Annotated in this window: 80 protein-coding genes, 3 tRNA genes and 1 riboswitch; of the genes, 59 read left to right on the top strand and 24 right to left on the bottom strand. The window is 63.4% G+C overall.

Going from position 1 to position 102,508, the window contains the following annotated elements:
- Positions 1-135: 135 nt before the first annotated feature.
- The 3 genes from AC22G6_RS16325 to AC22G6_RS16335 all read right to left on the bottom strand — a co-directional run bounded on the left by AC22G6_RS16325 (position 136) and on the right by AC22G6_RS16335 (position 470).
- Positions 136-210, bottom strand: a tRNA-Thr gene (locus tag AC22G6_RS16325).
- Positions 211-237: 27 nt separating this feature from the next.
- Positions 238-311, bottom strand: a tRNA-Gly gene (locus tag AC22G6_RS16330).
- A gap of 74 nt (positions 312-385) precedes the next feature.
- Positions 386-470 (bottom strand) — tRNA-Tyr (locus AC22G6_RS16335).
- A gap of 174 nt (positions 471-644) precedes the next feature.
- On the opposite strand from AC22G6_RS16335, the gene AC22G6_RS16340 reads away from it, so the two are divergent.
- Both AC22G6_RS16340 and AC22G6_RS16345 read left to right on the top strand, forming a co-directional pair.
- Entirely contained in the window at positions 645-1,283 is a 639-nt protein-coding gene (locus AC22G6_RS16340; protein WP_487367634.1) for a LysE family translocator, read from the top strand.
- A gap of 39 nt (positions 1,284-1,322) precedes the next feature.
- Complete coding sequence (locus AC22G6_RS16345; RefSeq protein WP_487367635.1) at positions 1,323-3,134, top strand: ABCB family ABC transporter ATP-binding protein/permease; 1,812 nt, start codon at positions 1,323-1,325, stop codon at positions 3,132-3,134.
- Between the two features lie 54 nt (positions 3,135-3,188).
- Here the strand turns inward: AC22G6_RS16345 and xdp1 are convergent, their stop codons facing one another.
- Both xdp1 and prsT read right to left on the bottom strand, forming a co-directional pair.
- The gene (xdp1, locus tag AC22G6_RS16350) at positions 3,189-3,956 is read right to left on the bottom strand and encodes an exosortase-dependent surface protein XDP1 (protein WP_487367636.1); all 768 of its coding nucleotides are present in this window, start codon (positions 3,954-3,956) and stop codon (positions 3,189-3,191) included.
- A gap of 139 nt (positions 3,957-4,095) precedes the next feature.
- Positions 4,096-6,903 (bottom strand): XrtA/PEP-CTERM system TPR-repeat protein PrsT, encoded by a 2,808-nt coding sequence (prsT, locus tag AC22G6_RS16355; protein ID WP_487367637.1) that lies wholly within the window; start codon positions 6,901-6,903, stop codon positions 4,096-4,098.
- Between the two features lie 270 nt (positions 6,904-7,173).
- Here prsT and AC22G6_RS16360 point away from each other — a divergent pair, with 270 nt between their 5' ends.
- The 3 genes from AC22G6_RS16360 to AC22G6_RS16370 all read left to right on the top strand — a co-directional run bounded on the left by AC22G6_RS16360 (position 7,174) and on the right by AC22G6_RS16370 (position 10,842).
- Positions 7,174-8,913, top strand: coding sequence for a cation:proton antiporter domain-containing protein (locus AC22G6_RS16360; protein ID WP_487367638.1), 1,740 nt, complete (start codon positions 7,174-7,176; stop codon positions 8,911-8,913).
- Positions 8,914-8,980: 67 nt separating this feature from the next.
- Complete coding sequence (locus AC22G6_RS16365) at positions 8,981-9,871, top strand: transporter substrate-binding domain-containing protein (protein WP_487367639.1); 891 nt, start codon at positions 8,981-8,983, stop codon at positions 9,869-9,871.
- On the top strand, positions 9,868-10,842 hold the full coding sequence (locus AC22G6_RS16370; RefSeq protein ID WP_487367640.1) for an asparaginase: 975 nt from the start codon (positions 9,868-9,870) through the stop codon (positions 10,840-10,842). Before AC22G6_RS16365 ends, AC22G6_RS16370 begins: the two co-directional genes overlap by 4 nt.
- Here the strand turns inward: AC22G6_RS16370 and cysB are convergent.
- A complete protein-coding gene (gene cysB / locus AC22G6_RS16375; protein WP_108949554.1) occupies positions 10,839-11,780 on the bottom strand; it encodes an HTH-type transcriptional regulator CysB in 942 nt (313 codons plus the stop codon). The genes AC22G6_RS16370 and cysB overlap by 4 nt on opposite strands.
- Before the next feature lie 182 nt (positions 11,781-11,962).
- Here cysB and AC22G6_RS16380 point away from each other — a divergent pair, with 182 nt between their 5' ends.
- The 8 genes from AC22G6_RS16380 to AC22G6_RS16415 all read left to right on the top strand — a co-directional run bounded on the left by AC22G6_RS16380 (position 11,963) and on the right by AC22G6_RS16415 (position 20,774).
- Entirely contained in the window at positions 11,963-13,642 is a 1,680-nt protein-coding gene (locus AC22G6_RS16380; protein ID WP_487367641.1) for a nitrite/sulfite reductase, read from the top strand.
- On the top strand, positions 13,635-14,174 hold the full coding sequence (locus tag AC22G6_RS16385; RefSeq protein ID WP_108949555.1) for a DUF934 domain-containing protein: 540 nt from the start codon (positions 13,635-13,637) through the stop codon (positions 14,172-14,174). Before AC22G6_RS16380 ends, AC22G6_RS16385 begins: the two co-directional genes overlap by 8 nt.
- Complete coding sequence (locus AC22G6_RS16390; RefSeq protein WP_108949556.1) at positions 14,171-14,953, top strand: phosphoadenylyl-sulfate reductase; 783 nt, start codon at positions 14,171-14,173, stop codon at positions 14,951-14,953. The genes AC22G6_RS16385 and AC22G6_RS16390 overlap by 4 nt, the downstream gene beginning before the upstream one ends.
- A 117-nt stretch (positions 14,954-15,070) precedes the next feature.
- The gene (gene cysD / locus AC22G6_RS16395; protein ID WP_487367642.1) at positions 15,071-15,985 is read left to right on the top strand and encodes a sulfate adenylyltransferase subunit CysD; all 915 of its coding nucleotides are present in this window, start codon (positions 15,071-15,073) and stop codon (positions 15,983-15,985) included.
- Positions 15,986-16,405: 420 nt separating this feature from the next.
- Positions 16,406-17,686, top strand: coding sequence for a sulfate adenylyltransferase subunit CysN (gene cysN, locus AC22G6_RS16400; protein WP_487367643.1), 1,281 nt, complete (start codon positions 16,406-16,408; stop codon positions 17,684-17,686).
- 265 nt (positions 17,687-17,951) lie between these two features.
- Positions 17,952-18,884, top strand: coding sequence for an adenosylcobinamide-phosphate synthase CbiB (cbiB, locus tag AC22G6_RS16405; RefSeq protein ID WP_487367644.1), 933 nt, complete (start codon positions 17,952-17,954; stop codon positions 18,882-18,884).
- Positions 18,877-19,875, top strand: a complete 999-nt coding sequence (gene cobD, locus AC22G6_RS16410) for a threonine-phosphate decarboxylase CobD (RefSeq protein WP_487367645.1) — start codon at positions 18,877-18,879, stop codon at positions 19,873-19,875. Before cbiB ends, cobD begins: the two co-directional genes overlap by 8 nt.
- A complete protein-coding gene (locus AC22G6_RS16415; protein WP_487367646.1) occupies positions 19,872-20,774 on the top strand; it encodes a cobalamin-binding protein in 903 nt (300 codons plus the stop codon). Before cobD ends, AC22G6_RS16415 begins: the two co-directional genes overlap by 4 nt.
- On the opposite strand, the gene AC22G6_RS16420 is transcribed toward AC22G6_RS16415, so the two are convergent.
- On the bottom strand, positions 20,767-22,050 hold the full coding sequence (locus AC22G6_RS16420; RefSeq protein ID WP_487367647.1) for an N-acyl amino acid synthase FeeM domain-containing protein: 1,284 nt from the start codon (positions 22,048-22,050) through the stop codon (positions 20,767-20,769). The genes AC22G6_RS16415 and AC22G6_RS16420 overlap by 8 nt on opposite strands.
- A 250-nt stretch (positions 22,051-22,300) precedes the next feature.
- A complete protein-coding gene (locus tag AC22G6_RS16425) occupies positions 22,301-23,446 on the bottom strand; it encodes a M48 family metallopeptidase (protein ID WP_487367648.1) in 1,146 nt (381 codons plus the stop codon).
- Positions 23,447-23,735: 289 nt separating this feature from the next.
- On the opposite strand from AC22G6_RS16425, the gene AC22G6_RS16430 reads away from it, so the two are divergent.
- Complete coding sequence (locus AC22G6_RS16430) at positions 23,736-25,295, top strand: DEAD/DEAH box helicase (protein ID WP_487367649.1); 1,560 nt, start codon at positions 23,736-23,738, stop codon at positions 25,293-25,295.
- A 73-nt stretch (positions 25,296-25,368) separates the two neighbouring features.
- Here AC22G6_RS16430 and bluB read toward each other — a convergent pair whose 3' ends face one another.
- Entirely contained in the window at positions 25,369-26,034 is a 666-nt protein-coding gene (bluB, locus tag AC22G6_RS16435) for a 5,6-dimethylbenzimidazole synthase (RefSeq protein ID WP_108949564.1), read from the bottom strand.
- 117 nt (positions 26,035-26,151) lie between these two features.
- Positions 26,152-26,377, top strand: a riboswitch (cobalamin riboswitch).
- A 190-nt stretch (positions 26,378-26,567) separates the two neighbouring features.
- Here bluB and AC22G6_RS16440 point away from each other — a divergent pair.
- The 14 genes from AC22G6_RS16440 to AC22G6_RS16505 all read left to right on the top strand — a co-directional run bounded on the left by AC22G6_RS16440 (position 26,568) and on the right by AC22G6_RS16505 (position 39,054).
- Positions 26,568-27,194, top strand: coding sequence for an energy-coupling factor ABC transporter permease (locus tag AC22G6_RS16440; protein ID WP_487367650.1), 627 nt, complete (start codon positions 26,568-26,570; stop codon positions 27,192-27,194).
- 4 nt (positions 27,195-27,198) lie between these two features.
- The gene (gene cobM, locus AC22G6_RS16445; protein ID WP_487367651.1) at positions 27,199-28,020 is read left to right on the top strand and encodes a precorrin-4 C(11)-methyltransferase; all 822 of its coding nucleotides are present in this window, start codon (positions 27,199-27,201) and stop codon (positions 28,018-28,020) included.
- Positions 28,017-28,916 carry a sirohydrochlorin chelatase gene (locus tag AC22G6_RS16450; RefSeq protein WP_487367652.1) on the top strand — a complete coding sequence of 300 codons (900 nt, stop codon included), beginning with the start codon at positions 28,017-28,019 and terminating at the stop codon, positions 28,914-28,916. Before cobM ends, AC22G6_RS16450 begins: the two co-directional genes overlap by 4 nt.
- A 22-nt stretch (positions 28,917-28,938) precedes the next feature.
- Positions 28,939-29,619, top strand: coding sequence for a precorrin-8X methylmutase (locus AC22G6_RS16455; protein ID WP_487367653.1), 681 nt, complete (start codon positions 28,939-28,941; stop codon positions 29,617-29,619).
- A 7-nt stretch (positions 29,620-29,626) separates the two neighbouring features.
- On the top strand, positions 29,627-30,805 hold the full coding sequence (locus tag AC22G6_RS16460; protein WP_487367654.1) for a cobalt-precorrin-5B (C(1))-methyltransferase: 1,179 nt from the start codon (positions 29,627-29,629) through the stop codon (positions 30,803-30,805).
- Positions 30,798-32,207 carry a precorrin-6y C5,15-methyltransferase (decarboxylating) subunit CbiE gene (cbiE, locus tag AC22G6_RS16465; RefSeq protein WP_487367655.1) on the top strand — a complete coding sequence of 470 codons (1,410 nt, stop codon included), beginning with the start codon at positions 30,798-30,800 and terminating at the stop codon, positions 32,205-32,207. The genes AC22G6_RS16460 and cbiE overlap by 8 nt, the downstream gene beginning before the upstream one ends.
- Positions 32,200-33,039 (top strand): precorrin-2 C(20)-methyltransferase, encoded by an 840-nt coding sequence (cobI, locus tag AC22G6_RS16470; RefSeq protein WP_487367656.1) that lies wholly within the window; start codon positions 32,200-32,202, stop codon positions 33,037-33,039. The genes cbiE and cobI overlap by 8 nt, the downstream gene beginning before the upstream one ends.
- Before the next feature lie 309 nt (positions 33,040-33,348).
- Positions 33,349-34,125, top strand: coding sequence for a cobalamin biosynthesis central domain-containing protein (locus AC22G6_RS16475; protein ID WP_487367657.1), 777 nt, complete (start codon positions 33,349-33,351; stop codon positions 34,123-34,125).
- Positions 34,122-34,517 carry a cobalamin biosynthesis protein gene (locus AC22G6_RS16480; RefSeq protein WP_487367658.1) on the top strand — a complete coding sequence of 132 codons (396 nt, stop codon included), beginning with the start codon at positions 34,122-34,124 and terminating at the stop codon, positions 34,515-34,517. The genes AC22G6_RS16475 and AC22G6_RS16480 overlap by 4 nt, the downstream gene beginning before the upstream one ends.
- Positions 34,514-35,497, top strand: a complete 984-nt coding sequence (gene cobJ / locus AC22G6_RS16485; RefSeq protein WP_487367659.1) for a precorrin-3B C(17)-methyltransferase — start codon at positions 34,514-34,516, stop codon at positions 35,495-35,497. Before AC22G6_RS16480 ends, cobJ begins: the two co-directional genes overlap by 4 nt.
- Complete coding sequence (locus tag AC22G6_RS16490; protein WP_487367660.1) at positions 35,494-35,874, top strand: (2Fe-2S) ferredoxin domain-containing protein; 381 nt, start codon at positions 35,494-35,496, stop codon at positions 35,872-35,874. Before cobJ ends, AC22G6_RS16490 begins: the two co-directional genes overlap by 4 nt.
- A gap of 60 nt (positions 35,875-35,934) precedes the next feature.
- On the top strand, positions 35,935-37,257 hold the full coding sequence (locus tag AC22G6_RS16495) for an acetyl-CoA hydrolase/transferase family protein (RefSeq protein WP_487367708.1): 1,323 nt from the start codon (positions 35,935-35,937) through the stop codon (positions 37,255-37,257).
- A 279-nt stretch (positions 37,258-37,536) separates the two neighbouring features.
- Positions 37,537-38,256 carry a PEP-CTERM sorting domain-containing protein gene (locus AC22G6_RS16500; RefSeq protein ID WP_487367661.1) on the top strand — a complete coding sequence of 240 codons (720 nt, stop codon included), beginning with the start codon at positions 37,537-37,539 and terminating at the stop codon, positions 38,254-38,256.
- A 360-nt stretch (positions 38,257-38,616) separates the two neighbouring features.
- A complete protein-coding gene (locus tag AC22G6_RS16505) occupies positions 38,617-39,054 on the top strand; it encodes a pilin (RefSeq protein ID WP_487367662.1) in 438 nt (145 codons plus the stop codon).
- 19 nt (positions 39,055-39,073) lie between these two features.
- Here the strand turns inward: AC22G6_RS16505 and AC22G6_RS16510 are convergent, their stop codons facing one another.
- Positions 39,074-40,717: a tetratricopeptide repeat protein gene (locus AC22G6_RS16510; protein WP_487367663.1), complete on the bottom strand. Its 1,644-nt coding sequence runs from the start codon at positions 40,715-40,717 to the stop codon at positions 39,074-39,076.
- Between the two features lie 225 nt (positions 40,718-40,942).
- Between AC22G6_RS16510 and AC22G6_RS16515 the strand changes: the two genes are divergently transcribed.
- Entirely contained in the window at positions 40,943-42,643 is a 1,701-nt protein-coding gene (locus AC22G6_RS16515; protein WP_487367664.1) for a carbonic anhydrase, read from the top strand.
- Between the two features lie 4 nt (positions 42,644-42,647).
- Here AC22G6_RS16515 and AC22G6_RS16520 read toward each other — a convergent pair whose 3' ends face one another.
- On the bottom strand, positions 42,648-44,051 hold the full coding sequence (locus tag AC22G6_RS16520; RefSeq protein ID WP_487367665.1) for an aminotransferase-like domain-containing protein: 1,404 nt from the start codon (positions 44,049-44,051) through the stop codon (positions 42,648-42,650).
- 153 nt (positions 44,052-44,204) lie between these two features.
- On the opposite strand from AC22G6_RS16520, the gene AC22G6_RS16525 reads away from it, so the two are divergent.
- From AC22G6_RS16525 to AC22G6_RS16570, 10 genes are all read left to right on the top strand, one after another.
- Complete coding sequence (locus tag AC22G6_RS16525; RefSeq protein WP_487367666.1) at positions 44,205-44,660, top strand: hypothetical protein; 456 nt, start codon at positions 44,205-44,207, stop codon at positions 44,658-44,660.
- A gap of 165 nt (positions 44,661-44,825) precedes the next feature.
- Positions 44,826-45,479: a TetR/AcrR family transcriptional regulator gene (locus AC22G6_RS16530; protein WP_487367667.1), complete on the top strand. Its 654-nt coding sequence runs from the start codon at positions 44,826-44,828 to the stop codon at positions 45,477-45,479.
- Positions 45,476-46,570 carry an efflux RND transporter periplasmic adaptor subunit gene (locus tag AC22G6_RS16535; protein WP_487367668.1) on the top strand — a complete coding sequence of 365 codons (1,095 nt, stop codon included), beginning with the start codon at positions 45,476-45,478 and terminating at the stop codon, positions 46,568-46,570. Before AC22G6_RS16530 ends, AC22G6_RS16535 begins: the two co-directional genes overlap by 4 nt.
- Entirely contained in the window at positions 46,567-49,740 is a 3,174-nt protein-coding gene (locus tag AC22G6_RS16540) for an efflux RND transporter permease subunit (protein WP_487367669.1), read from the top strand. The genes AC22G6_RS16535 and AC22G6_RS16540 overlap by 4 nt, the downstream gene beginning before the upstream one ends.
- 163 nt (positions 49,741-49,903) lie before the next feature.
- Positions 49,904-50,557 (top strand): protein-L-isoaspartate O-methyltransferase family protein, encoded by a 654-nt coding sequence (locus tag AC22G6_RS16545; RefSeq protein WP_487367670.1) that lies wholly within the window; start codon positions 49,904-49,906, stop codon positions 50,555-50,557.
- A gap of 9 nt (positions 50,558-50,566) precedes the next feature.
- Positions 50,567-50,890: a rhodanese-like domain-containing protein gene (locus AC22G6_RS16550; RefSeq protein WP_487367671.1), complete on the top strand. Its 324-nt coding sequence runs from the start codon at positions 50,567-50,569 to the stop codon at positions 50,888-50,890.
- A 17-nt stretch (positions 50,891-50,907) separates the two neighbouring features.
- Positions 50,908-52,212 (top strand): TolC family outer membrane protein, encoded by a 1,305-nt coding sequence (locus AC22G6_RS16555; RefSeq protein ID WP_487367672.1) that lies wholly within the window; start codon positions 50,908-50,910, stop codon positions 52,210-52,212.
- Positions 52,213-52,359: 147 nt separating this feature from the next.
- Positions 52,360-53,076 carry a response regulator gene (locus AC22G6_RS16560; protein ID WP_487367673.1) on the top strand — a complete coding sequence of 239 codons (717 nt, stop codon included), beginning with the start codon at positions 52,360-52,362 and terminating at the stop codon, positions 53,074-53,076.
- Complete coding sequence (locus AC22G6_RS16565) at positions 53,073-54,134, top strand: ATP-binding protein (protein WP_487367674.1); 1,062 nt, start codon at positions 53,073-53,075, stop codon at positions 54,132-54,134. The genes AC22G6_RS16560 and AC22G6_RS16565 overlap by 4 nt, the downstream gene beginning before the upstream one ends.
- Before the next feature lie 136 nt (positions 54,135-54,270).
- Entirely contained in the window at positions 54,271-54,975 is a 705-nt protein-coding gene (locus AC22G6_RS16570) for an EF-hand domain-containing protein (RefSeq protein WP_487367675.1), read from the top strand.
- Positions 54,976-55,008: 33 nt separating this feature from the next.
- On the opposite strand, the gene AC22G6_RS16575 is transcribed toward AC22G6_RS16570, so the two are convergent.
- From AC22G6_RS16575 to AC22G6_RS16590, 4 genes are all read right to left on the bottom strand, one after another.
- Positions 55,009-55,899, bottom strand: a complete 891-nt coding sequence (locus AC22G6_RS16575; protein WP_487367676.1) for an FHA domain-containing protein — start codon at positions 55,897-55,899, stop codon at positions 55,009-55,011.
- 177 nt (positions 55,900-56,076) lie between these two features.
- Positions 56,077-56,637: a DNA-3-methyladenine glycosylase I gene (locus AC22G6_RS16580; protein WP_487367677.1), complete on the bottom strand. Its 561-nt coding sequence runs from the start codon at positions 56,635-56,637 to the stop codon at positions 56,077-56,079.
- Positions 56,634-57,515 (bottom strand): ribose-phosphate diphosphokinase, encoded by an 882-nt coding sequence (locus AC22G6_RS16585; RefSeq protein ID WP_487367678.1) that lies wholly within the window; start codon positions 57,513-57,515, stop codon positions 56,634-56,636. Before AC22G6_RS16585 ends, AC22G6_RS16580 begins: the two co-directional genes overlap by 4 nt.
- A 2-nt stretch (positions 57,516-57,517) precedes the next feature.
- Positions 57,518-59,146: a thymidine phosphorylase family protein gene (locus tag AC22G6_RS16590; protein ID WP_487367679.1), complete on the bottom strand. Its 1,629-nt coding sequence runs from the start codon at positions 59,144-59,146 to the stop codon at positions 57,518-57,520.
- A 158-nt stretch (positions 59,147-59,304) separates the two neighbouring features.
- Between AC22G6_RS16590 and AC22G6_RS16595 the strand changes: the two genes are divergently transcribed.
- A complete protein-coding gene (locus tag AC22G6_RS16595; protein WP_108949593.1) occupies positions 59,305-60,567 on the top strand; it encodes an Hsp70 family protein in 1,263 nt (420 codons plus the stop codon).
- A gap of 121 nt (positions 60,568-60,688) precedes the next feature.
- Here AC22G6_RS16595 and AC22G6_RS16600 read toward each other — a convergent pair whose 3' ends face one another.
- The 3 genes from AC22G6_RS16600 to AC22G6_RS16610 form a co-directional block, all read right to left on the bottom strand.
- Positions 60,689-61,945, bottom strand: coding sequence for a nitronate monooxygenase (locus tag AC22G6_RS16600; RefSeq protein WP_487367680.1), 1,257 nt, complete (start codon positions 61,943-61,945; stop codon positions 60,689-60,691).
- A 167-nt stretch (positions 61,946-62,112) separates the two neighbouring features.
- On the bottom strand, positions 62,113-65,010 hold the full coding sequence (locus tag AC22G6_RS16605) for a bifunctional diguanylate cyclase/phosphodiesterase (protein ID WP_487367681.1): 2,898 nt from the start codon (positions 65,008-65,010) through the stop codon (positions 62,113-62,115).
- 210 nt (positions 65,011-65,220) lie between these two features.
- A complete protein-coding gene (locus AC22G6_RS16610) occupies positions 65,221-65,349 on the bottom strand; it encodes a hypothetical protein (RefSeq protein WP_487367682.1) in 129 nt (42 codons plus the stop codon).
- A gap of 143 nt (positions 65,350-65,492) precedes the next feature.
- Here AC22G6_RS16610 and AC22G6_RS16615 point away from each other — a divergent pair, with 143 nt between their 5' ends.
- The 8 genes from AC22G6_RS16615 to AC22G6_RS16650 all read left to right on the top strand — a co-directional run bounded on the left by AC22G6_RS16615 (position 65,493) and on the right by AC22G6_RS16650 (position 76,961).
- Positions 65,493-66,551 (top strand): M14 family zinc carboxypeptidase, encoded by a 1,059-nt coding sequence (locus AC22G6_RS16615; protein ID WP_487367683.1) that lies wholly within the window; start codon positions 65,493-65,495, stop codon positions 66,549-66,551.
- A 38-nt stretch (positions 66,552-66,589) separates the two neighbouring features.
- Positions 66,590-67,384, top strand: a complete 795-nt coding sequence (locus AC22G6_RS16620; RefSeq protein ID WP_487367684.1) for an alpha/beta fold hydrolase — start codon at positions 66,590-66,592, stop codon at positions 67,382-67,384.
- Positions 67,385-67,573: 189 nt separating this feature from the next.
- Positions 67,574-67,996 carry a hypothetical protein gene (locus tag AC22G6_RS16625; RefSeq protein ID WP_487367685.1) on the top strand — a complete coding sequence of 141 codons (423 nt, stop codon included), beginning with the start codon at positions 67,574-67,576 and terminating at the stop codon, positions 67,994-67,996.
- Positions 67,997-68,118: 122 nt separating this feature from the next.
- Positions 68,119-70,722: a TRAP transporter permease gene (locus AC22G6_RS16630; protein ID WP_487367686.1), complete on the top strand. Its 2,604-nt coding sequence runs from the start codon at positions 68,119-68,121 to the stop codon at positions 70,720-70,722.
- A 377-nt stretch (positions 70,723-71,099) separates the two neighbouring features.
- Entirely contained in the window at positions 71,100-72,896 is a 1,797-nt protein-coding gene (locus AC22G6_RS16635; RefSeq protein ID WP_487367687.1) for a PAS domain S-box protein, read from the top strand.
- 45 nt (positions 72,897-72,941) lie between these two features.
- Positions 72,942-74,342, top strand: a complete 1,401-nt coding sequence (locus tag AC22G6_RS16640) for a TolC family protein (protein ID WP_487367688.1) — start codon at positions 72,942-72,944, stop codon at positions 74,340-74,342.
- Positions 74,339-75,238, top strand: coding sequence for a PhnD/SsuA/transferrin family substrate-binding protein (locus tag AC22G6_RS16645; protein ID WP_487367689.1), 900 nt, complete (start codon positions 74,339-74,341; stop codon positions 75,236-75,238). The genes AC22G6_RS16640 and AC22G6_RS16645 overlap by 4 nt, the downstream gene beginning before the upstream one ends.
- Before the next feature lie 76 nt (positions 75,239-75,314).
- A complete protein-coding gene (locus AC22G6_RS16650; protein WP_487367690.1) occupies positions 75,315-76,961 on the top strand; it encodes a sensor histidine kinase in 1,647 nt (548 codons plus the stop codon).
- 200 nt (positions 76,962-77,161) lie between these two features.
- Here the strand turns inward: AC22G6_RS16650 and AC22G6_RS16655 are convergent, their stop codons facing one another.
- Complete coding sequence (locus tag AC22G6_RS16655; protein WP_487367691.1) at positions 77,162-78,802, bottom strand: MFS transporter; 1,641 nt, start codon at positions 78,800-78,802, stop codon at positions 77,162-77,164.
- Positions 78,803-79,222: 420 nt separating this feature from the next.
- Between AC22G6_RS16655 and AC22G6_RS16660 the strand changes: the two genes are divergently transcribed.
- From AC22G6_RS16660 to AC22G6_RS16695, 8 genes are all read left to right on the top strand, one after another.
- Entirely contained in the window at positions 79,223-79,945 is a 723-nt protein-coding gene (locus tag AC22G6_RS16660; protein WP_487367692.1) for a ribonuclease activity regulator RraA, read from the top strand.
- Positions 79,946-80,067: 122 nt separating this feature from the next.
- Positions 80,068-81,033 carry a Bug family tripartite tricarboxylate transporter substrate binding protein gene (locus tag AC22G6_RS16665; RefSeq protein WP_487367693.1) on the top strand — a complete coding sequence of 322 codons (966 nt, stop codon included), beginning with the start codon at positions 80,068-80,070 and terminating at the stop codon, positions 81,031-81,033.
- A 55-nt stretch (positions 81,034-81,088) separates the two neighbouring features.
- The gene (locus AC22G6_RS16670) at positions 81,089-81,574 is read left to right on the top strand and encodes a tripartite tricarboxylate transporter TctB family protein (RefSeq protein WP_487367694.1); all 486 of its coding nucleotides are present in this window, start codon (positions 81,089-81,091) and stop codon (positions 81,572-81,574) included.
- A gap of 3 nt (positions 81,575-81,577) precedes the next feature.
- Positions 81,578-83,110, top strand: a complete 1,533-nt coding sequence (locus AC22G6_RS16675; protein ID WP_487367695.1) for a tripartite tricarboxylate transporter permease — start codon at positions 81,578-81,580, stop codon at positions 83,108-83,110.
- A gap of 46 nt (positions 83,111-83,156) precedes the next feature.
- Complete coding sequence (locus AC22G6_RS16680; RefSeq protein ID WP_487367696.1) at positions 83,157-84,746, top strand: aldehyde dehydrogenase (NADP(+)); 1,590 nt, start codon at positions 83,157-83,159, stop codon at positions 84,744-84,746.
- Between the two features lie 345 nt (positions 84,747-85,091).
- Positions 85,092-85,820, top strand: coding sequence for a FadR/GntR family transcriptional regulator (locus AC22G6_RS16685; protein WP_487367697.1), 729 nt, complete (start codon positions 85,092-85,094; stop codon positions 85,818-85,820).
- Positions 85,821-86,102: 282 nt separating this feature from the next.
- Positions 86,103-86,732, top strand: coding sequence for a nitroreductase family protein (locus AC22G6_RS16690; RefSeq protein WP_487367698.1), 630 nt, complete (start codon positions 86,103-86,105; stop codon positions 86,730-86,732).
- A gap of 42 nt (positions 86,733-86,774) precedes the next feature.
- The gene (locus AC22G6_RS16695) at positions 86,775-87,725 is read left to right on the top strand and encodes a DMT family transporter (RefSeq protein ID WP_487367699.1); all 951 of its coding nucleotides are present in this window, start codon (positions 86,775-86,777) and stop codon (positions 87,723-87,725) included.
- Here the strand turns inward: AC22G6_RS16695 and AC22G6_RS16700 are convergent, their stop codons facing one another.
- A complete protein-coding gene (locus AC22G6_RS16700) occupies positions 87,726-88,634 on the bottom strand; it encodes a LysR family transcriptional regulator (RefSeq protein ID WP_487367700.1) in 909 nt (302 codons plus the stop codon). It lies immediately after the preceding gene.
- A 110-nt stretch (positions 88,635-88,744) separates the two neighbouring features.
- Here AC22G6_RS16700 and AC22G6_RS16705 point away from each other — a divergent pair, with 110 nt between their 5' ends.
- On the top strand, positions 88,745-89,737 hold the full coding sequence (locus AC22G6_RS16705; protein WP_487367701.1) for a cyclase family protein: 993 nt from the start codon (positions 88,745-88,747) through the stop codon (positions 89,735-89,737).
- A 31-nt stretch (positions 89,738-89,768) separates the two neighbouring features.
- Entirely contained in the window at positions 89,769-90,515 is a 747-nt protein-coding gene (locus tag AC22G6_RS16710; RefSeq protein WP_487367702.1) for an NAD(P)-dependent oxidoreductase, read from the top strand.
- 179 nt (positions 90,516-90,694) lie between these two features.
- Here the strand turns inward: AC22G6_RS16710 and AC22G6_RS16715 are convergent, their stop codons facing one another.
- Positions 90,695-94,312 (bottom strand): response regulator, encoded by a 3,618-nt coding sequence (locus AC22G6_RS16715; RefSeq protein WP_487367703.1) that lies wholly within the window; start codon positions 94,310-94,312, stop codon positions 90,695-90,697.
- Positions 94,313-94,881: 569 nt separating this feature from the next.
- Here AC22G6_RS16715 and AC22G6_RS16720 point away from each other — a divergent pair.
- Positions 94,882-95,727, top strand: coding sequence for a hypothetical protein (locus tag AC22G6_RS16720; RefSeq protein ID WP_487367704.1), 846 nt, complete (start codon positions 94,882-94,884; stop codon positions 95,725-95,727).
- A 451-nt stretch (positions 95,728-96,178) separates the two neighbouring features.
- On the opposite strand, the gene AC22G6_RS16725 is transcribed toward AC22G6_RS16720, so the two are convergent.
- From AC22G6_RS16725 to AC22G6_RS16735, 3 genes are all read right to left on the bottom strand, one after another.
- The gene (locus tag AC22G6_RS16725) at positions 96,179-97,576 is read right to left on the bottom strand and encodes an IS1182 family transposase (RefSeq protein ID WP_487367705.1); all 1,398 of its coding nucleotides are present in this window, start codon (positions 97,574-97,576) and stop codon (positions 96,179-96,181) included.
- A gap of 236 nt (positions 97,577-97,812) precedes the next feature.
- Positions 97,813-99,144 carry an McrC family protein gene (locus tag AC22G6_RS16730; protein WP_487367706.1) on the bottom strand — a complete coding sequence of 444 codons (1,332 nt, stop codon included), beginning with the start codon at positions 99,142-99,144 and terminating at the stop codon, positions 97,813-97,815.
- Positions 99,141-102,053, bottom strand: coding sequence for an AAA family ATPase (locus tag AC22G6_RS16735; protein ID WP_487367707.1), 2,913 nt, complete (start codon positions 102,051-102,053; stop codon positions 99,141-99,143). The genes AC22G6_RS16730 and AC22G6_RS16735 overlap by 4 nt, the downstream gene beginning before the upstream one ends.
- Positions 102,054-102,508: the final 455 nt, after the last annotated feature.

Below are 102,508 nucleotides of genomic sequence, written 5' to 3' on the forward strand. Positions count from 1 at the left end.
ACCAATGGTGCCAACGTTTACGTGCGGCTTCGTACGCTCAAACTTACCCTTAGCCATATCGATACCTTTTAATCAGAATCAGAAATTTCGAAGCGATGACTCCGACACCGTCACGCTTGACGAGGCAGATAGATGTGGTGCCCTTGACGTGGATTGAACACGTGGCCTCTCCCTTACCAAGGGAGTGCTCTACCACTGAGCTACAAGGGCGCCGAAACCTGTACTACAACAAACTGCTGGAGCGGGTGAAGGGAATCGAACCCTCGTCATAAGCTTGGAAGGCTTCTGCTCTACCATTGAGCTACACCCGCACATGCCAAACGCCAGCTGACTCTCTACAACCGCTTCGCGTGCCGCAATCTACAACAGCACAACGAAATGTGCTTGGTGGAGGGGGAAGGATTCGAACCTTCGAAGGCAGAGCCGTCAGATTTACAGTCTGATCCCTTTGACCGCTCGGGAACCCCTCCAAGCGCGAAGCCACGCACTATAGTGGCGGTTTCCCGGCTTGTCAAACCATTCTGCAAAAAAAGTTTGAAATAGACGCTCTGCGGGCATCTGCCGTTCGCCGGCGCGTTCTTCGTACCGGATTGACGCAGGACTCCGGCGACCAACAGAATGACCCGATCGAACAGGAACAGCCCATGCCCGCCTTTGACACCCTTGCCGCCTTTCTCGCCGTCTCTGTCCTCATTACGCTCGCTCCCGGGCCAGACAACCTCATGGTCCTGGGGCAGAGCCTTGCGCGCGGCCGCGCCGCCGGGTTCGGCATCGCGGTGGGATGCGCGCTGGGGTGCTTCACACATACGCTGTGGGCAGCGCTTGGCGTGAGTGCGGCACTGGCGTCGTCCCCGACCGTGTTTGCCGCCCTCAAACTGGCGGGCGCCGGCTATCTGTGCTGGATCGGCATCCAGACCCTGCTCAACGCACGTGTTGCGCAGGTCGTGCGCAATGGCGACGGGACGCCCGCCCCATGGGCGAGCCAGGTGCGCAGGGGCTTCATTGCAAACGCCATCAATCCGAAAGTCGCGCTCTTCTTCCTCGCTTTCCTGCCACAATTCGTGCGCGCGGAGGACGGCGGCGCAACCGCACAGATGATCGCGCTCGGCGCGGTCTTCGCGTTACAGACCATCTTCGTATTCGGTGCGATTGCATACGCAGCAGGGACACTCGGCAGGGCGCTGGCGCGCCATGGACGGGCGAGCATCTGGCTCGAGCGCATGGCGGGCGTGCTCTTCATCGGGCTGGCCGCAAGGCTCGCGCTGGACGATCACACGCTGTAGTCGCGCCCTCCCGATCACACAACAGGACCACCCCATTCAATGAGACGCGCCTCCGCGACCGCCCTCCCCGCCCCCGAAACCGGCGAGCGCAGGGACTGGCAGACGATCAAGAATCTCATGCCCTTCATCTGGGCGTACAAGTACCGGGTGATCTTTGCCCTTTCGTGCCTGCTGGCAGCCAAGGGCGCCAACGTCACCGTTCCGATCACTTTCAAGCATCTGATCGACGCGCTGACACTGACCGATGGGCAGGCCCTCATCGTGGTTCCGGCAGCGGTGCTGCTGGCTTACGGCGTGCTGCGCTTTTCCACGTCGCTGTTCACCGAGTTGCGGCAGATCGTGTTTGCACGTGTCACGCAGCAGGCTGTACGCGAGATCACCCTGCAACTGTTCCGTCATCTGCATGCCCTCAGCCTGCGCTTCCATCTTGAGCGCCAGACTGGCGGCCTCACCCGCGACATCGAACGCGGCACCCGCTCCATCAACTCCCTGATCAGCTACACCCTGTACTCGATCCTCCCCACGCTGGTCGAGATCGGCCTCGTCATGGGCATCCTGCTGGTGGAGTACGACGCCGTGTTTGCGCTCATCACGCTCGCAACCCTGACCGCCTATATCGTATTCACGGTCAAGGTCACCAACTGGCGGACAGCGCTGCGGCGACAGGCCAATGAACTCGACTCGGCCGCCAATGCGCGCGCCATCGACAGCCTGATCAACTACGAAACGGTGAAGTACTTCAACAACGAAGCCTACGAGGCCGCCCGATATGATCAGGAGCTCGCCAAATGGACGTCGGCGCAGATCACCAACCAGTACTCGCTTTCGGGACTGAATGTCGGACAGGCGGCAATCATTGCGGTCGGAGTGACGGCGATGATGTGGCAGGCCGCCAGCCGGGTTGCCAGCGGCGAGATGACCATCGGCGACATCGTGCTGGTCAATGCCTTCATGATCCAGCTCTATATCCCGCTCAATTTCCTCGGGATGATGTATCGCGAACTGCGCCAGGCACTCACCGACATCGAGCGCATGTTCGGACTCATGCACGAGCACCAGGAGATCGCCGACGCACCTGACGCACTCACCCTGCCCCCCGGTCCGGCGAGCGTTCGCTTCGAGCACGTCGGCTTTGCCTACGATGCCAAGCGCCCCATCCTGCACGACCTCGACTTCGAAGTCCCCGCAGGGCGCACGGTCGCCATCGTCGGACACTCGGGATCGGGCAAATCGACGCTTGCGCGCCTGCTGTACCGCTTCTACGACGTGCAGTCGGGCGCGATCCGCGTCAATGGCCACGACCTGCGCCAGCTCACCCAAGACAGCCTGCACGCGGCGATCGGCATCGTTCCCCAGGACACGGTGCTGTTCAACGACACGCTGTTCTACAACATCCAGTACGGCCGACCGAGCGCAAGCCGCGAAGAGGTCGACGCCGCCGCGCGCGCAGCCCAGCTGACCGAATTCATCCAGCGCCTGCCCGACGGCTACGAAACACGTGTGGGCGAGCGCGGACTGAAGCTCTCGGGCGGCGAAAAGCAGCGCGTCGCCATCGCCCGCGCCCTGCTCAAGAACCCTGCGATCCTGATTTTCGACGAAGCCACCTCGGCCCTCGATTCGAAAACGGAAAAAGCCATACAGGCGCAGATCGAACTGGCCGCAAGCGGACGCACCGCACTGGTCATCGCACACCGGCTATCGACGGTCATGAACGCCGACGAGATCATCGTGCTTGATCAGGGCCGCATCGTGGAGCGCGGCAGGCATGGCGCACTGCTTGCGCGCGCGGGCGCCTATGCGCAGATGTGGATGCTGCAGCAACAGGAGGAAGGCGAGCAGACCGCAGACTGAGTCCACGAAAAACGGCGCCGGGATGGCGCCGTTCCGGATGAAAGATTGCTCAACTCAGCGTTCGGACTTGCGGCGGCGCATGCCGATCAAACCCAGCACACCGAGCCCTGCCAGCGCGAGTGAGCCCGGCTCGGGAACCTTGTTGTCATGCGACGGCGGCTTCGCGCTCCCCCCGACACTGGCGACCTTCATGTAGTCGTAATAGTTGTTGCTGCCATACCCGACCGAGGTGCCGCTCACCGCGCCTGCACCGATCAGCCAGAAACTGGAATAGGTCGCGCCGGGACTCAGCGTATAGCCTCCCTGACCGCTACCGCCATAGTTTCCGACCAGCGTCCATCCACTGCCAAGCGAAAGCAGGTCCGAATAGCTCTTGCCCGTCAGGTCGCCGCTGAATGCGGTTGTTCCGGTGTATGCAAGAACGAAGAAGTCAGAGCGCCTGCTATCGTTGTTGTATACCCAACCCAAGCCAACGGAATCAAGCTGGACATCCGCGCCGAAATCCAGCAGCACGGATTCGAACTTATCCTTATTGTCCATCGCATGATTCGGACTCGCAGACGACTCGCCACTGTACTGAACTCCGACCCCATTCCAGCTCTCGATGTAGCCCTGAGCAAGCGCGCTGCCCGAATTGGTGCCGCTCCAGCCTGTGACCGTGACAGACGGCCCCCCCACGGGATTACTCGTTTGCGAAGCGGAGCTCGTCTGGCTGCAGGCAAAAGTTCCGCAACTCAGATCCCAGTTCCAGGCGGCCGACGCCGCGCCACTGAAGGCCGACAGCCCCGACACAAGAAGCGCAACTGCGGTGTATTTTTTCATTTTGAACCCCTCTGCATTTTGGCTATTTTGAGCAAAAATCGCGCCAAAAGTCAGATTCTTATACTTTTCAACAACTTAAATTCACTACAAAACGCGATAAAAACGCGAATGTAAAAATACTCGACACTTTCACTCACTGCTAGCGGCTCACGTTACGGAGCAATTCGCGCGCCTCGGTTTCACCGTCAAAGAAGCGCCCGTTCGCGAGGGCCGATTCGAGTTCCCGCCGTGCCTCTGACTGCCTTCCCATTTGTGCCAGCACGTAGCCGAGGTGCCACTTGATATCCGCGCTGTCGGGCATGCGCAGACGGGCCTCACGCAAATGGGGCAATGCCTCTTCGAAGCGTTTCTGGCTCGCGAGCGCCCAGCCCAGCGTATCGCGCGCACTTCCGCTTTCCGGCGCACGGGCGACCGACTGCTCGGCCATCGAGACTGCGGCCGGGTCGCGCAACTCGATCAGGACATTGGCAAGGTTGTTATAAACGCCGGCATCGGCAACGCCCTTGTTCACGAGTTTCATGTACTCGGCTTTCGCTGCGGACCAGTCTCGCGCCTGCGCATGAAGGTCGGCCAGCGCACGTCTGGCCAGGTCGTCGTCCGGGTGCGTCTTGAGCCACTGCAGGAGGGGAGGAATTCCGCCTTTCGGATCACGCTGTGCGATGAAGACATTGACCTGCCGCAGCACGGACTCGGTCGACGGCGCCAATGCGAATGCCTGCCGATACGCACTGGCCGCGGTCTTGAAGTCCTTGCGCGCATGCGCGATGTCTCCCGTCAGCAGAAACCCCTTTGCGTTAGAAGGATGTGCGGCGCGCAGCGCGGCGGCCCGTTTTTCCGCCCCGTCGAAGTCCTTGGCAGCCAGGGCAGCCTCGGTCGCGAGGATCATTGCGCCCACATCCTTCGCCCGCCCCTGAAGGGCCTTTTGTGCGCTGTAGGCTGCACCGCTGAGGTCAGACGCCGCCAGCTGCAGATAGCCAACCCTGACCAGCGCAGCCGGATCGTATTCGGCCAGGCGCGTCATGTCCTTGAGCACCTGCTGCGCATCCTTGTGCGCACCGACATCGATCTCGGTGCGCGCAAGCGCTTCGAGCACCCCCAGGTCGTCGCGCTGCCGGACCGAGAGCGCCCGTGCGGCATCGCGAGCGCCCAGCTTGTCGCCCTTGGCCGAGCGCATCTCGATCAGACCCAGGCCGATTCTCGGGTCACCGGGCTGCTCTGCTGCGGCCTTTTCGCTCCAGCGCAGCGCCTCGTCGAGCCGTCCCGCACGCCGCTCGAGCAAGGCTGATTCGTACATTGCGGTCGCATCGCGCCTGTTGGCACGAAGCATGTCGGCGTAGGCTTTCCTGGCTTCGGCGAAACGCCCCTCCTCAACATCGAGGCGCGCAAGATTCAGGCGTGCGGACATGAAGCCCGCATCGTGCTGCAGGGCCTCGGTATAGGCGCGACGCGCGCCGGCAAGGTCTGCGCTTGCCCCTTTCACGACCCCCAGCAGGTTGAGCGCCGCCGGGTTGCGCGGAAGGGCGTCATTCAGACGCTGCGCAACGGTGAGCGCCATCTTGATGTCGCCTTGGCGCATGTACAGGTTGGCAAGCGGCATTGCGAGCGTAAGGTCACCGGGCGCCTTGTCGAACGCGGCCTGCAGATTTCCGGCCGCAGCGTCCGACTTGCCCTCACCCAGCTGGCTGAACCCCAGGGAGGCACGCAAACCCGCATCGCTGCCGCCAAGTGCAAGTGCGCGTTCGAGCAGGCCGGAAGCCTTGGAATAGCGCTGCTGGCCGAGATAGGCCCGGCCGAGCAGGTGCAATGCCTGGGGATCGTCGGATTGCGCTCGCAGCACATGCTCCAGCAGGCTTATCGCGCGTGGATAATCAGCAGTATCGACATAAACGGCAGCAAGCAGCTTGCGCGCGCCCATGTTGCGCGGATAGCGCGACGTCAGCACATCAAGGTACTTGCGAGCCTTTTCATACTGGCGCCCGGCGTGATGCGCCAGCGCGCCAGTCATCAGCAGCTGCTCCTGGCCGGCAACCCATTCCACTGGCAGCGCATCGACCAGCCTTGCGACATTCTCGAGATGCGAGGCGGCAGCCAGGGAATCACCCCGCCGGCCGGCAAGCAGCGCGCGCAGATACGCAACACGCGGCTCCGACGGCGCAAACGCCGCAAGTGCGGTGAGGTCCTTGTCTGCCTCCGGGTCGCGACCAAGGTCAATCAGGATGCCCGCTCGCGCGACGCGCGCATCCAGGTGGTCGGGCTGGACCGCAATCGCCCGTTCGTAGTCCCTGAGCGCATCCGCCAGTTCTCCCGCGGCATGTGCAACCGAGGCACGTGCATTCAGTGCCTCCGCGCTGTCGGGCGCCAGTTCAACCGCACGGTTTGCCATGTCACGGGCTTCGCCCCCCTTGCCCGCAGCGATCAGAACGGGCACTTCAGCCACCAGTGGCACGACAGAAGCAGGGTCGATCGCACGTGCATCGGCGAAGGCGCTTGTGGCCTCGGCAGACTTGCCCAGCGCAGCGTAGGCCTCGCCTCGCAGCACCAGGACCTCCAGCCGCGTCACAGCAGGCAGACCATCGGCAGGAATCGCGTCGATCAGCACCTGCGGCTTGCCCTGCATCAGATAGATGCGCCCCAGCGGCACTGCCACTTCGGCACGATTCACCCCCAGCTTAAGCGCTTCCCGGAATGCCACCTCGGCCGGCCCAACGTCACCGTCGGCAAGATAGGCCTTCGCCAGCAGCAGATGTGCGGCGAGCATGTTTCGATCCTGCTGCAACGCGTTCTTGAGCTGGATGATCGCCCCCGGCAGATCCTGCTTGCTGTAGCGGGACAGGCCGTCCTCGTAGTAACGACTGGCCTCGACCGTGTCCGCCTGAACCGGAAGTGCAAGCGCCAGAAGCAGCGGCAGAGCGGCAATTCGAATGGAGCGGGAATATCGGCTGTTCATGACTCGCAGGGCGTCCGGAGCAAGATGTATCAGGCCCTCAATATATGCAAAAAGCACCAGAAAAGCCGTTAAATCCTCCCTCTGACGCCGCAACTCTGCATTTGAACGACGCTTACGGCGCACAAACAGCATTAACGTAATAAGCAATAACGACGGCAATTCCCTGACACGCGAGTGCCCGGCCTGCGTTTCCACACACCCGCGCCCCGGCACATGGCGGGCTTGCATTACACTGCGGGGCATACCAACGACAAAAGTCGCAGCACATTCATGGAAGCACACGCCGCCTTCCCGTTCCTGAAGGAGACCATCCTCTTCCTCGCCTTGTCGGGAATCCTGATTCCACTCCTGGCGCGGCTGCGCATCAATCCGGTACTCGGTTTCCTGGCCGTGGGAACACTGCTCGGCCCCTACGGACTGGCGAGTTTCATCGAAACCACGCCGTGGCTGAGTTACGTCACCTTTTCGAGCCAGGACGACGTCGAGACACTTGCTGAACTGGGGGTGATCTTCCTCATGTTCATGATCGGGCTCGAGATGTCGATCGACCGCCTGTGGTCGATGCGCAAGCTGGTGTTCGGTCTTGGCAGCATGCAGGTCGGGATCACGGCGCTCGTGATCGTCGTGGTGGCGGTCGGATTCGAGCACGGTACCGAAGCCTCGGTTGTGCTCGGCCTCGCACTGGCCTTCTCGTCCACCGCCATCGTGATGCAGTTGCTGATCCAGCGCCGCGAACTGGGCACGCCGCTCGGCCAGGCGGCCTTTGCCATCCTGCTGCTGCAGGATCTGGCCGTGGTGCCGCTGCTTGTCCTGATCAGCATCCTTGGCGCCAACGATGGCGGCGGCAGTTTCGGCATGCTGCTCGGCACCGCTGCGGTCAAGGGACTGGTGACGGTCGGGGTGATCTACCTTGTCGGACGCCGGGTGGTGCGCCCGGTATTCCACCAGATTGCGGCAAACCGCCAGCCCGACACCTTCATGGCGCTCACCCTGCTGTCCACCCTGGGCGTTGCAGCGCTCACCTGGGCCGCAGGACTATCGATGGCGCTGGGCGCGCTGCTGGCGGGCCTGATCATTGCAGAAACCGAATTCAGACACGAGGTCGAGGTCACCATCGAGCCCTTCAAGGGCCTGCTTATGGGCCTCTTCTTCCTCTCGGTCGGCATGGGCATCGACCTTCGCGCCCTGGTCGCGGAGCCACTGTGGACGCCACTGTCGGTGGTCGGACTGATCCTGATCAAGGGCGCCATCATCTTCTTTCTGCTGCGCGCGTTCGGTCTCACCTGGGGACGTGCGGCCGAGGGCGGACTGCTGCTCGGTCAGGGCAGCGAGTTCGCCTTCATCGTGATCGGACTGGCACTGTCCTTCAACGTCCTGCCGCGCGACACAGGGCAGTTCATGCTTCTCGTGGTCGGCCTGAGCATGCTTGCAGCCCCGCTCGTGGCTCGCCTTGGAAGCATGATCGGCGCCCATTTCGAGCGCCGCCAGGTTCAGCGCGAAACGCTCGATACCGACGAATTCGGTGAGATGCGCGGTCACGTCATCATCGCCGGTTATGGCCGCGTCGGGCAGATGGTGGGGCAGCTGCTGGCCGAACAGGGCGTGCCGCATCTGGCCATCGAGAGCGACGCCAAACTCGTCGCACGGCAACGCAAGGATGGCGTGCCGGTCATCTACGGCGATGCAAGCCGGCCCGAACTGCTGCGCCGCCTGCGCCTGGATCGGGCGCAGGCGGTGGTGCTCACAATGGACCATGTCGCCGCCGCCATCCATGCGGTCAAGGGCGTACGCCAGACCATGCCGCACATCCGCATCATCGCCCGTGCGCGCGACGAAAAACATGCACTGGCCCTGCGCGAGGCGGGCGCCAGCTCGGTGGTGCCGGAAACGCTGGAGTCGAGCCTCAAGCTCGCAGGGTCGGTACTCGAAACGCTTGGCGTGCCCTCAGATGCCGCCGCCCGCCTGCTCGAGCAGGAACGCGAACGTCGCATCATCGCGTTCCGGGACTGAGCGGGCGCATTTCGAGCTTCGCCCGCGAGCGGCTACACTGCAGACCTACCCGAACCGACCCGATCGCATGAACCGTTTCTTCCGGCTTGCCCTTTTCCTGGGCGCGCTTCTCGCGGCTACGACATCTCTTGCTGCGCCCGGCACGCTCGATCGCATTCGGGCCGAGGGCGTCATCCACCTTGGCTACCGCGCATCCTCTGCGCCGTTTTCCTACCTCGACGCAAACGGCAAGGTCCAGGGCTACTCGCACGAATTTGCGCTTCGAATCGTGGAAGCGGTGCAGCGTCACCTCGGTCTGAAGAAAATCGAAATCAGGCTGGTGCCGATCACTTCGCAGAATCGCTTCCTGCTGGTCGACAGCGGACGCATCGACCTCGAGTGCGGCTCGACGACGCACAATCGAGACCGCGAGCGCCTCGCGACCTTTTCCAACACCCTGTTCATCGCCGGCACCCGGCTCCTGACCCGCAGCAACAGCAAGATTCACGATTTCGATGATCTTGGCGGCCAGCGCGTGGTGACCACCGCCGGCACAACGTCGGACCAGCTGCTGTATCGGCTCAACGCCGAACGCGAGATCGCGATGACGATACTGTCGGCACGCGACCACGACGACGCGTTCGCCACCCTGGAAGCCGGGCGCGCGAGCGCCTACATGATGGACGATGCGCTTCTGTACGGTGCCCGCGCCAAGGCGGCAAGGCCCGCAGACTGGCACGTCACCGGCAAACCGAAATCCTTCGAGGCCTACGCCTGCATGCTGAAAAAGGGCGATCTCGCCTTCAAGCGCGTCGTGGATGAGGCAATCGTCGCGAGCATGCGCAGTGGCGAAGCGGAAAGGCTCTATGCTAAATGGTTTACACAGCCCATTCCCGCGCACGGTCTGAATCTTGAATTTCCGCTGTCCGATGCCATGCGGGCACTGTTCAGAAACCCCAACGACGAACCACTCGAATGAACCACAAGCCCAGCATTGCACTGATCGCCACCGGTGGCACGATCGCAGGCGCGGCAGCGTCGGCAAGCGACACCACGGGTTATGCGGCCGGCGCGATCAAGGTCGCGGCGCTGCTCGAAGCCGTTCCCGGCCTCGAAGCGATCGCCGACATCCGGCCCGAAACGCTGTTCGCGCTCGACAGCAAGGACATGACCCCCGCGCACTGGCTAGCCCTGGCGCAGCGGGTGCAAAGCCTCGCCGAGCAGCGCGACATCGACGGCATCGTCATCACCCACGGCACCGACACCCTGGAGGAGACGGCCTTCTTCCTCCATCTGACCCTTGGCACAGACAAGCCGGTGGTTCTGACCGCCGCCATGCGGCCGGCCACCGCACTCTCTGCGGACGGGCCGATGAATCTCTTCGCTGCCGTCAGCGTGGCCGGATCCGCCGAATTTCGCGGTCTCGGCACCCTGGTGGCCATCAACGACCGCGTCTTCGCAGCACGCGAGGTGAGCAAGTGGCACACGCGGGCCGTGGAAGGCGTCGGCAGCCCCGAAACCGGTGCGCTGGGCTGGGCCAATCCGCCGCGTCTGCGCCGCCCATCCCCTGAGTTCGACCGTGGCGTGCTGCCCCTGGCAGCCGTCGACGCTGCGCGCTGGCCGCTCGCGGTAGAAGTCTTCTACCTCACCGCCGGCGCCTCGCCCATGCTTCTCGACGCCGCGGTCGACGCCGGGCTGCGCGGCGCCGTGCTGGCCTGTGCGGGCCACGGCAGCCTGCCCGACAGCTGGCTGCCGGCGGTCGAACGCGCAATCGCAAACGGCTGCGCAGTGGTTCGCGCCAGCCGGGTTGCACAGGGGAGCGTCGGTGCGGGCCATGGCCCCGCGGGCCTGCTCAACGCGGGCACGCTGTCGCCCTCGAAAGCACGTGTCGCGCTGATGCTCTGTCTGGCGAGCGCGGCAGCGGAGCGCTTCGGGGAGATCGCCTCCTAGAGCTGGTAGTTGTCCGCCGTGCCACTCAAGGCCGTTTCGACCATGCGTCGCGTGAGGTGGGGCGCGAAGCCCTCGATGAAGGCGTACACATAACCGCGCAGCCAGGCGCGACGGCGCAGCCCGATGCGGGTGGTGCTGGATTCAAACAGGTGGGCGGCGTCGATCATGCCGAGATCGCGATCGACAGCGGGGTCGTAGGCCATGCGCGCGAGAATGCCGATCCCGAGGTCCATCGCCACATACGTCTTGATCACATCGGAGTCGATTGCGGTCAGCACCAGATTGGGCTTGAGACCACGCCCGAGAAATGCCTTGTTGATCTGTCCACGTCCGGTGAAGGCGTCGTCGTAGGTAATCAGCGGGTAACGGGCAATCGCCTCAAGCGTCAGCGGCTGCTCCTTCAGGATCGGATGGCGGGGCGCGGCGACCACACAGCGGTTCCACTGGTGGCAGGGCAGCATCACGAGTTCGTCGTATTCCGAGATGGCCTCGGTCGCGAGCGCGATGTCGGCCGTGCCGTCGAGCACCATCTCGCACACCTGGCGGGGGTTGCCCTGGTGCAGCGAGAGCTTGACCTGCGGGTAGCGGCGCATGAAGTCGCGGATCACCCGTGGCAAGGCATAGCGCGCCTGAGTGTGCGTGGTCGCGATCGAGAGACTGCCCGCATGCTCGTTGGCGAACTCCTGGCCGACCTGCTGCAGGTTGTCCATGTCGGCCAGCATGCGCTCGGCAATGCCCAGCACGGCCCGACCAGGCTCGGTCACCGCCACCAGACGTTTGCCATGACGCGCAAAGATCTCGATGCCGAGTTCGGCCTCGAGCAGGCGGATCTGCTTGGAGACGCCGGGTTGCGAGGTAAACAGGGCATCAGCGGCATCGGAAACGTTGAGACCACGCCGGGCCACTTCATGGATGTAACGCAGTTGCTGCAGGTTCATGGCATTCTCTAAATAACCAATTCTTCTTAAAGTCTAACGCAAACCCCCTTTATGAACCTAAACATCCCGACTACGATGCAACGCAACATGAGCCCACCTGCAGGCGCATCCGCCGGGCGCTCGTAAATCAGATGCAAGGCCGGCCCCGCAGAGGTGGCGCCGACCGCAACCAGAGAGACGTGATGTACCAATACGACGAATATGATCAGCGCATTGTGGATGAACGGGTTGCCCAGTTCCGTGATCAGACGCAACGCTATCTGGCAGGCGAACTTGGCGAGGACGAATACCGCCCGCTGCGCCTGCAGAACGGCCTCTACATCCAGCGCTACGCCCCGATGCTGCGTATCGCCGTGCCCTACGGCAATCTGCGCGCCGATCAGGTCCGCATGCTCGGCCATATCGCGCGCACCTACGACCGCGGCTACGGCCACTTCACCACGCGCCAGAACATGCAGTTCAACTGGCCGAAGCTGGAAGATGTGCCGGAGATCCTCGCCCAGCTGGCCACCGTGCAGATGCACGCCATCCAGACCTCGGGCAACTGTATCCGCAACGTCACCTCCGACCCCTTCGCGGGAGTCGCAGCCGACGAGGAGATCGATCCGCGTCCGTGGTGCGAGATCGTGCGCCAGTGGAGCACCTTCCACCCAGAGTTCGCCTTTCTGCCGCGCAAGTTCAAGATCGCCGTCAACGGTGCGAAGGAAGACCGCGCGGTCATCCAGGTGCACGACATCGGCCTCGACCTCAAGCGCAATGCCGAAGGCACGATCGGCTTTCGCGTGCTGGTTGGGGGCGGCCTTGGCCGTACGCCGATCATCGGCGAAGAGATCTCGTCCTTCGTGCCGTGGCAGGACATCCTCAGCTACTGCGAGGCCATCCTGCGCGTCTATAACCTCAACGGTCGCCGCGACAATGCCTACAAGGCCCGCATCAAGATCCTGGTGAAGGCGCTCGGCATCGACGCCTTCCGCAGCCAGGTCGAGGCGGAGTTTGCTCACCTCAAGGGCGGCCCGTCGACGCTGACCGTGGAAGAAGTGCACCGCGTCGCCGACCACTTCGTCGATCCGTCCTACGAGACGCTGCCGGCATCCGACGCGGGCTACACCGCCCAGCTCGCGGCAAACAAGGCCTTCGCAGCCTGGGCGAGACGCAACGTGCGCGCTCACAAGCAGCCTGGTTACGCCAGCGTGGTGCTGTCGCTGAAGAAGCCCGGCATTGCACCGGGCGACATCACCGCCGATCAGCTCGACAGCGTGGCCGCGCTTGCCGATGCCTTCAGCTTCGGCGAAGTCCGTGTCACCCACGAGCAGAACATGGTACTGGCCGACGTCCGGCAGTCGGACCTGTTCGCCGTCTGGGAAGGCGCGCGCGAGGCCGGTCTCGCCACCCCGAACATCGGCCTGCTGACCGACATCATCGCCTGTCCCGGCGGCGATTTCTGTGCGCTGGCCAATGCCAAGTCGATCCCGATCGCCAACGCCATCCAGGCCCGCTTCGACGACCTCGACTACCTGCACGACATCGGTGAGATCGAGATCAACATCTCCGGCTGCATGAATGCCTGCGGTCACCACCACGTCGGTCACATCGGCGTGCTCGGCGTGGATAAGAACGGCCAGGAGTGGTACCAGGTAAGCATCGGTGGCGACCAGGGCAACGACACCTCGCTCGGCAAGGTCATCGGCCCGTCCTTCGCCGCAGACGAAATGCCGGACGTCGTCAGCTCGCTGGTTCAGACCTATACCGCCAACCGCCACGACGACGAGCGCTTCATCGATACCGTGCGCCGTGTCGGCGCAGAACCGTTCAAGACGCAGGTCTATGCAGACCGCGAAGAAAGGAAGCAAGCCCATGTCTGAGATCATCAAGAATGGCGTCGTCCATGAGGACGACTGGACCGTGCTCCGCCTCGCCGAGGGCGAGGAGGCAGCCACCGTCGAACTGCCCGCCGGCCGTGTGATCGTGCCGCTCGCAGTCTGGCTCGCACGCCGCGATGCGCTTGGCGCACAGGCTGAGGCCGGCGTGCTGGGCGTGTGGCTCGCCGGCACCGAAGACCCCGCAGCCCTTGCCGACGACCTGCTGCGGCTGCAGCTGATCGCGGTCGATTTCCCCAAGTTTGCAGACGGTCGCGGCTACTCCATCGCCACCCTGCTGCGCGCCCGCCACGGCTATGGCGGTGAGTTGCGTGCCATCGGCGAAGTGCTGCGCGACCAGTTCTTCTTCCTGACCCGCTGCGGTTTTGACGCGCTGCAGCCGGCAGCCGGTCGATACACGCCCGAGCAGCTCAAGATCGCACTGGAGAGCTTCAGGGATTTCACCGAGCCCTACCAGGGTGCAGTGGATCGTGCGGAGCCCCTGTTCCGCCGACTGGCGCGCAAGGTGGCCGCATGAACGCAAGCGTCTCCATGCTGCGCCCCGGCACCGGTGGCGCACCGCGCAACCCGGCCACCCACCCCGAACTCACCCCGGAACTGCGCGAAAGCGTCGTAGCCAAGACCGCTGCGGTCGTTGACCTGCTGCAGGCGGTGGTGGCCGAACTCGGCAGCGAAGGCGAAGTGACCTTCGCCAACAGTTTTGGCGCCGAAGACATGGTGCTCACCGACATCATCCTCAGCCGCAAGCTGCAGGTCGAAATCTTCTCGCTCGACACCGGACGCCTGCCCGCCGAAACCTACAAGCTGATGGGCGAGGTCGAGCAGCGCTATCGCACTCGCCTCAAGGTGTTCTTTCCCGATGCTACCGCGGTTGAACACTACGTTCGCACCGAGGGCATCAACGCCTTCTACGACTCCGTCGAATTGCGCAAGGCCTGCTGCCAGGTGCGCAAGGTCGAGCCCCTGCGCAGGGCACTGGCGGGCAAGAAGGCATGGGTGACCGGTCAGCGCGCCGCCCAGTCCACGACCCGCAGCGGTCTGCCGCTGCGCGAATTCGACGCCGGCAATGGTCTGGAGAAGCTCAATCCGCTCTCCGACTGGACCGAGGCCGAGGTCTGGGCCTATCTGCGCCTGAACGAAGTGCCCTATAACGCGCTGCACGACCAGTTCTTCCCGAGCATCGGCTGCGCCCCCTGCACCCGCGGCGTTGCCGTGGGCGAGGACGTCCGGGCCGGACGCTGGTGGTGGGAAGACCCCACCTCCAAGGAATGCGGCCTTCACGTGAAAAAGGACTGAACATGTTCACCGTCACCCTGAAGCAACGCTTCCTCGCAATCCGAGCAGGTCTGCGCGCCGCCATGCGGGCCCTGCGCATGACGGACGGCGCTCAACTCTCGAAACGGTAAGGCAACAATGTCGACTCTCACCAAACAGACGCTCACCCACCTCGACTGGCTTGAAGCCGAGGCAATCCACATCCTGCGTGAGGTGGCTGGCCAGTGCGCGAACCCGGTGCTGCTGTTTTCCGGCGGCAAGGATTCGATCTGCCTGCTGCGCCTGGCCGAGAAGGCCTTCCGCCCGGGTCGCTTCCCCTTCCCGCTGATGCACATCGACACTGGCCACAATTACAAGGAAGTGACCGACTTCCGTGACAAGCGCGCCGCCGAACTGGGCGAGCGCCTGATCGTCCGCTCGGTCGAGGATTCGATGGCGCGCGGCACCGTGGTGCTGAAATCGGCCGATGAGTCGCGCAACAAGCATCAGTCGGTCACGCTGCTCGAAGCCATCGAGGAATTCGGTTTCGATGCGTGTATCGGCGGCGCCCGTCGCGACGAGGAGAAGGCCCGGGCGAAGGAGCGGATCATGAGCTTCCGCGACGAGTTCGGCCAGTGGGACCCGAAAAACCAGCGCCCTGAGCTGTGGAACCTGTACAACGCGCGATCGCACAAGGGCGAGAACATCCGCGCCTTCCCGATCAGCAACTGGACCGAGCTCGACGTGTGGCAATACATCGCCCGCGAGCAGCTTGAGCTGCCGTCGATCTATTTCGCCCACACCCGCCCGGTGGTGCGCAAAAACGGGCTGATGCAGCCGGTGACTGACGTGACCCCGGCAAAGCCTGGCGACAAGATCGAACAAGTGCTCGTGCGTTTCCGCACCGTGGGTGACATCACCTGCACGGCGCCGGTTGAGTCCGACGCGGACACGGTGGAGAAGATTCTTACCGAGACCGCAACCACGACGATTACCGAGCGTGGCGCGACGCGAATGGACGATCAGACCTCCGAGGCCTCGATGGAGCAGCGCAAGAAGGAAGGGTATTTCTGATTTATTGCTTGTTGCTTGTTCTTTGTGAGTTGCGTGTCGTGCCGGGGTGGCGCACTGGGTGTTTGCTCCGAGGGCTGCGGAACTCGCTGCGCTCGGACAGTCCTCGCCCTCTGCACAAACACCCAGCACACCACCTGAACGTGTGTGCATGAACAGGGTTAGAGGCAGCGGGAGCAAAGGCTCACTCGACGCACCGCAGCCTCCCTGCAAAGGACGCTTCTGACTGCGGAGCCATCCGGACAAGAGCCGGGGATGTGTGAGGCATTCGTGGCGAAGGCGAGGACTGTCCGAGCCCGCAGGGCGAGTTCCGCAGCCTTCAGAACGAATGCCTCATGCAGCCCCGGCGAATTAGCAGCACACACAAACCAGCACAAAACAAAGCACCAACCGAATTCTGGAAAGCTTGAAGGAAAAATGACCATGTCCGCACTTGAACAACTGCCCGAGATCGACAACGGCCTGCTGCGCTTTCTGACCTGCGGCAGCGTCGACGACGGCAAGAGCACCCTGATCGGCCGCCTGCTGTTCGACACCAAGACCATCCTCGCCGACACCATGAACGCGATCGAGAAGACCTCGGCCAAGCGCGGCATGACCGCGGTCGACCTCTCGCTGCTCACCGACGGCCTGCAGGCAGAACGCGAACAAGGCATCACCATCGATGTCGCCTATCGCTACTTCACCACCGGCACACGCAAGTACATCATCGCCGACGCGCCCGGGCACGAGCAGTACACCCGCAACATGGTCACCGCCGCGTCGACCGCCAACCTTGCGATCATCCTCATCGATGCACGCAAGGGCGTACTCACGCAGACCCGTCGCCATTCATACCTGGCCAGCCTGGTCGGCATCCCCCACCTGCTGGTCGCGGTGAACAAGATGGACCTCGTCGACTACGACGAAGCCACCTTCGAGCGCATCAAGGCCGACTACCTCGCCTTCGCCGCCCAGCTCGGCATCAAGGACGTGCGCTTCATCCCGATCTCGGCACTGGCCGGCGACATGATCGTCGATCGCGGCGCGCGTCTCGACTGGTACAAGGGCCCCACCCTGCTCGAGATTCTCGAAGCCGCCCCCGCCGCCCACACCGAGAAAGCCGAAGACTTCCGCCTCCCGGTGCAGTTCGTCTGCCGTCCGCACGACTCGGCCAACCCCGAACTGCACGACTACCGCGGCTTCATGGGCCGTGTCGAATCCGGCGAAGTCCGCGTCGGCGATGCGGTGACGGTGCTGCCGTCGGGCGCCTCCAGCAAGGTCAAGGCCATCAGCATTGGCACCGAACAGCTTGAGCGCGCCATCCACGAACAGTCCATCACCCTGCTGCTCGAGGACGAAATCGACATCTCGCGCGGCGACATGATCGTGAAATCGGCCGAAGCGCCGGCGGCGGTCAAGCAGATCGACGCCACCGTGTGCTGGCTTTCGGAGACGCCGATGTCACCGGCCCGCACCTACCTCGTGCGCCATACCACGCGCGAAGCCAAGGCCAAGATCGCCAAGATCGACTACCGCCTCGATGTGAACACGCTCGAACAGCAGCCTGTCACCAGCCTGGCCATGAACGACATCGCGCGCCTCACGCTCAAGCTCGCACAACCCATCGTTGCCGACCGCTACGCAGCCAACCGTGCAACCGGCGCTTTCATCATCATCGATGAAAGCACCAACAACACCGTCGGCGCCGGCATGATCGGCTGAACGCCGCTGCTTTCCGGACGGGCAGATGCGTGCCTGTCCGGAAAGTTTTTCACACTCGCCTTTCCCGCCCGCCCCACTGGCGCTGAGGACACGGACCAAGCACGGCCTGCGCGGTCAGACCACCTCAAGCCCCGCCTCGAATGCCTCCGCAGCCCTCCGGAAGTCGCTGCGCTGACGACAAGCCTTTGCCATACTGCCATCGCTTGTCGTACCCTCCAGCCCCGCTTCCGCATACGCTGCGCCCGCAATCCGGCGCGCTTCCGCCATGTCCGTATTCACGCTGATCGTATTCAAACTCGCCGCCGGCCTGCTTCTGGACCGGCTGTTTGGAGAAGTGCCCCGCTACCATCCGCTGGTCGGCTTCGGGCGCTGGTCGAATGCTGTCGAAGCCAGGGTCAGAGCCTGGTCTGCGTCCCGCCTGGCGGGCATGCTGGCGTGGCTGCTTGCAGTTGGCCCCTGGGTTGGACTGGCACTGCTCGTGCGCGACGTGCATCCGCTGGCGCACTGGCCGGTCGACATCGCCTTGCTGTACTTCGCGCTCGGCGGGCGCAGCCTCACCGAACACGCCGAAGCCATCGCCCTGCCGCTTGAGGCAGGCAACCTCGATGAAGCACGCCAGCGTACAGGCTGGATCGTGAGTCGCGACACCAGCGTACTCGATGCCGAGGGCGTGGCCCGTGCGGGCACCGAATCCGTACTGGAGAACGGCAACGACGCCGTCTTCGGCGCCCTGTTCTGGTTTCTGCTCGCCGGCGGGCCCGGCGTGCTGCTGTTTCGCCTCGCCAACACGCTGGACGCGATGTGGGGCTACCGCACGCAGCAATACCTTCGTTTCGGCTGGGCCGCCGCCCGCATCGACGACCTCCTCAACGCGCTTCCCGCCCGCCTCACCGCGCTCACCTACGCCGTGCTTGGCCGTACCCGCCAGGCGCTTGAGTGCTGGCGCAGACAGGCGCCTTCCTGGGATAGCCCCAACGCAGGACCGGTGATGGCCGCAGGCGCGGGAGCGCTCGATCTCAAGCTCGGTGGTGCAGCGATTTACCACGGACAGGAAGAGCTTCGCCCTCAACTCGGGGAAGGCTCTGCGCCCGATGCGCGCGCCATCCGCGCGGCTGTCAGCCTGGTCCGTCGCGGCATCCTGCTGTGGCTCGCCGTCGCCGGCCTGATCGCCCTCGCGCTGGAACGCCTCCATGCTTGAGCACGGCGGACGGCTGCGCCGCGCCGCCTGCGACTACGGGATCCCGCTGCAGGACTGGCTCGACCTCTCGACCGGCATCAACCCCACGCCCTGGCCTGTGCCCGAGATTCCGCTGTCCGCCTGGCACAGACTGCCGGAAGACGATGATGGCCTGGAAGCGGCTGCGGCGGACTATTACGGCACGGACCAACTCCTTGCCGTCGCCGGCTCGCAAGCCGCAATCCAGTCGCTCCCGACGCTGATCCCGGGGGCTCGCATCACAATCCCCGGCCCGACCTATGCGGAACACCCGCACGCGTGGCGGGGCACCACACTGCAACGGATCGACGCGAGCGTTGGCAGCATCGACGCCGCCATCGATGCGACCGACGTGCTCGTGCTGGTGAATCCGAACAACCCCTCGGGCGAACACTACGACCGTGCGCAACTGCTGGCGTGGCACCGTCGCCTTGCGTCTCGTGGCGGCTGGCTGGTGATCGACGAAGCCTTCATCGATACGGCGCCGTCCAACAGTCTCGCCGCCGAGGCTGGGCGCCCCGGCCTCGTGGTGCTGCGCTCGATCGGAAAGTTCTTTGGGCTGGCCGGCGCCAGAACCGGTTTTGTACTCGGCCCGCGGGAACTGCGCGCAGCACTCGCAGAGCACCTGGGACCATGGGCCGTCAGCGGCCCTGCCCGAATCGTCACGCAGGCTGCGCTGCGCGACCACGCATGGCAGGAAAGCGCCCGCACCCAATTGCTCGCGCAGGGACAACGCCTTGCTGCGCTGCTGCACGCTGCCGGCTTTGGCAACGCCCGCGGCCCAGCCCTGTTTCAGTGGTTCGAACACCCCGATGCAGACACACTCCGCCATCGGCTCGCCACGCATGGCATTCTTGTGCGGCACTTCGATTCGCCTGCGAGCCTGCGCTTCGGACTCCCTGCGCGCGAAGCCGACTGGCAGCGACTCGCCGACGCCCTGGACACACCGGGCATCAAGGATCTCTCAAGATGAAAACCGCCCTACGCCTCATCGCAGTTGCCTGTGCCACATCGAGTCTTGCTGCCGTCGCTGCCGATCTCCGCATCACCGATGACACGGGTGCAGCGCTGCACCTGAAACAGCCGGCCCAGCGCATCGTCAGTCTCGCACCACATCTCACCGAACTGCTTTTTGCCGCAGGCGCCGGAAGCAAGGTCGTCGGCGTGGTGTCGTACAGCGATTTCCCGGAGGCCGCCAAGGCACTCCCCCAAGTCGGCAGCTACACCAACGTCGACATGGAGGCGCTTGCAGCGCTCAAACCCGACCTGGTGGTGGCATGGAAGAGCGGCAACCGCAATGCCCACCTCGATCGCCTGTCCGCGCTGGGCATCCCGGTCTTCATCAACGAACCGCGCAACCTTGACGACGTGGCGCGCGCACTGGAGACCTTCGGCGAACTCGCAGGGACATCCGCCGAAGCGCGCACTGCAGCAGCGCGCTTCCGTGCGCGCCTGACATCACTGCGCAGCCGCTACTCGACGCTGCCGCCAGTGCGCACCTTCTATCAGGTCTGGGACCGCCCGTTGATGACGATCAACGGCGAGCATCTGATTGGCGACGTCATCCGCCTGTGTGGTGGAGAGAACATCTTTGCCGATCTTCCCCAGCTGGCACCGACGGTGAACGCGGAGTCGGTGCTGGCGGCCAATCCGGAAGCGATCGTCGCCAGCGGAATGGGAGACGCCCGCCCCGAATGGCTTGATCAGTGGCGCCGCTGGCCGAGCATTTCCGCTGTCGCGGGCGACAATCTGTTCTTCATCCCGCCGACGATCATCCAGCGGCATACGCCGCGCATCCTGGACGGCGCCAGTCGTCTGTGCGAGCAGCTCAACGAGGCGCGCCGGCGCCGCCCCCAGAACCCGCTCAAATAAAGCGCGTCGCCTCTTCGAGTTCGTCATGCGTTCGCGCATGGCTCAAGGCGCTGACAAACTTGCGCCAGGCCAGGTCGGCATGGTCGATGCGAACCAACGCAATGCGTTCGTCGTGCGAACCGAGGCGAAGAATGGTGACCTTCATCCTGCTGCGGTCCGACGCACCCAGCTCGATCGAGACCTCGCCACTGACGCCAACGGGCAGCTTGCGCTCCGATCGCACCCGAAAGCCGGATCCCGAGCACTCGAACACCTTCAGCGGATAACGGCGACGCAGGCCAGGCAGGCCGGCACTGAACTCACCCGGACACATGACCGGAAACCGCCTGTGCGTGCGCCTGCGCATTTCCGAGCGCGGGGTGTCGTCGGGCACCAGCGGCAGACAGCGCTTGTACTCGGGCAAGTCGTAAATCGAGTGCAGCAGCAGCAGTTCCCCCATGCGCAATCCGGCAAACACGCGCGTGCGGACGTTGAAGAAATGCTCGATCAACTCCGGCGTCATCACAGGGTCAGTCGTCGTATAGAAACGCTTCTCGGGAAAGCGGATATTGGGGACGGTCGTTTCGGTGAAATACCGGAACAGATTCTTGGACGCCGGCATCCGCCCATAGCGACGTTGATACACCGCCGGGGCTGCAGCGAGATCCAGGTGCGCACCCACCGCCGGCGCGCCATTGACGAAATCGTAATGCGCCACGGTGTGCTGAGCCAGACGGCGAAAACACAGCACCGACTCGTAGAAGCCGGCATGCCGCGGGTTCACTGCAATGACGAGGTGACGGGTATCGAACTGGCGCGTCGCATACTCGTACATGAATTTCATCAGCGGCAGCAGGATCTTGCCGCTTACCGATCGAAAACGCCGGTCGATGGCGAGCGCCGACACCTCGGCAACATTCCCGCCCGCCTGCCTGACCCCACCCAGATCGAAGATGCGCTGCATCGGAAAACCCAATGCGCTCTCGCGAATCAGCGACAGCGTGCCTACCACGCGGTCTCCATAGCGACACAGGAGCGTCGAGGTCGTGGGCAATGCGTGATACACCGTGACCCGCATGGCCGAGGGGTCCGCCGTCATGAAGCCGGCGTCGACATATGCGTCGTGCAGCAGATGGAAACAGGCTTCGAGCTCCTCGCGCGTCTCGGCCAGCTTGAACACCATCTTGTCGGAGAGTTCGGCGTCGCAGCGAATGAGCTTGCTGTATGCCGAAAAACGCCACTTCTCCGGCAGCAGGGGGGCGCACCGCCGAAACAGTCGTTTCCCCAGTTCAATCATGTGTTTTTTCATCGACGCTGCACGCCTGTGGCGAAGGACTTGGCTTCGGCCTACTGTTATCTCCGGCTGAAAGCATAACGCGCCGGCGCGCGCCCAAAGACGACACCGGTCAAAAAAACCGTTGTTGGCCGAGCAGCGTGGATTTTGAGAGCGACGATGGAGAGCGACGAGGGCGCGCAGCTGCGGCGCAGGTCGTCCCGCCTTAGCTGGCGGGTGGCAGCTTCAGCAGCCTGGACAAGCGCGCGAACGCCTAGTCACGGCTGCTGCGCCGGGCGCGCGCGTACTGGCTGCGCCAGCCCGAACGGACGTCCTGCCACCATGCGTGATCGAACACCCACGCCAGCGATGGCAGAAGGGGCGCAAAGTAATGCCTCGCGGCCGACGGACGGTCGACCTGGGCTGCGCGCAGCGGAACCCTCAACGCGCTCAGACGCTGATGCAGCGACGGATGAAATGGCAGGGAGACGTCTTCCTCGTCATCAAGCAGCACCGCGGTGACAGCGCGCACCGATGCCGGCCGCAGGAACCCGGTCTCCACACCCAAGCCCATTTCGCGGTAGGGGCGGATGCTCGGTCGTGCACGGCTCTCGCTTTGTGCCATGACCTTGGGCCAGTAATCCTGACGCAGGAAGCGCTCCTTGAGCGTCACCTCGACCAGGGTCTCTCCGAGAAGCCCAGCCCCGACCAGCTTCGCCGCAATGGCGTCAGCCTCGAACTCTTCGATGCGCGAGAGCCGCAGCATGTCACGGTAGAAGCGGCGCAAGAGGCGATCGGCCAGGGTTTCTACGATGGGCATGCTCTCGCACATTGCGTCGAGCACACGAAACCACCATGCCCGCACGTGTGCGCCGAGCTTTCCGAGCCCTTTGCGCTGCAGGGCAAGGTGGGCGAACTCATGCGCCATGACCGCCGCAAGCTGCGAGCGCGAAACGCTATGCACCAGCGGCAGCCCCAGCAGGAGGTGAGACTCAATGCGGCCCACGCAGCCCCAGCGCGCACGCTGCAGCACTGTCGCGTTCGGGTCGCGGGTGATCCACACACGATCAATTGGATCGGCACCAAGATGGCTGCCGATATCGTCCATCAGGCAGTAAAACTCGGGGGCCGCATCAGGCGGCAGGAGAATGCCCTCGGGCTCGGGGGCAGGCACGTAGAAGATCGTCGTCAGGCGAGCGCACAGATACGCGGCACACACCGCCGCCAGACTCGACGCCACCGTGGCCAGTGGATCCCCCTCGTTAAGGGTCTGCCAGCTGTGCATCAGCGCAAGCACCACAGCGCAGAAGGCAAGCATCATCAGCGCCCCCACTGCCGACAGCCCCGCAAACGCGATCAGCCCGAGCCGACGCGCAAGGCGTGGTCGCAAATCGAACAGGCGGGAACGAGGCACGTACATGGGGGCACACTCCGGCGACAGCCGTTAGGCGGGCTTGAATATACACGTTGTCAGCAGGGGGAGATATTCAACGAAAGGCTTAGGAAGCCTCATGCAAAGGGAGGAAACCCTCTGATTTCAGTGAATTCTCGCTTTCCGCGCCTGAACAATCTATAGTGAGCGGCTGTTGCGTGCCCGACCAATCGGCCGCAGCACTTTCCAACGACCATTTCAGGTCACGAATCCCGCCCGCCTCGATTGGTGTCGTACGCCCTGCGCACGACAGGCCGTCGCTGGAGCATTTTCTCGCATGAACACAGAATCAAACTTCGCCAGTCTCGGACTGGCAGAACCCTTGCTGCGCGCCATTTCGGAAGCCGGCTACACCACGCCGACGCCGATCCAGGCCCAGGCCATTCCGCAGGTGCTCGCCGGTGGCGACCTGCTCGCCGCAGCGCAGACCGGCACCGGCAAGACCGCCGGCTTCACCCTTCCGGTGCTGCATCTGCTGTCGCAGACGCATGTACATCCGCACCCCAACGGCCGCCCGCGCTGCCTCATTCTCACGCCCACCCGCGAACTGGCTGCCCAGGTCGAGGAATCGGTCAAGACATACGGCAAGCACCTGCCGCTGACCTCGATGGTGATGTTCGGCGGAGTCAACATCAATCCGCAGATTTCAGCCCTCAAGAAACGGGTCGACATCCTGGTGGCCACGCCCGGCCGCCTGCTCGATCACGTCAATCAGCGCACGCTGGACCTGTCCGGCGTCGAGATTTTGATCCTGGATGAAGCCGACCGCATGCTCGACATGGGCTTCATCCGCGACATCCGCAAGGTGCTCGCACTGCTGCCGAAGAAGCGCCAGAACCTGCTGTTCTCGGCCACCTTCTCCGACGAGATTCGTGAGCTGGCCAACGGCCTGCTGCACAAGCCCGGCTGCGTCGAAGTTGCTGCGCGCAACACCACCGCCGAGCGCGTCGAGCAGGCTGCCTACATGATCGGGCAGAAGCAGAAGCGCGAACTGCTGGCGTGGCTGATCAAGGAGCGCCAGTGGTTCCAGGCGCTCGTGTTCACCCGCACCAAACACGGCGCCAACAAGCTGGCCGAATACCTGACCAAGCACGGCATCGAGTCATCGGCAATTCACGGTAACAAGAGCCAGGCTGCACGTACCCGTGCGCTGGCACAGTTCAAGGACGGATCGCTGCCGGTCCTGGTTGCCACCGATATCGCCGCTCGCGGCCTCGACATCGACCAGCTGCCCCAGGTGGTGAACTTCGAACTGCCGAACGTGCCTGAAGACTACGTGCACCGCATCGGCCGCACCGGCCGTGCCGGCGCTGCCGGCCACGCGATTTCGCTGGTCGACCGCGAAGAGCTCAAGCTGCTGACCGCAATCGAACGCCTGATGCACCGCAAGGTCGACCGTGCCACGGCCGAAGGCTTCGTGCCCAGCGCCACGGCAGAGCAGTCTCATGACGAAGATCAGCGCCGCGATCCGATGCAGCGCCGCGGTGGCGGTGGCGGTCGTAACAACAACGAACAGCGCAGAAGCAGCGCGCCCGCCGGACGCAGCGATCGTCCCGGCGGCCGTGGTCCCGCAAACGGTGGCCAGCCCGGCAGCCGTGGCCCGCAGCGCGCCCGCCCCGAGGCGGACGGCAATCGTGCCCGTCCCGCGCCGCGCCAGGCCGGTGAAGTGGACGGCAATCGCGCCGCCCCCAGTCGCGCCGAACCCAACGGCAACCATGCGGGCAACCGTGGCCGCAGTGAAGTGAATGGCAATCGCGCGCCGCAGCCGTCCGACCGCCGCAATACCGCACCGCGCGCAGCGCTGTTCTCCGCCAGAACGGGGAACGGCAATCGCTGATCATTGATCCGCGCTGCACGACACGTGAAGAAGGCCACCGCAAGGTGGCCTTCTTTTTTTGGCACGAGAGTATTCAATCAGCCGAAGATGGCCACACGTTCTCGGACAATACGTCCTCGATCGGCATGCGCTCGGCCCATTTCTCGATCTCCAGCATCGGCTTCGGGTAAAAGGCCTCGACGTGGCCGATACACAGCACCGCAACCGGGCAGGCGCCTTCGGGCATGGACAGCAGCGTCGCAAGCTTGTCCGGATCGAAGATCGACACCCAGCCCATGCCAAGCCCCTCTGCGCGCGCCGCCAGCCACATGTTCTGAATCGCACAGGCCACCGAGGCCAGGTCCATTTCGGGCAAGGTCCGGCGCCCGAACACATGCTTCTCGCGCCCTTCGGCAAGGGCGACCACCAGCACCTCGCCGGCGTCGAGCACGCCTTCGACCTTGAGCTTCATGAAGTCTTCCGCACGCTCGCCAAGCGCCTCGGCAGTGGCAATCCGCTCTTCCTCCACCAGCGCGTGCATGCGCTCGCGCAAGGCGGGGTCGGTGATGCGGATGAAGCGCCAGGGCTGCATGTAACCGACACTCGGTGCATGGTGGGCAGCCCACAGCAGTCGCCGCAGGACCTCAGGATCGACTGCATCCGGCAGGAAGTGGCGCATGTCACGACGTTCGGCGATCACGCGATAAACGGCAGCGATCTCCGCGCTAGAGAAGGCGAGCGAAGCAGTGTTTGAAGGCATGAAATCAGGACTCCGGCAAGCAGGGCTGCAGTGTAGCGCACCGGTGGCCACACACCTTCCTTCCACCCGCTTGCCGTAAGGACAGCTTGCAAATACCCATGAACCTCGACTAAGCTCCGCCCCACATTCGATCCGGGTGCCTTGTCATAAAGTCTTATGACGGGTGAAACGGGAAGTCCGGTGACGCTGATCGCACATGCGCTCAGCCACTCCGGCGCAGCCCCCGCTGCTGTAAGCCTGACGAATCCGCTGCAACACAGATGACCACTGGGTTTCTTCCCGGGAAGGTCGGCGGATGAGGAAGATGGTGAGCCAGAAGACCGGCCCGATCGAGATGAAAGAGATGTGAATCCCGGGGTGAGGGTTCGATCCGACTGCTTGGTCGCGGCCGTATTTTCTTCGTGCGCCTCCATGCCAGCCGCATTCGATATTCGTTTTGCGTAGCCGTTCGCACGTTCATGGACTGCCCATGCGCGCTTTCGCCTGCCTCCCCGGCTTCAGGTCGCCAGCCAAGCACACGAGGGGAGTTCTTCATGCATATCGAACCGGGTTACGTTTCCACCGCCAAAATCGCTGCCGCCAACATCGCAGCCACCGGACTGCTTGCCAGTCACGCCCTGCCGCTGCTGCGGCAACCGCAACTGATCCTGCGCTCGCTGCTCGCCGCGCTGTTCTTTTCGGTGTTCATGCAGAGCTTTCACCTTGCCGTCGGTCCGTCCGAACTGCATTTCCTCGGCGCGATGCCGATGTACCTGATCCTCGGATTCGTGCCCACGCTGCTTGGTTTCGGCATCGGTCTGGCCTTGCAGGGGCTGTTCTTCGAACCCACCGATCTTGTCCATCTCGGTATCAACACCCTGTCGCTCGCGGTGCCACTGATGCTGGTGCACCACACCGTCGGCAAGCGCTTCGACAGCCTCAGGCTGCGCAACATCATGAAGCTCGACGCCGTGTTCTACGCCGGCGTGACGTCGATGGTCGGATTCTGGCTCACCATTGGCGAAGTGGCCACGCCGCTTGCCGACTGGGCTGCCTTCGCGATTGCCTATGCTCCGCTGGTCGTTCTCGAACCGCTGATCACCTTCAGCCTGATCCGCCTGCTGCAGCCCTATGCCGCCAGCCCGGCGATGAAGCTGTGCACCACCCTGCGGGCAGGCTGAGCACATGGGCGTCATCTGGTTCGTCGGCGCCGGCCCCGGCGACCCCGACCTGATCACGGTCAAGGGTCGCGGGCTGCTCGAAGAGGCGGGCGCAATCCTTTTTGCCGGGTCGCTGGTCGACCAGGCTGCCACGCGCTTTGCCCCACCGGGTTGCGAGATTCGCGACTCCAAGGACATGACGCTGGAGGAGATGAGCGCATGGCTGCTCGACGCCTGCGCCCGTCATGCAACGGTGGTGCGCCTGCAGACCGGCGACCCCGGGCTGTATGGGGCGCTGGCGGAGATGACCCGCCCGCTCGACGCCGCCGGCGTGCAGTGGAAGGTCGTGCCGGGCGTATCTTCGGCGATGGCCGCCGCGGCTGCGGCAGGCGAAACCCTGACCCTGCCTGAAGTCACGCAAACCGTAATTCTCACCCGCGTTGCCGGGCGCACGCCGATGCCTGCGGGCGAAGAGCTCGAGGCGCTGGCAGCGCACCGCAGCACCTTGTGCATCTTTCTGTCGATCACGCTGCTGCATGAGGTCCAGCGTGCGTTGCGCAGTGCCGGATGGTCCGAGGACGCACCCATCGTTGTGGTGCAGAAGGCCAGCTGGCCCGGCGCCGAGAAGATCGTGCGCGGCACGCTCGCCGACATCAAGCGTCGCTGCCAGGACGAGAAGATCGCCTCGCAGGCCATGATCATCGCCAGCCCCGCGCTGGGCGCGCGCGACTGGGCCGGTATCGCCCGCTCCAAACTCTACGACCCCGGTTTTTCACACCGTTTCCGCAAGGCCACCCTGATGCAGGACGACGGCACGGAAAGCGCAACCACCGAGATTCCGTCATGAACGATCACACCATCCTCCTCGTCGGCCATGGTTCGCGCAATCGCGAAGGCAACCGCGAGATCCTGCAGTTCGCCACCCAGTGGCAGGCGCGCCACCCGGGCTGGCGCATCGAAGCCTGCTTCATCGAACATGCGGAAGTCCTGCTCGACGAGGGCCTGGACCGCGCCGCCCGGAACGCACGCCGGGTCACCGTCGTACCCTTCATTCTCAACGCAGCGGGCCATGTGAAGATGGAACTGCCGGCGGCAGTATCGCGTGCCCGCGCCCGCCATTCTGAGGTGGACTTCGTGTGCACCCGCCACCTGGGCATGGGCCGCGAGATGCTCGCCGTGCTCAAGGGCCAGCTCGACCGCCTGCTGCACCAGCTCGCCACCCCGGACCCGCGCACCACCGGCGTCATCCTGCTTGGCCGCGGCTCGTCCGATGCCGGTGCCAATGGCGAGCTTGCCCGCATGACGCGCTGGGTGTTCGAAGACTACGACCACGATCTGGTCGACCTCGCCTTCACCAGCATCACCTGGCCGCGGCTCGAAACCGTGGTTCAGCGCCAGATCCGCCTTGGCATGATGCAGATCTGCATCGTGCCGGTGTATCTCTTCAGCGGCGTGCTGATGGACCGCATCAAGGCCCAGACCGAACGCCTGCAAGCCCAGTTTCCGCACATTGCCTTTGCCCTCGGCACCCATTTCGGCTTCGACAAGGGCATCTTCGACCTGCTCGACAGCCGCATCGGCGAGTCGGGCGCCGCAGAAGGCGGCCTGCTCGAATGCGACGGCTGCAAGTATCGCCTCGCCGCTGAAGCCGAACATCTGCACGACCACAGCCACACCCAAGTGCATGCCGCGCATTCGCAGGGTCACGCTCATGAACACCACCACGACCATGCACCCGCCTGAGCTCAGCGTCCGGAACTCGACCATGACCACCAACACCGTTACCGAGCAGCTCACCGCCGCGGGTCGTGCCATCGAGCATGATTCCTTTGCCGTCATCGACGCCGAGGTCGTCCGGCACGACTATCGCCCCGAGCAATGGCCCATCGTGCGCCGCATGATTCACGCCAATGCCGACTTCGACTTCAACGGCCTCACCGACTTTCATCCTGCTGCGGTCGAGGCGGGGCTGGCCGCCATCCTGAGGGGCGGAGCGGCGATCGTGGCCGATGTCGAGATGATCTGTGTCGGCCTGTCGGCGTCACGACTGGCGCACTTCGGCATGCATGCCCACCAGTTCATCTCCGACGCTGACGTCATCGAGCTCGCCAAGGCGGAGAACACGACGCGTGCGGTGCAGGCGATGCGCAAGGCGCACCGGCAAGGCCTGCTAGACGGTGCGCTGGTCGGCATCGGCAACGCGCCCACCGCGCTGATCGAGATCGTGCGCCTGATCCGCGAAGAAGGCGCACGCCCGGCGCTGGTCGTCGGCATGCCGGTCGGTTTTGTCTCCGCCGCCGAATCCAAGGACCTGATGGCCGGGCTCACCGAAGTGCCGTGGATCGTGATCCGCGGGCGCAAGGGGGGCTCGACGCTGGTGGTCGCGGCACTGCATGCACTGCTCGGACTGGCCGAAGCACGCCAGCTGCAGCCCGCGCAAGCCTGAACACGCCATGGCAGCCGGTCACACGCTCCCCGAGAAGGTTCGCAAGGGTGATCCCAAGCGCGACCGCGGCAACCGCACCGGCTTCTCGACCGGCGCCAATGCCGCGGCCGCAGCCACGGCGGCCACGCTCGGACTGGTGCAGGGCGTGGTGCCCGAGGCGGTCGAATGCGTGCTGCCGAACACCCTGCGCGTGCGCTTCAACATCTGCGACGGCCGCGTGACGCATCACCCGGAAGGCGACTGCGCGCACGCGGTCTCGATCAAGGACGCAGGCGACGACCCCGACGCCACGCATGGCGCCCAACTCACCGCCGACGTGCGCCGCATCATTGGCGGGGGCGGTGCCATCATCCTCAAGGGCGGACCCGGTGTCGGCGTCGTCACCAAGCCCGGCCTCGGGCTCGATGTCGGCGGCCCCGCGATCAACCCTGCACCACGACGCAGCATCACCGAAAACGTCGCCACCGCAGGCGCAGCCATTCTGTCCGCGGGCGACAGTCTTGAAGTCACCATCTCGGTGCCGGGTGGCGAAGAGATGGCCAAGAAAACGCTGAATGCCCGGCTCGGCATTCTGGGCGGCATCAGCATTCTCGGCACCACCGGCATCGTCCGCCCGTATTCCACCGCAGCCTTTCGCGCGAGCGTGATCCAGGCTGTGGATGTGGCGGCGAACCAGGGCCAGGCCTCAGTGGTATTCACCACGGGCGGCCGCACCGAAAAATGCGCGATGCGCGAGTTTCCGCAACTCGACGAAGCCTGTTTCGTGCAGATGGGCGACTTCGTCAAGGCCGCGTTCACCACCGCGCTCAAGCACGACATGCAGCACATCATCATCGGCGCGATGGTGGGCAAGCTGACCAAGATCGCCCAGGGCCTGTCGGTGACGCACGCGTGGCGCGAGGAGGTCGACCGCGACCTGATCGCCGGCGCCGCCGCCGAGGTCGGCGCACCAGCCGATCTGATCGAGGAGATCCGCGCCGCCGAAACCGCCCGCTTCGCTGCCGAACGTCTGGCCGAGCTCGGCCTTGCCGTGGCCTTTCACCGCGCGCTCGCTGCCCGCGCCATCCGCAGCCTGCGCGAGCGCTACCCAGGCCCCCACCGCCTCACCGTGCTGGCCTGCAATTTCGAAGGCGTGCCGATCGTGACCCTGAACGAAGAAGAACTGATGGAACCCGCTCATGCCTGAAAACCAACGCCCGCTGTGCAGCGTGATCGGCGTCATCGATGACGGCTGGGCCAGCCTGTCCGCAGCCGCCCAGGCACGACTGCGCGCCGCCAGCGTTCTGATCGGTGCTCGGCGCACGCTTGATCTGGTCGCGCCCTTCCTGCCCGAAGACACCGAGTGTCTCGACATGGATGGTGCGCTGTCGCAAACGCCAGGATGGATCGCCAGCGCGCTCGATGCGGGCAGACCGGTTGCGATACTCGCCACGGGCGATCCGCTGTGTCACGGCATTGCCCGCTTTCTGATCGGCAAGCTCGGTGCCGGCGCAGTCGAGGTCATGCCCGCGCTATCGACCATTCAGCTCGCCTTCGCCCGCCTCAAGAAGCCGTGGCAGGACGCGCGTATCAGCTCCTGCCACGGTCCCGATGCAGGCGAATGGCTCGGTGACGAATCGACTCCTGGCCCGACACCGGCACACGGCCTGTACAAACTGGTGCGCGCGGTCGCCAGCCATCCGCTGGTCGCCACCTTCACCAGCCCGCACAACAGCCCGGACCGCATCGCCCGCGCACTGCTCGCCGCCGGCTATGGCGACGATGCACACGAAAGCATCAGGCTCTCAGTCGTCGCCAGCCTGTGCCACGCGGACGAAGCCGTCTTTGCCGACCTCACCCTTGCCGACGCAGCCACCCGCCGCTTTCCTGCCCCCAACGTCGTCATCATCGAACGTGTCGGGCGGACCGGCGACGAGCACGCACCCACACGCTACCCGCCCGACCTCGTCTCAAGCATTCCGCATACCGCACCGGTGTTCGGCTTCGACGATCTCGATTACGTACAACGCACGCCCGAGAAGGGGCTGATCACAAAGCTCGAAGCACGTGCGGTTTCGCTCGCCCGCCTCGGCCTGCGCGCCGACAGCATCGTGTGGGACATCGGCGCCGGCTCGGGCTCGGTCGGACTTGAGGCCAGCCGCATCGCTCACCTCGGCCACGTGTGGGCAATCGAGAAGAACAGCGGCGATGCCGCCAACGCCCGCGTCAATGCGCGACGCATGCGCGCCAGCAACTACAGCCTGTTCGAGGGCAAGGCGCCCGCCGGCCTCGATGCCTGGCCTGCTCCCGACGCGGCCTTCATCGGCGGCTCCGGCGGCGAACTGGGCGAGCTGATCGCACTGGCGCTTGCCCGGCTCAAGCCCGGCGGGCGCCTGGTGATGAACTTCGTCACCTTGGAAAACCTTGCCCTCGCCACCCAGACGCTTCAGCAGTTGGGCGCCACCTGGGACGTCACCATGCTCTCAGCCGCGCGCAGTCAGCCGATTCTCGACATGCACCGCCTCGCTGCCCAGAACCCCGTTTGGATCGTCAGCGCGCAGGCTGCAGACCGTCCATCAGACCCCGCAGGAGGCAACACCCATGAATGACGTACGCACCACCGCGCTTCAAGCACCGCCCCCTTCTTGCAGCTTCGGCCGCCTGATCGGCGTCTCGCTCGGCCCCGGCGACCCCGACCTCATCACCCGCCGCGGCTGGGCGGCACTGCAGTCAGGCGCGCGCTGGGCCTACCCGGTCAAACGCGCCGAGGAGACTTCATACGCACTGGGAATCGCCCGCCGTGGCGGACTGACGATTCCGGACGACGCTGCAGAACTGGTCTTCCCGATGACGCGCGACGCCACCGCGCTGGCCAAGGCATGGGCGCGTGCCGCGAGCCGCACGGTCGAGCTGCTGGCGAGCGGGCGCGATGTGGTTTTTCTGGTCGAGGGCGATGCCTCCACCTACTCCACCTTCCGCCACCTTGCACGCGCAGTGCGCGAGCTGGCGCCTGAGGTCGCAGTGGAGACCATCCCCGGCGTCAGTTCATTTGCCGCGGCCGCCGCCCGAGCGGATGTGGCGCTGGCCGAAGAGGACGAGACCCTGGCCGTCATCCCGGCGGCCTACGGCGTGCCGGTAATCGACCATCTGCTCGACGAGTTCGACACCCTGGTGCTGATGAAGGTCAAGCCGCTGCTGGACGAAGTGCTGGACCTGCTCGAACGACGCGGGCTGATCGCCACCAGCTGCTTCATCGAGAAGGTTGGCTCACCCGAGGAGCGGGTGGTGCGCGACATCGCCAGCCTGCGCGGGGAGAAGGTGAATTACCTGTCGCTGCTGCTCGTGCAGAACCCGAAGCGCGTCCGCGGAGAACTGCGCCGCGGCTGTCGCAAGAGATCAGAGGGCTCGGATATCACTGCAGCAGCAGAGGCCGCCACGTGAAGCGAAGCTCGCTGATCAGTGCCACGCTCTACGGGGGGCTCGCGTGAAGCGCTTACCCGAGGTATTCGGCCATCGGGCAGACGCTCGCGGCCTTCGGCTTCCCGGCTCGTCAAGCGCCGTCGGGGCGGCGATGCAAACTCGCTCGCTACGCTCACTCAGACATGCATCGCCTTGTTTCCCCGCCGCCGCCTGCCGAACCGGCGCTCACGACAGCCCGCTGGCCGAACACCCCGGCGCGCTCCACGCAAGCCCCCCTGCCGCGTTCAATCACCACCACCTGAAGAACGACCCCATAGAAGACGTTTACACATGACCCAACACCTCCCCTTCCCCAATAACAAAGTCGCCGTCGTCTCGATCACCCGGCACGGCATTGCGCTCGCCGGCAAGGTGGTGGCCGCCCTGCCCGGTGCCACCCTGTTCGCACCGGAGAAATTTCACCGCGAAGCCGAGGCGGCCGCACCGGGTGCCTTTGCCTGCTTCTCCGGCAAGACCGGTGACCAGATCCCGGCACTGTTCGCGGCTTTCGACGGCATCATCTGTATCGTCTCGCTCGGTGCGGTCGTTCGACTCATCGCACCGCATCTGAAGAACAAGGAAAGCGATCCCGGCGTCGTGGTGCTCGACGAAGCCGCGCGTTACGCCATCCCCGTACTCTCCGGGCACCTGGGCGGCGCCAACGCACTGGCCGGCGTGCTTGCCCAGACCCTTGGCGCACAGCAGGTGCTCACCACGGCCTCCGACGCCCGCGAAACCCTCGCGGTCGATCTGCTCGGTCGCGAACTGGGCTGGACCTTCGAGGCCAGCCATGACGAAATCGTGCGAGCCAGCGCCGCCGTAGTGAACGACGAACCGGTTGCGCTGGTACAGGAAACCGGCAGCACCGACTGGTGGACGCGTCACGCCAACGGTCGAAGCGGCGCCCTGCCCGCCAACCTGCACCGCTTCGATCGCCTTGAAGACATCGACCCGGATGCCTTCGGCGCCGTGCTGTGGGTCAGCCACCGCAGCCTGCCTGACACGCTTGCCGAGCGCTTGAGTGGCAAGAAAGTCATCTACCGCCCCACTGCCGCGAGCGTGCAGTGAGAGTCGCACTTGGACTCGGCTGCGACCGCGGCACTCCGTTCGAAACCCTCGCCCGTGCGGTCAATGAAGCGCTGGCGGCCGCCGGCGTCGGCCTTGACGCCGTCAGCGCCGTAGCCAGCATCGACCTCAAGGCAGACGAACCCGGCCTGGCACTGCTCGCAGCCGTTCACGGCTGGCGTATCGACTATCACCCGGCCCCCCGCCTCGCCGCGATCGCGGTACCCAACCCGTCCGAAACCGTGCGTCGTTACACCGGCACACCCTCGGTCTCGGAAGCCGCCGCGCTGCTCGCCGCCAGTGCAGGCCAGGACGCGCTGCTGGTCGAAAAACACAAGGTGCGCGGCACTGACGGCAAGAACGCCACCATCTCCATCGCAAGGATTACCGAATGAACACGACAACCGGCAAGGGCAAGATCATGCTCGTGGGCCTCGGCCCCGGCAGTCACGACCACCTCACCGCGCGTGCGCGCGCCGCCATCGCGGAGGCCGACACCATCATCGGCTACGTCACCTATATCAAGCTCGTCGCCGACCTGCTCGAAGGCAAGGAAGTGATCAGGAAGTCGATGACGGAGGAACTCGACCGCGCCATCGAATCGCTCGCCCGCGCCCGGCAGGGCAAGAAGGTGGCACTGATTTCCTCGGGCGATGCCGGTGTATACGGCATGGCGGGCCCGACCTTCGAAGTGCTGTTCCAGGCCGGGTGGACACCCGACTCAGACATCGAGGTTGAGATCATCCCCGGCGCATCTGCACTCAACACCTGCGCTGCGCTGGTCGGCGCCCCGCTCACGCACGATTTCTGCGCCATTTCGCTGTCCGATCTGCTCACCCCCTGGCCCACCATTGCGCGCCGCCTCGACGCCGTCGCCTACGCCGATTTCGTCGTTGCGCTCTACAACCCCAAGAGCGGGCGGCGCACACGCCAGATCGTCGAAGCCCAGCGCCTGTTCCTGCGCCACCGCCGGCCGGATACCCCGGTGGCGATCGTCAAGTCGGCCTATCGTCCAAAGCAGCGCATCGAGTTCACCACACTGGAGAGAATGAGCGAGTGCGACATCGGCATGCTCACCACCGTCCTCATCGGCAACTCGAACACCTTCGTGCGCGACGGCCTGATGGTGACGCCACGCGGCTACAGCAACAAGTACGACGTCGCCGATGGCGAGCGCGCCACCCGCAGTGGCGAACAGGCCGGGCGCTCGCTCAGCACCGGCCTCAACGGCTGGCTGGACTCCCTTCGCGCCAGCGATGAAACGCCCGCACAACTGGCAGCGCATTACAGACTCCCACTGGACTACATCGTTGCCACGCTTGCCGACCTGCCCCACACTGAGGCCGAGCCCGCCACCGAGGAAGGCCACTCATGAACAGCCACGACTCAACTGAAGAACCCGGTACAGGCGCCTTGGTCGAAAAGCCGAAGCTCGGCAGCTACCGCCGCCATCTGCTGGTATGCACCGGTCCGCGCTGCAGCGCCAACAGCGAGGTGCAGGCCGTGTTCGACAGCCTGGGCGAGCGCTTCAAGCTCGCGGGGCTGGACCAGGGCGAGCTGCGCGTGAAACGCACCCGGGTGTCCTGCTTTGCCGCGTGCAAGGGCGGTCCCATCCTGTGCGTGCAGCCTGATGGCGTGTGGTACTACAACGTCACCCCGGAAAACATGCAGCGAATCGTCGACCAGCACCTGGTGGGCGGCAAGGTGGTTACCGATCTCGTCTTTCACCAGGGCCCCACCGTTACCGCCTGACGCCGTTCAGCCCATACGCGCAGGTATGGAATATACGTATAATCCCCTATACAGACGCATATAAAAGCATTTGATAGGAGAGAGAGGGTGAGCATGCAGACGCTTTACGATCAGAAGAGGATGAGCCCGGCCGACGCCGTGGGCATGATCAGCAACGGCAACACCGTCGTGGTCCCGACCGGCGTTGGCGAACCGCCTGCGCTGCTGCAGGCGCTGTCCGACCGTCGCCACACGCTGCGCGATGTCGCCGTCAGCCAGATCTTGCCACTGCGCAAGTTCGCCTACCTCGACCCTGAGACCCATGCCAACATCCGGCATGACGCCTATTTCTTCGGCGGCGCCACCCGCGCAGGTGGGCAGTCGGGCTGGGTCGATTTCGTCCCCGCCTACTTTTCCGAACTGCCCATGCTGATCGACCGCGGGCTGACCCCGGCCGACGTGGTCATGACCATGGCTTCGCCCATGGACGAGTACGGCTACTTCTCGCTCTCGCTTGCGCCTGACTACACCATGGCTGCCGTGCGCAAGGCGCGCGTCATCCTGCTCGAGGTCAATCCGAACGTGCCCTACGCCAATGGCGACTGCCATGTGCACATCTCGCAGGTGTCCGGCCTGGTCGAAAGCGACGATGAACTGTTTGAAGTCGGCCTGCCAACCATCGGCCCGATCCAGGAAGCCATCGGCAAGCACGTGGCCGAGCTGATCGACGATGGCGCCACATTGCAGATTGGCTATGGTGGCATTCCCGACGCGGTCGTGATGCAGTTGCAGCACAAGCGCGACCTCGGCATTCACACCGAAATGATCGGCGACGGCATCCTGTCGCTGATCGAAAGTGGTGCCGTGACCAACCGCCGCAAGACCTTCATGCCCGGCAAGATGGTGGCCACCTTCGCGCTCGGTTCGCGCAAGCTGTATCGCTTCCTGCATCGCAACCCGATGCTGGAGATGCATCCGGTCGACTTCACCAACGACCCCTACATCGCAGCCCGCAACGACAATCTGTGCTGCATCAACGCCACGCTGCAGATCGACCTGCTCGGACAGTGCGGTTCGGAAAGCCTCGGCCACACGCCCTACTCGGGTACCGGCGGGCAGGTGGACTTCGTGCGCGCAGCCAACCGCTCGAAAAACGGCAAGGCCTTCATCGTGCTGCCTTCGACCGCAAAGAACGACACCATCTCGCGCATCGCGCCGGTGCTGTGCCCGGGCACCCACGTGACCACCAGCAAGAACGACATCAACTACGTGGTGACCGAGTACGGTGTTGCACAACTGCGAGGCAAGACCGCCAGACAGCGCGCGGAAGCGCTCATCGGCATCGCGCACCCGAACTTCCGCGAAGAACTGCGTGAGGCCGCGCGCAAGATGAATCTGGCTTGACGCTTGAACCGTGGGCCGTGACAGCTGCCCACTCGCAACATCTGATCGGAGACGCGAACGGAACACCCCGTTCCCGTCTCCGATCTGCTTTCCGCCTCACCCAGGGGCACCAACACCTGAACAGACATCTGCATGGAACGGGAAGACGCCTTAAAGACGTCAGCGATGTGACGCAACGCACATAGAGCACTTTTATTCGATTTCGGCGTTTTAACCAATAATGGATAATTTATCCATTGCCGGGGATATCCCCAACCCGATCGAACAGGAGCCCTCAACATGCGCATTCGCCCCCTCATTACCGCACTCGCACTCAGCGCCGGTGCGCTCGGTGCCAATGTCGCGCATGCAGACCTGATCCTGAATTTTCAGAACGTCCTCGCCGGCTCATCGAACGGCTCCATCAGCGTCATCTCCAACGGCACCATCAAGACCTCGACGGTCAGCGCCGGCATGATCAGTTTCAAGCAGAAGGCGCCGGGCGCAAGCGCTTACGACAACGATCTGCTCAACAGCTTCTGCATCGAACCCAAGACCAGCCTGCTGCGTGGCGACACCCTGTTCTCCACTGGCTCCCTCGCAGACCGCTTCGGTCAGCCGCAGCAGAATCTCATCTCGCGCCTCTACGACCTGCACTACGACACCGTAGGCAGCGTCGCCGGCGCAGCACCGGCATTCCAGCTCGCGCTATGGGAGATTGTGACGGACGGTGCCAGCCTGAGCCTGAGCGGCGGCAACTTCCTCACGACATCGAGTTTCGGCGGCGCTTTGACCATGGCCACGACCTGGCTGACCGAGCTCGCAACATGGAACACCCAACTCGGGAGCCAGCCCTACAGCTCCACGATGTACGACTTCGTCGCGCTGAGCGCAGGAAACTCGCAGGATCAGCTCACGGTCACGCGCCGTGCTCAGGACGTGCCGGAGCCGGGCGTGCTGGCACTGCTGGGGATTGGCGCCGTTGCAGCGCTGGCGCGCCGGCGCAGCGCCAACGTCTAGGACCCGAAACGCCATCACGCCGACGCCCCGCAAGGGGCGTTTCTCATTGATGAGCGGGACCGGATGAGGCGCAGCAGAATCTGACTGGCCAGTCTCCTGTCAGCCAGCGTCAACATTTGACATTCATAATCAGAAAACGTCAGTGCTTGACAGTCGCGCGTGACAATTCAAACCCGGACATTGAAACCAATTGGCGACACGATCGCCCCTGACATTCACAAAGAACACGCAAGTCACTGTTATTGAATAACAATCACAAATATATCCTGAACATCCCACTCCAGACCGAAGAACTGGCACAGCGCTTGCGATAGCTAAGCCAAGCGGGTCTTCCGTGTTGATCCATTCAGGAGAGAAGTCATGAAAAAAGTCCAACAAGGTTTCACCCTTATCGAACTGATGATCGTCGTGGCGATCATCGGCATTCTGGCTGCTGTGGCCATTCCCCAGTATCAGGATTACGTCACCCGCGCCAAGCTTTCGAAGGTCAACGTCGCCGTTGATCCGGTCAAGACCGCTGTCGCGATGTTCGCTCAGGAAAACGCCGGTGTCGGCACGATCCCGGCCAACGGCTGGACCTCGCTCGGTCTTGCAGGCGCTCCGACGGCAACGACCGAGGTCTCCGGCATCACTGTAACGGCAGCGACCGGCGCGATCGTGGCCACGCTTCGTAGCATCGGTACCGGCTACGATGGCACAACCGTGACCTACACGCCGACGGTTGGCAACTCTGCCGTGACCTGGGCTGTGACCTGCGGCTACACCCATGCCAACATGAGCAAGACCTTCGGTTGCTAAGCTTCACCAGCTAAGCGTCCTACCTCAAAGGGCAGGCTTCAGACTCTGAAGCCTGCCCTTTTTCCGTTCGTTTTTCCGCAAGTTCGTCGAGTTTCATTTTCGCAAACAGGACGCCCAGCGTCCGGGCCCGCTCATAATCTCGGCCCGCTGCAATCAGGCAGCCCATGCGCTCGAAAGAAAGACCTCTGCCGTAGAACGAAGCGCCCACCTCGTGCAGTTCAATTGCGTGGCTGAAGTCGGCAACGGCTTCCGGATAGCGCCCCAGCCTCACGTACGCCTCTGCCCGCTGCTCATAGGCCTGACGCACGCCCGGGCTCAGCGCGATGACCCGGTCCAGATCGGCAACCCCCTCCGCTATCCTCCCCGCCTTGATGCTCTGCAAGCCCCTGTTGAAAAAGATCCGGTCCGCACCCCGGACATCGGCAGCCGGCAGCTTTCTGGCTGCGTCGTCCCATGCAGACCATTCACTTTCCATGCTTTGCAGGCGATCCTCCGACAGGTAAAACAGCACGCCGCAGGCCAGCACTGTCAGCACCACAAGCCCCTTCACCGGCAACAGTCTCAGGAGAGAGGCAAGCACCATGACAAAGCCAGGCGCCCAGAGATAGCTGCGATAGAGGACAAAAGGCTCCTGAAACCGGACCGACGAGAACTCCACGAGAAACGAAATCCAGAAATACAGAATGCCGACGCCTGCGAGCTTCCAGCGTCTTGACACAAAGACGAGTGCAGCGCCGAGGAGCCCACAGGCCACGAACGCCACCAGCTTGAATACATCGGTCAGGCCCGGTGAGCCGCCAGATATATATGCCCTCAGATCAATGGACATGGCACCCGTATCGGGAACGATCCACAGATACCAGTAGCGGAAGAAGAACCCCGCCTGTGCCAGCGCACTGATCGACCAGCTTGATGCCGCCTTCCCGGCGCTGGCGTCAGCAAGCAGGTCGATTGCCACCTCTTGGGCACCGGGCTCAGCGACCGCCCCAACCAGCCCTTTCAGGGACAGAAAAACACGAAGCGCAGGCAATGCGCACAAGGCCAGATAGAGCACGGTGCGGGGAAGCGCCCCCGGTCTGCGGGCAGCGATGCCCAGCGCGCATGCAACAGCAGGCAGCAGGATCGCATGCTCTTTTGAGAACACCGCCATCGCATAGAACAAGGCCGAAACGACAACATCCCGATAGCGCCCGTCTTCAATGGCGCGCCAGTAAAAGAGCAAGGACAGCAAGGAGAACAGCGAGGCAAACAAGACCGTTCGTTGGACAAGGTAGGCAACACCGTAGACCGCGACCGGATGAACGGCGAACACGGCACAGGCTGCAATCGCCCCCCACACGGCAGTGCTGGGCGGCACTGAAAGATCAACTCTGGAGACCCTTGAGCACAGCGCAATCAGCACGAAGACATTCGCGAGATGCAGCATGAGGTTGAAAGCGCGCTGAACTTCTATGCTGTCGAAAATCAGCTGTATGAACCCGATGGTGAAGTACGGAAATGTCCGGGCATAGAAATCGAAGACATTCTGGGCGTGATCAAACACCCGCCCCCCCGCGAACAGGTTATGGTCATCAAACACGAGTGGGTTGGAAAAGAACGGGGCATAGAGCACGACCGTGAAGACTGCGACGAGTCCAAGCACCAGTGAGCGAGTCTTGTTCATTGTTTCATCATCCGATTACCTGACATCCCTGCGGCAAAAGTCTTCAAGACATGGAGCACAGCACCAGGCAGGCACTGCGGACGCAAGACGCACTCACGTGGGCACGCTGCCCAAACAGGGGAGAATACGACTTCGAGTTCCCAGCTTCCTTCCCGGAGAAAAGCGCTGACAGTCTAAAGATATTCGGCGCGCTGCCGAAACTGTCTACAGCGCAAAGGAATTTCGATGACCACCCCTTTTCCACCCCACTCCTCTCTACGGTATCTCTTGCTCGCGGCGGCTCTGCTCGTCAGCGCGCCGGTTGATGCCGCCGACTGGCAGAAGGTCCTCAGCGACAAGGGGCGGACCATCGAGATCGACCGCGCGAGCATCTTCGACTCCGACCGTGGCACCAAGGTGTCATGGGGGCGCGTGGTGCTCGGGAACGAGGAAGCCGCGCAAGCGGGTTATCGCACGGTGAAGGCGCTCAATCGCTACGACTGTCGCAACAACAGCTTCTTCACCATCAAGCGGGTGTATCTGGATGCCGCAGAGCGGGTGCTGCGGGAAGAGTCGGTCGCCGATCAGACGCCCGTCGTGGTGGCAAAAAACTCCGTGGATGAGCGGATGTGGCGGGAGGTGTGCAAACCGCCCGGACTCGCAGACCTGGCAAAGATTGCAGATGCTGCCAGCCAGTCGGCTGCCGCTGCCAGCGCTGAAACCCGGCCCGTCGCTGCCGTGCCACCGCTGGTCCAGCCGCCGGCCAAACCGCCCGCCGCCGCAACTGCGAAGGCCGAGCCGCAGCCGCCGGTGGCAAAGCCACCCGAGAAGCCACCTGCAAAGGCGGCAGCGCCTGCAGTTGCGGCCCCGCCGGTCAAGGACACACCCGCAGAGGCCTTAATCAAGGAGAGGGCGGCAGCGGAGGTCGCCCCTGAGCCGACGCCTGCGGCAATGCCGATCCCGTCCATTCGTCCGAATCTCGCCCCCCTGCTTGCAAAGGACGCGGTCAAGGATGCGCCGGCAAAGCCTGAGACCGTCGAGCCGAAGCCGGCGATGCGGATCTCTGCGCCCGCGCCAGCCAAGGTAGAACCGCCTCCGCCGCGCGACAAGGTCGCAGAAACCGTGAAGAAGGAAGCTGCACCACCCACCCGCCCGCCGAGGCCGGCCGCAAAGCCGAAGGCACCTGTGGTGAAGAAAGAACCGAAGGCAGCGCCGGAAAGTAAGATGCAAGTGAAGCCAAGCCCATCGCTCACCGTCGAGCAGGTGAAAGGCGAAGGCTGGAGCTACGGTGGCGACACCGGCCCGGAGCGCTGGGGCAGCCTGCGGCCGGACTGGAAGATCTGCAGCGAAGGCAAGCGCCAGTCACCGATCAACCTGCAGAACGGGGTTGCAGTGGATCTCGACCCGGTGAAGTTCGACTACCGTGCGACACGCTTTCGTACCACCGACACCGGAAACCTGCTGCGAGTGTCGGTCGGCGAAGGCATGAGCATCGAGGTGCGTGGCAGGCGTTACGAACTTGAACACCTGACCCTGCACCGTCCGTCCGAAGAGCGGGTGGGCGGTGGTGCCTCCGACATGGCGGTGCACTTCCATCACCGCAGCGCGGAAGGCCGGCAGGCCATCGTGGCCGTGTTGCTTGAGCGCGGCGAGCAGCCGAACGCGATGCTGCAGGCCGTACTCAACAATCTGCCGCTGGAGAAGGGCAACACCTACATGCCCGATGTAACCATAGACCTTGCGGCCTTTCTGCCAACGCAGCCAGCGCATTTCCTCTACATGGGATCGCAGACCACGCCGCCCTGCACCGAAGAGGTCCTGTGGGTGGTAATGAAGCAGACGGTTTCACTGTCGGACGATCAGCTCGCAATTTTCAACCGGCTCTACCCGCGCAACTCGCGACCGATTCAGCCTACCAACGGCAGGCTGGTGCTGGAGTCGCGCTAAGCGCTCACGCTGTATCGAGCGCGTCGCTCAGGAAGCGCTCAACCCGGGGCTGGGTTGCAAACGCCACATTGAAACGCATCCACGGGCTGGGCTGCATCTGGGGACGAAAGACCTTGCCGGGCGCGAGCATGATGTCCTGCTCCGCAGCCCGCGAGGCAATCTCCGCCACATCCTCGAACCCGGGTGGCCTGGCCCAGATGAACAGGCCGCCTTTGGGCTCCAGATACACTTCCAGCCCGACGCGTTCGAGCATGCGCAGACACGCATCGCTCGCCTGCGCGAGCCGCCCCTGCAACCGGTCCAGATACTTCCGGTAGTGTCCATCGGTCAGCATCTGGTACACCAGCTGCTCATTGAACTCGCTCGAACACAAAGCGGTAAGCGTCTTCACATCGTTCAGCTCGGCCGCGAGATCGGGGCGCGCGGCCAGATAGCCCACCCTCAGACTCCCCGACAGGGTCTTGGAGAAGCTACCGACAAAGATCACCCGGTTGAGCTGATCGAGGTTTGCAAGCCGGGTGGTCGAGTGGGGATGAAAGTCGGCGTAGGTATCGTCCTCGATCACCAGAAAGTCGTGTTTCTCGGCCAGTTGCAGGATGCGGAACGCGACCCCAGGCGACAGGTTCGCCCCGGTCGGGTTGTGCAGCACAGAGTGGGTGAAGAACACCTTGGGCTTGTGGTGGGCGAGCAGCGCCTCCAGTTGCGCCACATCCGGGCCATCGATGTTTCGCGGCACCCCCACCAGCGTCGCGCCCTGCAGACGCAGGTTGCCGAAGAAGTTGAAGTAGCCGGGATCGTCCACGAGCACGGTGTCCCCCGGTTTGACCAGGTGCCGGGCAAGGATGTCGAGCGCGCGGGTGGCGCCCTCGGTCAGCACGATCTGATGCGGCGCGGCCCCGATTCCGAACTCGGCGAGCTTGACCTGCAACTGCTGGCGCAGCGGCAGATAGCCCTGTGCCGTTCCATAACTCGTCAGGCGAACGTCGGGGCGCCGCGAGAGCGTCCGCAAATGTCGGCGCAAGCCGTCTCCGTCCAGCCAGTCCGACGGCAACCAGCCCGCGCTGGCCTTGATCAGACCAGGACGGTCATCCAGCCCCTGACGCATCATCCACGCCACATCGACGGCGCGATCGGTGCTTGCCTGCTGTCTTCCCTCTCCACGCTCGCGACGGGGCGCGACATAGAAGCCCGAACCGCGGCGCGAGCGCAGGTAGCCGAGCGCAACCAGCCGGTCGTAGGCCTCCACCACGGTAAACCGGCTGACCAGCTGACTCTCCGCGAGCTTGCGGATTGGCGGCAGTTTCATGCCGGGGCGCAGGATGCGGTCGTCGATCTGGGTGCGAACCGCATCGACGATCTGCTCCACCAGCGGCGTGGCTTGCGAACTATCGAGACTGACCATCAGCATTGCAGTACTCCAGGGTGCGAAGGGTGTCGAACAAGCCTGTACCGCTCGTTCGACCGGTACGATTCCAGCATTGATCGGGCAAGGTGTCCGTTTCAGACAACAAAGTGTCAGGTAGTGTCTGGTCCACGAAGCACGACTGTCAAGGAGCCAGACATGAACCAGAGATCTTTCACTTCCCTCGCACTGTTTGCAGCCTGCACCATGCTCGCCGGTTGCGGTCAGCCGCAGACAGACACGGCAGTGGATATTGCCTGGCCGGAACGGCAGTCGATCTATCGCCTGAACCCCGAGCGGACCCAGGTCGATGTTTACTCGTTCCGCAACGGCGTCGCGCCCTTGGGCAGCATCCGTTTGCCTTCAGGCCTGTGCCCGGTCGCGATGACCCTGGATGAGCAAGGCAACCGGCTGTGGCTGTGGAGCGATCGGGGGGGCGCAGCCTTCGACGCGCGCTCGCTCAGGCAAATCCAAAGCTGGAAGACCAGCGCTGACACCCCCTCACCCGTTCCACCCGGGGTCGCCTTGCGCAGCATGATCTTTCGCACCGGCACCGCATGCAGAACGCTGCCTGCGAGCCTTCAGGCCATGGCAGGAAAAGACCTCGAGAATTGACTTGCCGCCTGCCTTGAAACCGCGTTTAATGACTAACCAGTCAGTTATTAAACGCGGAGCAGCGCATGCCGTCGCAACCCATTCGAGTCCGGGAACGGAGCACCGCTTCAACACAAGGACACTTCCTTACCGGGAACACTGCGCCCCGTCTCGAGGTGCCAGCGAATGCCCGCTAAGGAGGTGGCGCCGCGCCGCCGGCGCAAGGAAGCCCGCCCGCAGGAGCTGACCGCAGCCGCACTGGCCCTGTTCGTCGAGAAGGGCTTCTCTGCCACCCGACTCGATGAGATCGCAGCGCGAGCGGGCGTATCGAAGGGCACGCTTTACCTGTATTTCGACAGCAAGGAAGCCTTGTTCAAGGCTGTCATCAGCGAGGGCGTCGTCCCGACGATCGAGGCCGGCGAAGCGATGCTCACGGAGTCTCCGGACGACCCCATCGCGCTGTTGCGCACCTTCCTGCTGTCATGGTGGGAGCTGATCGGCAGCACACCACTGGGCGGCATTCCCAAGCTCATGATGTCCGAAGCCGGCAACTTTCCCGAGCTCGCCCGCTATTATGACGAGGTCGTGATCCAGCGTGGTCTTGCACTGCTGCGTACCGCAGTTCAACGCGGAATCGCCCAGGGTCTTTTCCGCCCTGTCGATCCCGTACTGACCAGCACGCTGCTGGTTGCACCCCTGGTCCATCTCGCGAACTGGAAACATTCCTTTGCCAGCTGCTGCGGCGGCAAGGTCGACGCCCTCGCCTATGTGGACGCCCATATCGACCTCGTCCTCCACGGGCTCACCGTCCGCAACGACGAACAGGAAAAACACTCATGAAACTGCTACGCCTGATGTCGGCTCTCCCACTGCTTGTTGCGCTCGCTGCCTGCTCACCACCCGCAACGCAAGCCCCCGTCACCCCGGCCGTACTGGTACGCAGCTTCGACGGCGCCGCCAACGCAGCGTCGGTCCAGACCTATACGGGCGAAATCCGGGCGCGCTTTGAAAGCGAACTCGCGTTTCGGGTCGGCGGCAAGATGACCGAACGCAGTGTCGATGTCGGCGCCCTCGTCACCCGCGGGCAACTGCTTGCGAGACTCGACCCGCAGGACGCCCAACTCGCCGCCACGGCGGCCAGAAGCCAGATTACTGCGGCCGAAGCGGACGCCGCACTTGCGCGCGTCGAACTCAAGCGCACCGAGGCCTTGCTCGCAAAGGGCTTTGTCAGCGCGTCCGCGCTCGACTCTCAGCGCGCAACACTCGATGCCGCAGAGGCCAGACTGCAGCAGGCGCGCATGGAGGCGGCGACAGCCAGCAACCAGACCGCCTACACCGAACTCCATGCCGACAGTGCCGGCGTCATCACTCAGGTGTTCGCCGAAGCGGGCCAGGTGGTCTCGGCCGGCCAGGCGGTCTTTCGCATTGCCCGCCCCGGAGAGCGCGAGCTCCTGATCTACGTTCCCGAAAGCAGGATTGGTTCGATTGAAACGGGCGAAGCAGTCGAAGTACGCCCGTGGATTGCGCAGGATCAGCCATCTCCCGGAATCGTGCGTGAAGTGTCGCCCGTAGCGGACAGTGCCACACGGACCTATGGCGTACGCATCAGCCTGCCAGACGGCGACGCCCTGCCGCTCGGGGCAACGGCAACCGCGTCGTTTTCCCGCGCTCAGGCAAGCCGACTTGTCCTGCCGCTGAGTGCGGTGACCCGCAACGGCGAGCAGGCTTCGATCTGGCTGGTCGACCGCGAAAACCGGCTCAGCCCCATTGCAGTCGACGTCCTCGCCTTTCGCGAAGACGGTGCGGTTCTGCGCGACCGACTGCCTGAGGGCAGCCGGGTAGTCGTTGCCGGCGTACATAAACTCGTCGCCGGCGCAGCGGTACGCCCCGTCGAAGAGGGCAGCACACCCGCACTGGACGTAAAGCGATGAAGGCCGCGCGCTCGCGTTTCAACGTCTCCGAATGGGGACTGGCGCACCCTTCGCTGGTGCTCTACTTCCTCGTGGCACTGACCCTGATCGGGATGCTGTCCTATACCCGGCTGGGGCAATCGGAAGATCCGCCCTTCACCTTCAAGGTCATGGTGGTCAAGGCCGAATGGCCCGGCGCCAGTGCGCGCGAGATGGAAGCGCAGGTGACCGACAAGATCGAGAAGAAGCTCCAGGAAGTCGATCAGATCGATGTCGTGCGCAGCTATTCCAAGCCGGGTGAAACCCTGGTGTTCTTCCTCGCCAAGGACTCCACCCATTCGCGTGACATTCCGGACGTGTGGTACCAGGTTCGCAAGAAGATCGGCGACATGCAGAACACCTTGCCGACCGGTGTCAAAGGCCCCTATTTCAACGACGAGTTCGGCGACACCTACGGCAACGTCTTCGCCGTCGTCGGCGAAGGTGTGCCCCATGCAGAACTCAAGCGCCATGCGGAGGCGATCCGCAACGAGATCCTGCGCGTCAAGGACGTAGCCAAGGTCAGCTTTTTCGGCGAGCAGTCGCAGCGCATCTACATCGAACTGTCCAACACCAAGCTCGCGACTTTCGGCCTGAACATCACCGACATCGCCAGCGCCCTGTCCACCCAGAACGCGGTGACAGGTGCCGGCTACTTTGAAACCGCCGACGAACGCATCTGGTTGCGCCCCAGTGGCACCTTCGACGACCTCGACGCAATCCGCGACACTCTGCTTCGGGCCAAGGGTCGCGCCTTTCGTCTTGGTGACGTGGCAGAAGTGAAGCGCGGACTGATCGACCCACCCGGCGAACGCATGCGTTTCATGGGCGAGGACGCCTTCGGCATTGGCGTTTCCATGCGCGACGGCGGCGACATTGTCGCGCTCGGTCACCACCTTGACGATGCAGTGACCCGCATCGAGTCGCAATTGCCACTGGGCATCCGGCTCGAGCGCGTCGCCGACCAACCGCGCGCGGTACGCAACTCGGTCGGAGAGTTCGTCAAGGTCCTGGCCGAAGCGGTCGTGATCGTGATGGCGGTCAGCCTGCTGTCGCTCGGTTTCCGCACTGGCGTGGTGGTGCTGATCATCATCCCGGTGGTGCTGGCGATCACCTTTCTGTTCATGTCCATGTTCGATATCGGACTGCACAAGATTTCGCTCGGTGCGCTGATCATTGCGCTTGGCCTGCTGGTAGACGACGCCATCATTGCGGTCGAGATGATGGCAACCAAGATGGAACAGGGCTGGGAGCGTGCAAAAGCCGCCAGTTTTGCCTACACCTCGACCGCGATGCCGATGCTCTCGGGAACGCTGATCACGGCAGCAGGCTTCCTGCCGATTGCCACCGCGGCCTCGGCCACCGGCGAATATACGCGCTCAATCTTTCAGGTCACGGTGATCGCGCTGCTGGTGTCCTGGGTCGCAGCGGTCCTGTTCGTGCCATACCTCGGCTTTCACCTGCTGCCGGATTTCCGCAAGAAGAATGGCAAGCCTTCGCTGCTGGCACGGGTGATCGCACGGATCTCGCCAGAAATCGGGGCGCGCATGGCCGCGCGCGCGCGCCAACCCCATGAACAGCACGACGAATTTGCGATCTATCACACCCCGTTCTACAACCGCTTTCGCGCGCTGGTCAGCACCTGTGTGCGTCACCGCTGGATCGTGATCGCAGCCACCCTGCTTATTTTCGCGCTGTCGCTGGTGGTATTCGTACGCGCGGTTCCGCAGCAGTTCTTCCCGGACTCGACCCGCCCTGAACTGCTGGTTGACCTGCGCCTGACCGAAGGCGCCTCGCACCAGGCGACTGAAGCAGCAGTGAAACGCGTCGAGCATTTCCTTGAGCAACAGGACGGAATCGACAACTACGTCGCCTGGCTCGGCGGCGGCAGCCCACGCTTCTACCTTCCGCTCGATCAGCAACTGGCACAGACCAACTTTGCACAGTTCGTGGTGCTCACCAAGGGCAGCGCCGAGCGCGAAGCCCTGCGCACCCGGCTGATCGAGCTGTTCGAGTCCGAGCCATGGCCGCTGCGGGCCACCGTCAACCGCCTGGAGAACGGCCCGCCGGTGGGATTTCCGGTGCAGTACCGGGTCAGCGGGCAGGATGCCGACGAGATGCGACGCTTCGCCCATCAGGTCGCGGACGCGATGCGATCCAACCCCCACCTGTCCAACGTGCATCTTGACTGGGAGGAGCCGTCCAAGGCCATCCGGCTGAAGATCGACCAGGACAAGGCACGCCTGCTGGGTGTATCGAGCGCGGACATCTCCACCCTGCTCGCCACCTCATTGCAGGGCACGACCGTCACCCAGTTCCGCGAAGGCACGGAAACCATCTCGGTCGTGCTTCGCGGCTCGGCCTCGGAGCGGCTGCATCTTGGCCTGCTGCCAGACCTCGCACTGCCTGTCAGTGGCGGGCGCAGTGTGCCGCTGGCGCAGGTCGCCACCGCAGAGTACGGCTTCGAGGAGGGCGTGATCTGGCGCCGCAACCGGGTTCCGACGGTGACCGTCCGTGCCAGTCTGTACGGCACGGTCCAGCCCGCCGTCGTGGTCGGGCAGCTTGCGGGGCAAATTGCCAGCATCGAAAGGACACTGCCACTGGGCTACCGTCTGGAAGTCGGCGGCTCGGTCGAAGAGAGCGGCAAGGGGGGCAGCTCGGTTGCGGCCGGCGTACCGCTCTTCATTCTGGTCGTACTCACCGTGCTGATGCTGCAGCTTCAGAGCTTTTCGCGCACGCTGATCGTGGTACTGACGGCGCCGCTGGGCATGATCGGCGTCACTGCCTTCCTGCTCGCCTTCAACAAGCCCTTCGGCTTTGTCGCCATGCTGGGCACGATCGCGCTGTCGGGCATGATCATGCGCAACTCGGTGATCCTCGTCGACCAGATCGAACAGGACACGCACGCAGGTCATCCGCCATGGGAGGCCATCGTGGAGTCCACCGTGCGCCGCTTCCGCCCCATCATGCTCACGGCGGCCGCGGCCATTCTGGCCATGATCCCCTTGTCGCGCTCGGCCTTCTTCGGGCCGATGGCGGTGGCCATCATGGGCGGACTGACCGTCGCAACCCTGCTCACCATGCTGTTTCTGCCCGCGCTCTATGCCGCCTGGTACCGGGTAAGGCCCGCGGCGAAGGCCGAGGCCACGTGATATGCCGGCGCGACTTGCACCGCCCGCCCCCACATTGGCCAGCACGATGGCTCAGCCGGTCGGGGGCACAGCGTGCGGTGCACCAACTGCGTTAGAATATGAAGGTTTCTCATTCGGTCACGCTATACATTAGCGTGTGCTAATATTTAGCCAGGAGTACCTGATGAACTTCGAACAAGCGCGCTTCAACATGGTCGAGCAGCAGATCCGTCCCTGGGAGGTACTGGATCAGGGTGTGCTCGACCTCCTGATGACCGTGAAGCGCGAAGAATTCGTGCCTGCGGCCTCCCGCTCGCTGGCCTTTGCCGACGTTGAAATTCCGATCGGCGCGGGTCAGGTCATGCTCAAGCCGGTGATCGAAGGCAAGATTCTGCAATCGCTCCAGCTGCATCGCTCCGACTCCGTGCTCGAGATCGGTGCCGGCTCCGGCTACTTCGCCGCCCTGCTTGCAGCCAAGACCGAATGGGTGCGCACCGTCGACATCGAACCCGAACTGGTCAAGCTCGCGCACGCCAACCTCGCCCGGAATGGCGTCGAAAACGTCATCGTCGAAGAAGGCGATGCAGCCCAGGGCTGGGCCGAGCGTGCCCCCTACGACGTGATCGTGGTGTCGGGCGGCCTGCCCTTCCTGCCGCAGTCGCTGCTCGCGCAGCTCAAGGTCGGTGGCCGGCTGTTTGCCTTTGTTGGCGAGGCCCCGGTCATGAAGGCCCGCCTCGTCACCTGCGAAGCCGAAGGCCGCTTCCGGACCGAAGACGTTTTTGAAACCATGGTGCCGATGCTGCGTAACCCGCAGCGTCATGACACCTTCCGCTTCTGATCGACTGCCATGCGTCACATTTCCCCCCTTGAACTGGCCGAATGGCTCAATGATCCGCAGCAGCCATCACCACTGCTCCTCGATGTGCGCGAGCCGTGGGAGTTCGAGCTCTGTCATATCGAAGGCTCGCAGGCGATGCCGATGAACTCGGTGCCAGCCCGCAGCCAGGAGCTCGACCGCGAGCGCGAAATCGTCGTGATCTGCCATCACGGCGGGCGCAGCGCGCAGGTTGCGATGTTCCTTGAGCGCCAAGGCTTCGACAAGGTCATCAACCTTGCCGGCGGGGTGTCCGAGTGGGCTGGCCGGGTCGATCCGAAGATGCCGCAGTACTGAGAACCACGGAGAATCAAATGAAGCGCGCCCTGGCGATTTGCCTTTCGAGTCTGTTTGCGAGCGCAGCCTTTGCCGCCGACCTGACACAGGTCTACCGCGATGCGCTGGCAAACGACGCCAAGTTTTCCGCAGCCAGAGCCCAGTTCGAGGCTGGACAGGAAAAGGTGGTCCAGGGGCGTGCGGGTCTGCTTCCCGTCATCGCAGCGTCTGCAACATCAACCTGGAACGATGTCAGCTACCGGGCTTCAAGTACGAGCAGCGATTACACGTATAACAGTAATGGCTACGCCGTTCAGCTGACCCAGCCGCTGTTCCGCTGGCAGAACTGGGTGCAATACAAGCAGGGCGAACTGCAGACCGCGCTCGCGGACAGTCAGTACGGACAGGCGCGTCAGGATCTGATCCTGCGCACTGCCGAGGCCTATTTCAATGTGCTCAATGCAGAAGACACACTGGCGGCCGTGAGCCAGTTGCGCACTGCCGCCGCCGAACAGCTGGAGATTGCCAAGACCAGCTTCGAGGTCGGCACCGTCACCATCACCGACGTGCACGAAGCGCAGTCGCGCTTCGACCTCGCCTCGGCACAGGAAATCGCTGCGCGCAACGACCTCGACGTCCGTCGCGAATCGCTTGCGCAAATCATTGGCAAGGAGCCGGAGCCGCTCGCGGGCCTGCGCTCAGGCGTGGAGCTCCAGCGCCCCCAGCCCGACAACATCGGTGAGTGGGTCTCTGCCGCCGAGCAAGGCAGCTTTGGCGTTCAGGCGCAGCAACTGGCGCGCGAGATTGCCACCCGCGAAGTGTCGCGGGTCAGTGGCGGACACATGCCCACGCTCGACCTCGTCGCCACGCACAGCCTGAACAATCGCCCGTCGATATCCTACGACCGCAGCGACGCCACAACTGTCGGCCTGCAGCTCAACGTCCCCCTGTATCAGGGCGGCGGCGTGTCCTCACGCGAGCGTGAAGCTGCTGCACTCAAGCTCAAGGCAGACGCCGACCTCGAAGATGCACGCCGCAGCGCAGCGCTCGCCGCACGGCAGTCCTACCTCGGCGTAACCAGCGGCATGGCCCAGGTCCGTGCGCTCGAAGCGGCGAGACTGTCCTCGACCTCTGCGCTGGAAGCCAACAAGCTGGGATACGAAGTTGGCGTTCGGATCAACATCGACGTACTCAACGCCCAGAGCCAGCTCGCGGATACGCTGCAGAAACTGTCCCGTGCCCGCTACGACACCCTCCTGGCCCAGCTGCGCCTGAAAGCCGCTGCCGGCACACTTGGCGAAGAAGACGTCCTCGCCATCAACGCGCTGCTCGCCGAGCGCTGACACTCCGATCACATCGCGTCGATATTCCGTCGGCGTGATGTATCTGCTTCGCTACAAATCCGCTAAGCACACCCTGCCCGACTCCGGGAAAATGCTGACTTGCCGCCGTCACTGACGCGGTCCTTTGGTCGCCCGGAGTCACAAGCAATGCAAGCCCGAATACTGATCGTCGACGACGATCCCCAGATCCGTAAACTGCTGTCCGAGTTCCTGGACGGCTACGGCTTCAGCTGCAAGCTGGCCGCAGACGGTGACGAGATGCGCCGCGTCCTGGCGCACAGCGAAATCGACGTCATCATCCTCGACCTGATGCTGCCTGGCGAGAACGGACTCAGCCTGTGCCGGCAGTTGCGGGCCGACAGCCAGATCCCGATCATCATGGTCACCGCGCGCGGCGAGCTGTCCGACCGCATCGTCGGCCTCGAACTCGGCGCCGACGACTATGTCGTGAAGCCTTTTGAGCCACGCGAACTGGTGGCCCGCATCAACACCATCTTGCGTCGCACGCGCACTGCGACACCAGCCAGCAATGTCTCGCCGCAGAAGAAGGCCGAGGTGCGCTTTGACGGCTGGCACCTCAACCCGCTCACGCGCCTGCTCACCTCTCCTGCCCAGCTCGCGATTCCGCTGTCGAATGCGGAGTTCAGACTGCTGTGGGCATTCATCGAGCGGCCGCGCTGCGTGCTCAATCGTGACCAGTTGCTCGACGCCGCCCGGGGCCGTGCGGCTGAAGCCTTTGACCGCAGCATCGACCTGCTCGTGTCGCGCCTGCGGCAGAAACTGCAGGAAGATCCGCGGCTGCCACGTCTGCTGAAGACCGTTCGCGGCGAGGGCTACCTGTTCGACGCCGAGGTTTCCCAGTGAAACGCTTCATGCCGGATACGGTGTTCGGGCGACTGTTCGGGCTGGTGGTGCTGGCGGTCCTTGCAAGCCACATCCTGGTCTTCGCAGTATTCATCAACCTCGCACCTGGCGGCCCGTCTGCGGAGCGCCCCGCGCCCCAGTCCAGCAGCGCACTGCGTCCGGACCGAGCGCAGCCACCTGACGGGCTTCGTCGTCCGCCGCCACCGTCACCCCTGAACGGCATGCTGATTGGCCTGCTCATCCAGTTCATCGCGGTCACCGTGGCGGCGTGGTACGGAGCACGCATGCTCGCCCGACCGATCCAGCAGCTTGCATCTGCAGCGGAGAAACTGGGCGACAACCTGAGCAGCCCGCCAATCAAGGAACAGGGCCCACGGGAAGCTCGCCGCGCAAGTCGCGTGTTCAACCGCATGCAGGACAATATCCGGGCGCAGATTGAAGCGCGCGAACGCTTTCTCGCAGCCGTGTCACATGATCTGCGCACTCCGCTCACACGCATGAAACTGAGCATCGAGTCCCTTGCCGACACTGACGTTGGCGAAAGGCTGCGCAACGATATTGGCGAGATGACCTCGATGCTCGACGCCACCCTCAGCTACCTGCGCGGCGAAGCGCTGGACGAGGCCTGGCAACGCATCGATATCCAGTCACTGGTCGACTCCGTCGCCGAGGACGCGCAGGAGAATGGCCATCAGGTCGGCGTCATCGGACAGGCAGAACCGATTGAAGGCCTGCCGCATGCGCTGCGCCGTTGCCTCGACAACCTCGTCGACAACGCCGTCCGCTACGGTGAAGCGGCGACACTGAGCCTCACCGACGGGCCATCAAGCCTCGTCATCGAAGTCAGGGACAAGGGGCCGGGCATTCCGGAGAACCGCATCGCCCAGGTCATGGAACCCTTCGTCCGCATCGAGGACTCGCGCAACCGGAACTCGGGCGGGGTCGGGCTGGGGCTTTCGATTGCACGTGATACGGCGCATCGCAACCGCGGCGAACTGAGCCTGCGCAATGCCCCCGGCGGCGGACTCATTGCTCGCGTCACCCTGCCACGGGACTGACCCCCCGACCCCCTGCGCTGCGCCTCGTATCAGAACGGATACGAGGCGGACAAACTACAGCTACATCCTGCGCATAGATTATGAAAGCGTGCGGCTCCATCGGTAGCCGCAACTCGACCAGACAAGGAGTCACACCATGACCAGCGCAATCAGCAGCAGCGGCATGTCTTATACCAACTGGGCCAGCACCCAGAGCAGTCAGTCGATGCCCCGTCGCCCCGACGCGTCCCGGATGTCGGAAGACCTGTTCTCGAAGCTCGACACGAAAAGCCAGGGCTATCTTGAGCAAAGTGATTTTGAGACCGCGCTGAGCGGCCTGTCGGACACCAGCGCCAGCGCAGAAGAGCTGTTCACTGCGCTCGACAGCAACGAAGACGGAAAGGTCACGCAAGACGAACTGTCTTCGCGCCTGCAGCAACTCGGCGATCAGCTCGACAGCCAGTTCCAGCAGATGCGCATGGCGGAAAGCGGCATGGGCGCAATGGGTGGCATGCCGCCGCCCCCGCCGCCGCAAGGAAGCGACGACAGTGGCCTCAGCCAGGACGAACTCACAACCATGGCCAGCGAAGCAAGCGACAGCAACCTCGCTTCGATGTTCTCCGCACTCGCAACGAACTTTGATACCGCAGATGCCGACGGTGACGGGCTCGTGAACGCAAGCGAAGCGCAAGCCTACGGTCAGGCTCAGCCGCCCAGCGCCACATCGGAGTCAGCCGCAGGTGGCGGGCAATCGGTGTCGAGCGAAGCGCGCCTGCTCAAGCAGATCATGGAGCTGGCCGCATCCTACGGGAGCAACGCCTCGACATCGATCAGCGGCTCACTGCTCAGCGCCAGCGCCTGACAGTAACGCTCTGACGCCAGCCCTGCGCGCTTTTCAGACCTCGTCGATGACCTGAAAGCTCAGGGTTGGTGCAGTAAAGTCGTCGGGCGCAGCCCCAAGCCCGATCTCTCCCCGCCCATGCAGCATGCAGCTGTCGCGCTTGAGCATCACCGGCGAAACCGCACCGGCAAAGCTCACCCATGTGCCGTTACTGCTGAAGTCGGTCAGCACGCACTGACCGTTGACCCATTCGATCCGGGCGTGGCGACGTGACACCCTCGGGTCGTTGATGTTCATGCCCACTTCGTCACCACGTCCGATCACCAGCGGACCGTCCGAGGGCAACAGCTTCAGGTGCTGATCCAGCAGATCAAGATCGAGCCGCTGCAGCACTTGCGCACGCGAGCCACCGGCAATGGTGTCGATTGATACCGTAATCGTGGACTCGGCCGTGCGGGCCCAGTCGATACGCCACACCCTGATCGGCTCCGACTTTCCCTTGACCGTGATCCGGTCGAGACTGCTGCATGACTGGCGCAGATGCTCGGGCAAACGACGGAACACCGGCTCGCCGATCAGGATTTCGTTGGCTTCGGCCCGGTCGCTCAACCGTGACGCGACATTGACCGCGTCGCCATAGCAATCGCCATCCTGCTCAATGATCGGACCGTGCTCGATCCCGATCTTGAAACCAAGCGGCGCATGACGGAACCGGTCGGCATTGATGTCGTGCAGGATGTCCTTGGTGCGGATACAGGCTTCGACCGCTGCCACCGTGTCATCGAAGGTCACCAGCACGCCGTCGCCAAGGTACTTCACCATGTGTCCGCCCGCGCGTGCGAAGTGCGCGCCGAGCGTTTGCGTGCAGCGCGTCACGACATGCGTCGCGACGACGTTGCCAGCCGACTCGAACAGACCGGTGCTACCCGTCAGGTCGGCAAACACGACAGTTTTTCCCGCTTGCTCCACACGCCCCCTCACTTGCCAAAAATGATTGTGCAAGCCCGTCGCGTGACAAATTCACTTGACGGGCCAGTGATCCTAGCATTACCTGCCGTAATCGTCATCGATAATGGAAGCATCCGGCAGATCTGAAACGCCAGGCGCCACTCAGGGTCAGCGTCAGGGGCCAGGATGGCGGAAACATTCGGTAGTGTGGTCGTTCACCATGCCAACGGCCTGCATGAACGCGTAACATATCGTCGGCCCGACAAACTTGAACCCCCTCTTGCGCAAGGCCTTGCTCATCGCTTCACTGACCGGGGTGCTCGCCGGCACCTCCGCCAGCGACGCAAAGGCATTGACCTGAGGCGTCCCGCCGACAAACTGCCACAGCCACACGGCGGGATCGAGCCCCTCGTCCTGCATGGCCAGCCAGGCGCGTGCATTGATCGCAGCCGCCTCGATCTTGGCACGATTGCGGATGATGCCAGCGTCGGACATCAGCGCAGCCTTCTTGCCATCATCCCAGCACGCAATCCGCACCGGATCGAAACCGTCAAACACGTCCCGGTAATGCGCCCGCTTTCTCAGGACCGTAATCCAGGACAACCCGGCCTGCGCGCCCTCCAGCAACAGGAACTCGAACAGCCCCGCTGCATCGTGACGCGCCACACCCCACTCGTTATCGTGATAATCGATGTACAGCGGATCGTCGGACACCCAGGCGCAGCGGCAGTTCATTTCAGACTCCGCAATGCCTGCGCCAGCATGGGTGCCACACCGACCGCATTGCTGGGATGCGCGATACAGTCGGTGCTCCACACCGCCCCCACCCCGGCGGCCTGCACTGTCTGCAGTGCATTGTCGGCAAACAGGGCATGGGTCACGGCGACGTCGACCGATGCCGCGCCGGCCGCCAGCAGCTGCTTGGCTGCAACGGCCAGGGTATGTCCGCTGCTGGCCACATCGTCGATCAGGACCACCTGCCGCCCGGCAAATGCCATTTCCGGCAGGGTGACATGCACCTCGCGATCACCATGGCGCTGCTTGCTGCACACGCCATGGTCGAAAGCATGCGCCTGCGCCGCGGCAGCCACCCACTGAGCGGCCTCTGCATCGGGCCCAAGCAACAGCGCTGCGGGGCGCCTGGCCGCGATCAACTCCGCCAGCAAGGGGGCGGCAGACAAGGCCAGCGCCTGTGCAACGGGCACCGCCTCGGACAAGCGACTGATACGGTGCAGATGCGGGTCGACAGTGAGCACGGCATCGAACAGCGAAGCCAGAAACTCGCCGACCACGCGCTGGCTGACCACTTCACCGGGCGCAAACGCGATGTCCTGGCGCATGTAGCCGAGATAGGGCGCGATGAGCACCAGTTGGCCGGCACCCAGGGTGCGCGCCGTGCGCGCGCTCAGCAGCAGTTCGACCAGTTTCTCGTTCGGATGGTCGAGACCGCGCAGTATCGCCACGCGCGCCGGCAGCGCCGGCGGCAGGCGCAGCTTCAGTTCGCCATCGGGGAAGCGGTGGCGCACCACCCGTTCGCAGGGCACGCCGGCGGCCTCCGCGATCCGTGCGGCCAGAGGCGCCTCGTCTTCGAAGCACAGCAACAGATCAATCATGCTCAGAACTCCACGAAGCGATGCGGAACGTCGTCCGCCAAACCCAGCGTATAGCCCGAACTGCGCGCGCAAGCCTGGCGCGCAAACTCAAGATCGGACGGAAAGTCCGCATACACCCGGAACAATGCCTGCCCCTTGGTGACGCGCTCGCCGAGCTTGTGAAACAGATCCACGCCCGCGCCCTGCACCTTCGGCGCACCGGCTACCCGCGCAATGCGCGCGATCTGCAGATTGTCGATACCGGTAATCACGCCATCCGTCTCGGCCAGCACGTCGAAGCTCAGGTTCCCACAGTCGGGATGCTCCTGGCGGAAGGGCTTGGCGCCCTGGGCATCGATGATGGCCTGCATCTTCGCCAGCGCGCGGCCCGAATCCAGGATGTCGCGCGCGATCGCGAAGCCTTCACCGCCGCGCACATCGGGATCGAACTCCAGCATCCGGCCGGCAAGGCGCAAGGCTTTCTGTCGCAGATCGTTGGGGGCAGTGGGATCGTTCTCCAGCACCTGCATCACGTCGCGCGCCTCCAGCGCAGGCCCGATGCCGTTGCCGATCGGCTGGCGGCCATCGGTGATCACCACGTCGAGCGTGAGATTGATGCGCCCGGCGACGAACTCGAACAGCTTGCGCAGGCGTTGGGCCTCGGGCATGGACCTGACTTTTGCAGTCGGGCCGACCGGGATGTCGAGTATCAGGTGGGAAGAGCCGGCGGCGATCTTCTTCGACAGGATGGAGGCCACCATCTGGCCCGGCGAGTCGATCGACAGCGGACGCTCGACCGAAATCAGCACATCGTCGGCCGGCGACAGGTGTGCGGTGCCCCCCCAGGCCACGCAACCGCGGTGCTCGCGCACGATCTCGGCCAGCGCCTCCATTGGCAGTTCGACATTGGCGAGCACCTCCATGGTGTCGGCGGTGCCGGCGGGCGAGGTGATCGCCCGCGACGAGGTCTTCGGACAGAGCATGCCGTGCGCGGCCACGATCGGCACCACCAGCATCGAGGTGCGGTTGCCCGGAATGCCCCCGATGCAGTGCTTGTCCACCACCGGACGCTCACGCCAGTCGAGCCGCCGCCCCGAAGCCACCATGGCATCGGTGAGGTAATAGACCTCCTCACGATCGAGTTCGCCCTGATTGCAGGCCACCACGAATGCCGTGAGCTCGATCTTCGAATAACGGTGCTCGGCGATGTCGCGCACGATGGCGCGAAAATCATTCTGATCGAGGCGCTCGCCCGCGATCTTGCGATGCAGCGCCGGGATCGACGAGGCCGGTTCGGCCTGCGAGATCGACGCCGGATGCCCGTCCGCCACGCCGAGCAGATCGAAGGCATCCTCGGACACCCCCAGTTCGGCGCAACCGACGATGTGCTCGTCGTCGACCACGTTCAGGGTTGCCAGAATACGCTTGCCGTTGGCTCTCACCTCGACCTTGGACAAGGCCTGAAAGCCTTCGGCCCGATACACCGCACAGTCGCGGTGGAGATAGGCCACGTTCTCCCGATAGGTGTCGATCGCCACCCGGCGCAGAACGAGCTTCAAAGCGGCGCCACCGGCCGCAGCATCGGCACATGGTGTTACGGCAGGCGCGGATTTCGGGCTGGCTGCCCGCCTGGACTTTTTGAGTTCGGTCATGATCGTCAAGCCTACACCTGCGCGCATCCGGGGTACACGCTCCGCCCGCCCCTGTTGCCGCCACACCGCCGCAATCCATCGCACGGGGAAATAATCTCGCCCTTCCCCGCCTCATCGAGTAGCATCGCAGCCCTCTTTCGTTGGTCTGTACCTACATCATGAGCCTTGCGCCTGCCCGTGCCTGCGGCGTCGACTTCGGCACCTCAAACTCCACCATCGGCTGGCTGCGCCCGGGCGCACCGACCTTGCTCACCCTCGAAGACGACAAGCCAACCCTGCCATCTGCGGTGTTCTTCAACGCCGACGAGGACACCACCTGCTTCGGGCGCGCCGCGCTTGGCGAGTACCTGGAAGGTTACGAGGGGCGCCTGATGCGGGCGCTCAAGAGCCTGCTCGGCAGCAGCCTGATCGACGGCCACACCGAAGTGCTGGGTCGCGCGCTGCCCTTTCGCCAGCTGCTCGCAAGCTTCATCGGCGAGCTCAAGCAACGTGCAGAGGCACAGGCGGGCCGCCCCTTCGAGCAGGCAGTGTTCGGCCGTCCGGTACATTTCGTGGATGACAATGCGGAGGCAGACCGCAAGGCGCAGGACACCCTCGAAGAGGTTGCCCGCCAGGTCGGCTTCCGGGACGTCAGCTTCGAGTTCGAACCGATCGGTGCGGCGCTGCACTACGAGGCCTCACTCGATCGTGAGGAATTGGTGCTCGTCGCCGACATCGGCGGCGGCACTGCGGACTTTTCCCTGATTCGGCTCTCGCCCGAGCGCGCGCGTGCGGAGGACCGCCGCGAAGACCTGCTCGGCAATGCCGGCGTGCATATCGGCGGCACCGATTTCGACCGTGCGCTCAGTCTCGAATGCGTGATGCCCCTGCTCGGCTACCGCGGAAAGATGAAGAACGGTGCAGAGATTCCGTCGAGCATCTTCTTTCAGCTCGCGACCTGGCACACGATCAACTTTGCCTACGCCCGCCAGGTCACCTCCGACCTTCAGCATATCTACCGTGACGCCACCGCCCGTACCGAACTGGACCGGCTCTCGCGGCTGATCGCACGCCGGGAAGGGCACTGGCTGGCGCTGCAGGTGGAACAGGCCAAGATCGACCTGTCGGCGGCGCCCGAGGCGATGCTGGAACTCGACCGGCTGGAGCCCGGCCTCACCCACAGCATCACCCGCGACGCCTTCACGCTTGCCACGCGAACGCTGGTGGGGCGCGTGGCGGAGACGGTCAGCACCCTGCTCAATCAGGCGGGCGTGGCGCGGGATCAGGTGGATACGGTGTATTTCACTGGCGGCGCCAGCGGGGTTCCGCAACTGCGCAAACAGATCGCGGCAGAGTTGCCGCAGGCACGCAGCGTCGAGGGCGATCTGTACGGCAGCATCGGCGCCGGCCTCGCCGTGCAGGCCATGCGCCGTTACGGCTGAACGGGGCATCCCGCAGCAACGACGGCTGCGACCCGCAGGGCGGCCGAATCAGCCAAAGCAGTCGCACAAACAAGAACGCCGGCGTTCCCGGTGAAGGGACGCCGGCGCGATCAGAACGGCTTCAGGCGGTGACTTCCGGCGGCAGCGCGATCGTGTTGCCGGTGCTGTAGCGGTAGTCGTTGAACACATGCTCGGCCGAGAGGATCTGGTAGTTGCCATCCTCATTCTTGCGCGTGGTGTCCTTGAGCCGGTAGGTGTAGTGGCCGCAGGTCCAGCAGTCGAAGTTGCGCATGTGGGTGCACAGGCAGGTCTTGTCCATCACCTTGACCTTGGCGGCCTCGGGATGCGCGGCGACTTCGCGGTTGTAGGCGTCGATGTACTGGCAGTTGCCCTTGGCGTCGAGCAGATAGCCGAAGGCCTCGCAGTTGGGGCGAATGCCGCTGCCGATCGCAGGGCTGTTCTTGAGCATGCGCATCGGATAGCCGGTCGGCGAAATGCCGTTGACCTCGATGTCATCCTCGCTGGCCTTGAAGTACTCCTGCTGCACGTCTTCGGGCAGCCCGCACTCGTCGGTGACGGTGAAGCGTGTGGCGACCTGAACCGCCGCGGCGCCCATTTCGAGGAAATTCACCGCGTCGCTGCCGGTAAAGATGCCGCCGGCCGGAATCAGCGGAATATCGAGCTGCTCAGCCTGCAGCCAGTCGCGGATCTCGACCATGATCGAGGCCAGGTCGAATGCGGCCCAGTCCATGCCGAACCCGAGGTGACCGCCCGCGAGCGGGCCTTCAACCACGACGTAGTCGGGCATGCGGCCGGTGCGTGCGTTCTTCTTGAGGAAGAGTTGCAGTGCGCGCAGCGAGGACACGATGATGCCCAGCTTGACGTCCTTGAAGCGCGGATGATCCTGGATCAGCGCAAACGAGCCCAGATGCAGACCCGCTGCCAGCGTGATGCCGTCGATGCCATGGTCCATGGCGGCCTGCAGCCGCACCCGCAAGGTTTCCTTGGGGCCGTTCATGGTCAGCTTTTCCATGCAGTTGATGAAGACCAGACCCGGGCCGCGCTTGGCCTCCATGGTCTTGCCCACATGCATGGCCGTCGCTTCGGCGAGCAGTCCGAGGTCGAACTGCACCACCGACTTGTCGGAATTTGCGACGTTGAACTTGTACTGCTTGAGCTTGTTCTTGACGAACTTGGTGTTGAAGCGCCGGTCGGAAACGGTCGGCACCATCGCGTCGGAAATGTGCCCGATACCACCGAGGCGCGCAGCCTCCAGTGAAAGCTCGGCCGTCGAGATATCGACACCCATGCCTCCCACCATGATCGGTACCAGTTCATGCGAGCCGAGCCGCAGGCGAAAATCATCAACACGCTTCATTGCTTCAGTGTCCGTTTTTTGACGCAGTCCGTCATTATCCCTCAGCTGAGACATTGATGGCAGCGCTGCGTGCGCTCATACGGCGAAAGATGCACAGAAATGAGGCGCGGATACCACGAAGCGTGCGTCCCGGGCACGCTTCAGACGCTGGCGCACGCGCGCCCAGCTCACGCCCGGAGCTTGAACAGCGCCTCGACCGGTCCCGGTCGCCCGAAATAATAGCCCTGGTAGCTCAGGCACCCCTGCCTGGCCAGGGCGTCGCGCTGCTCGACCGTTTCCACCCCTTCGGCAATCACGCTCAGGCCAAGACTTTCCGCGAGGGTGATGATGGCGCGCGCAATCGCCGCGTCGTTGGGATCCGCGAGGACGTCGCGGACAAAGGAACGATCGATCTTGAGCTGATCGAGCGGCAGGCGCTTGAGATAGGACAGGGAGGAATACCCGGTGCCGAAGTCATCCAGCGAGAATCCGACGCCGTGCGCCTTGAGCGCGGCCATGCGGGCGATGGTTTCCTCGGCGTCGACGAGCAGCAGGCTTTCGGTCAGCTCGAGCTTCAGGCATCGCGGATTGGCGCCACTGCGATTGAGCGCCGACAGCACCAGATCGACGAAATCGGCCTGCCGGAACTGGCGCGCACTGACATTCACCGACAGGGTCAGGGCTGCGGTGTCCAGCGTGTCGCTCCACGTCCGCAACTGGGCGCAGGCGGTATCGAGCACCCAGGCGCCGAGCGGCACGATCAGACCGGTGTCTTCAGCAACCGGAATGAATGCGTCCGGCAGCACCAGACCACGGGTCGGATGATTCCAGCGGAGCAGCGCCTCGGCGCCGATCAGCGCCCCGGTGTAATCCACCTGCGGCTGATAATGCAGCTCGAACTGCCCAAGCTTCAGGCCGCACCTCAGATCAGCCTCAAGTGCGGCGCGTGCATTGAGTGCAGCCTGCATCTCCGGATCGAAGAAGCTCATGGTGTTGCGCCCGTCGGCCTTGGCCTGATACATGGCGAGATCGGCCTGCCTGAGCAGATCATCGACCTTGTGATTCTTGCCCGCAAACAGCGCGACCCCGATGCTTGGCGTACTGAAATGCGATTGCCCGTCGATGTCGTGTGGTTCGCCAAGACTCTTGAGAATCTTCTCGCCGACGGCTTTCGCGTGCGCGGCAGCCTCTGCCCGGTCGCTGCCGAGGTTGCCCAGCATCACGACGAACTCATCCCCGCCAAGACGGGCAACCGTATCCCCTTCCCGCACGCAGTGCACCAGACGGGCAGCTACATGCTTGAGCAGCAGGTCACCCTTGTCGTGCCCAAGGGTGTCGTTGAGCGTCTTGAAATTATCGAGATCAATGAACAGCAAGGCACCGCTGCGTTTGCTGCGTCCGCTGGCAGCAAGCTGCTGCTGCAGACGATCGACCAGCAGGCGCCGGTTGGGCAGACCGGTGAGGGCATCGTAGAAGGCCAGCACCCGGATCTCGTCTTCCATCACCTTGCGCTGGGTGATGTCGGTCGAGATGCCGCACAGCGCATAGATGCTGCCATCTTCCCGCCGCAAGGGGATCTTCACCGACAGGAAGGTCCGCGGTCCGTCCTCACCGTGGCGGGTATTCACCTCCTCCGTTGCGACCCGCTCGCCCCCCTCAATCACACGTGCGTCGTTTTCGCGCAAGCGCTTTGCCGTCTCGGCATCGAAGAAAGCGCCATCGTCCCTGCCCACGACATTCTTCAGGTCGCAGGCGAACAGATCGCAGACCTGCCGGTTGGCATACTGGTAACGGTAATCGGCGCCCTTGATATAGATGTAGGCCTCCACGCTGTCGAGAATCACCCCCAGCCTGTCCTCGCTCTCGCGCAACTCGATGGCCTGACGTCGCAAGGCTTCGCGCTGCGCCAGATTATCGGCGTGATAGGCACGAAACAGCTTGCGCGACCAGCGCGAAAAAAGCAGCGAAGCCGCCAGCGCAAGCAGCAGCGCCAGCGCGACGTTGAGCAGCATGCGCGAAGTCGCCTGCGCGCCCCCGCTTTCATGCGCCCGGCGCTCGGCATCGAGCGCGACCTGCAACTCATCCTCGAACACCGTTGCAGCCAGCGTCCAGCCCCACGGTTCATAGTTCCGCACCAGCGCCACCTTGTTGGCTGCCCGGCCGATCCGGGCATCGAACCACTGGTAGCGCAGCAGCCCGCCACCTTCCTGCGCCTTGCGATGAATGCGCTCCAGCGCATCACGCTCGGCGGCGGAAATGGCGTGCAAGGGGCGCCCCTCCAGCTCGGGGTCGGAGGGCGACAGTAACAGGCGCCCTTCGTTGTCGAGCACACCGATGTAACCGCTCTGCCCGAACCGCAGCGCACGAAAACGTGCCATCGCCTTGCGTCGCTGCAGGGACTCCCATTCGTACGTATAGTCGCCGGCGCCGATCAGCCAGTCGTAGGGCGCAAAGTAGCGGACATAGGCGAGCTTGTCGGCCATCTTTTCCGGTTGGTCCGGCCGGTACCAGCGATACTCCAGGAATCCCTCGCCCTGCGGTCTGCGTGCTGCATCGATCAGGCCGCGCATGATGTAACGCCCGCGATCGTCCTTGTTGTCGGGCAGCAGACGCCCTTCAAGCTGCGGCGACGTCGGCAGCAGTATGAAGCGCCCGCTCATGTCGTCGATGAAGTAGTAGCCCCGCCCCTCGAAGAAACGCACTGGCCTCAGGGCTTCGACGATCAGCTTCCTGACCTCTTCCGCCGGCCGGCGCGCCGCCTCCTGCGCATGGATGGCCTCCGCAATCTGCACCGCCGCATCGACCTGTTCAACAACTGTCCGCCGCAACTCTTCCTCGGAACGCGAGCGGGTGAACTCAAGATAGCTGAGTGCCGAACTCATCTCCGCGGAGAGCCGTTCTTCGAGCTGCCGGGTGACAACCTCCTCGAGCCGGCTCAGCGACGCACGGTGATCGCTTGCGTGCCGCCACGAATAGAAGCTCGCCAGCGCGAGCGTCAGCAAGAAAACAATGGCCAGCGTGCCGAAAAGGTACAGACGCGGAACCGTGTTCTCGTTGCCGGAGAGTGTTGAAGGGAAAAATCGCAAGTCAGATCCGCGCGGAAATATCACCAATGACGTAGTGACATTGTATCCGGACGCGCCGCTTCAGCCTTGCTTAATGCCTCGACATGCGGAATTTATCACCACTGCAGACCGGTCCTGGCCAGGCCATCTACAACGGCCAGTTCCGGCTGCTGCGCCTGCAGCGCGCCGCCCGTCGGGCTCTGGCGGCACGTGGCGCCCCGGGGAGGCGTCTCAGGCGCGCGGCTGCCTGCTTCTGTGCCGCGAGCGCTGCAGCGCGACGAGCTCAAGCACACCCCACAGCAGGGCGCTGGCCACGGAGCGTGCCGGGTAGCGCACGCACCTGCGTATCAGTCCGCTCATGACATCCCCCGCAAAGAGGCGATTGAAGGCCCTCCACCCTAGCAAGGAAACATGACCGTTTCGCTTCAATGCCTACGCATGGCGGCCCCCGGTGCGTTTCCGCAACTTCTGGCGCCAAGGCAGGAGCAGCTCAGGTATGCTCGGTGACCCGGTCCTTCCAATGGCTGAACGTGACGCACGCCGAGCTTCCCGAACTGAGCGCACTGGAACATGTCATCGAGACCGGCGCAGGCCAGCTCGAGACCCGGGTCGTGCATCAGGTCGACACCGGCTCGGGCGCACCGCTCCCGCTGTATGCCATCGCGCTTGGCAATCCCGCGCCCGACGTGCCCGCCATCGGCATATTCGGCGGCGTGCATGGGCTGGAGCGCATTGGCACCACGGTCGCAATCGCCTATCTGCAGTATCTGGTGACGCGCCTGCAGTGGGACGTGACCCTGCATCAGCAACTCGAGACCGTGCGCTTCGTGTTCATGCCGCTGATCAACCCTGGCGGCATGCGCCTGGGTACACGCGCAAACCCCAATGGCGTGGACCTGATGCGCAATGCCCCGCTCGATTCGAGCGAGCGCGTGCCGATGCTGGTGGGCGGGCAGCGGATCAGCGCGCGCCTGCCGTGGTATCGCGGCGCGAGCGACGCTGGCATGGAAGCCGAGAGCCAGGCCGTATGCGACCTGGTCGCAACCGACCTGCTCACGCGCAAGTTCTCCCTCGCAGTGGACTGCCACTCCGGCTTCGGCGTCAGCGACCGCATCTGGTTTCCGTATGCGCACACGCGCACGCCGTTCAGTCATCTGGCGGAGATTCATGCGCTCAAGGATGTCTTCTACCGCACGCATCTTCACCACCCGTACATCTTCGAGCCCCAGAGCAGCCAGTATCTGACGCATGGTGACCTGTGGGATTTCCTGCATCTGCGCGCCCTCGAAACACCCGAGCGCATCTTCCTGCCGCTGACGCTGGAAATGGGCTCGTGGCGGTGGATCAAGAAGAATCCCCGCCAGTTGCTCAGCCGCCACGGCATGTTCAACCCCTTGATCGCGCACCGGCAGCAGCGTGTCCTGCGGCGCCATCTGTCGCTGCTCGATTTCCTGTCGCGCGCGAGCTGCAGCCACCTCAGATGGCTGCCGCAGGGCGAGGCACGCGCCGACCACCATGCGCGGGCGATGGCGCACTGGTATCCCTCGGCCCCCGGGGCCTGAGTCCGAACCCACCACCCGGCCCCCTGAACACCGAAGCCATGACGACCTGGATCTTTCTGCGCGGACTGACACGGGAAAGCCGTCACTGGGGCAGCTTCACCGACACCTTTGCGCACACGGTACCGGACGCCCGGGTGATCACGCTCGACCTCCCCGGCAACGGCGATCTGAATCAGCTCGCCAGCCCGGTGCGGGTCGAGGAGATGGCGGAACACTGTCATGCGGCGCTGCAGGCACTGCCCGTCACAAGGCCGTGCAAGGTGCTGGCGATGTCGCTCGGCGCAATGGTGGCCGTCGCATGGGCCGACGCCCATCCGCAAGACATCGACAGCTGCGTGCTCATCAATACCAGCATGCGCCCGTTCAGCCCCATCCATCAGCGCCTGCGACCGCGCAACTATCTGCCCCTGCTGCGGCTGGCGGTCGCGGGCGGCAAGGCGCGCGAGCATGAACGTGCCATTCTCGGGCTCACCAGCCAGCTCCGCGCCGACAGCGACACGGTGACGGCGGCGTGGACCCGCATTCACGAAGCGCATCCGGTTACCGGCGCCAATGCCCTGCGCCAGCTGCTCGCTGCCGCCCGCTTTCGCGCGCCAGCGCGGAAGCCAGCCGCTGCCATGCTGCTGCTCGCCAGCAGCCGCGACACCCTGGTCAACGCTGCGTGCTCCCGCGCACTCGCAGCCGCCTGGCATTGCGAACTGAGGCTCCACGCCAGCGCCGGACATGACCTGCCGCTGGACGACGGCGAGTGGGTGGCGGAGCAGGTTCGACAATGGCTCGAACGCAACCTGCACCACCACACGCGTACTCCGGCAGGTGACGCCCGGAGCTGAGCCGCCACGGCCTGACAGCCGCCCAGCACCGGCACGGGGTCCTGCGCAAGGCCATGTACAAGCCTTCTCTTCCAACAAGCACCGGGAAGCACACTCGGGCCGGGACGGACACCCGGGCAGCGGGCCCGATCGGGTATCCTGCGGCCATCCTCATGCAAACACAGGCTCCGGCCTGCGCCCTCGCCCATCATGCTGCCCGACGCCGCCCCCGCCCTCAGCCTCGAATGGTCCACCCTGCAGGACAACCATGAACGCTATGAGCGCGGCCTGATGTGGCTCAAGCTGCTGTCGGTGACGCTGTCGGCCATCGCCCTGATCAGCGGCAGCGCAGCACACTGGATGGCCTTCCTGGTCGCCGTGCTATGGGCTCAGGAAGCGATCCTGCGGACGTTTCAGGCGCGCCTGTCGGTGCGTATCCTGCGCATCGAAGCGCTCGTGCGCGAGGGGGCCGACACAACGGCTGCCTGCCAGCTGCACAGTGAATGGGAGGCGACACGAGGCAGCACGGCCGGGCTCATCGCCGAATATGCGCGCAATGCGCTGCGCCCCACCGTGGCCTTTCCGCACGCGGTGCTGGTGCTTGCACTCATCGGGATGTCACTGCTGGCCTGAACACGGCCTTGACCAGGCAATGGCTGCGACAAGATACTGAAACCCGAGCCGGCACCGGGCTGCCTGACGCAGACGGGGCCACTGCCACCCGGCCATCGCCACACGGAACCTGGGGAGTGCGCATGAGCGATGCCAGCAATACGGATTCCAGTCCAGATGCCGCGCGCAAGCGCAGCCTGAATACCGCCAACATGGCGATGGGGCTGCGCCATCCGCAAGGGCCGGTCGCTACGCTGCTGGTCGCAGCCGGGCTGACATGGTCAGCGTTTCAGCTCTGGGTCGCCTCTCCGCTGCCGGAACTGCTCGGCGTACTGGTGTTCAACGAGACCCGTATCCGCTCTCTGCACCTCGCCTTTGCGGTGCTGCTCGCCTTTCTCGCCTACCCGGCACGGCGCAGTGCGGATGCCGGCACGGTGCCGGTGCACGACGTCGTCCTTGCCGTGCTCGCAGCGCTGGGCGCGGGCTACCTTGCGCTGTTCTATGCCTCGGTCAGCGCACACACGGGCGATCCCACGGATTTCGAAGTGGCGGCCGCTGCCGTCGGCCTGGGCCTGTTGCTCGAGGCCGCGCGGCGGGTGCTCGGCCTGCCGATGGTGATGATGGCCCTGGCCCTGCTCGGCTACATCTTCCTCGGCCAGTGGATGCCCGACCTGATTGCGCACAAGGGCGCATCCTTCGGCAGAACCATGAGCCACATGTGGCTGACTACCGAAGGGGTGTTCGGCGTCGCGCTCGGGGTGTCGGCCGGGCTCATCTTTCTGTTCGTGCTCTTCGGCGCCCTGCTCGAAACCGCAGGGGCGGGCAGCTACTTCATCCGCAGCGCGGTGGCGCTGCTCGGACACATGCGCGGCGGCCCGGCCAAGGCAGCGGTCGTCGCTTCGGCCGCGACCGGCCTGATTTCGGGTTCGTCGATCACCAACGTGGTCACGACCGGTCCGCTCACCATCCCGCTGATCAAGCGCGTCGGCTATCCAGCAGAAAAGGCGGCCGCGATCGAGGTGGCAGCCTCGGTCAATGGTCAGGTCATGCCACCGGTCATGGGCGCAGCGGCCTTCCTGATGGTCGAATATGTCGGCGTGCCCTATGTACAGGTGCTCAAGCATGCACTGATCTCGGCCATGGTGTCCTACCTCGGCCTGCTCTACATCGTGCATCTCGAAGCGGTAAAGGCGGATCTGCGCGGCCTGCCGCGCCGCCACTCGCCGCACTGGCAACGCTCGCTGAAGAACTTCGCGCTCGGCTTCCTCGGCATCGCGCTGGTGCTGGCCGTCGTTTCCGTCATCGGCGCCGTCGTCCACGCCGTGCTGCCGAATCTGTCGTTCATGGTCATGGCTGGCCTGCTGTTGGTGGCCTACGTGGTGCTGCTGCGCATGAGCCTGCCACACGCGGGCGAAGCGCTGCCGGCCGACGCCCCGATCACCAGCCTGCCGGAGTTCGCCCCGACCCTGCGTTCAGGCATGCACTTCCTGCTGCCGGTCGGCGCACTGGTCTGGAATCTGGTCATCGAGCAGCTTTCACCCACCCGCGCCGCCTTCTGGGCGACGCTTTTCCTGGCGTTCATCGTGCTGACGCAACGTCCGCTGATGGCCTGGTTCCGCGGTGACCGCAAGGTCACCGATGCCGCCTGGGAAGGCATGCAGGATCTGGTCGACGGACTGGCCGCCGGTGCCCGCAACATGATTACGGTGGCGATCGCAACGGCGACGGCCGGCATCATCGTCGGCACCGTGACCCTCACCGGCATCGGTCTGGTCATGACCGAACTCGTCACCGCGCTGTCGGGGGGCAACATCATCGTCATGCTCGCCCTCGTGGCAATGATCTGTCTGGTGCTCGGCATGGGGCTGCCGACGACGGCGAACTACATCGTGGTGTCTTCGCTGATGGCACCGGTCATCGTCAACATCGGCGCCCAGAACGGGCTCTTCGTCCCCCTCATCGCCGCCCACCTGTTCGTCTTCTACTTCGGGCTGATGGCCGACATCACGCCACCGGTGGGGCTGGCCTCCTATGCGGCCGCCAGCATTGCGCTGGCAAACCCGATGCGCACCGGCATCATCGCCTTCCGCTACTCGATGCGCATGGCGCTGCTGCCCTTCATGTTCGTGCTCAACCCCAAGCTGCTGCTGATCGGGGTCGACGGGATCGGCCACACCCTGATCACCCTCGCCAGCGCAACCCTGGCCGGCTTTGCCTTCATCTCGGTCAACCAGGGCTGGCTGCTGATTCGCAGCACGACCACCGAGCGCCTGCTGATGCTGGCTTCAGTCTTCATGCTTTTTCACCCCGGGCTGTTCATGGACCCGCTGAACACGCCCTATCACCAGCTCAACGGCACGGCGGCGGAAGCGGCCATCCTCGACGCGCCGGACCGCACCCAGATGCGCGTGCTGCTGAGCGGCACAACGCTCGAGGGCGACCAGGTCGAACGTGGCGTTCTGCTGCCATTGGGTCCCCCGGCAACCACGGCCATCAGCCGCCTCGCCAACAGTGGCATCGACGCCACACTCGTCGATGAGGGCTTCACCGTCCGTGGCGTCGACTTCGGCAGTCAGGCGGACAAGCTTGGCATCGAAACCGGCTTTCGCATCATTGCGGTCGAGGTACCGGGAGACCGCTTCGCACGGGAGTGGATGTTCGTGCCGGCCCTGCTGCTGCTCGCTTGGGTCGCGCGTCGCCAGCGCCAGCGCCGCGACACCGCCCGCAGCACGCCGGACACGAAGTGACCGCCAGGCGCGGGTCTGCAACCGCCGCAGAGCACGGACCAGCAGACGAAGTGCGCGGCCTCGTGCGGCATTCGCCACATTCGCAGAAATATGCTTTCAGACATAGCTCGCCGGCCGTGATCCAGCGCACAATCAGCCCATTCAGCATGCTTCAGAATTGACCCTGCCATGTATCATGCATGTGCATGAAATCGAAAATAATCAAGAACGTCTTACGCCGATTCAGGCATCACAAGCCGGCAAGGCCGCATGCGTTGAGGCAGGCAGCACGTGATTCGGGTCAAGCGCTGACGAAAGTGATTGCATAAGGTGATCTCGCGGATGGATGACACGCTCTCCGTCCCGCGCGGCGGGAGCACGAACGGGAATCTATCCAAATGGACATGAAGGCGCTGGATGTTCTTAAGTCGGTCAAGCTTCTCTATGTAGAAGATGACAAGGAAACACGCGAAGAGCTGGCGATGATTCTGGAGCCGTGGGTGGGCGAACTGCATGTCGCCTGTGACGGTGAAGAAGGCCTGAAACTGTTCGAGGACAAGCGCCCCGACATCGTCGTCACCGACATCCAGATGCCGCGCGTCAGCGGACTGGCCATGAGCAGCGAGATCCGCCGCCTTGCGCCGGAACAGCCCATCATCGTCGTCAGTGCCTACAACGATGTCGAATACCTGTTCCGCGCAATCGAACTGGGCATCGACAATTACATCACCAAGCCGCTCAGCGTGGATCGCCTGCTCGACAAGCTGGTGCACATCACCACCGCCAGCCTGGCGATGAAGGAGCGCAGGCTCAACCTTGTCCTGCTCGAGCAGTACAAGCACCTGGTCGATGAAAGCGCGATCGTATGCAAGCTCGACCTCGCGGGAAAGATCACCTACGTCAACGCCAAGATGTGCGAGATCAGCGGCTTCTCCGCGGATGAACTGATCGGACGCGAGATGAGCGTGCTCCAGCACGACAGCGAACTGCCACAGCGGGCTCACGCCACCTTCTTGGATGCCCGTTCGGGCCGGAAGTGGGCCGGGATCGTAAAGAACAGGCGCAACAATGGCGAGATGTATGTCGTCGAAAGAAGCCTGGTGCCCATCGTGAACGATCATGGCATGGTGACCGAGATCGTTGCGCTCGATGTCGACGTAACGCCGTTCTACGAGACCTACAAGAATCTTGTCGATGTCCTGAGCCGCACCCACCTCACGCTGGAAGAGCAGCGTCACTTCGTGGGTGAATACAAGCGCGCGCTCGAGCTTGGCACCTGCGTCTGCGTCACCGACCAGGCCCACCGCATCGTCAGCATCAACCGCCAGTTCGAATCCCTGCTCGGCCTGCGCAGTGCAGACCTCGAAGGCGAGCCGGTGAGCCGGATCATGCCCGACCTCAAGGACGAGCGCTGCCTGGACGAAGTGCAGCAAGCCAACCAGGAACACTTCACCAGCCGCGTCGTCACCATCGTCGGGCACGAAGGCAGGGAGATGCAGTTCAGCGTCGGCTTCGTCGGCGTGCACGATCTGTCGGGCGCGGTGAAGTCGATCATCATGATCTGCCAGGACATCACCGAGTCGATGCGCCTGAGCCGCGAAATCGTGGACACCCAGCGCGAACTGCTCTACATGCTGGGCGAAGTGGTCGAAAGTCGCAGCCAGGAAACCGGCGAGCACATCCGCCGCGTCGCGCAGGTATCCAAGTTCCTCGCCCTCAAGGCGGGTCTCGACCCCGACATCGCCGAGATGATCGAAACCACTGCACCGATGCACGATGTGGGCAAGGTCGGCATCCGCGACGCCATTCTGCAGAAGCCCGGCAAGCTCACCGCAGACGAATACGAGGAGATGAAAGCCCATGCCAGCATCGGCTTCAGCATCCTCGGCAAGGTCGACCGCCCACTGATCGGCGTGGCCGCAAACATCGCCCACCAGCACCACGAGCGCCACGACGGCATGGGTTACCCGCGCGGGCTCAAGGGCGACGAGATCAGCATGGAAGCCCGCATCGTCGGCATCGCCGACGTACTCGATGCCCTGCTCAGTTCGCGCATCTACAAACCGGCCTGGGACGAACAGCGCGCATATGATTATTTCCGCGAGCAACGCGGCAAGCAGTTCTCGCCCGCGCTGACCGATCTGCTCCTCACGCACTGGGACGCGATCATGGCCCTGCGCAACGGCAACAACTGAGCCGCACTGCGCCGGCAAGGGCGCAGCGACAACCGGAGTGACCTCTTGAAATCATTCACCCTCCTCGCTGCCGTGCTCATCAGCATGTCTGGAAACGCAGCCGACCGGCTCGATCAGCTCACGCTCGGGCGGGCAATCGAGATCGCGCGCGAGAACCACCGCTCACTGCGTGCATCGCAGGCGGCGCTGGACGTGGCCGAAGCGCAGTACCAGCAGGCCATGGCGGCCTTCGGGCCGAAGCTCGGCTTCGAAGCCGGCATCCAGCGTGCAGACCAGGACCGTACTTTCACCTTCAACAGTTCCGTGCAGACCCCGGCCATGGACCTGTCGGCCCTGCTCGGCCCAGGCGCAGGGCTTCCGAGCCAGACGATCCCGATGAACATGGACGTCAAACTGTTCGATCGAGACGTCTCCAAGGCCTCACTGAACTTCACCTACCCGCTGTACACCGGTGGCAAGGAAGAGGCCTTGCAGGGCATGGCGCGCAAGGGTGCCGAGATTGCCCGCGAGGAGAAGCGCAGGACCGAACTGGAAGTCGTGCGCGACGTGCGCAAGTATTACAACGGCGTCCACTTCACCCAGCACATGGAAGCGCTCGCCAGCGACACGCTCGCGCGCTTTGAGGCACTTGAGGATCTCACAGACCGGCTGTACCAGAATGCCTCCCTGCGCGTGAAGCGCACCGACTACCTGCGCACGAAGACGACCACCGCGGTGACCCGCTCCATGCTGCACGAGGCCCGCTACGCCAGCCGCCTGAGCAAGGAGGCCCTGGTCAATGCGATGGGACTCCCGCTGAACACCCCGCTCACCCTGGCGGCGGAGGCGCCGCTACCGCCCTTCGATGCGCGGCTGGAGGACCTGATCGCAGATGCCATGCAGTTCAACCCGGACAAACAGCGCCTTGAACTGGCCGTGCAGGCCGCAGCCTTCAAGATCGACGAAGCCAGAAGCGGCCACCTGCCCACAATCGGACTGGAGGCCAGTACCTACAAGGTGTGGAATGACTACCAGGGCGGCCTTTTCAACGACGACAACCGCGACGGCTGGACCATCGGCATCGGCATCAAGTGGGATCTGTTCGACAGCGGACTGACCCGCGCGGAGGTCAGCGCTGCGCAGGCCGGCAAGCTCAAGCTCGAGGCCCAGCGGGTGCTGCTCGACAATGGCCTGGCGCTGCAGATCAAGGATGATTTCCTGCGCATCCAGCGCTCCCGCGTCCAGGTGGACGACAACCTCAAGGCCCAGGCCTACGCCGAAGAGAACCGCAAGCTGCACGTGCGTGCCTACCAGGAGGAAATGGTCGAAACCAAGGACGTGATCGAGGCCCAGATCGTCGAGAGCTTCACCCGGGCCAGTCTGTACCGTGCCGACCACGAACTGCGCGTGGCGCTGGCCGATCTCGACTACAGGCTCGGGCGTGCGCTGCGGAGCGACAGGCCGTGAACTGCTTGCGGCACCTGTGCTGCTGCGTGCTCACCCTCCTGATTGCACTCGGCCCGGGCATCGCCCACGCCGACGAGCCTCCCGCACTCGCGATCGGCTTCTACATGCCGCTGATCCGCGATGTGCCGCGCAAGGACGTGGAGGTCACGCTGCGATTCTGGGTCGAGGAACTGACAAAGTCGTTCAACCTCACCTACAGGCCGGTGCGGCTCTACGACCGTATGGACGATCTCAAGCGCGACATGCAGGCCGACAGGATCAACTTCATCGTGGCCAGTTCCATGGCCGTCGCGCAACATTTTTCCGATGCAGAGCTGGCAGGCGGCTTCTCCGGCGTGAAATCCACGCCGGAACATCTGCTCCTGGTCGTGCGTCGCGCAGCAGGCATCCGTACCCTGCCCGATCTGGCGGGAAAGCGTATTCTGATGCTGGACCAGGACGAGCTCAGCGAGGTCTACCTGAAGACCCTGCTGATGACAGCCTCGCTGTCGCCCAACGGCCTCGCGGCCATCAGGAAGGAGAAGCGCTCCAACAGCCTGGTGCTGCAGCTGTTCTTCAATCAGGGGGATGCAGCGCTGATCAACCGCAACGCGTTCGAAATCGCACAGACCATGAACCCGCAGATCGGAGAACGCCTGGAGGTGCTCGATGCCTACACCTTCAAGGCGCGTGCATCGGGCACCGGCCTGTTCTCCGCGCGCGTCAGCCCCGAACACCGGGACTTCATCACCCAGGCCGCACTGAAAATCGGCACGACAGCGCGTGGCCGGCAACTGCTTGAGATCTATCAGGCCGACACCATGGTCAGGACCGAGGTTTCGGATCTGACCCCCTACCGCGAACTGCTGGATGCGTATGTCAGGTTCGCAGACAAGACGGGGAGTTCGCGCCAGTGATGCAATCCGGAATCCTGCACGCCAGACCACACGCACCGTCGCGTTTCCGGGTCGGCAACCAGAGCAGGCACTCAACGTGGCGCTGACAGCCGATACCGGTCATCAGCCTGAGCGGCGCCGAAGCCTGTTGCGCTGGCTCCCGGCGCACCGGATGTTCATGCGCGTGTTCCTGGTCTTCGGCAGCCTGCTGCTGGCCATGACGGCACTGTACGGCATGCTGATTGTCCCGCTGCAGCAGGACTCGCTGCTCAAGGTCATGTACTCGCAGGCTGACATCGTCTCGCGCTCGATCATCCAGGCATGCTCCGAGGCGATGATCACCGACGACTTCGGCTTCATCGTCGAACACAACCTGCAGGTCCTGCAGAACAACCGCAACATTCGCTCGGTGCTGATCACCCCCAAGCGCGGCACAACCATCCGGATCGCACCGGAAGGCTGGGCAATGCAGGAGAGCGACCCGCAGGCGGCGCCCGATCAGACACTGGAGCACGCTGCGTACGGCATTGTCAGCAATGCCGATGGCACCACGCACTATCGCTACAGCACCCCGATCCGCTTCAGCGGACTGAGCTGGGGATCGATCGAGATCAACTTCGCCACCACTGAATACGACGCCAACACGCGCGAGATGTACAAGCAACTCCTGCTGATCTCGATGCTGGTTGTCCTGGCCATCCTCCCCGTCGGCTACTTTTTCGCCCTGTGGCTGATCCGGCCGATTGCGGACATCAGTCACGCCGCATCGCGTGTTGCGCAGGGCGACCTCGACGCACACGTCGACATCGCACGCCAGGATGAAATCGGCCAGCTCTCACGCAGCTTCAACCAGATGGTGGACGCACTGCAGGAGAGCAGGACCAGAGTCAGGTTCTACAACCAGGAGCTCGAACAGAAGGTCGCCGAGCGCACCCATGAGCTCGACGAACTGAACCGCACCCTCGACCAGCGCGTGCGCGACGAAATCAGCAAGCGCAAGGAGCAGGAAACCCTGCTCATCCATCAGTCCCGCCTGGCGGCAATGGGCGAGATGATCGGCGCCATCGCGCACCAGTGGCGCCAGCCGCTGAATGCGCTCAGCCTGGTGATGCAGAACATCCGCCTGCAACACGGCAGCGGCCGGCTGACCGAGCAGTCGATGGCGCGCATGCAGGAAAAGTCGGAGCAGTTGGTCCAGCGCATGTCATCGACCATCGACGACTTCCGCGACTTCTTCAAGCCCGACAAACACGCCGTGACCTTCAACCTCGCACAGGTCATCCGCTCGTCGGCGGGCATCATGGACGGAGTGTTCAACAATCACTGCATCGCACTGAGCATCGATTGCGATGACGACATCGAAGTGTTCGGCATCCCGGGGGAGTTCTCCCAGGTCATTCTCAACCTGCTGAGCAATGCCAAGGATGCGGTACAGGACACCCATCAGCGTTCGCCGCGCATCCAGGTGCATGCCAGCCGCGACGGCGACCTCGTCCGCATCTGCGTGGACGACAACGGCGGGGGCATTGCGCCCGAGGTCATGGCCCGGATCTACGAGCCCTACTTCACCACCAAGAACGAAGGCAAGGGCAGTGGCATCGGGCTTTACATGTCGAAGATGATCGTTGAAAACAACATGCACGGGCGACTCGAGGCAAGCAATACCGACGAGGGCACCCGCTTCACGATCGAGCTCGACACCCCCGGCAGGCACACCGAAACGGCGTCGGAACAGGTCGCGTGAGCGCCGGAGCCGGCGCTGCCGGGCGACCTCACCATCGCAGGCATCGTCGGCATCGAGGTGGACCTCCGCATCACCGCCGCTGGCATGGACAAGGTAACGCTCAAGGAGATCTTGACCGTGCCCACATCGTCTGCCCCTGCTCCAACGCCACCCGGGGCAACATCAAGGTCACCCTGACACGGGTCTGAGCTGCGCCCGACTCAGATTGGCGCGGGCGGCACGGATGGTGCGACATGCTGCGTCGCCATCGGCTCACCCACATAGCGCTGAACGCGAGGCGCGTCCGGCCCCAAGTGAAAGGACAGACGCTGCTCGCGGAGACCCGCATCGGCAGCAGTAAATCGCTCAAGCCTGCGCTGATGCTCGATCCAGTTCTCGTCGAGGAAGTATTCGATATAGCGCCCCGGCAAGGTCGTATCCCTGAACAGGCCCCATGACAGCGCCCCCTGGCGCAAGCGTGCGCGACGTGTCTTCTGCATCACCGCATTGAAGGCAGCGGCGGTGGACGGGTCGATCAGGTATTCGATCGTGACCATGACCGGCCCCTCGTTGGGCGCGATCTCGATGATCGGCTCTGGCGCCCGCCCTGCAGGCGGCACCGGCGTATGGTCGGCATCCGGCCCGCCGCCTACGCTCAAGTGCCGCGTCAGCGCCAGGAGCAGCGGCCCGAGCGCGGCTGCGATCGCGATACTCACGCTTACGGTGGTCAGGCTCGCCACATAACCCCACAGCGCAGCACCCACCGCACTGCCGCCCATCAGCGCCATCTGGTAGATCGACATGCCGCGCGCGCGCACCCAGTTGGGCAAGGCGAGCTGGGCGGCCAGGGTGAGCGAGTTCGCCGTCGCAATCCAGGCCATGCCGGCCAGGGCACTTGCCGGCATCGCAAGCCAGATATTAGGCGCGAGCACCACCAGCAGCGCCGCGACCGCATGCACGCCGGTACCCCAGGCCACGAATTCGTCCCGGCTGATGCCGCGACGCAGGCGGGGCAGGAACAGCGCGGTGAGAATCGCACCCGCCCCCATCGCAGCCAGCAATGCGGTGAAGGTCGTCGCGCCGCCCTCGAGCTTGCGCGCAATCAGTGGCAGCAGTGCAAGCAGTGCGCTCGATTGCAGGAAGAAGCCGAAGATTCTCAGCAGTACCACGCGCATTCGCGGCGACTGCACGACATGCTGCAGCCCCACCCGCATCGCGCCAAAGAAGCGCTCGCCGGGCAAGGCGCTCACTTTCGGCTCCGAACGCCAGCGCAGGATGATCACGAAGGCGATGATCGACAGCAAGGCATTGAGCAGGAACACGTACTGACTGCCAACGCTGGCGAGCAGCATGCCAGCCACCACCGGCCCGACGATACGCGACATGTTCATGGCGATGCCGTTCAGCGCCAGCGCGGCAGAAAGATCATGACGCGGCACGACCTCGGGCACGATCGCGGCGAACACCGGCCAGCGCATGGCCATCCCGATACCGTTGGCAAAGGTGAGCGCCAGCAGCAGGGGCGCGCTGAGGCCGTCGGCAAATGCCAGCGCGCTGAGCACCAGCGCCGTCGCCGCGACCCATAGCTGGGTGACCGCAAAGTAACGCCGCCGGTCGACGATGTCGGCCAAGGCGCCGCTCGGCAGCCCAAGCACGAACACCGGCAGGGTCGAGGCCGCCTGCACCATCGCCACCATGAACACGCTGTCGGTCAGCGTCGTCATCACCCATGCCGACGCGACGTCATTCATCCACATGGTGACGTTGGCCGCCAGCCAGGCCATCCACAGCATCCGGAACACCGGGTCGCGCAGCGGAGCCATCGTGGAAGGCGCTTGTTTCGGATCGGCCGGCGTGGTCATTGGTTCGGGCCTCGTTAGGGTGAGCGCGTCAGCGGCGCCCACCGAAGTATCACTGCCTGCGACGCACGCAGTCAATCGAGACACGGCGTCTCAAAACCCTGTCCATGCCATGGAAAACAGGTCCGAACCTCCAGGCCCGCGGCGACACGCAGACACTCGACAGCGCTGCCCGCCCTGCTGACCCAAGCTCGCAGCTCTGGGTCCGACTGGCCTCCAACTTGTAATACCTTTAAAACTGTTTGACACCACTTGTAAAACAACTACACTACCAATCAACGGATAGGAAACAGCAACTCGGCGCATTGCGCACAGGGCTTTTCACCATCAGGCAGCAACGCGGATCGCTTGCCGCACCAGTGTGGAAAACCGGAAACCCGCACGTTCCGGCCTCCGCATCCAACAAGTAAGAAGGAGAATTTGATGAACACTGCTTGCGAATACGAGAAGCTCAAGGATTCAACAAAGACGCTTCTCGAGCACGTCTCCACAGCAACGCTGCACACGGCCTTGTTCAAGCGAGGCCTGCGCAATACCTACATACAGGGCGTCAGCCGGATCAACACCGCGAAGCTGAAGATGGTCGGTCAGGCGTTCACCCTGCGCTACATCCCGGCCCGCGAAGATGTAGACACGGTTGCTGCATTCAAGGACCCGCGCCATCCCCAGCGCCTCGCGGTCGAGACCGTCCCTGCGGGAATGATTCTGGTCTCCGACTGCCGGCAGGACGCCAGTGCAGCATCGGCGGGCAGCATCCTGCTGACACGCCTGCAGGTTCGCGAGTGCGGCGGCTTCGTCTCCGACGCCGGGATCCGGGACTCCGACGACGCCGCCGCGATGGCGCTGCCGATCTTCTGCGCCAAGCCAAGCGCGCCGACAAACCTGACCAAGCACCATGGCGTCGATATTCAGGTGCCAATCGGCTGCGGCGGAGTTGCGGTCAACCCGGGCGACGTTCTGGTGGGCGACGGCGATGGCGTCATTGTCATCCCGCTTGAGATCGCGGACGAGATCGCTGCAGAAGCCATAAAGATGGAGCAGTTCGAGAGCTACGTGCTGACCAAGGTTCGTGCCGGCAGCCGCGTGATCGGACTCTACCCGCCCAACGACGAGGCGCTCGAGGAATACAACAGGCTCAGTCAGTAAACGAACACGAGCGCCACGCACATATTTTTCAGATGGAGGCTGTGCCCGCGAATACACACCCGGCAATCTTGAGCATCAAAGAAAAACACATCGAATCAAATTCTCAGAACTGAGGAGACACCATGTTCATCAAGTCAATCAAGTCCAGCATCATCCTGGCCGCAGGCCTTTGCGCACTGGCCGCTTCGGTTTCGGCTGCCGACTTTCCGGCGCGCGACATCCGCCTCATCGTTCCATGGCCGGCCGGCGGTGGCGCCGATGGCATTTCGCGCAAGATCAGTCAGATTGCCGAGAAGAGTCTGGACAAATCCATTTACGTTGAGAACATCGGCGGCGCCGTAACGGCAACCGGCCTGATGCAGATGTCGAAGGCACGGCCCGACGGACACACGATCGGCGTGCTCACCTACGACAGCATCATCACGCTTCCGCGCGGCAAGATGGTCCCGGGCTACTCGCTCGACAAGATGACCCCGATCGCGCGAATCACGAAGGAGGCGGATGCGATCGTCGTCTCGAAGCAGTCCGGGTTCAAGAGCTTCGAGGAACTGATCAGCGCTGCGAAGGCGAAACCCAATACGGTTCGCGTGGGCGTGGCCCCCAAGGGTTCCGGCCCCTATCTCGCAGTCCGTCGTCTGGAGAAGATGGCGGGCGTGAAGTTCAACGTCATCAGCTACGCCGGCTCTTCAAGCGCTGAAGCCGAGGCCCTGCTTTCCGGGGAACTCGACGCGGCAATCTCAAGCCTGGGCGACTTCAATGGAATCATCAGCTCCGGCGATGCGCTGGGCATTGTCGAGCTGTCATCCGAGCAGAATCCGTCCTTCCCCAACGTCCCCCCTATCAGCACGCTGGGATATGAGCTCGAAACCGGCAGCTTCATCCTGCTGGCCGCACCAAAGAACACGCCGCCAGCCGCGCTTTCCAAGCTCGAGGCTGCGTTCAAGCAGGCATACGACAGCAAGGACTTCCAGGCCTGGCTGGTCACGATCGGCGTAACCCCGAGCTGGCTGGGCTCGGACGGCGTGCAAAAGTGGATTGACCAACTGCAGTCGACGACATTCAAAGTCATGGATGAGTTGAGTCTCTAACACCACAATCTCCATGCCTTTGGGCACACCAAAGGCATGGCGGAGGCCACGCCAGATGATTCTGAACAGAAAAGCGCTATTCCCGCTTCTTATTCTGATTCTTTCAATTTTCTATTTGATTGAAGCCATCAAGCTCGGACACCCCCTTACGGAAGAGGGCATTCGTCCATCATTCGTCCCACTGGTACTGGGATCGCTGTCGTCGATTTTCAGCCTTGTGCTGACCCTCAAGGCCACCGTGCTGGCGAAGCGCGCACGCGATGAGGTGACGTCCGCATCCGACGGAGGCGAACCCGAAGCCGAGCGCGCCTCCGTGGTACCGGCTGTTCTGACCATCGTTGCCATATCGCTGTACATCGCACTGTTCTCGATCATTGGCTACGTCCTGTCATCGCTGCTGTTCGTCTTCGCAATCACGACGATCTTCTCCGACCGGGGCAAATGGCTGCTGAAGCTCGCAAGCTCGGCCGCGATCGTCGCCTTCGGATACATCGTTTTCGAGCAACTCTTTGGCGTTCGGTTGCCGACACTGTGGGGATAAATCGTGGAATTCATTAGTCTTGTCGGCAGCGGCTTCGGCATGCTCCTCGACCCGCTGACCCTGACCTACGTGGTCGCGGGCTTCCTGATCGGCACCGTGTTTGCGGCGATTCCCGGCCTTACCGCCACGCTGGCCCTGGCGCTGCTGCTGCCACTCACTTACAGCCTCGACGTCACCACCGCCCTGATGGCATGCGCCAGCATCTACATGGCCGGCATGTGCGGCGGCAGCATTACTGCAATCACGGTCAATATCCCGGGAGCGCCTTCATCGATGATGACCTCGCTCGACGGCTATCCCATGCAGCAGCAGGGCAAGGGTGCCCTGGCCCTGGGGCACGCCAGTTTCGCGTCGATGTTCGGCGGCGCATTTGGCTGCATTCTGCTGATCCTGATGGCCCCCCTGGTCGCCGAGCTGTCGCTGCTGGTCAAGACCAGCGGGAAGTTCTCCCTTCTGGCTTTCGCGATCATCGTGATCGTCATCTCCGAACGCGGCAAGGTGCTGAAGGCCGCGCTCGCTGCCTGCATCGGCATGATGCTGGCGACGATGGGGCTGGACGGCGTGGAGCCCCTGGCCCGCTTCACCTTCGGGCTCAGTGATCTGACAAGCGGCATCGACCTGATGCCCGTCATCATCGGGGCCTTTGCGATCAGCGAGATTCTGATGCAGGCCGGCGATCAGCAGGTCGCGAACAAGATCGTCAGCGCGCTCAACAAGATCACCATCCGGCGCCGTGACTTCTTCCCGCCCCTGTCGCAGATCAGGGCCGTCGGCATCGGCTGCTACATCAAGTCCAGCGTGATCGGCTACGCCGTCGGCGTGCTGCCGGGCGCAGGCGGCTCCATGGGGAGTTTCCTCGCGTACGTGGAGGCCGTTCGCACCTCCAGGAACCCCGAGAGCTTCGGCAAGGGCAACCCGGCGGGCATCGCTGCCGCAGAGTCCGCCAACAATGCGGTCTGTGGTGGCGCGCTGGTCCCGACGCTCACGTTCGGCATTCCCGGCGACCCGGTCATGGCGATCATGCTTGGCGTTCTCGTCATCAACGGCATTCAGCCCGGTCCGCAGCTGATGAGCAATCAGGCCGACCTCATCGCGCCGATGCTGGCCTCGCTGCTGTTCAGCGCGGTCGTTCTCATCCCATTGACGCTTTACCTGCTGGGGCCGTATTTCGTCAAGGTCGTCTCCATACCGCGGGACGTGCTCTATGGCGCCATTGCCCTGCTTGCGGTCCTGGGCAGCTATGTGTCGACGTACTCGGTGTTCCAGATGATCGTGGCACTGGTCATGGGCGTGCTTGCGTACAGCATGAGAAAGAACGGTTTTCCGGTCATCACGATGGTCCTCGGTTTCATCCTCGGGCCCAATCTTGAAGAGTTCTTCCGTCGCTCACTGGCGATCTCGAACGGGAATCCGATGACCTTCCTGACGAGCCCGGACAGTCTGTTCTTCGTCGGCCTGACCCTGGTGTTCATCTATTTCCTCTGCATCAGAAAGCCACCCAGGACACCGGTGTGCGCTGCCGAAACCAGCACCTGATGCCGACCCGCTCAGCCCACTTTCACCATATCCGGGATACATCCACATGCAAGTAACAGGACAATCATTGATCGGCAGCCAGGCCGTGCTTTCGACGGGCAAGCCGATTCAGGCCCTCAACCCCGCAACAGGGGCGAACATCGAACCTGAATTCAGAGGTGGGGGCGCCGAAGAGCTTGACCGCGCCTGCGCGCTCGCGGCAGCGGCGGCTACGACGTTTCGCAATACGCCGCTTCAAGTCCGTGCGAACTTCCTCGAGACCGTCGCGACCGAGATCGAAGCCCTCGGTGACGCGCTGATCGAGCGCTGCATGCTGGAATCCGGTTTGCCGCGCGCACGCCTGGAAGGCGAACGCGCCCGGACCTGCGGCCAGTTGCGCCTGTTTGCGTCGGTAGTACGCACCGGCGAGTGGCTCGACGTACGCATCGAACCGGCCTTGCCCGAGCGCCAGCCCCTGCCCCGCTCCGATCTGCGCATGCAGAACATTGCCATCGGCCCGGTGGCAGTATTCGGCGCCAGCAACTTTCCGCTGGCATTCAGCGTCGCCGGTGGCGACACGGCCTCGGCCTTCGCTGCAGGATGCCCTGTGGTCGTGAAAGCGCACGCGGCGCATCCGGGCACCTCGGAACTCGTCGGCCGTGCGATTCAGACCGCGGTCTCCAAGTGCGGCCTGCCGGAGGGGGTGTTCTCCCTGCTGTTCGGCGCGGGCAACGAGCTGGGCCTCGCGCTGGTATCGGACTCACGCATCAAGGCCGTGGGCTTCACCGGTTCGCGCAGCGGCGGCATGGCACTGATGAAGGCCGCTCAGGCACGGCCCCAGCCCATCCCCGTATACGCGGAGATGAGCAGCATCAACCCGGTATTTCTGCTCCCCAACGCGCTCCAGCATCGTGGCACGACACTCGCCGAAGGCTTTGTGGCGTCGCTTGCGATGGGCGCCGGGCAGTTCTGCACCAATCCCGGCCTCGTGGTCGGCGTGCGCGGCACGGCGCTCGACACCTTTCTGAATGCGGTCGCGCAGGCGGTCTCCGGCGTTAGCGCCCAGACCATGCTCTCGCCAGGCATTCATGCTGCGTATAACGACGGCTCGGGGGCACTCGCGGGCCACGCCAGGGTCAGGCCGGTGGGCCAGGGCGCAGCTGCCGAAGGCCCCTGCCAATGCCAGGCCAGGGTGTTCGTTACGGCGGCATCCGACTTTCTCAAGGATGAAGTGCTGCAGCGCGAGGTGTTCGGGGCGACCTCGCTGGTCGTCGAATGCGAAGACTGGGCCGAGGTCGAACGCGTTGCGCAATCGCTCGAAGGTCAGTTGACGGCCACCCTGCTCATGGATGAAAGCGACCTCGAAAAGGCGGCTCAGTTGCTGCCGGTGCTTGAGGAGAAGGCAGGGCGCCTGCTGGTCAACAACTGGCCGACGGGCGTCGAGGTGTGCCACGCGATGGTGCACGGCGGCCCCTTCCCCGCAACCTCCGACGCCCGCACGACGTCAGTCGGCACGGCGGCGATTCAGCGCTTTCTGCGCCCGGTCTGCTATCAGAACCTGCCCCAGGCGCTGTTGCCCGAAGCCCTCCGCGACGGCAATCCGTCAGGCGTGTCCAGACTGGTGGGCGGGACACGCATGGTGCCGGCATCCGCGTAGTAAACCGCAGCAGTGCTGCCGGGAAAACCAGGCCCCGAAGCGCTTGAAGCGGGGCTTGGCGCCGTGATCCGCCGCGGGGCTGCGCTGACGACATGCGCGCAGCCCAGCGTGCGCCATCGCGCCTGGCCGCAGTCCAGACGCCTCGGCAGCAAGCGCAAATGGCTCGCCTCGCGCACACCGCCGGGACGGGCCGCGCTGAGCACTGCACCGGAACGCTGCCGGGCAATTCCTTTACCGTCCCCAGCACTGTTCCTATAATCTTCCACCGAAATATCATAGGCTTCGATCAAATACATGGCGCGCCGCAAAGCAGCTGAACCATCCATACCGCAGGAACCGGCCCTCGTGGAGGACCCCGCCGGAGAGCGGCTGCATGCCTCCGGCCCACGCGACCGGCTGTCCGATCAGCTGTACGGCAAGGTGTTCGAGCAGATCACGTCGGGCAGCATCAAGGTGGGCGAGCAGCTGCCATCCGAAGTCGAGATTTCGGAGCGTTTCGGCGTGTCGAGACCCGTCGTGCGGGAAGCGCTCCTGCGGCTGCGCGTCGACGGGCTGATCACCTCGCGCCAGGGCCTGGGGACCTTTGTCAGCCATCAACCCGCCCCGCGCATCAAGACCTTTGCCAAGGCGCAGGACATCGCCTCTTACCTGCGCTGCCAGGAAGTGCGCATCACGCTCGAAGGCGATGCTGCCCGCCTCGCCGCAGAGCGTCACACCGACGAACAGCTTGCAGCCCTGGTTGCAGCCCACGAGGCGTTTGCCGAGGGTGTGCGCAGCGGCAACCTGGAGCCTGCTGCCGACCTCGATTTTCATGCGCGCATCGCTGAAGCCAGCGGCAACGAATTCTATTCCAGCCTGCTCGAGAGCATCCACGAGGCCATGACCGGCCTGATGCGGCTCACGCTGGGGCTGACCCGCACCGCATCCAAGAAGCGCGCGCTCACCGTGCTGGACGAGCACACCGCCATCGTCGCCGCGATCCGCGCCCGCGAGGGCGAAGAGGCGCGCGTCGCGATGCAGTTCCACCTTGGTCAGGCACGCCGTCGTCTGATCGACGGGCGCCGCGACAAGTAGGTCGCGCGCCGCCGCGGGAGCTGCCGGCGCAGCGCCGGTTCGGCGCCCTGCCCCAAGTCCATTCCCTTTGCTGCTTCTGGCACCGCGCCGCCGGCCGCAGCGCTGCGCCATCGCGTCCGCAGATTCAGTCAGGTAACGCTCGATTAGTCGACGTTCATGAACAGTGTCTTTCCATCGCCCTGGATTATCCGTCCTGCCTTAATCGGTACGCTTGCCTCCAGTACGACGGAGCACCCGTTCCGCCGTGCCTTCGCAAGGTACTGACAAGGACAGGAGGACATCATGAACGCACCACTCCCCAGGAATGCAGCGCAACTGCATCGCACACCCACCCACCCGGTCGCCCCGGTATTCATCGAGCGCTGGTCGCCGCGTGCATTCACCGCGTCGGCCATGCCCCGGTCTGAGCTGATGACGATGCTCGAGGCCGCGCGCTGGGCGCCGTCGGCATACAACATCCAGCCCTGGCGCTTCGTCCATGCGATGCGCCAGGACGCATACTGGGACGACTTTGTCGGCCTGCTCGACCCCTTCAACGCGCGCTGGGCACGCAATGCATCCGCGCTGATCTTCCTGCTGTCGGACCGCTTCATGCCGGCGCGCGAGTCCGGGCCCGCCACGCCCTCAAGCACGCACGCGTTCGACGCAGGCGCTGCGTGGGCGCAACTGGCCCTGCAGGCCACGATGCTGGGCTACCAGGCGCATGCAATGGCGGGAATCATGCGCGACGAAGTGCGCACGAAGCTCGCAGTCCCGGACAACTTTCAGATCGAGATCGCCATCGCAGTCGGCCGCCAGGCGTCGCCTGCGAGCTTGCCCGGCGGTTTGCGCGAGCGCGAAGTGCCCAGCACGCGACTGGCACTCGACCAGATCGCGTTTGCCGGACGATTTCCCGACCCTGCGCTCGACTGAGGGGCGCCCCCACCCTGCCCCGCTTCGCTGGAGTCTTCCATCATGAACACATCCATCAGACAGGGGGCGCCCGCCACCGTCGCCGCCCTGCTTCATGAACCGTCGGTGCTGCTGCTCCTGACCGGCACCCTGATCGGCCTGAACTTCCCGCTTGGCAAGATCGGCGCTGCGGCGGGCGTCTCGCCCATGCTCTGGGCGCTGCTGATCTCCACTGGCGCCAGCCTGACCCTGTTGCCGGTGCTGATCGCGCGCCGCGAACTGGCATGGCCCTCGCTGCGGGTGATGCGCTACACGGCATGCTCGGCGCTGATCTCGTTCATCGTGCCCAACCTGTTGCTGTTCTCCGCGATTCCGCACGCGGGTGCGGGCTACACCGGGCTCATGTTCGCGCTCTCGCCGGTGTGCACGGTGTTGCTCGCAGGCCTGTGCCGGCTCGAAACGCCGGGCCGCACCGGACTGCTCGGGATTGCACTGGGGCTGGCAGGCGCCGCCATCGTCAGCCTGACCCGCGGTGCGGCGGCAGACGCGCCCGCACTCGGCTGGTTGCTTGCGCCCCTGCTGATCCCGATGGCACTGGCAGCGGGCAACGTCTATCGAACACTGCACTGGCCGCACGGAGAGTCGCCCAATACCCTCGCCTTCTGGGGCCAGGCGTTTTCCAGCGGCGTGCTCCTGTTACTGCTGTGGCTCACACACGGGACCCTGCCCATTGCCGAATTCCTTCCCGCAGGCGGCGCTGCACTGATGCAGGTCCTGGTCGCAGGCATCACCTTTCCGGTGTCTTACCGGCTGCAGCAACTCGGCGGGCCGGTCCTGCTGAGTCAGATCGGCTACGTTGCCGCGGCGGTGGGTCTTGTCGTGGCCACGGTCTTCCTCGGCGAACGCTACGCGCCGGCGACCTGGGCCGGTGCGGGCGTCATCGCCCTGGGCATCGGCGTCACCATCGTTGCGCAACTTGGCGCGCGCAGAGCGGGCAACGCCCGGCGCAACTGATCAGCCTGCATCCCAGCAGGGCGGGTCCTTGATGTGCTCGGCCAGGAAATCGACAAAGGCGCGGATCTTTGGCGACAGGTGCTTGCGCTGCGGATAGACGGCATAGATCGACACTTCCATCGTCCGGTAGCCCTGCAGCACCGCCCTGAGCCGCCCTGCCCGGATATCGGCGCCGACCACGAAGGTGGGCGTCAGGGTCACGCCAGCACCATTGAGCAAGGCCTCGCGCAAGGCGAGGCTGCTGTTCATCTTGATGCGGCTGGTGACGGTCACCTGACGATGGCCGCCATCCGCGGCAAGGAAGTGCCACTCGTCCGGCGCATTCGTGTAACGGTAGGTGATAACCGCATGCTGTGACAGATCCTCAGGCGACTGCGGAATGCCATTGCGTGCGAAATACGCCGGCGACCCGCACACCACATGCCGGCACGGGCCCAGCCTGCGCGCCACCAGCGACGAATCGGGCAACTCGCCGATCCGGATCGCCAGATCGAAACCCTCATCCACGAGATCGACCTTGCGATCGTCCAGCACCATGTCCACGGTGAGCTCAGGGTAGCGCGCCTGGAGCGCAGGCAGCAGGGGCGCAAGGTGCAGGATGCCGAAGGACATCGGGCTGCTCAGGCGCAACTCCCCACGCGGCTCGCCCTGCAAGCGCGACACTTCTGCCTCGGCCTCCTCGATCTCCAGCAAACCCCGCTGGCTGCGCTCGAAGAACGCCCGCCCCACCTCGGTCAGACTCAGCCGCCGCGTCGTGCGGTTCAGCAGGCGCGCGCCCAGCCTGTCCTCGAGCCGCGTCACATACTTGCTCACCACCGATTTCGACAGCCCCAGCGTCTCGGCGGCGGCGGTGAAACTGCCGCGACTGACAACCTGGACAAACACGGCTACATCACTGAGTGCGTCCATTACGCCCCCATTACTCAAGCGTTGAGAACAATCTTATTCCATCAGCCCGGATTATCAACTCCATGAAGATCTCTATCGTTGAGACACCTTCAACACAACGGAGATCTTCAATGAACACGCAAATGAAAACCACCCTGAGTGCGATGCTGCTCGGACTCGCGCTCGCAACGGGCTCACCCGCAACGCACGCTGCACAGGAGGTGGGCATCAGCCCGTGGGGCCCGCAGGACGAAATCGGCCGCCTCAACCTGATGACCGCAGACTCGCAGGCCGCAGTGCTGGCGCGACTGGCAGGCGGCAAGAGCTACGACCTGTCCGTCGAGTACCACATCGGCATGCCCAGCTGGCAGGCTGCCGGTGACCCGCACTACCGCATCTGGATGACTCACACGCCCCACGGCAACGTTGTCGCCGACCCGCTCGGTCTGGGCCAGGCCATGAATGAACATGTGAGCTACACCGGCGCGGCCATCTCGATGTATACGCACATGGGCACCCACATCGACGCCCTTGGTCATTTCGGCCTCGACGGCCGGATCTGGAATGGTTTCGACGCGAGAACGCACCTCGGCGACCGCGGATGGACGGTGGCGGGCGCCGAGAAGATCCCGCCCATCATCGCTCGTGGCGTCCTGATCGACGTAGCGGCGTCCAGGAACGTGGACATGCTGCCGGACGGCTATCGCGTCACGCGTGAAGACCTGCGCGCTGCGCTTGCCCATCAGCAAACCAGACTCGAACCCGGCGACGTCGTGCTGATCCGCACCGGCCGGATGCGTCATTACGACGATGCCGAGGCCTACATGGCGAATCCTCCGGGGATGGGAATGGAGGCTGCACGCTTCCTGGTGGAAGAAAGCGGTGCCATGGTGGTCGGTGCCGACAACCTGAGCTTCGAGAGCTTCCCCTCGGAGATCGAGGGCAACTACGTGCCACTCCACACCTATCTGCTGGCCCAGACCGGCACGCCGATCATAGAATTGGCCTACCTGGAGGATCTGGCGCGCGATCGCGTTTACGAGTTCGCCTTCATCGGCGGCTCACTCAAGCTTCGGGGCTCGGACGCCGCGCCTCTGCGGCCGATTGCCATTCCGCTGCGCTGAGGCGCTGCACACGCGCCCGCAAGGGCGCGGCATGACCCCGCGGGCGGCCCGCCCGGCCGATCTGCACGAGGGCCGTGGCGAACAGGGAGGGAACATCATGAAGGTCTGCGTTGTAGGCGCATCCGGAAAACTCGGCCAGTACATGGTCCAGCATGCACTCGACCGCGGCCATGAGGTCGTCGGTGTCTGCCGTGAGCGCAGCGTCGGCAAGCTCGACCGCTTCAAGGGTCGCATCACCATCGTCCCGGGCGCGACAAACGACCGCGACGTCATCAGGAAAGCGGTAGCAGGCTGCGATGGCGTGCTCACCGTACTGGTTCCCTGGGGCGTCCAGCAGTATTCATCGGGCACCGCCCAGGCGGTGATGGACTATTCCCCCCCGGATGCACGGCTCGTGTTCTCCTGCGGCTGGCATATCAGCCGCGACGGCAAGGACCGCTACTCGTGGAAACTGAAAGCGCTGGTGGCCATTGCCGGCCCCATCGCCCGCCTCTTCCGGCTGGCGGAGCTGGACGACCAGGTTGAAGCGTGCCGACGGATCTTCGCCAGCACGACGAAGTGGACCGTCGTCCGCGCAAGCAACCTCGAAGAAGGAGAGAGCCAGGGCCTGCCGGCCTGGAGTCGGCACGTGGGCGACGCCATCCTCGAAAGCAATCTCACACGCCGCGTGGACTTCGCCCTGTTCATGGTGGCGGCGCTCGAGAACGATGAACTCATTCATGAAGCGCCCGCAATCGTGGGCTGCCAGACGCCGTCGGCACGCGCCGGCAAGGCCTGATGCGTCCCATCGGATCAACCGTGTGCCCCTGCCCGACAGCCCGGCACACCAGGATGCCCGCAGCCGGACGCCAGACTTGAATCAGACCCGGTTGCGACCAGCGCTCCTGGCCTGACCGAGAGCCGTGTCGGACAAGTTGCAGCCGGATGGCAGCTGCGGCGTGCAGATCTGGACGGCACTCATGTCGTGCCCTGCTGGCGCAGGCTCGCCACCAGGGTCTGCGCAGCGGCAAAATCAAGTCGCTGCACAGCGCGGTCCAGTTCGGCGAAGCGTTCGCCATGTCCGCCTGTCGCCTGCTTCAACGCCTCAAAGACATCGAGCGCACGCAGATTGTTCTCTGCCAGCAGGGGGACGAGTTCGTCGAGCAGTTCGGCCACGCAGCCCGGCTCCGCCGGCGCAGGCTCGGCGACGACCTGCGGCGGATCAAGTGCCTCGGCAAGGGTCAGCAGCGACGCGGCGCTCGTGTCGATCAGCGTGCGCAGCCGGGTGAGGTTTTCGACATGACGGGCTGTGTCCTCGCCCGACCTGGCCGCAGACTCGAGCTCCGCAGCCAGGTTCGCCAGCGGCTGGGCGCCCAGCATCGCCGCCTGCCCCTTGAGCGTGTGCAGTTCGCGGGTCGCTGTCGTGAAGTCGCCCCCGCCCCAGGCCTGCTCGATGCGGTCGGCACTGTTGCCCTGATCGGCAACAAAGTCGCGCGCCAGTTGCGCAAAGAAGCTGCGATCGCCATTCAGCCTTGCCAGCGCAGGCCCCAGGTCGAAGCCCTCGGGGCTTTCCGGCAGCGGCCCGGCTGGGCGAACCACCGGGGCCACAACCTCTGCCCGTCCACATTGGCGCAACAGGGTGGCAACCAGCTCCCGCGAATCGATGGGCTTGCCGACGTGGTCGTTCATGCCGGCGGCAAGACAGGCGTCGCGGTCGGCCGCCAGCACGTTGGCGGTCATGGCGATGATCGGCACCGTGAAACCACTCGCACGCAGGCGGCGCGTGGCCTCGTAACCGTCCATTCCCGGCATCTGGATGTCCATCAGCACGGCATCGAAGAGCGCCTCGTCCGATTGCGCCAAGGTCAGCGCGGCCCGGCCGTCGTCCGCCACCGTCACCCAGGCACCGGCATGAACCAGCAGTTCCCGCGCGACCTGCTGGTTCAAGGGGTTGTCCTCGACCAGCAATAGCCGCAGCCCGGCGAGCGGCCGGCCAAGGAGGTGTGCGCTGCCGTCGTGGTCGGTCGTCACCGATTCGCCGCCGGTGGCGACTGCAATGGCGTCGAAGAGCATGGATGGCGTGACCGGCTTGACCAGAAAACCGTCGAGGGGATTGTCATCGACGCCGGCAATGCGTTCCTCGAGCATCTCGCGACCCTTGGCGGTCACCATCAGCAGCACGGGCTCGCGCGGACCGTGCTCCATTGCGCGGATGCGTTCGGCCGTATCCCAGCCGTTCAGACCGGGCATGAGCCAGTCCAGACAGATGATGTCGAACGGCCGCCCGGCGGCGATGGCCGCATCTGCGCGCTCCACAGCCTCCTCGCCGCTGGCGGCGGTCTCGGCAGACCAGCCAAAGGACTGCGTCGCGTTGGCCAGGACCTGGCGAGCCATTGCGTTGTCATCGACAATCAGCACGTGCGGGGGTTTGGGCAGGCGCCCGGGGTCGAGCTCGCGCTGGACGAGTTGCTCGGTCGCCTCGTCGCGAAGGAGGTCGAGGGTGAAATGGAAACGGCTTCCAGCCCCGGGCGTACTCTCCACCTGCAGCTCGCCGCCCATGAGGCTCACCAGGCGCTGGCTGATGGCGAGGCCAAGGCCGGTGCCGCCGTAGTGGCGCGTGGTCGAACCTTCCGCCTGAGTAAAGCCCTCGAATACCGCCTGCAGACGCTCGGCCGCAATGCCAATGCCGGTGTCGCGGACGGCAAACTCGATGCGGGCAGACCCGGCCCGCGTTTCGACCGGACGCAGGCTGACAATGACCTCGCCACGCTCGGTGAACTTCACCGCGTTGCCGGCCAGGTTGAGCAGCACCTGCTGCAGACGCAGCGGGTCGCCACGCAGCGCGCGGGGCAACTCCGGAGCGATATCAAACAGTACCTCCACCGGTTTGTCCTGCAGCGCAGCGGAGAGCATCACCGAGAGATTGCGCAGCAGCTCGTCGAGGCGGAAAGGGGTGTCGTCCAGCTGCATCCTGCCCGCCTCAACCTTGGAGAAATCGAGGATGTCGTTGAGGATGGCGAGCAGGGAACGCGCCGCACCTTCGGCCTTGCGCACGTAGTCGAGCTGATGCCCGCCCAGCCTGGTGTGCTGCAGCAGTTCCAGCAGGCCGAGCACCGCGTTCATTGGCGTGCGGATCTCGTGGCTCATGTTGGCGACGAAGGCGCTCTTGGCCCGGCTGGCGGCCTCGGATTCGATGCTGCGCTTTTCGAGGGCGGTGTTGGTGGCCTCCAGTTGCAGTTGTGCCTGCTTGAGGTCCGTGATGTCGTTGACGAGCACGAAGAAGCCGCGCACCTGATCGTCGACCACGTCGGGAATGTAGTGGGCCCAGGTGTAGCCGGTGCTGCCATCAGCCTTGGTCAGGGTGCGCTCGAAGTGCTGGCGCTCGCCAGCCAGCGCCGCCCGTATGAAGGGCTCGTTCTTCTCGAACAGGGCTTTGTTCATGAGCTCCTGAATGTGGATGCCCTGCATCTGCTCCGGCGTTCTGCCGAACCATTCGCGATAGGCGATGTTGGCGAAACCGCAGCGCAGATCGGCATCCCAGTAGCCGACCATGCCGGGAATGATGTCGATCAGCGAACGCATGAAATGCTCGCTGCGCGCCAAGGCAGCGGCGGCCTGCTCCCTTTCCGTCTCGACGCGGCGGCGGCGGCGCTGGGCGATTGCCAGGCCGGGCACGGTCAAGCCGGCAAGCAGGACGAACAAGCCGCCGCCCATCCGGGCCTGGCCCCGCCAGGCACCATAGAGCACGCCCATGTCGCGCCCGACCGCGACCACCAGGGGTTGGTCCATCGGCACATCGTCCGGCCGGATGGTTTGCAGCGCCATCATGCGCAGCTCGCCTGTCGCCGCGACCACGCCCTCAAGCACCTCTGCCGGATGCGCGCTCGCCATGTGGCGCGAGAAGAAGGAACCGGGCTGAGCCAGACTCTTGCCGGACTGACCAGGCCGGTCCGGCTCCATGATGACCTGCAGACCGTCGCCGTGTGCGATGGCCGCCCACATGTCCGTCCCGTAGAGGACAGCGCTCAGCTGTGAGCGAATCTCCTCCGGGTCGAGCGTGGCCGAGACGATGCCCGCAAACTTTCCGTCAGGGGTCATAACCACGCGCACCACGTTCATCGCCCAGACCCCGAGCGCGGTCTCGAAGGGCGGCGAGACGTAGAGCACGTCAGGATTGGCGTCGGCCTGCGCCCTCTGAAAGTAGGGCCGGTGAGCGAAGTTCTTGCCGAGCAGCGCCGGGCGGTTCGCCGCGACGACATCGCCCTCGGCATCGAAGACCAGCAAGGTGCGCACACTGCGCATGGCATCGGCGAAGGCCCGCAACCGGTGGCTGGCGCGGGCCATGCCGTCCCTCTCCTGCTGCCAGCCGGGAAGATCGTCGCGGATGCCGGTCAGGGTGCGATCGACCACGAGCAGGGCGCGACCGAGGTTCCTGTCGATGACGCGCGCCTGGGTGGCAAGCCGGTCACGCTCAAGGACGCCGATGGCAGTGTGGTCACGGTAGAGCGTCAGCCCGATGACCGCTCCAACGACGAACAACCCGCTCAGAAGCAGAAGCCACTCGGCCAGGAAGCGGTTACGGGTAATCAGGGGCATTGCACTTTTCTCTGCGTGGGCAGCTCATGCCAGGAGCCTGCATTCCAGCACAAAAACTGCCGCGACAAGGAAGGGATTCCAATTATGCCTTCGGTGATAGATGGCGTTAGTGAACTGCACAACAGTCGCCCCCTGCTGGAAGGCCGAAGTCACCGCGAGACCTCGCCAGTCAGCCTGACAAACAGTGCCGTGACGAATTGCTGACGTTCGCAAGAACCGTCAATTGCTCGCGCTGCTCCTTGCTTGGCAGGCCGCGATACTCACCTGACGGACGACAGCCCCCCTTGCCCCCGGCACTCGAAGGCAAACTTCGGTGTAGGGGAAGCATCCCCCGAGTGCTCAGAATTCCTTCCTGTCCCATTCTTATGAGATGCTGGACGAATTGCTCAAAATCGTCTTTATTCCAATGAAGCTGCCAGCCGGCGGCTTCCGTTAGCAACTGTTTGAAATCGAGCCTCGTGATACGGCAAGGCCGTCGCGGTGGCGTCCAGCAGGCCGATCGAGAGGGCGTCGCCGGAAAAGCCGGGCGCAGCCTCTCATGTCAAACGTCAGAGCCCTTGGGAGGCGTGATGCAAGAAAACGAAGCTGTCAGTAAGGCCTTGGGCAGGAACCGACCGATGTGGCTGCGCGCCCTGATCTGGCTCGGCATCGCCTTTCTCTTGCTCAACACGCTTGTTGTGGCGCTCTTCTTCGTATCGCCGAGCCTCAACATGGGCATGCTGCTTCGGATCGCGCTGGTCGGCGCGGTGGTGAGCGTACCGCTGTGGAAGTGGCACGGCCTGAACGTGTTGCGCACATGGCGCAATCCGCCAACATCCAGCTTCACGCGCTACGACGATCCGGCAACGGGCGGCTATCTTTTCGATGTGCAGCCCGCGCGCGCAGCGCGCATGCCTGCGCTGCCGCTGTTCGCCATCGGTGCTTTCCTGCTGCTCAACGCACTCTTGGTAGGCACAAGATCATCCGGCGGATTTACGGGGCTTTTCATCGTCGCGCTCGTGTTCATCGGTGTCGGCTGCACCTTCGTGCTGCCTGGGGCACGCGACAGAAAGCCCGCAAGGATCTCGGTCTCCCCAAAGGGGGTTCAGAGCGGTGACGTCACCATGGAACTGAAAGCCGTGAAGGACGTGTACGTCGCACATGAAGGGCTGGTCGTGGATCCCGACCCTCTCATGCCGGGACCCAACGGCGTACCGATTGCCTCAATGGCCGGGCGCCATATGGGCCGACGTCAATCGAAACGCGGCTATACGGTGATGATCCGCGAAGACGGCAAGAGCGCAGCCGGCATTCTTGCGGGCGGACTGACAGAAGACTGTGCAACAGCTTTGGTCACCGACATCAAAAAGGCCTTGCATGATCAATCTCAGCCTAAGGAAGCGGAATCGAAGGGGTCAGAGTCGACTGATCCATGAAGAGTCCGGCAATTTCCGCTTCAGACTGGACCTTCTCGTTCAACAACCAGGAAAACCGGACTGTTCCTTGCCAATAAAGTCGAAATCGTCCCGGCATCTCGTCGGGGCGTTTTCGTTTGCCTGAATTTACAGGTGTCTGCCCCCCGGTCTGCGCATGGATCGCTTTTCGGGGGGCTTCGGCAGTGGGGGACATCGGTGACTGGCTGGTGATCGGTCGGAGCAGCCGTTGGGGTATCGCACCAAGAACGACAGCAATGGAACGGTCAGCCGTCGTAGCCCAGAAATTCTGGTCGAGTGACCGCTTGGCACTTCAGGCTACTTCCGGATCCGGCCGAGGCTGTGCAAAAACGGCCGCCGATGCGCCAAGAATCGGTCGTTCCGGCGCACTGCGGCGGAAGCGAACGAATTTGCAGGCGGCAAATCAGCTCAATTGAGCTTCGAAAAGGCCCTTTCAGGCCTTCATCGCCACCATCAATGCCTCATTTCCTATCAACTTCATCACCCGTTTCAGGTTGTACGCGAGGACGTGCAGACTCATCTCCGTTCTGACGCGTTCGAGGCCCTTGGTCAGGAAATGCGTCGCGCCCATCCATGCTTTGAGAGTACCGAAGGGATGCTCCACCGTTCGGCGTCGAATACGCATGCTGTCGGGCGCCTGGTCTAGCCGGGCCTGCATCACCTCGAGTTCTTCCTCATGCACCCAGCGGCTGACACGCCGGTAGTCACTTGGCGTGCACTGGTCCTTGATAGAGCATCCCGGACAGTGTGAGCTCCAGTAGCGATGCATCGTCAGTCCGGCCTCAACGCGGGTGAAGCGCCAGATCAGGCGCTCGCCAGCCGGGCAAATGTATTCGTCGTTCTCTCGGTCATACACGAAGTCCGACTTGTCGAAACGTCCGTCGGCTTTCGCGTTGGAGGTCGCGCTTTTCGGAACCAGGGGCACGATGCCGGCCTTGTGGCAGGCGAGGATTCCCTCACTCTTGTAATAGCCCCGATCGGCAATCGCGGTGAGATAGTCCACTCGCATGGCCTTGCGGGCCTGCTTCCCCATCTTGCTCAGTTGGTCCCGATCCAGACCGTCGTTGGTCACCTCATGGGCAACGGTCAGATGGTTCTTCGTTTCGACGGCCGTCTGCACGTTGTAACCCACGATGCCCGTGCCCCGCGTCTTCATGGATCGGGCGTCGGGATCCGTGAGGGAGATCTGCTTGTCGGGCGTGTTCTCGAGCTGGACACCGATCGCCTCGAGTGCCTTCATCCGCGCCTTCTTCGCTTGGGCCACCGCCGGCTCTTGCCGGTCGGCGGTATCCATCTCGACGAGGTAACGCTCGATGCTGGATTCGATCTCCTGCATGCACCGTTGGAGCTTGGCGCTGGTGAAGTTGCGGTCGCGGTTGTTGACCGCCTTGAACTTGCTGCCGTCGATTGCCACCACCGCTGCGGCGAAGAGCCCCAGTTCTCTGCACAGTACGACGAACTGGCGACAGACCCCGCGGATCCCCTTGGGGTTGTCTTTGCGGAAGTTGGCGATGGTCTTGACGTCGGGCGCAAAGCGCCCGACGAGCCACATCAACTCCAGGTTGCGCTGCGCCTCGCGTTCCAGGCGCCGACTGGACTGAATCCGATTCAGATAGCCGTAGATGTAGAGCTTGAGCAGCGCCCCCGGGTGATAGGCGGGTCGTCCGGTGGCCGCCGGATCAACGCCGGCGAAGCCCAACTTGCGCAGGTCCAGTTCATCGACGAAGACGTCGATTACCCGTACCGGATTGGTCTCGGAGACAAAGTCATCCAGGCTCTCGGGTAGCAACGCGCCCTGCGTCCGGCACTGTCCTTCGATGAATCGTTTCATGGCACCCGATCACCTTAAAACAATGCCAATATCATGCCATAAAAGGCGATTTTACACAGCCTCGGCCAGGACCGGCCTGTCGACTTTACTCCCAACCTGCCGATCGAGAGACAACTCCACTCTGGAAGCTGCCAGACCGCCTACGGACGCGACTCGACCTGAGCCGACGTTGAGATGATGAACTACAACGGGCAGCAATTAGATACTTATCTGCCTCAATTGAAGCCAAGCCAATCTCATTGGTTAGCGCGTTCCGTAAGGTTTTCATCATGGCTATCTGAAGCTATCCCCGTTGGTTGTTTTACAAAGGGAAAATGAGTTCGATCAAAGCAGATGCGTTGATCTTCGAGGTCAAACGGAATCGCCCACAAAGAAAGGTCTGGGTTGAAATGGAAGGCCGGGAGCGCCTTTGAAAAGCTCCCGTGCATTGGGTATATCAAGGCCAAAGAGCCTTTTCCACCGAGATATTTCTGTCCATAGGCGTACATTTGATAGAAATCGGATTGGCTGATTTCGTAGTTTTTCGCCTTTAGATGTTGATTGATGCGCTTCCACTTGGTGTCCAGCACCCAACGTTCATGTCCTTGCTGAACCAATATGTCCGGCTGTAACTGAAACATTGGCTTGTCTTCATGCACACACAACGACAGGCTTGAGGCCTGGGTGACTAAATTGGCTTGACTGTGAAGAATCGTGTGTAGAGTCGCCGCTACGTATCGCTCGAAGAGCTTTTCCATTGGGAAAAGCATGCTGATTCCATGCCACTCGCCGACCACTGAGAATGGCATCTGTCGGTACAGAATTAGCTCACACCAGGGGCGTATTGCTTGATAGTGCGCCATCAAGCGGTCTGTACGCCACTTCCGGAAATCTGACGCAAAATCGGAACTGTTTGGTACTTCGTGAAACAGACTTCTCAGTTCTTGCGCGAGTCGCCAATTCTCGGGGTTCAGCGTGCGATTGGCGGCCAGTTCTAAAGCCGATTTAAGTAGGCGATTCTCCGGCCGGTCGGGCACGTAAACGTCGTGGCGGATCTGAAAAATATGGTCACGCCCTGGTGGTTGGCGCATCTGGCGCACCGCATCGAGTTGCCCTCGTAGGTAACGTTCTCTGGCCTCAATGCGAACGTAATCGGAGCGAACACCTCGTTTGACCAGATGATCCAGGCCAATTAGAAATTGCCTGATTACCCATTCACTCAAGGGTGCATCGAAGAGTTGGAGGGAGGTTTCATGGGCCACGCGGACGGGAAGATCCATCGCCGTCGAGATCATCCGGCGAAGTAGCTCTCGGCTGCGGAAAACGCAGTCTCCTTCATCCGTATGCTTAGGCAGGATCTCCAGTCGAGTCCCGCAAGGGGTTTCGATTACCCCAACGTAGTTATCGAGTTTCAGCCATTGCCGCCCCTCAACCTGCAGTAGGGATGCACCTGATCGTCTAAAGGTTGCACTAAGCGCGCAGAGCCAATCAAATGCAGAGGCCGAAATATGGGCCCGATCCAGCGTGGGCTCCGACACCTCTTGTGTCGTAAGCCGCGCATATTCTCGGACCGTAACCGCAGTAGTCACTCGGCCTCATCCCCTTGTTGGGCTGAAATGATGCCCAGGTAAGACTCAATCTGTCCGAATGCAGGGGCGTTGATTTTCCAGATACCACCCTGGTCGCTGATGTTAACCCCATCCCCAAACAAGGCCTGAGTATTCAGATTTTGCTTGAAAACGAAACGGATAGCCTGAGGCTTCCGGTGGTCGTTGAGTACCCATTGAATTCGCTGCCAATCTTCAAAGAAGTACTCCTGCAGCAAGGGTAGGACAGTGACTCTGAAAATTAATGCAAGCTTCTCGAGGGTGGGTTCGTCGATCAGCGGCATGAAATAGGCATGACCTAAGCAATGATCACGGTCGAGCAGCACTTCGATTCGTTCATTCATGACTCTCAGCAACTGGCCAATATTGAGTCCCTGAATATCAATGTCACTCAACAACTCTGGCCTTGGAGGCATTTCACGGAAGGTGAATCGGCGTCTTAGGGCGATGTCCAATCCTGCGAGTGAACGATCGGCGGTGTTCATTGTGCCGATCAGGAATAGGTTGGCCGGAACGGAAAAGCGTTCCTTTGAGTAGGGCAGCATGACTTCCAGTGCCTCAGGATTCCCTGCTCGTTTCGACGGCTCGATCAATGTGATCAATTCCCCGAAGATCCTGGAGACATTGCCACGGTTGATTTCGTCGATGATCAACACTTTGGCATCGACAGAAGTTCGCTCAGTGGAATTTCGCTTAGCACTGCTGGAATCACCCTTTACTAAGCGTTCAACCAAGTGTGGCAAGATACTGTTGTAGCCATTGACCAAGTAGGGCTCGAGCAGCGTATCTGGCACCTTCTCAAAGACTTGCTTGTCACGGATGTCATCGAGGGATAGCCGCCCCTCCCGCACATAGTTCGCCAGTGTCTCGAGCAGGCTCATGCCGAGCGGCAAGATCTTCTCGTTGGGCTTCTTGAGCTCGAGTAGGTCACTTGTGGCTTTTACAACCACGTAGGCTGATCGAAATTGTTCCCCAACGACAAAGGGTGACGATCCAGAGTTTGTTGTTTCCAACGAGACTTGGGTTTGCAGGAGCGACGCCAGCTTCACCATGTCTATGGCACTGGGTTTTAGCTCGTAAATCGTCATTTGGCTGAATTGGTTATTCATCACCTGATCATGGGGTAATGACGGCTTATAGACTCGTAACCACTTAACCCCTCGGGACTGACCGTAGGTGTCCCCTTGCTCTTCGCGGTTTAGCAGTCGGTAATCGCTGCTGATTTCACCGATCGCTCGAAACTTCAAATTCCCTTCGGTCACCACGATCAAGTCGCCAATCGCCATTTTGTTGACGAAGGTGTTCACTGCTGTCAGTTCGTAGGCATCGCTATCGACTGGATGCCCATTTGCAGCTAAGCGTTCTTGGATCTGCTGCCGGGTGGTGCAATGGCTAAAGTCTTGTTGTGCCCCGTAGCCAAGTAACGCATAGCCATTTTCAACGCATTCTTCAAAAATGTAGGCATCGTCACCTAGGCTATTTCCCAAGGACATCTTCCAGACTCTACGGCCGGAAATGTCGATAGGAGATGCTTCTTGCTTGGTTACTTTGGCGGCAGCTGCATCGCACAGCATTTTGAAAATCCCGTCCACCACGTCGTAACGCAGTTGCCCCCTTTCGTCATTTTCCGCGCGCAACCCTTCAACAAAATCTTCATAGCTGAAACTTTGGTGGAAGGTCACGAACCGGATATGTCCTGCAGCGATCAATTCATCAAAACGCTCTTTGAGTGCGGAGCGATCATCGGCATGTTCGGCTAGGAATTCCGGCGCCAAAACCTCCAGCGATGCCTCGATGGTGGAATGGGTTTTCCCGGTCCCTGGTGGCCCATACAAGATTTGATTCAGTGGTGGCGTAGGCTGGATCATTGATGTCATAGTGCTCGAATTCGCAGAGGATATCGGGGTGTCGATGGCGTCGTCGTACGCCTCACAAAGGGCTATTAGGGCGTCCATGTCAGGTACAACCACTTTCGTGATGGCGTGTCCAACGGATAGCAGGGGTGCATTCGCAGCGATGTTGCTACTACGTGATTTGTCGGGCGCGTAAGGAACGATGTCGAGCAGTAGATGCTTGACCAAAGTTAGCCAATCTCCGGCGCTTAAATAAAGCGTGGTCTTTTTGTTATCCAGGGCCAGTGCTATTTGCAAGTCGTTGGCAGTCTGGTATCCCGCCATTTTCTTAGTTGCGGGTTTGATCTGAGCAAAATGCTCAGATTGCTCGAAGAAGTCCTTTGCAACTTCTGGTGTGAGTTCTGTCTTGATGCGTGCCTGGATACCAGGCCAAATTGCATCCACATAGGCAAAGATGCTCTTTTCGTCGCCAGTCTGTTGATCTCGAGGAGGTCGCTTTGCAAGGAGTTGCTGATGCAAAACGGATGCTCGCTTTTCTGAGCTATCAAGAGCGGCACGCAAAAATTCTGTTTTGTAGATCGGCAACACGCACAGTGATGTACGGTCCTGATACAGAAATGCGATTTTCCATTTAAAACTCTGGCCGAAGTCCGCGTCATCAATAAGCGCCAATTTGCCGGTTCGCGCAGCATTGGCTACGGTCAGAATGACCGATTTGACGGATTCAAAGGCTTCTTCAGGCGAATTGCCGTACTTGGTGTACCAAGCGTATTCATCGCCATAGGAGCGGTCAGATAAGCGGTCGGACAAGTTGGATTTGGGCGTCGTATCCTTCCGGGAATACACGCCAAACTTAAATGCCGACCCACCCCATATCGACCCCAGGATTTCCGTCCTTGCTTCTAGCCAATATACGAAACAGTCTTGGTTTCCTGCCTCGGTGTACTGTGCCAGGGTCATTTCGGCCAGGTTTTCGAGCGGCCAACGATTCAGAAATTCCGTCCATTGATTTTCGCGGTCCGCGACAGTTCGAGTCATCTATTTGCTCTTCTATTCTAAGGACGTGGGACTGGGCTCGCATGCGCCTAGCCTTGTCCAATCCCCCAACGAAGTAGCGATTATGAATCGGTAATGATCTAGGCGCCAATGGTGGGGCGTTATCATTTTGGTTGGCTATGAGGCGGTTGCCCAGTTTTTGGTTGGCACTCAACCGGCAGTTGAACGGCAGTTCGCCAGCGCATGGCCGCCTGAGTCTGGCATGATCCGCAAGGGCAGCTTTGGCCGACGGCTTGCCGGTGATCAGTCGTTACGAACGGCAGGTCCACTCAGTCACCCGCCATAGAGTCTCGGACACAGTGGAGGACCGCTGAGGGTCGGATCCGGAAGTAGCCTGAAGAGCCAAGCGGTCACTCGACCAGAGTTTCTGGGCTATGACGGCTGACCGTCTCATTGCAGTCGTTCCTGGTGCGACAAACCAACGGCCCCTCCGGCCG

Source organism: Parazoarcus sp. PS-13 R2A (assembly GCF_057621855.1).

What these genes read in the sequence shown, in the direction of transcription:
- AC22G6_RS16625 (WP_487367685.1), top strand. Translation starts at nt 67,574, where the DNA reads ATGCTGCCCGACGCCGCCCCCGCCCTCAGCCTCGAATGGTCCACCCTG.
- AC22G6_RS16340 (WP_487367634.1), top strand. Translation starts at nt 645, where the DNA reads ATGCCCGCCTTTGACACCCTTGCCGCCTTTCTCGCCGTCTCTGTCCTC.
- AC22G6_RS16535 (WP_487367668.1), top strand. Translation starts at nt 45,476, where the DNA reads ATGAAACTGCTACGCCTGATGTCGGCTCTCCCACTGCTTGTTGCGCTC.
- AC22G6_RS16670 (WP_487367694.1), top strand. Translation starts at nt 81,089, where the DNA reads ATGATTCTGAACAGAAAAGCGCTATTCCCGCTTCTTATTCTGATTCTT.
- AC22G6_RS16520 (WP_487367665.1), bottom strand. Translation starts at nt 44,051, where the DNA reads ATGCTGATGGTCAGTCTCGATAGTTCGCAAGCCACGCCGCTGGTGGAG.
- cysB (WP_108949554.1), bottom strand. Translation starts at nt 11,780, where the DNA reads ATGAACCTGCAGCAACTGCGTTACATCCATGAAGTGGCCCGGCGTGGT.
- AC22G6_RS16420 (WP_487367647.1), bottom strand. Translation starts at nt 22,050, where the DNA reads ATGATTGAACTGGGGAAACGACTGTTTCGGCGGTGCGCCCCCCTGCTG.
- AC22G6_RS16610 (WP_487367682.1), bottom strand. Translation starts at nt 65,349, where the DNA reads ATGAGCGGACTGATACGCAGGTGCGTGCGCTACCCGGCACGCTCCGTG.
- AC22G6_RS16385 (WP_108949555.1), top strand. Translation starts at nt 13,635, where the DNA reads ATGTCTGAGATCATCAAGAATGGCGTCGTCCATGAGGACGACTGGACC.
- AC22G6_RS16595 (WP_108949593.1), top strand. Translation starts at nt 59,305, where the DNA reads ATGAGCCTTGCGCCTGCCCGTGCCTGCGGCGTCGACTTCGGCACCTCA.
- AC22G6_RS16525 (WP_487367666.1), top strand. Translation starts at nt 44,205, where the DNA reads ATGAACCAGAGATCTTTCACTTCCCTCGCACTGTTTGCAGCCTGCACC.
- AC22G6_RS16530 (WP_487367667.1), top strand. Translation starts at nt 44,826, where the DNA reads ATGCCCGCTAAGGAGGTGGCGCCGCGCCGCCGGCGCAAGGAAGCCCGC.
- AC22G6_RS16600 (WP_487367680.1), bottom strand. Translation starts at nt 61,945, where the DNA reads ATGAAGCGTGTTGATGATTTTCGCCTGCGGCTCGGCTCGCATGAACTG.
- AC22G6_RS16725 (WP_487367705.1), bottom strand. Translation starts at nt 97,576, where the DNA reads ATGAAACGATTCATCGAAGGACAGTGCCGGACGCAGGGCGCGTTGCTA.
- AC22G6_RS16380 (WP_487367641.1), top strand. Translation starts at nt 11,963, where the DNA reads ATGTACCAATACGACGAATATGATCAGCGCATTGTGGATGAACGGGTT.
- AC22G6_RS16705 (WP_487367701.1), top strand. Translation starts at nt 88,745, where the DNA reads ATGAACACGCAAATGAAAACCACCCTGAGTGCGATGCTGCTCGGACTC.
- AC22G6_RS16460 (WP_487367654.1), top strand. Translation starts at nt 29,627, where the DNA reads ATGGCAGCCGGTCACACGCTCCCCGAGAAGGTTCGCAAGGGTGATCCC.
- AC22G6_RS16665 (WP_487367693.1), top strand. Translation starts at nt 80,068, where the DNA reads ATGTTCATCAAGTCAATCAAGTCCAGCATCATCCTGGCCGCAGGCCTT.
- cobD (WP_487367645.1), top strand. Translation starts at nt 18,877, where the DNA reads ATGCTTGAGCACGGCGGACGGCTGCGCCGCGCCGCCTGCGACTACGGG.
- AC22G6_RS16505 (WP_487367662.1), top strand. Translation starts at nt 38,617, where the DNA reads ATGAAAAAAGTCCAACAAGGTTTCACCCTTATCGAACTGATGATCGTC.
- AC22G6_RS16735 (WP_487367707.1), bottom strand. Translation starts at nt 102,053, where the DNA reads ATGACTCGAACTGTCGCGGACCGCGAAAATCAATGGACGGAATTTCTG.
- AC22G6_RS16430 (WP_487367649.1), top strand. Translation starts at nt 23,736, where the DNA reads ATGAACACAGAATCAAACTTCGCCAGTCTCGGACTGGCAGAACCCTTG.
- AC22G6_RS16475 (WP_487367657.1), top strand. Translation starts at nt 33,349, where the DNA reads ATGACCCAACACCTCCCCTTCCCCAATAACAAAGTCGCCGTCGTCTCG.
- AC22G6_RS16690 (WP_487367698.1), top strand. Translation starts at nt 86,103, where the DNA reads ATGAACGCACCACTCCCCAGGAATGCAGCGCAACTGCATCGCACACCC.
- AC22G6_RS16555 (WP_487367672.1), top strand. Translation starts at nt 50,908, where the DNA reads ATGAAGCGCGCCCTGGCGATTTGCCTTTCGAGTCTGTTTGCGAGCGCA.
- cysN (WP_487367643.1), top strand. Translation starts at nt 16,406, where the DNA reads ATGTCCGCACTTGAACAACTGCCCGAGATCGACAACGGCCTGCTGCGC.
- AC22G6_RS16710 (WP_487367702.1), top strand. Translation starts at nt 89,769, where the DNA reads ATGACCCCGCGGGCGGCCCGCCCGGCCGATCTGCACGAGGGCCGTGGC.
- AC22G6_RS16630 (WP_487367686.1), top strand. Translation starts at nt 68,119, where the DNA reads ATGAGCGATGCCAGCAATACGGATTCCAGTCCAGATGCCGCGCGCAAG.
- AC22G6_RS16540 (WP_487367669.1), top strand. Translation starts at nt 46,567, where the DNA reads ATGAAGGCCGCGCGCTCGCGTTTCAACGTCTCCGAATGGGGACTGGCG.
- cobI (WP_487367656.1), top strand. Translation starts at nt 32,200, where the DNA reads ATGAATGACGTACGCACCACCGCGCTTCAAGCACCGCCCCCTTCTTGC.
- AC22G6_RS16455 (WP_487367653.1), top strand. Translation starts at nt 28,939, where the DNA reads ATGACCACCAACACCGTTACCGAGCAGCTCACCGCCGCGGGTCGTGCC.
- AC22G6_RS16490 (WP_487367660.1), top strand. Translation starts at nt 35,494, where the DNA reads ATGAACAGCCACGACTCAACTGAAGAACCCGGTACAGGCGCCTTGGTC.
- AC22G6_RS16570 (WP_487367675.1), top strand. Translation starts at nt 54,271, where the DNA reads ATGACCAGCGCAATCAGCAGCAGCGGCATGTCTTATACCAACTGGGCC.
- cbiE (WP_487367655.1), top strand. Translation starts at nt 30,798, where the DNA reads ATGCCTGAAAACCAACGCCCGCTGTGCAGCGTGATCGGCGTCATCGAT.
- AC22G6_RS16715 (WP_487367703.1), bottom strand. Translation starts at nt 94,312, where the DNA reads ATGCCCCTGATTACCCGTAACCGCTTCCTGGCCGAGTGGCTTCTGCTT.
- xdp1 (WP_487367636.1), bottom strand. Translation starts at nt 3,956, where the DNA reads ATGAAAAAATACACCGCAGTTGCGCTTCTTGTGTCGGGGCTGTCGGCC.
- AC22G6_RS16365 (WP_487367639.1), top strand. Translation starts at nt 8,981, where the DNA reads ATGAACCGTTTCTTCCGGCTTGCCCTTTTCCTGGGCGCGCTTCTCGCG.
- AC22G6_RS16635 (WP_487367687.1), top strand. Translation starts at nt 71,100, where the DNA reads ATGGACATGAAGGCGCTGGATGTTCTTAAGTCGGTCAAGCTTCTCTAT.
- bluB (WP_108949564.1), bottom strand. Translation starts at nt 26,034, where the DNA reads ATGCCTTCAAACACTGCTTCGCTCGCCTTCTCTAGCGCGGAGATCGCT.
- AC22G6_RS16545 (WP_487367670.1), top strand. Translation starts at nt 49,904, where the DNA reads ATGAACTTCGAACAAGCGCGCTTCAACATGGTCGAGCAGCAGATCCGT.
- AC22G6_RS16360 (WP_487367638.1), top strand. Translation starts at nt 7,174, where the DNA reads ATGGAAGCACACGCCGCCTTCCCGTTCCTGAAGGAGACCATCCTCTTC.
- AC22G6_RS16345 (WP_487367635.1), top strand. Translation starts at nt 1,323, where the DNA reads ATGAGACGCGCCTCCGCGACCGCCCTCCCCGCCCCCGAAACCGGCGAG.
- AC22G6_RS16440 (WP_487367650.1), top strand. Translation starts at nt 26,568, where the DNA reads ATGCATATCGAACCGGGTTACGTTTCCACCGCCAAAATCGCTGCCGCC.
- AC22G6_RS16515 (WP_487367664.1), top strand. Translation starts at nt 40,943, where the DNA reads ATGACCACCCCTTTTCCACCCCACTCCTCTCTACGGTATCTCTTGCTC.
- AC22G6_RS16510 (WP_487367663.1), bottom strand. Translation starts at nt 40,717, where the DNA reads ATGAACAAGACTCGCTCACTGGTGCTTGGACTCGTCGCAGTCTTCACG.
- cbiB (WP_487367644.1), top strand. Translation starts at nt 17,952, where the DNA reads ATGTCCGTATTCACGCTGATCGTATTCAAACTCGCCGCCGGCCTGCTT.
- AC22G6_RS16660 (WP_487367692.1), top strand. Translation starts at nt 79,223, where the DNA reads ATGAACACTGCTTGCGAATACGAGAAGCTCAAGGATTCAACAAAGACG.
- AC22G6_RS16560 (WP_487367673.1), top strand. Translation starts at nt 52,360, where the DNA reads ATGCAAGCCCGAATACTGATCGTCGACGACGATCCCCAGATCCGTAAA.
- AC22G6_RS16720 (WP_487367704.1), top strand. Translation starts at nt 94,882, where the DNA reads ATGCAAGAAAACGAAGCTGTCAGTAAGGCCTTGGGCAGGAACCGACCG.
- AC22G6_RS16500 (WP_487367661.1), top strand. Translation starts at nt 37,537, where the DNA reads ATGCGCATTCGCCCCCTCATTACCGCACTCGCACTCAGCGCCGGTGCG.
- cobM (WP_487367651.1), top strand. Translation starts at nt 27,199, where the DNA reads ATGGGCGTCATCTGGTTCGTCGGCGCCGGCCCCGGCGACCCCGACCTG.
- AC22G6_RS16695 (WP_487367699.1), top strand. Translation starts at nt 86,775, where the DNA reads ATGAACACATCCATCAGACAGGGGGCGCCCGCCACCGTCGCCGCCCTG.
- AC22G6_RS16370 (WP_487367640.1), top strand. Translation starts at nt 9,868, where the DNA reads ATGAACCACAAGCCCAGCATTGCACTGATCGCCACCGGTGGCACGATC.
- AC22G6_RS16390 (WP_108949556.1), top strand. Translation starts at nt 14,171, where the DNA reads ATGAACGCAAGCGTCTCCATGCTGCGCCCCGGCACCGGTGGCGCACCG.
- AC22G6_RS16620 (WP_487367684.1), top strand. Translation starts at nt 66,590, where the DNA reads ATGACGACCTGGATCTTTCTGCGCGGACTGACACGGGAAAGCCGTCAC.
- cysD (WP_487367642.1), top strand. Translation starts at nt 15,071, where the DNA reads ATGTCGACTCTCACCAAACAGACGCTCACCCACCTCGACTGGCTTGAA.
- AC22G6_RS16415 (WP_487367646.1), top strand. Translation starts at nt 19,872, where the DNA reads ATGAAAACCGCCCTACGCCTCATCGCAGTTGCCTGTGCCACATCGAGT.
- cobJ (WP_487367659.1), top strand. Translation starts at nt 34,514, where the DNA reads ATGAACACGACAACCGGCAAGGGCAAGATCATGCTCGTGGGCCTCGGC.
- AC22G6_RS16580 (WP_487367677.1), bottom strand. Translation starts at nt 56,637, where the DNA reads ATGAACTGCCGCTGCGCCTGGGTGTCCGACGATCCGCTGTACATCGAT.
- AC22G6_RS16585 (WP_487367678.1), bottom strand. Translation starts at nt 57,515, where the DNA reads ATGATTGATCTGTTGCTGTGCTTCGAAGACGAGGCGCCTCTGGCCGCA.
- AC22G6_RS16550 (WP_487367671.1), top strand. Translation starts at nt 50,567, where the DNA reads ATGCGTCACATTTCCCCCCTTGAACTGGCCGAATGGCTCAATGATCCG.
- AC22G6_RS16450 (WP_487367652.1), top strand. Translation starts at nt 28,017, where the DNA reads ATGAACGATCACACCATCCTCCTCGTCGGCCATGGTTCGCGCAATCGC.
- AC22G6_RS16425 (WP_487367648.1), bottom strand. Translation starts at nt 23,446, where the DNA reads ATGTACGTGCCTCGTTCCCGCCTGTTCGATTTGCGACCACGCCTTGCG.
- AC22G6_RS16700 (WP_487367700.1), bottom strand. Translation starts at nt 88,634, where the DNA reads ATGGACGCACTCAGTGATGTAGCCGTGTTTGTCCAGGTTGTCAGTCGC.
- AC22G6_RS16655 (WP_487367691.1), bottom strand. Translation starts at nt 78,802, where the DNA reads ATGACCACGCCGGCCGATCCGAAACAAGCGCCTTCCACGATGGCTCCG.
- AC22G6_RS16680 (WP_487367696.1), top strand. Translation starts at nt 83,157, where the DNA reads ATGCAAGTAACAGGACAATCATTGATCGGCAGCCAGGCCGTGCTTTCG.
- prsT (WP_487367637.1), bottom strand. Translation starts at nt 6,903, where the DNA reads ATGAACAGCCGATATTCCCGCTCCATTCGAATTGCCGCTCTGCCGCTG.
- AC22G6_RS16590 (WP_487367679.1), bottom strand. Translation starts at nt 59,146, where the DNA reads ATGACCGAACTCAAAAAGTCCAGGCGGGCAGCCAGCCCGAAATCCGCG.